This is a genomic window from Pseudoalteromonas sp. APC 3355 (assembly GCF_030407615.1).
In the GTDB taxonomy this organism is placed as follows: domain Bacteria; phylum Pseudomonadota; class Gammaproteobacteria; order Enterobacterales; family Alteromonadaceae; genus Pseudoalteromonas; species Pseudoalteromonas distincta.
Genome location: NZ_JASDDB010000004.1, coordinates 57,672 through 173,014, shown reverse-complemented (window position 1 = coordinate 173,014; position 115,343 = coordinate 57,672). Strand labels below are relative to the sequence as shown.

Below are 115,343 nucleotides of genomic sequence, written 5' to 3'. Positions count from 1 at the left end.
GGCAGCGAGCCAAACGATAATTTTAGAAAGCAGTTAGTATCAAGTGCGCAAGCAGCTGTTGATGTATTAGTTAAAAAAGGCGTTGCCGATAAAAACAAGATAGCCATAGCAGGGCACTCATACGGTGCATTTATGGTTGCTAACTTATTGGCTCATAGCGATTTATTTAAAACAGGTATTGCCCGTAGCGGCGCGTATAACCGCACATTAACGCCGTTTGGTTTTCAAGGAGAAGAGCGTGATTTTTGGCAAGCACAAAGTGTGTACGCTAATATGTCGCCGTTTTTCCATGCTGAAAAAATTAACGAGCCAATGTTAATGATCCACGGCCAAGAAGATCCTAATTCTGGCACTTTCCCAATGCAAAGTGAGCGCATGTACGCAGCCCTAAAAGGTTTAGGTAAAGATGCTCGCTTAGTAATGCTCCCTTATGAAGCACATGGTTACCGTGCGCGTAAAAGCTTATTACATGTGTTGTGGGAACAAGAACAGTGGTTAGATAAGTATTTGTTAAATGATACAGCAGAGCCGGTAGAGGTTATTACTGAACCCGTGGTAAGTGCTGGGCAATAGTAATAAAAATGAGTAAGTAACAGCGCGGCTACTTATAGCCGCGTTTTTGCTTTTAATATGAGAGTAAATTAATGATTGATGTAGCAGCACTTGCGGTTTTTATTCCTACGTTCTTTTTTGTGTCGATAACGCCTGGTATGTGTATGACCCTTGCCATGACACTCGGTATGAGCATTGGCGTGCGCCGCACATTATGGATGATGATAGGCGAGCTGTTAGGTGTTGCAAGTGTTGCCATAGCTGCGGTATTAGGTGTTGCAAGCGTAATGCTAAATTACCCTGAAGCGTTCGCTATTTTAAAGTGGGTAGGCGGTGCGTACTTAATTTATATTGGCGTTAACATGTGGCGAGCCAAAGGAAAAATGTCGGTCGATACCTCAAAACCAAGTGACGTAAGTAGGAAATCGTTATTTACGCAAGGTTTTGTAACCGCAATTGCTAACCCTAAAGGGTGGGCGTTTATGATTTCACTACTGCCACCCTTTATAAGTGTTGAGCATGCTGTAGCCCCTCAGCTTTTAGTATTGCTTGGCGTTATAATGACCACCGAGTTTTTAAGTATGTTAGCTTACGCAACAGGCGGTAAAAGCTTACGTTTATTTTTAAGCCGTGGTGATAATATTAAATGGATGAACCGTATTGCTGGTAGTTTAATGGGGTTAGTTGGAATTTGGCTTATTTTTGGTTAGCTCAAAGAGTAGTTGATATTATCAATTAATTTGCTATAGTTGATTTTGTCATCTATTTAACGCTTAAGGCATGCCCAAAAATGAGTACACCCGTATCAGCAAATCCAGTAATGGTTGAGCCTAAAAAAACACCTGTAATTTATAAAATACTGGTTATGGTAAGTATTATTACCTTAATTGGCGGTACTCTAACTGGCATTATGACTTATGTGAATGTGGGTGTTACAGAGTATTTTTATGTAGATTGGTTTACCTCATTTATAAGTGCAGTACTTGTAATGGCGCCTGTTGGTTTTGTAATGATGACCTTAATGCACAAGCTAGTTGCCCAGTTATTACCTAATAGCAGTGAGCTAAAACGTAATTTAGTTATTAGTGTTTTTATGGCGCTGATCATGGAGTCGGTGATGGCGTTTGTTACCGCTACTAATAATATTGGCTATGCAGATATGCGTGTATTTGTAACTGGATGGGCTGAAGGGTTATTAGCCGCGTTACCAATAGGTTTAACTATAATGCTGATAATGTCGGTTACGGTAAAACCTAAAATAGAACGCTTTTTAAAGAGCTAACACTTTGAGCGCTAACGTATTAAAGCAAATAATTTAATACGTTTATAGTGGGCAGATGCATGAAGTAATTAGTTACTTAATTGAGTTTTCTACCGGGCAGCCTTGTTTACGGCATACACCTTCGTTACATAATTTGCATATTTTACGTGCTTCTACCTGCTCGCTTGTTAGGCTGCCAAGTGCTACTTCTATCAAACTTAAAAAACTTTGTTTTTGTTCATCATTAAAGTTGTTTAGTATTTTAGAGGTGGCTGTTTCTCTGCTGGCTAGTACCAGTTCAACTCTTTGGCTTCCTTTATCCGTTACGCATAAAACAACAGAGCGGGCATCTTTTACTGACTTTCGCCTTTCTACAAGTTCTTCTTTTTCAAGTGTATTTATTAATCTAACTGCACCAGAATGCGTTAAGCCTAAAACCTTGCTTAGTACATCAATGGTTTCATTCGGATGATTGTAAATAGTTACCAGTGCCGCTTCGTGGCTTAGGCTTCGCCCGCCTAATTCGGCAATCTGTTTTTCAATGTCATTAGAAACAGAAGTAGCAAACGTGCCGATTAAATTTGATATATATTTTTCATTTTTCATAAATTTAATTATATGTGATTCGATCATATAAATATAGTGACAAATTAAGCGCGCTCATTTATTGTGTGACTCAGTCATGTATATTAACTCGAAATTAGTTAATCTACTTCGAATATTACACAAATTAGATGAGCGAGGATTTACCGCCAGCTCATCAGTTAAATAAAGCGATATAATTAAATGAAAAATGATTCAGAAACATTACGTTATACAAAAAAGTTTAAAACTGTATTAGATAAAAAAATGGCCTACATAGATGAAGGCGAAGGTGATCCTATTGTGTTTTTACATGGTAACCCTACATCTAGCTTTCTCTGGCGAAACGTTATGCCCTATTTGCAAGGAAAAGGGCGTTTAATTGCTATTGATATGATTGGATTAGGAGATTCGCAAAAGTTAGATAACACCCATGAGGGCAGCTACTCGCTTGCTGAAAACAGCAAATACACATTTGCACTTTTAGAAGCGTTGGGTGTAAATAATAACGTTACCTTGGTACTGCACGATTGGGGCTCTGGTGTTGGCTTTAACTGGGCTAATACACATCGTGATGCAGTAAAAGCAATTGCGTTTATGGAAGCAATTGTTACTGACTTTCCAACATGGGATGATTTTCCTAAAGATTTACACGGCCCAATTGGCACTTTGCGCTCAGCTGAGGGTGAAAAAATGGTGCTTAATGACAACTTTTTTATTGAAACAATATTACCAGCGACCATTGCACGTAAATTAACGCAAGCAGAGCATGATGAGTATCGTAGACCCTTTATAAATTCAGGAGAAGAACGCCGTGCAATTTTAGCAGGGCCTCGTCAACTTCCCATTGCTGGAGAGCCTGCCGATACCGTGGCTTTAGTTAAAAGCTATGCGAGTTTTTTAGCTAACTCTCACGATATTCCAAAGCTATTTATTAATGCTGAACCGGGTGCTTTTTTAGTTGGTTACGCAAGAGACTTTGTACGCACATGGCCAAATTTAACTGAGGTAACCGTGAGCGGTACTCATTACATCCAAGAGGATTCGCCGCACGAAATAGGTAACGCTATTTCAGATTGGTTATAAAATCATACAATTATAAGGGTTGGGTTTTTTGGTCTAAATAACTTTAAACTTTTTATAATAACGCCAGTTTAGAATGTGGTTTATAGTGGTTGTTTTTATTGCGAGATTAATTAACAATCACTATTAATCATGGTTATTTACTGTATATAAGAATTTAAAATGGAATTAGCTGATATAACCAATAAAAATTTAAAAGCGGCGTTAAAAGCGAGTGCAATATTAGATATTGAATTTTGTGATGATGAGCATCTTCGTTGTTTTTCTTATAAAGCAGAGTACGCGCGTGGTGTTGACATTGCTACATACGATAATGGCGGTGGGGACCAAATAGTTATTGTTTTAACAAGTAATACTATTTTAATAAAAGGTTTCGATCATGAATCGCAGGTAAGCCCACACTCTCAAGATGAATATGCTATTTGGCCCGGAATGTACCAAGGTGCACCTAAAGAGTTACTTAAAACTTTAGAAGCCGATGACTTTGAAATTGATCAGGTAACATTTTGCTTTTGGCGCTCTGAAAAGGATGCGACATGGCAACAAGGTCCGGTTAATTTTAAAAATAATGAAGACGATGGAGCGAGTTGGTTACTCTGTGTAATTCCAAAAACACCCAGTGATTTTATTGAATATGCAAATGAATATTATAACGATGATTTCAATAAAGTATCTCCAGAAAGAGTCTATCAAGTATTTAACGAGAATACGTAAAATAGTATAAATACATATAGTTAAGCGGAGTTAAAGTAATGGTGTTACATATTGTTTTTGCGGGGGGGCATGTTGTACTCTCTAAAAAAATTATACACAGTGGAGACAAATACAAGGTGATTTTAGTGATTATAAAGCATCATTAGGACCTTGGGGCGTAGATGAAATAATTGATTATCTTAATATCGAGTATGGCAACCTGTTACCAAGTGCTTACTTGCAAGTGCATGAGTTTATAAATAGTAATGAAATCATAAAGGTTGTGTTGAGAGCTTAAATTTTGGTTATTAATATGCAAATTCAAGTTACCAAATTTCAGCTTTTTTGAACGGGATAATACATGGAAAGATTAACAAAAGAGCAGATTCAATTTTTACCGATGTACGACGGTTTGAGCCTCGATAATATAATTGTAGTAACGCAAGCGTCAGAAGCGATAAGTGCAATAGTTGAGCTAAAAAAACATGTAATTTTAGGGTTTGATACAGAAAGTAAGCCTTGCTTTAAAAAAGGCGAAATAAGCGATGGCCCTCACTTAATTCAATTATCTACAAAAACAAAAGCGTTTTTATTTCCGACTAAATTTTTTGAAAACTTTACTGAAATTGAAGATATATTATCCGATCCAACTATAAAAAAAGTAGGCTTTGGACTAAAAGAAGACAAAAAACTTATTTTTAGAAAATTTGGAATTAAATTAGAAAATACAGTCGAATTATCCTCTAAAGTTATGCACTTTGCACAAGTAACACAGCGCGTTGGTGCTAGAGCTGCTGTGGCAATGTTTTTTAATCAGCGTTTATCTAAAGGCGCGCAACGTTCAAACTGGTCAGTTTTTCCTTTAAAAGATCACCAAAAAGTATACGCCGCAAATGACGCCCACTCAGCATTACTAATTGAGCTTGAAATAGAAAAACACAATAGCAGTTTATAAGTTGGTAATATTAATAAGGTTGGGTTTAAGCCATTTTGTGCCAGTTGTTACATCAATAACTAAATTTATTTAATATAACCCATAGTTTTTACGGGTTATATTAAGGTGATTTAAGTTTATATAAAAATATTACGTTGCTTTAGCGTGGTTTTATAGCGCAGCGTTGTATTTATTTTTAATTTCATCAGCAGTCATTCTTTTAGCTACATCTTCAAATTTAAGCACTAAATTATTGCAATTAAATTCTAATATAAAATCAGCTTCTATTTCATAAAAGCTATCCAATGCAATTAATGGCTCACTAATAAACCATTTTTGTGGTTCTATAGTTACTACGTCAGAAAATTGTTTTTGAAATTTACGAACTCCAAGCTTTTTAGGTTCGAGAGTAATCGGTTCGTTAGACGCATTAATAAAATAAACCTCTGATACCCAGTCAACAATACCTTCATTATAGAGCGTTGTTAAATCATCAGAAAATGGCACGTCATGTTTAAATCCTTCAGGAACTCGTTCAGGACCTAACGTTATAACTAGCCTTGTAATTAAGCCTAGTTCAGGGTTGAAATCTTCAAATTCATAATACAGGCTATATTCTAAATCTTGAGGTTCATTAGGCTTAGAGTCGAGATTTTCATTCATTATGTTACCCATTTTTTAAGTGATATATTTTTAGGTTTATAACTAACATTTACAACTAGCTTTAAATTAATTTCGATTAAAACCGTATCTGAGTTTATGACCTTGTTCAATGTTTTCATTCGATTTTTATGGCCGCTATTGTTAATTATTAAATATATGCAAAATTAAATTACTTAGGTGTGGCGCTTAATCCTTAGTAATTTACGAGAGTGTTTGTAATGTTGCGCTTAGCTTAAGTTAACCTTAGCTTTGGCTAGTATTTAACAAAAAGGGAGCCGTTCTACTTGTTTGAGATTTAGCTACGTCTTTTGGTTTCCCTTGTGCCACAATTATTCCTCCTTCATCGCCAGCACCGGGGCCTACATCAATTACCCAGTCACTATTGCGGGCTACTTGCATATCGTGTTCAACCATAATAACGGTATTGCCAGCATCAACTAACTTATTTAGCTGCGACATTAACATTGATACATCAGATGGATGCAGACCCGTAGTTGGTTCATCGAGAATATAAAGCGTGTTGCCGCGCTGGGCACGTTGCAGCTCGGTGGCTAATTTAATACGCTGCGCCTCACCGCCAGAAAGCTCGGTTGCAGGTTGCCCTAAACGCAAATACCCAAGACCAACTTGCATAAGTGCATCGAGTGCTCGCAGTATTGCAGGTTCATTTTCAAAAAAGGTATGCGCCGATTCAACCGTTAAATTGAGGATATCGCTTATGTTTTTATCACGATATGTAACCTCAAGTGTTTGCTCGTTATAACGTTTGCCATTACATACTTGGCAAGGTGAATAAACGCTAGGTAAAAACAGTAGCTCTATACTCACAAAGCCAACGCCTTCACAGTTTTTACAGCGACCTTTTGCAACATTAAACGAAAAGCGACCGGCATCATAACGGCGCTCTTTTGCTTTTTGGGTTGAAGCAAATAGTTTACGCACGTGATCAAACAAACCCGTGTAGGTAGCTAAGTTTGATCGAGGGGTACGGCCAATCGCTTTTTGATTTACGGTAATTAGGCGGCTTATATTATTTATACCTTCAATGATTTTTCCGCTGGTGTGTGTTTGCAGCTCTTGTTCTAGTAAGTCGGCTTCGTCGGTTGGCGCTTCCGGTATTATTTTTTGCCCAAGTGCTTCGTAAACAAGTTCTACTAACGCTTGGCTTACTAGGCTTGATTTACCAGAGCCCGAAACCCCAGTAACTGTTGTCATAACACCCAATGGAAATTCTGCATTGAGTTTTTTAAGATTGTTACGCTCAATATCAGCTAATTTTAACCACGCTTTTGGCTGCCTTTGCTCCTTTTTTTGCGCGCTGTTTTGAGTAGACTCTTGACTGGCGTTTTTAGCAAAAAGGTGGCGGGCAGTGTGCGAATTTTTTACTTTACTTAAACCTTCAACAGGGCCGCTGTAAATAATGTCGCCACCATGCACACCGGCATCAGGGCCTACATCAACAATCCAATCGGCATGTTTAACAACGCTAACATCGTGTTCAACAACAAATACAGAATTGCCAGCCGCTATTAACTCGTCGAGCGCTTTTAAAAGTGCTTGTGTGTCTGCAGGGTGTAAACCCGCTGAAGGTTCATCTAGCACGTAAACCACCCCAAATAATTTAGAGCGAATTTGTGTGGCAAGTCGCAATCGTTGTAGTTCTCCGGGTGAGAGCGTTGGCGTTGTACGCTCAAGCGACAAGTACCCTAAACCAAGCATGGTTAGTGCTTCAATACGAGTGAGAATGTCACTGGCAATGCGCTGCGTAACAATGGCTTGCTCTGGATTTTTTGTATTCTTATTTACTTTGGTGCTGGCGGCATTACTTAATTTTTTAGCAAGCTCGTTTAATGTAAGTTGAGATAGCTCGCCAATATCGAGCCCTGCAAATTTAACACTTAACGATGCTTGTTTTAATTTTTTACCTTGGCAAGTAGGGCACTGCGATATTTGCATAAACTGCGATACGCGCTTTTTTGTACGCGGGCTTTGGGTAGTAGCAAAAGACTGTAAAACAAAGCGTTTAGCGCTTGAAAAAGTTCCCATGTAGCTTGGATCTTCGTTATTTTTTATCGCATTTTGTGTTTGCTCATAGGTGTAATCTGGGTATACCGGCACAGTAGGAGTTTCGTCGGTAAATAAAATCCAATCGCGTGCTTTTTTAGAAAGTTTGTTCCAAGGCGTATCTATGTCATAACCAAGCGAGGTAAGTATACGGCTTAGGTTTTTACCTTGCCATGCTGGTGGCCACGCTTCAATGGCGCGCTGGCGAATAGTTTTTGTTTCATCTGGCACAAGTAGCTTTTCGGTTACTTCAAACACTCGGCCTATTCCTGAGCATTCTGGGCACGCACCTTGTGGCGTATTCGGCGAAAACGCATCGGCGTAAAGTATGCTTTGCCCTTTGGGATAATCGCCAGCACGAGAGTAAAGCATGCGTAGCGCGTTAGAAATAGTTGTTATGCTGCCAACGGATGAGCGAACCGAGGGCGCGCCGCGTTGCTGCTGCAAAGCAACAGCAGGCGGTAGTCCTTCAATAGAATCAACATCGGGTTCATCAACTTGATCTATTAACCTACGGGCGTAAGGCGAAACTGAATCAAGATAACGGTGCTGCGACTCAGCAAACAGCGTTCCAAACGCAAGCGACGATTTTCCAGAGCCCGATATTCCTGTAAAAACAACCAATGCGTTACGAGGTAAATCAACGTCTACATTTTTTAAGTTGTGAACGCGTGCCCCTCTTACTTGAATGCTATTACTGGGATCAGATAAATCCATTGTTGAATTTTTATGTGTGCTTGCCATACGTTTATACTCCTGTTTAATCGCGCTTTTTACTTTAAGTTAGCTTTAATTATTTACTCTTATCACTCGTTATTACCCTAAAGTAACGCAAGCACACTGAATGAGCGCTTAGTCTGTAGTGGCGCAGCCAAAGCGCTGGATAAAATTGCGATGATTGTTTGTTTACATAATAGGTATGGAATGCGAATATAATTTAAACAGTTATTGTTATGTAATTTACTAGATATTTTACTAGGTAATAAAAAGGAACTAACAGTGAATAAAGCCTTAGTGATCATTTTATTAGTGCTTTCGTGGGCAACCCAAGCCGACTCTATTAAAGCGCTAAATGTTGACCGTGCAGTACCAAATAGCATGCACTTATCGTTTGCAAACGATAGCAACATAACCCCTAAAAAAGGGGATTTTAAAATCGTTAATTATGTATTAATGAGCAATGAAGAGGGCGAACGCTGGGCTGTTATAACGCTAACTAACTTATCGTCGGGTAATCGCGAATTAGGCCAGGAACATTTACTTGCACTTTTTGCTGACGGCAGCCGATTCATGCCAATGGAATTTAAACTCGGTTTCAAAGGCAACGAAACACAATCGGTAACTGTATCGTTTGCCGATTATAAATTCCCTATTTTAAGTGTGTATTCGAGTAACGATTTGTAACTAATAACGATGCGATAATATTAAATTAGGGATATTTCTAAAATTAAGGGTTTTTATGAAGTTTGAAGATGCGCAACAAAATATGAACCTCGCATACTTCGGTGGTGGAACCGGTGTATTAGTGTCTGGCTTGGTTTGGTGTATAGCTGGCTTTGTCGCATTACTGCATTCAAATCAATCGAGTATGCTTACTTTGTTTTTTGGTGGTATGTTTATACATCCTTTAGCCATGCTACTTTCAAAAGCTCTTAAACGCTCTGGCAATCATGACCCTAAAAACCCATTAGGTAAATTGGCCTTAGAAAGCACTATTATTTTATTTGTTGGTTTGTTTTTAGCGTTTTATGTAGCAAAACTTCAAGCTGAATGGTTTTATTCAATAATGCTGATGATAATTGGTGTTCGCTATTTAGTTTTCAACACTTTATATGGCATGAAAGTGTACTGGATTTTAGGTGCTTCGCTTATGTTTTTTGGCATGCTGTGTATTGTATTAAATGCCAATTTTGTAATCGGCGCCTTTATTGGCGGGATAACCGAAATAGTATTTGCGCTAGTGATATTTGCCCAATCGAAAGGTATGGTTTTAAAAACAGAATAACAAGCTCTTATAATCGCAAAAATAGCATGCTGTTGGAGTTACCCTTCAGCTTGGTATATAGCAAAGGCTTTTAAAGTATTGAGTATTTGCAAATTGCATGTATTCATTAGTCGGCTTAGAGCGATAACCGGACATTGAGATTTGCTTAATATCGTCGTTAATTGATTGGTTAAACTGCTCTTTGCGCATATATTCATTAAAATGAGCGCTGAGCGCATATTGTTCTATTAAACTTTACTTTAAAGCTTTAAAAAACTTTTGGTAGTAATGCTTTAGGTTATTTGTTAAAAGTAGATGAATAAGCGTCTAGTCGGCAGAAATATGCGCGATGAGCGCACTATTAAATTGTTATACAAGTAGCTGATGATTAGAGATAAAGTGGTAGAAATAATTTCACAAGAAATGAATTTGCCTATTGAATCGATTTCAATGGACAGTACTTTTTTAGTCGATTTGAATATCGACGGCGATGACGCTTGGGAAGTTTTTGAGCGTTGTTATGAACAATTTAACTTAGATCTATGCAACTTGAAATTCACAGATTATTTCAGCTCAGAGCCTTGCTACAAGGGAGCTTTCTATATGTTTCGTAAGCTAAAGTTAAAAGACGAGCATTTAGCAAGGAAAAAGGAAAGATTTACTGTAGCTGATTTAGTCAATGCTTGTGAACAAGGTGATTTTGAAAAACTTGTATAACAACTCAATAAACTCACTCACTTCGTTCGCTGGGACGCATACACGCGGGGCGGCTGCGCCATTATGCCCCACATGTCTGCGCCCGTTATTGAAAAGTTACATATACAAAGTAATCCACATCATATGAATAAATTGCAGAAATGGATCTTAAAGGGCTTACTAACAAAGCCATGCCCAACTCGCATTCCAAGAACAGGTGATAGCGGTAAGCAAGTCAATTGCTATTCGATCAGTTTATATGAAGGCAATATCCCAATTATGCTGGTTAACTCTATTGATGATAACTGTCTAAGTGGCAGCCATTTTGAGGGAGGTGGTTTTCGCACCGATGCATCTATTCCTTTCAATCTAACGAAAGGATTAAATATCAGGATTGAACATTATCACGGCCTCATTACACATACATACACAGGGTTAATCGACTTCGCAATTCATGAGTGGACAAAATTTTATAGGCTCCAATCTATTTTTGCTCTAGCAAAGCATTCTGTTCCGCAGTTCTTCTTTAATAAAAAGAAACTTCAGCTTCCCAAACGAATGTCAATTCTAGAAGCAATAATTGCAAAACAATCCGAGGAGCCCGAAAAGGCATTTAGTTCTTTAGATCTTATGAGCTATATGTATTCTCTCAGGTGGTATCTTCACCCTCAGAGATCAGAGTTGCGGAAAAAGATGGATTTATATTTATCGTCATTTGAGGCTTCTGGCGAGCTTAGACGTAACGGTGGCAAACTTGAATATTTTATAACCGGGAAAGCCGTATCAACTCTTGAACAGTATCAAATAGAAACTGCCAGAGCTAAAGATGCTGAATCTTCTAATACTTGGATGCTTAGGCTTACTGCTATTTTGGCATTTTTCGCTGCATTTCAATCAGGTTTAATTACTTCACCCGCATTGATTGATTTAGGGGAGGTATGGCAATGGCTAATATCATACATGTAACAAGTCAAGGCAGCATCGCCACTACGTGGCTGGACGCGCTAACGTGCGCCGCTGCTTGAGTCGTTACGAACGTCCGCTATTGGCACTTTTGTGAAGTTCAACTGTGAGCGAAAAACTGACTGTCAGCCCCAATTATTCCAAATATTGATTACCTTATAAAAGAAACAACAACCAGATTAATAAACCCCGCAATCACAGCCTAATCAATAAGCATAAATTGATGAGATATTGTTACTTTTAGTGCCTTATTGTTATTTATTGATCGTAATCAATAGATAACCCTTTAATACTCACTACACTTAACTTGCTGAGATGGGGCCGAGTCTATTCTTATGGAGTTGGTAATATCATTGAAAAATATGATTTTAGATTGTGAAGGAGAATAATATGCGAACAGGTAATATTTTATGGCCTACGGATTTTTCTGATACTGCATCACATGCTTTGCAATATGCCATTGAAATGGCGAATTTATATCAAGTAGGCATTCGTATTTTACACATTGTTGATCAGCCTTCAGATAATGAGAATTATATGATCCTTGCGATAACTCCCCAAGAGTTAGCTAAAAATATGGAAGACGCTGCGGCGAGTAAAATGCACGAGTTATTAGGTCAGTTGAATACTGATTTAAAGATTGAAACGGTTATTCGACATGGTGATGCCATTAATGAGATTTTAGATGAGACTAATAGCGGTGATATAGGCATGGTGGTAATTGCCAGTCATGGAAGAACCGGACTTTCTCATTTTTTGAATGTTAACGTTGCGGAAACGATCGCCAATAAAGCTGATTGCCCAGTGTTAATAGTCAAATAAAATTGGCGCGTATCTCTTGTCCCGCTGCGGTTTTAGACGGGACAAAGTGGCCAGCAGGTTGGGTAAAAATGTGAGTTGTGTAAACGTCAATACACGGTTTAATTGCCCGAAAGTGAACGTTTCATACTGGGGCAGTACCTGTATGTATAACCTGGTCTTTTCCTAATGAATTGACTGAATAATGAAGGTCCGCTTATGGCCACTCTCCAACCACTCGACAACATAAAATGTTGAAAATAATTGGCAAGGTATTTTACTGTGTCGGATGACGCTTCGCTTATCCGACCTACACTTACACAAAACCGCTTATTTGGATTTTCCCACCGGTAAAATAAAACGTTTATTCAATACTAATACCTTGTTTTAAAAGGTACTCAACTGCTTTATCAGTATGGGGCTTAAATGCCTTCCAACGGCCTATTGCTTTATTATTAAGTGGTTGGCGTACTTGCACTTTGCTAGCCGTAGAGACCGGTGCGGTGTTTAAGTGAAAATCTATACACTGGGGTTGCCAATCTAAGTTACAAAAGCTGACTAACTCTTTAATTTGTTGCTCGGGCTGTGCGACTAATTCTTCGTATTTTACTAATTTTATATTGCTGTGCAGGGCGCTGAAGTGCTGCATTAGTTTGTAAAAACGGCTGTAAAATTTTGCAGTGTCGAGTAAATCGAGCGAGTAAGCATAGTAGGGGTTATTAATGGTAAATAATTGGCGATAGTTGCCAATACAGGTATCCATTGGATCGCGCAGCATACAAATAATTTTAGCGTTTGGCAGTGCTTTGGTTATTAAATCGATATAAAAAAAGTTAAACGGGAGCTTATCAATAAAGTGTTTATGGCTGCCTGTTATTACGCGTGTTGCGTTTAAATAGGTTGACCCAAGCTGATTAAAATCAAGCTCGTAGGCTTTACTGAGCGTTTGAGTGTCGAGCACGTGAGGTGTTTGTGTTTGGCTTAGCTTTTTAACACTTAGGCCAAAGTCTTGTAATTCACCGGCTGATTGCACGTCGCTGTGGCTCGATAAAATACGCTCAACTAATGTGGTGCCAGAGCGGGGCATACCTAATACAAAAATAGGTTCGGCCGTTGGGTTACCTTGTGTTAGCGCTTGTTTGTGCTGTTCACTTAAGCGTTTAATATGTTCAAATAACTCAGTTGAGCTTTTATGATCAAACGGCTGCACAGCACGTTTTGCTACTTTACCTTGCTCTAACGCGTTAAAAGCGTCTGAAAATTCACCAATATCTTGATACTCTTTTGCTAAAGCATGGCCAATATGCAGTTTTGCATCGGGGTGTGTTACTTGCTCAAATACGTTTTTTAAGCGCTCAATATGGTTGTTTTGCTTACTTACTTTAGTTAAATCACTTAATGCAAAATGACTTTGATGATGCAGCGGGTTAAGCGCTATGGCATTTTCAAAAGCGTGTTGGGCTTTATCAAATAGCCCTAAAAACTTAGCGCTTACGCCGTAGTTATAATAAAACGGTGGTTGAGCTTTGTTAGTCGCTGTAGCCAGTGTAATAGCGCGCTCAAAGTAGTTAAGTGCTTGCTCGTGAATGCCTGCTTGAGTAAGTGCAACGCCGAGTGTGTCGGCATCAAGGGCTTTAGTTATTTGTTTTAATGGCACCGATAGTGCGGTGTTTTTTGCTTTTTGTAATTCGCCAGTTAGTGCGTAACATTTAGCAAGTTGCGCGGTGTATTCAATACTTTGGCCAAGGGTAAGAGCTTTTTCGATGAGCTTTATTGCTTTGTGTATTTGCCCAACAGTTAAATTAACCATTGCCAGCAAAAAATACCCATCAGCAAAGTCTGGTTTGAGTGTCACTAACTCCACTAGGGCTTTGTGTGCTTGCTCTATTTTACCTTGGTTTAGGGAGTGTATTGCGCTTTGATGAAGTTGCTTTAAATTTGGCTGCATGGTTTTGGTAATTATTATTTTGTAAAAGAAAATAAAAAGGCTCAAATAAATTTGAGCCTTACAACATTGTTTAAAAATTACTATAAATTATATTTCAAATTTGTAGTTAAATTTAACACCTACCGTAAGCGGGCGATTAATGTAATGGCCGTAGTTACGTTGTATGTCGGCGCCATTAGCTGATGTTATATCGGCATCTGAGCGACGAACGGATGTAACCGCGTATTTGTTGAATAGGTTATCAACATATAGCGTAGTTGACCATGCATCAGCCGTTAATTTAGCTGATATATTACTTAAGCTGTAACCTGGTAGTGTTTCACCGTTATCACGAAGGCCAACTCTAGAAAGTACATCGCTTTGCGCGGTTAAACCGTAGTTAATATCAAGCGTTTTATCGTTAAACACGTCTGTTTGATAGTTTACACCCATCGAAAATTGGTTTTCAGGTGAACCAGGTAAACGGTCGCCGTCTTCTGCGCCACCGGTACCATCGGCATTAAACAAAAATGGTGCGTCTGATGTTAGTTCTGCTTTTGTGTAAGCGTACGTAGCGTAAACTGAAAACGAGTCAGATAAAATTGCACGAGTCGAAATTTCTACCCCTTTTGCATTAGCGCTGCCTGCGTTTGAAAGGTACGTTAACTGACCTATATCTGTAGCGCCAGTGATTTGCGCATCATCCCAATCTACGTTAAATAACGCGGCGTTAAAGTGTAGTTGGCTTCTAAACCATGTACTTTTAAAGCCTAGCTCGTAGTTTGTTGTGGTGTCGGCTTCATATAATAATTCGTCAGGTTTACCACAACCTGTTTGTTGATCCTCAACAATTGGATCAGGACAAGACACTAAACCGTTTGAGCCGCCAATTCTAAAGCCTTCACTTACTGTTACGTAACCCATTACTGAGTCAGTGAACTGGTATTTAGCATTAAATTTAAATAAGTTACCGTTATCGCCTGCTTCGTCTTTTTCGTATGCAACGGTGGTTACATCAGGATCTACTCCACCATACAATGTATTTGCTAGCGGGAAGTCAAAAGCCGCTTGCGACTCTATATCGTATTTGTAAAAACGGGCACCAATGGTCACATCTAATTTGTCGGTAACTTGGTAGCCAACTTCACCAAATAGTGCAGATTCAGTGACGGTACTTTTTGTAAGCTCTAAGTACTCTAATGAGTCAGGTCTTAGCTGCTCGCCACCAAAGTTATCGATAGCGAATTGGTCAAACCCAGGCGTAAACTCTCGGCTTGACGCTTCGGTTTCTGTTTTGTTGTAAAAGCCACCCACAATCCAGTTAAAGTCGCTGTCGCCTTGCGACACTAAGCGAATTTCTTGAGTGAAGGTATCTTCTTCGTCTATTTCACGGGTAAACGTTGAAAACGAAGGAAATTCTTCATAGCCGTAATCAAGACGAATAAGTAAGTCTGTTTGGTCGCGTTGGCCGTCGGCATCAAAGCTCGAAATACCGGTTGCCGATACGAGCTCTGCAAAACCTAGGTCGGCTTTTAGTTCAAGGCTTAGTAATTGATCTTTTTTCTCGCGAGGCTCTTCAAAGCGATAAGCCGATTCGTATTTACCTATTACATCGCTTAAGCCGTTGTTTGCATTAAGGCTGTTGTAATGAACAATCGAGCGGCCTTCGCTGTCTTGGTTTTGGTAAAAGTAGTTAAGCGTACCTTCAAACGATTCATTTGGTTTAAAGCGTACAGAAATACGACCAGTAGTGGTGGTTTCGCCGTTGGCGTCTTTCACATTTTTAAGGTTGTTATTAACTGCTGAGCTGTCGCTCCAATCTGGATCTGGCAACGATACGCCAGGCTCGCGTACTACGTAACCGTAATCGATAAAACCAGGGTCTTCATATACGTTTAAGCTGGCGCGTACTGCAAGCTTGTCTTCAATTAGTGGCAGGTTAAATATAAAGCCGCCTTCGCCACCTAAAGAGTCACTTTCTTTTGTTTGAAATAGGTCGCCGTATACTTCAAGCGATGTAAAATCAAGCTCAGGCTGTTTAAGCATGTAACGAATTGCACCGCCCAATGTGCCTGCTCCATAAAGCGTGCCTTGTGGCCCAATTAATACTTCAACACGCTCAATATCTACTAGGCGCATATCTACCGAAACTGGAATTTCGTTAATGTAAGTAGATACCGTGCCACCATCTGACGATGGACCAGAAGAGTTTGTATTTAAACCACGAACAATAATAGGCGAGCCTGAGCGGCCACCTTGATCGGTAATTGTTAAACCAGGTACCCAGCGTGCTACATCCGCAAGCTCATTGATATTTTGATCTTTCATAATATCTGCATCAAGGGCTGTAATATTTAGCGGTGCATTTTGCACAGAGCCGCTGCGCCTTGTTGCTGTAACTTCGATTACTTCGAGTGATTTGTTTTTAGCTGCAACTTCTTCTTGAGCAAGTGCGGCATTAGGCAATAAAAATACGCTAGAAACAGCGCTCGAAATAGCCAAGGTTAACAAGCTTGGTTTAAACATAAAAAGTGATCCCCAGTTCAAATGTTTTACATTAGTAAATTAAGTTAAGCAGTTTATCAGGGAGTGAAGTAGCTTGGAATATTTAAATTGAATTTTAATTCACTTTTATAGAATAAATATGGTTGGTGTGTAGGGTTTTTATTTGGTTAATAGGCAATTTAAGCAATAACTTAGCGTAATTAGGTACATTTAGATTAAAAACTAAACCCTTCAACAATGGTAAATAGTCATTCATATTTTTAAGATGGTGTTATGACGTGCTCGTTAAACAAATTATTACATTAAAATTAATATTTCATAATGTCATTACTTATACTTTTATTAGCACTATTAAAGTGTATTTTGATCCCCATTAAGAATGTTAAGTCGCCATTATTAGTGACAGTTTAAGTTATTGAGTGAGCGTGTTTGATTGCCGCTTCGTATTCTCTTTTTTATTTTGTCCGCACTTTTTTGTGCGTGTTTTTAAGGATTAACAATGAGCCAACTATTTTCGCCTTTATCACTTGGGCAAGTAACGTTAGATAACCGTATTATTATTGCACCCATGTGCCAGTATTCAGCCAATAATGGCGCTGCTAGCGATTGGCATACTATTCATTTAGGCCAATTGAGTTTAAGTGGTGCAGGGTTACTTATTTTAGAAGCAACAGCAGTAAACCCAGAAGGGCGTATTAGTTACGGCGATTTAGGGCTTTGGAATAACGAAACCCAACAAGCACTAGGCAAAAGCCTAAAAGCAGTAAGGCAATACAGCCCTATGCCTATTGGTATTCAGTTAGCGCATGCTGGGCGCAAAGCATCAACTGAAAAACCATGGGACGGTGGTGATGCCATTGCACCTGATGATGTAAATGGCTGGCAAACGCTCGCACCTTCGGCAATTGCGTACGACGCTAACAGCCCGGTGCCAAAAGCAATGAGCCAATCTGACATAGATTCACTAATTAAAGATTTTGTAAGTGCAGCTAAACGCGCTGATGAACTCGGCCTTGATTTAATCGAGCTACATGGTGCGCACGGTTACCTGTTACATCAATTTTTGTCGCCACTTTCAAACAAGCGCGATGACAACTACGGTGGCAGCCTAGAAAACAGAATGCGCTTATTACTTGATGTGTTTAAAGCGGTAAGAGCGGTATTCCCCAGTAATAAAGCAGTGGGTGTGCGTATTTCGGCAACCGATTGGGTTGAAGGTGGCTGGGATTTAGAGCAATCGATAGTGCTTAGTAAAGCGCTTGATGAACTAGGTTGTGATTTTATTCATGTAAGTACGGCGGGCCTAAGCCCAGAGCAACAAATACCAGTTAAACCTAATTTCCAGGTACCGTTTGCAACAGCCATAAAAGAAGCGGTTAAAATGCCTGTTATAGCGGTGGGTTTAATTACACAGGCGCAACAAGCCGAAGATATTATTAGTGAGCAGCAAGCCGATGGCGTAGCACTAGCGCGTGGCATTTTATATAACCCGCACTGGCCGTGGCATGCAGCTGCAGAGCTTGGCGCTACAGTAACTGCACCTAAACAGTATTTACGCTCAAGCCCACATGGGCAGCCATCACCAATAAAATAAAGTTTAGTTTTTTTGTAGAAACCCAACCCGCGTTTGCGGGTTGGGTTTTATTATTTTTATAAAGTAGAGACACACATGACCCAAACAGGCGTTTCAGCGCAACCTCTTAGCAATACACTCGTTACTATTATTGCTTTGTGTTGCGGTCTTATTGTTGCCAATATTTATTACGCTCAACCTATTATTGAGTTACTTGCCCCAGAAGTTGGATTAAGTTCACGCAGTGCTAGCCTTATCGTATCGCTTACACAAATAGGCTACGCTTTGGGGTTGTTTTTTTTAGTACCACTAGCTGATTTAGTTGAAAATAAAAAGCTTATGTTGGTCACTCTTGGTGTGTCGTTTTTGAGTTTAGTGGGTACGGCACTTGCTGATTCACCTAATGTAATGCTTATTTTGTGTTTGATGATAGGTATAAGTTCGGTTTCTGTTCAGGTGCTTATTCCACTTGCTGCGCATTTATCGTCTGACGAAAAACGCGGACAAGTTCTTGGTAATATTATGGCGGGTTTGTTGTTAGGTATTTTGCTAGCAAGACCTATATCGAGCTTAATAGCCGATCACTTTGGTTGGCGTGCTGTATTTTACTTTGCAGCAGGGTGTATGGTGTTTATTGCAGGCGTAATTTATTTTGCTATTCCAAGCAGGCAACCGACCCATAAAACAACGTATTTTAAGTTATTAAAATCGCTTAAACAGTTAATGATTAGCCAACCAGTGCTGCGCCAACGTTCACTTTTTCAAGCGTTAATGTTTGCATCGTTCAGTTTATTTTGGACGAGCGTACCGGTTGTGCTTGCCCGTGAGTATGGTTTATCCCAATCAGAAATAGCATTATTTGCACTAGTGGGCGCAGCAGGTGCTGTAGCAGCCCCCATTGTTGGGCGTTTGGCTGATAAAGGTTATACGCATCAGTTATCGTTACTGGCCAAACTTATTGCAGCATTGTGCTTTTTACCTAGCTTATTTGAGTTACCTTACGGCATTATAGTATTGGCATTAACCGGTGTGTTTATTGATTTTTCTGTGCAGGCCAATATGGTATTGGGTCAACGTGCAGTGTATGCACTAGAGCCACAAAGCCGTGCGCGTTTAAACGCTATTTACATGACGAGTATATTTGTAGGTGGCGCAGTAGGCTCGCTTATTGCCAGCCCACTATATGAAGCGGGCGGATGGACAGGTATTGCACTGGTGGCTACCGGCATGCCGCTTATTTCGTTGATTGGTTATTTGGTTACAACTAAAAAGCAAAGTAAGGCTGTGAGTTAAAAAATTACCAGATACAACACAATAAAGTCACCATGTTGCGTGGTGACTTTATTTAACTTGTTTAGGTTAGTTTGGTAGTTAATTAAGTAGCCTGTTTTTTTGCGTTTGAAAACGAGCTACCAACAGATGCAATAATTACAAGCAAAATAGCGAGCCACTGCCATAAAGTAAGCAATTCACCCAGTATAATAAACCCTGCGAGCGAGGCAATTGCAGGCTCTAAGCTCATCATTACGCTAAACCCTTGTGAAGGCATGTTACGCAGTGCAACCATTTCAAGTGTATAAGGCAGTGCACTTGATAAAATAGCAATACCAATCCCTAATGGGATAATTTCCCATGTAAACGCGGCGCTTTGCATAATGCCGCCGTAAGGCACTAGCACTATAGCGGCAACAGTCATGCCCAATGCGACAGTGGCTCCACCAGAGCTTTGTGTGCCCGTTTTTTTACCAAATAATATATAACCTGCCCAACATGCACCGGCACCAAGCGCAAGCGATACACCCAATGGATCAAGGCTGTCTTGGCCGCTCATATCTGGAAGCAAAAGCAAAATACCAGCAATAGCACAGGCAACCCAAAACAAGTCACGTTTGCGGCGTGATGAAAATAAGGCAACAGCAAGCGGGCCTGTAAATTCAAGCGCTACACCTATGCCTAGTGGAATGCGTTCAATGGCGTAATAAAACAAAATATTCATGCCGCCTAAACTTAAACCATACACAATTATAGGAATACGATTACCAGAAGTGGGTAAGTGTTTCCAAGGTTTAAACACTAAGCAAAGTATAAATGCAGAAAAACCAAGCCTAAGGGCAGTTGTACCTTCAGGGCCAACAATAGGAAAAAGCTGTTTTGCAAACGACGCGCCCGTTTGAATGGTCATCATGGCAAGCAATACACACACGATAGCCAGTAAATAACTTTTTGAAGATGCTTGCATTTTAATCCTTGAGTTGAGTAACTCTATCAATTAGTTATGTAATGCAGGGAGTATAAAAGCTAAACCCGCCCGATATTAATGGCGGCATAGTATCTTTTTTTAAATTTATAGGTAAGTGTTTGCGACCAAAAATAACGCAATTAAAAGTATATTAAATAGGGCAGATAAATAAAGTAAGAGGTAAAGTTAGCAAACAGGTGTTTGCTAACTTTAATAAGTTGGTTAAAAGACCTTAGTGGGCACTTTTATTAACTAAGCCATCAAGCGAGTAGAGGCCTCGTTTTTCATCATTTTTGCGTTTAATTTCTTCAAGTGCGCGCGATTCTACGGCATCAAATAAAGCATTAATTAAGCGGTTAAAATGTTTGTGCATTGCACTGCGCGCTGCATTTGCATCATGCGACTTTAGGGCTGTATAAATAGCGGTGTGTTCATCCATAACGCACTCGTTATTGTTTTTACACACACTGCCATAGTCAGCAACAATTTGTGGATTTGTTAAACGTAAATCCCACAAGTTAGACACTGCAAATTCAAGTGCTTTATTACGCGTTGCTCTAGCTATAATTTCGTGGAACTCACGATCGGCTTGCTCAACATACAGGCCTTTTTCCATAGCAATTAATGTTTTATTTAGTTGCTCTAGTTCTTCTTCTGTAATGCTTTGAGCAGCTAAAGCGGCAATTTCGCCTTCAATTAATGCGCGAGCTTGAGTGAGTTCAAATGCACTGATTTCTTTTGATTTTATAGATGCATTTTTTTGTTCTACTACGTAAACACCAGAGCCGGTTTTAACTTCAACTCGGCCACGTACTTCTAATGCGATAATAGCTTCTCTAATGGTAGGGCGACTTACATCAAACATTTCTGCAAGTTCACGTTCAGGTGGTAAACGACTCCCAGCAGAAAATTCGCCTTGATTTATTAAAGACTCAATTTTATCAACTATGCGCCAAAATAAGCGACGATTACCCATACTTTACCTTCATTACCTTAAGGAATAATGGCCTCTGGGGCCTATAAGTCAAAACCAACTGTTAATATCAGAGGTTACCTTAAAATTCACTATTATGTCAAAATTCTAACGCGATGTTAGGGTTAAAAACCACTATACACCAATGGTTGCATTCTTGTATTACCAATTTAGTTTAAAATAATGCAATTGGCCAGCTTGATTGGTAATGTTTTTATGTGTTAGGTTAGATTTAAGGTTATTGAGTAACAAATATTGGTAATAAACCGAGTTGGGTTGTCAGTGTTAAGTTTGTTGTAGAAGTATTTGATTGCCCATGGATGGGGATCGCTATTTTAAAGTGTTTTGTAAGATGTGTCGTTGTACGAGAGCTATTTAAGCTTTCTTCTGGGCGTTAACTGTCGTTGGTTAACGCCCATATTTTATTTAATTAGTCGTTAGGGCGTGTTGACCTTTGTGGATTGAAATTTGTTCAATCTAGGGACGATTTAATCGCGGCGCGAGGTTTGTAACCTAGTGGGCTAAGTAAAAACCGAGCAACAAAGAGTTAATCGTCCCTAGAAAGAACCCAAGGGCAGCGCATGTTTGGCATTTATGCTGCGTTATCGCCTATTTATGGGGAATAACCACACTACATAGGCTCTGCCTTGCCTAAAAACCAAACATACAGCTGCAAAATCAATCACGAAAGGTCAACACGCCCTAGGGTACACAACCCCAAGCTGTTTGCGCGCTTCATCAAGAACGCTCATTACGTTACTGGCTAAAATGTGCGTATTAATTGGTGACTCAAGGATATTTTGCTTTACTAATGACATAAAATGCTCAACTTCGTATTTCATAAAGTGCCCATCAAACGGCTGGGATATAACCTCTACATCACCATTATTAGCAATAAACTCCACCTTTTTAAGTTGCGATACCGCTTCTATACGTATGCGCCCAAGCTCGCCTTGTATTTCGGTTATGTTGTCGCCTTGCGATATTTTGGAGTAACTAATAACGGCTTGTTTATCAGCGTAGTTTAGTAATACATCGCCCGCACCATCTACACCAGTATCAAGCAATACGCCACTGGCACTCACGCTTTTTGGTGCCCCCCAAAGTGCAATTAATAAATACAGTGGGTAAATCCCTAAATCAACTAAAGCGCCGTTAGCAAACTCGGGTAAAAATGTGTTTGGGCGTTCGCCATTTTTATACTTATCGTAACGCGATGAGTATTGACTGTACTGGCCAATATATTTACGTGGTGTGCCAATTTTTACCATTGCTTGTTGCAGCTGTTCATAGTTAGGCAAGTGAGTGGTCATCATGGCTTCCATGTAAAGGCGCTGATGCTTTTTTGCTGCAGCTATAATGCTTGCAAGCTCTTTAGAGTTGGCTGCTGATGGTTTTTCGCCAAGGACATGTTTACCCGCTTCTAGACACATAATGGCATATTGTTTGTGTAAGCTGTTAGGGGCGGCTATGTAGACAGCATCGACATGTTTATCTTGGCAAACTTGCTCGATTGAGGTGAAAATTTTTGCTTGTGCATTTTGTGGGTGTTTGGCTAAAAACGCTTCGCCGCTAGATACTGCGCGCGAGCACACCCCATATAAATTAAAATCGTTTAACGTATTTGCAGCGGCTAACAATGTGTCGCTAATAAAATTGGTGCCAACAATAACAAAGTTCATGCTCACTCCTTAGCTTAAATAAAAATAATAATAAGAGTGTTTAGTTTAACATTTTTTTAGTTCTATATGCTCGAGGGGAGCACCCAAACCAGCGTTTAACATTAACACTTAGTGTTGCTTGTTCCTGATACCCTAAAAGCTCAGATATGGTTGATATTGTAAATTGGTTTTGCGCTAAATAGTGTGCAGCTAAAGCGCGGCGAGTGGCATCTTTAAGTTTTACAAAACTCGTATTATGTTTGATAAGTTCTCGATGCAGAGTACGCGGGTGCATACCCAGCGCAGCTGACATAGTTTGGTTACTACATTGATAAATAGGAAGCATAGGCCTAATTAGCGCACTAACTTGGTTGGGCAACGGTTGTGTGTGTTCTTTGTTTTTTGCCAAGAAGTTTAGCGCTGCTTGTACTTTATTTAGTTTAGGGTGATCAAGCTCAAGGGTTAAATCACTTTTTGAGATTACAATGCCAGCGCTGTTGCGATGCTCTATAACGTTACAACCAAAGTAAGTGTTATAGGCACGAGTATTAGTACTTAATTTTTTTGGCAAAAATATATTAATTGGTTTGCAGCGGTTATTACTCAGCTTTTTAATAACAGCCAATGCTAAACCAATGGTTAGCTCAATGACTTGGTTTATGTGCGGTAATGGTTTTAAATTAATTTCGAATGATAAAAACAAGCTTTTATCATTCTCTAAAGGATGCGAGTTTAAGCTAAGTGCAGGGCTGTGTAAGTAAAGGTATTTAATAACCCAATTAAGTGCATCACCTAAATTAGTACTACTTTTGGCAGCTATTGCAATATGTCCTAAAATATCAAAATTTTGTCTACTTGCGAGCTTAAGGCCAAAACTAGAGCAATTGAACTTACAAGCACAGTATTCTAAAAGCTCAGCGTAATCTCGATAAGGTAAATATTGGTTGTCGAGATTTTTAAAGTCAACGTTACTAATATTACAGCTTTGCATTATTTCATGCGGATCGCCGCCAAATTCGCTAATTAGCGTGTCTATACCTTGTAATGACGTGGCTCTGATTAGGCTGCTCATGGTTAACCCCAAATAAGTGATGTCTAAAAATATCAAGTTTTATTGGGTTTTTCTATGCACTATTACTGTTAAGGCCGTTTAAAACTTTTATTAAGGTACACCATGAACAATACAACATTTGATTACATTGTGATTGGCGCAGGCAGTGGCGGCTGCGTTATGGCATCGCGCTTGTCTGAGGATAAAAATGTCAGTGTGTGTTTAATTGAAGCTGGCGGCAGCGATAAAAATGCATTTGTGCAAATGCCAGCTGGCATAGCAGCGAGTGTGCCTTATGGCATAAATAGCTGGCATTACAATACGGTGCCACAAAAAGCGCTTAATAACCGCTGTGGTTTTGTGCCGCGTGGCAAAGTATTGGGTGGGTCAAGCTCTACCAATGCAATGGTTTACATAAGAGGTAATAAGTACGATTACGACCAATGGGCAGCTAATGGCAATACGGGATGGGATTTTGATAGCTTACTCCCGTACTTTATTAAAGCTGAGAACAATAAAGCGTTTATAAATAATGAGCTGCACGGTACAAAAGGCCCGCTACATGTACAAGAGCTAAGTAACCCAAGCAATGTAAACCAATACTTTTTAAATGCCTGTGCTGAGCAGGGCGTTAATTTAAGCGGTGATATAAATGGTAAAGAGCAAAGCGGTGCGCGTTTATCGCAGGTAACTCAGCACAATGGCGAGCGTTGTAGTGCAGCAAAAGCATATTTAACACCGTATTTAAACCGCCCGAATTTAACGGTATTAACTCATAGCCACGTTAATAAAATAAATATAACCAATAAGATAGCGCAAGGCGTGCAAATAGAGCGTAATAAAGAGGTTATTAATTTACGTGCTAAAAAAGAGGTAATACTTAGTGCTGGCGCTATTAATTCGCCGCAGGTATTAATGCTTTCGGGTATTGGCCCAAAAGAGCAGTTAAGTGCACATAACATTAAGGTTCAGCACGTACTTGAAGGTGTTGGCGCTAATTTACAGGATCACTTAACGGTAGTGCCACTTTATAAATCAAAAACAAATAAAGGCACATTTGGTATAAGCCCGCTTGGCATTGCCAGTATTTTTAAAGGGTGCGTTAATTGGTTTAGTAAACGAGAAGGGCGATTAACCAGTAACTTTGCAGAGTCGCATGCGTTTATTAAATTATTTGAAGACTCGCCAGCGCCCGATGTGCAACTAGAATTTGTTATTGGGCTGGTGGACGATCATAGTCGTAAATTACACACTGGGCATGGTTACAGTATACACAGCAGTATTATGCGCCCCAAAAGCCGAGGTACTATTACATTAGCCGATAATAACCCGCGTAGTGCTCCACTTATTGACCCTAATTACTTAAGCCACCCAGATGATTTAACTGTAATGCTTGCAGGCCTTAAAAAAACACTCGCTATTATGCAAAGCAACGCTTTTGATAACATACGCGGTAAAATGCTCCACCCGCTTGATATAAATAATGATGAGCAGCTAATTGAGTTTATACGCCAAACTGCAGATACCGAATATCACCCAGTAGGGACATGTAAAATGGGGCAAGACTCAATGGCAGTGGTAGATACTAATTTGCGAGTACACGGGGTGAGTAACTTACGCGTAGTTGATGCGTCGATTATGCCTACTATTATTACCGGCAACACAAATGCGCCGGTAATTGCTATTGCTGAAAAAGCGGCTGATTTAATTAAACACGCAAAGGAATAATTAAATAAACTGTAGTAGGGCTATTAATTAGCGATAAAACTCATTTAGCCATTGTTGCCAATCGCTTTCAAGATGTAGCATTTGCTGATGCTTTTTAGCGTTTAGATGCTTGGCTTCGTCCTCGCTTGCCACATAAGGCCCAACGCGGCATAGGGGGCAATGGTTAGATGTTAAGTATGCAGGTTTGGTAAGACGTGAGCTTAATTCGCTAGTATGTTTATCGAGACTTTTTGGGCTGAAAACATAAGTTATACCGCTTGTGTCTTTAACGTGTTTATCGCGGTCAACATTACGAATTTTATAACCTTCAAAATGGCTAATATCAAATGGGATTTGGCCTAAATAATCTGCGGTCAAACCGTTATTTAAACTCCCTTCTATATTCCATTCTCGATAAGGTTTTACATCCTTTGAGGTGATGTAACAAAGCATTGGCCCATTTTTATCAAGCGCGTATTCGTTAGCGTATTTAATAAATTGGTGCAGTAAAGCGCGGTTTAATACGTTCATGCTGGTTTGGCGCGTGTTGTTTTCAAACGCTTCACGGCCAACAAATGCAGGTATAAGCGGAAACTGAAAAATAACCACATCAAAGCTTTTCTGGTTTTCACTTAGAGCTTGCCAACATGCAGGGTTTGTTACATCAAAACTATTAAGTACCTCAACGTTATGCGCTTTTAAGTTGCTAAGTGCATTGTGCTGGTATTTTTGCTCAATAGTAGTTTGGTCATCGTAAGTGGATGCAACCAATGCTTTTGGCGATAGATGGGTGTAAATAGCGTTCGAAAACGATAAATCGCCATCGCCTACAGTGAGTATTCGCCATTGAGGATTTAAATACATATTTTATTTAGCGTTTATGTTTGTAGCAGTATTATTTATATCGCTATTTGTTTGTGAGTCTTTTGCTAGTAAACGATGAAACGCAAGTCTGGTTTTTAATCCTTCGATTGCGATTTGTTTAATAATAAGATTAAAGGTAATTAAAATAGCAAAGGCAATATGAATAGGGCCGTGAGTAAATCCTGCATCTGTATCGTACAGTGTTAAACCGAATAGCAAAAATAAGACGACTAAAAATATTTCGAGTAATTGACTTGAATAAAAGCTTAAACGACCTTCGCTTTTATGATCTTTTTTAATGCGAATAGCACAAAAAAATGGGATCACTTTGATTTTAAATGCAGCGTTTTTTTCTACGTAGTTTTCGCCAAGTTCGTCGAGTTGTTGGCGTAGTTGGTCAATCATGGTGTGTCCTCAAATAGCAGTGCGCGGATATTACCTTATTACCACGTAATATTTAAGTTTACAGCTGCTATTTAGGGTAAATACCCATACCAATAGTCAAAATGTGACAAACAAATACAACAGAGGTAAGTACAAAGCGCATTTTTTGATAATCTTTATGATAGGTTTGCCATTGCGGCGTGGCTTTTTCAAATAAAAGTACTAGCCAAAAACTAGCACCTAACCAAGCGAGTGCCCACTCAACAGGTAAAAATGATAAAAATGGTATAGGTATTACAGGCGCAACAGCTTTTATAGCATTGCTATAAGTTTGCTCTCCGGCGCGCCATAAGTTACCCGCCATAAATGCTAAAATGGCGATACTGTAAAAAGTAAAAAACTCCAAGTTAAGGCTATTACTGCCAAACATGAGTGGCCAACCTACACACCCTAAAAACGGGATTAAGCCTAGGTAACCTAGCTGTATATGGTTAACAAATTTTTCCATTACGGTGTGCCTTATATTTAATGACTTATTTGAAGCGAGGCTATTGTAGCAGTATTGCGATTAGCGGTCTTAATAATTCGCCAGCGTTTACAATTCAACTAATGCTTACGATGACAATGATTATATAGTTCAATCCAAAAAATCGATTGTTTTAATCTAAATAATCAATTTTATTTAATTTTCCATTGGCCTTATTGTATTAATCAAGCCAACGCAGAAGGTCGTTTAAAACGAAAGCGTTGATTACTTTTAAAATACATAAACACAGATGAGGAAATACCATGAGCACTTCATTAATCAATACAAAATTACAACCATTCAATGCAACCGCTTACCACAACGGTGACTTTGTAGAATTGTCTGAAAAAGATGTTCTAGGTAAATGGTCTATCTTCTTCTTTTACCCAGCAGACTTTACATTTGTATGTCCTACCGAATTAGGTGACCTTGCAGATTACTATGCACAACTTAAAGAAATGGGCGTAGAAGTTTACTCAGTATCTACTGACACTCATTTTACTCATAAAGCATGGCACGACACGTCAGACACTATCGGTAAAATTACTTACCCAATGATTGGCGACCCAACAGGGCGTATTACACGTAGCTTTGGTGTAATGATTGAAGAAGAAGGTTTAGCACTTCGCGGTACATTTGTAATGAACCCAGAAGGCGAAATTAAAGTAATCGAAACTCACGATTTAGGAATTGGCCGAAGCGCTAAAGAACTAGTTCGTAAAGTACAAGCTGCACAATACATTGCAACTCACGATGGTGAAGTTTGCCCTGCATCTTGGCAGCCAGGTGAAGACACACTTGCACCTTCACTAGATTTAGTTGGTAAAATCTAAATATAGGTTTATTCCTACTATAAGGGCAGGTAACTGCCCTTAAATCAACGAACATTCGTTTGTTGGTGCCTCCTATATCAATATACTTGTTTAAGCACATGCATTATTTGGCATGGGAGGCTTGCTGTTTAAATTTTCCTAAAAGGGTTAAGCCATGTTAGATAACAACATAAAAAATCAATTAAAAAGCCATTTCGAATCGCTTACTCAACCTGTTGAGCTGCTTATTGCCTTGGATGACAGCAAAAAATCAGCAGAAGTAGAAAGCTTAGCAAACGATTTAGCCTCACTAAGCGATAAATTTACTGTAATAAGCAATCCTGATACAAGCGCACGTCGCCCGTCAATGGTTGTACATTCGCCTATTAAAAACACTCATGTTACGTTTGCAGGCGTACCTATGGGTCATGAATTCACAAGTTTAGTGTTAGCACTTTTGCATACTGGCGGACACGCAAGTAAAGCTAAAAGCGAAGACATTGAGCAAATACAATCGCTTACTCAAGAGCTGAACTTTGAAGTATACATAAGTTTAAGTTGCCAAACGTGCCCGCAAGTAGTGCAAGCACTTAACACTATGGCAGCGACAAACAGTAATATTAAAGCCACCATGATTGACGGTGCATTATTTCAAGATGAAGTAGAAGAGCGAAATATCTTAGCTGTACCGGCTGTATATTTAAATGGCGAACCATTTAGCCAAGGTGCACTAAGCCTTACTGACATACTCAATAAAGTAGATAGCAAAGGGGCTGCTAAACAAGCAGCAGCACTAAGCGAAAAAGACGAGTTTGATGTACTTGTAGTTGGTGGCGGCCCAGCGGGTGCGTCAGCTGCGATTTACTCAGCACGAAAAGGGTTAAATACAGGTATTGTTGCCGACAGATTTGGTGGACAAGTTGCCGATACACTAGCAATAGAGAACTTTATTTCGATTAAAGCGACTGAAGGGCCTAAATTGGTTGCCCAGCTTGAAGAGCACGTTAAAGAATACGATGTTGATGTAATGCATAATCAGCGTGCAGCGGCACTTGGTTATAACAATGGTTACGAAATTACACTAGAAAATGGCGCAGTACTTAAAGCCAAGTCGCTCGTACTTGCAACTGGTGCACGCTGGCGCGAAATGAACGTACCAGGCGAGCAAGAATATCGTGGCCACGGTGTGGCATATTGCCCACATTGCGACGGCCCTTTATTTAAAGGCAAACCTGTTGCTGTAATTGGTGGTGGTAATTCAGGTATAGAAGCGGCAATCGATTTAGCCAATATTGTGCAAAGCGTTACGGTACTTGAATTTGCAGACACACTACGAGCCGATGAAGTGCTTATTCGTAAAGCTAAAAGTATGGCAAATATTACTATTATCAAAAGTGCACAAACAACCGAAGTACTTGGTGATGGTAAAAAAGTAACAGGCTTAATGTACACAGATAGAGTGTCGGGAGAGAGTAAAGAGCTTGAACTTGCCGGTATATTTGTACAAATAGGCTTAATACCAAATACCGAGTGGTTAAAAGACAGCGACCTTGAATTAAGCAAATTTGGTGAAATACTAATTGATGCTAAAGGCGCAACTTCATTACCAGGAATTTACGGCGCGGGGGATGCAACCAATACTCCGTTTAAACAAATTATTATTGCAATGGGCAGTGGTGCAACAGCAAGCTTAGGCGCATTTGATTATTTAATTCGTCACTCTGAAGAAGCTGATCAAAGCGCTGCTTAATGTAATTAGTAAAAACTCTCTTGATATAACAGCAAGGCTACACCCATAGCTGTTTGTTAACCCAAGCCGCCCTTCTCCAAAGGCGGCTTTTTTAATGCTTAAGAATTAGCTCACGATTTAATCGCACCCACCGCCAGAATCACCGCCGCTACAATTTGTATGAGAATGCGATGAGCTACTGCTAGAGGAAACTGCTGAGTCACTGCCAGTATAAGCAGATGATCCACGTGATGACTTAGCACTGATAAATGTAACTAACAGCAATACGCCTGATACGATAACTATTGTTATTGATGAGCTCCATTGCCCAGTGGAAACGCCTTTAAATACTGCAACAATAAGGACAGTTAGTAATATAGTTCTAATTATGTTTTTCATTGTTAATGCCTTATCTAACTATATTTAGCACGCAGTTAAGTGTGCAAAGCTAATATTTTTAAAGCTTTAGTAATTGTGCCGCTGACGCAATAGCGACTTCTAAAGAATGCATTTTAAACGGTTTTGAAATAAACATATCCATACCAGCTTGTTTGCATGCTAATTTATCTTGCGATGAAGTATTGGCTGTAAGGGCAACAATATAGGTTGAATCGTGCGGACAGATACTTTTTGAACGCAGTTGTTTTGTAGCCTCAAAACCATCGAGTATAGGCATAATACAATCCATAAAAATAAGGTCGTAATGCTTTTGCTCGCATTTAAATATGGCATCTTGCCCATCTACTGCAAAGTCTGGCTTTATATTGAGTTTATTAAGCGACGCATCAAGAACGAGTCTGTTTATGTCGTTGTCATCCACCACTAAAACAGAAAGCTTAGAAGCGTTAATGTTTATTTTTGATAGTGGATTTAGCTCTACTTTTTGCTCTTTACCTAGCTCTATAGGGATACTTAGCGAAAAAGTAGTTCCTTGATTTACTTTACTACTTACCTTGATTGTTCCGCCCATGTACTCAACAAGTTCTTTAACTATTGCGAGGCCAAGTCCTGTGCCTCCTTTACTGTTTTTAGCATCTACTTCTTGAGTAAAAGGGGAGAATAAAGATTCAAGAAATTGGCTAGTCATGCCTCTTCCCGTATCGGCGACTTTAATGTTTAGCGTTAATTTATTATTGTTATTAATCACAGACGTGTGCAGTTTTACATAACCACGCTCAGTAAATTTTAACGCATTACTTAATAAGTTGGAGGTAATTTGACTTAGGCGTGTGTTATCGCAATATGCCCAGCAGCTATCAGAAATTTCATTTTTTACTTCTAGTTCTACATTGCTGTTTTTAAATAACGGGGTGTACAAAGAAATGAGATCTGTAAATGTTGTATTTAATAAAACATCCGTGGGTTCTAGTTTTAACTCACCGTGGTTAATTTTAGAAAAATCGAGTACTTCGTTTATTATGCTCAAGAGTATATCTGCGCTACGCAGCGCGACTTTTATTTTTTCGGTTCTCTTTTGTTCGTTATGTTCATCTATTAACGTAGTAAGCATGCCCGTAATGCCATTTAGCGGTGTTCTAAGTTCGTGGCTTATTTTTGCAAAAAGCATGCTTCTATCTTCGAGTAATCGCTCGGCTTGTGCTTGTTTATTTTTAAGCTCTTCTCTTAGAGTCACTGCTTCGGTAATATTTTGAAAGGTACCAAACAAACGTACACAGGTATCACCGTCAAATTCGGCTTCGCCAAATGTAGATACCCAAATGGTTTGATTTTTGGCTGTAATAATTTCAAGTTCTAGATGCCACTTTTCGCCGTGTTGTATAGCAAGCTCAACTGCTTTATTTATTTTATCTCTGCTTGTACCTTCTTTATAAAAGTTAACTGCAGATTCAATTTCAGGCTGATAGTTTTCATCAACTTGATGGATTTGTTTAGTTTGCTGACTCCAATAAATTTTATTATTAGTAAGGTCAACTTCCCACGTGCCTATATTTGCTATGCTTTCTAGTTTTAATAAGCTATTGCTGTTTTTTATTAATTTTTCTTTAGTGATACTGCGGGCTAGTTCTGCCCCTAACCACTGCGCAAATAACTCAATATAGTCGTAGGCGGCATCTGTAAATACTGGAGATTGATTGGCAGAAGAAAAATTTACAGTTCCAAATATATCGGTACCTATTTTAATAGGTGCCCCAATATATGACTCAAGTTTAAAGTTTGCATAGCAAGGATGGTCAGCAATTGCGCTTTGCGAGACGTTATGAAATGCAAGTGCAGAACCCGCACTAAGAGTGTGTACACAATAGGTGCCATCTAAATCAAATTGAGTACCTATTTCTAATGCATTATCTGGCGTAATGGCATATAACACGGTATAGCAGTTTTTCTCGACCTTACTAATAATAGCTAAATCAAGGTTAAACACTTCAAGTCCAAATGCTAATAGTTGATGGGTTTTTCCATCAAAGTCTAAGCTTTGGTTAGATACTATGTCGTGAAATTGCCTAAGAAAATTCAATAGTAAACATCCTGTTGGTTTTAGAACTAAGTCTATAGCTTGATAAAGCACTAGTTTAACAAAAAAGTGAAATATATTTAGTTAATTATTACTTTATATAAACTTTCTCTAATTAAGCACAACTGATTTAAACACAAACTGCGAGTAAGTTGCTCGCAGCTTATTGTGTATATTAGTACGTTGAGTTTGGTGTGTACTCAGGGTTGATATCGCCGTCTACTTCCTCTGGGTCAACATCGTTAATAAGCAGTGTTTCACGTACCGCTTCAATGTGATCAAGTACGCTTTGGTAGCGCTCGCCATATTCATACTTTGTCACTTCAATCGCTTTAGGCATGTAAGTAAAAGCTATTTTTAGGGCGTGGAGTGCTTCTTCGTTTATTTTTTCGCTCATAATGTTCTCTTATGTGTAGGCTATAGCTAACCTGAGTTCTGAATAATAAATCTATCTCAAGCAGCTATTTTTAGCGCTAACTGCGTTGAATTTCCTTGCAATAGACCAGCTATTGACGCGTAAATTCGCCTTGTTTTCACCAAAAATTTCTAGCTAGAGAGAGACAGACTTAAATATCGTTATTATTTACAGTGTTTTTAAATCTCTTAACCAGAATTTAGGTTAGTTAGTAAAATAACACCAAATACGATTCGGTAAAGACCAAAACTAACAAAAGTGAAATTTTCTAGAAAGCGTATGAATAGTTTAATAGTAAAATAAGCAACTATAAAAGACGTTAAAAAACCTACAGCAAGGGCAGTTAGGTCATCTAAGCTAAACAGTTGGTAATGTTTAAGTAAGTCGTACCCTGAGGCTGCTGCAAGTACAGGTAAACCAAGTAAAAATGAAAATTCAGCGCTGGCTTTTCGGTTTAAACCACACAACATGGCACCAACAATAGAACTTCCAGCACGACTAGTCCCTGGAATTAACGCAAATACTTGTGCTACGCCAATCCAAAGAGCTTGTTTATAAGTAACTTGGGTTACATCGGTAGTTGTGCAGTGAGCCTCTTTATAACTGCGCTCTAATAGTAAAAAAATCACACCGCCTACAATAAACATAACACCCACTACAGGTACGCTAAACAGTGTTTTTATTACATCACTAAATATAAAACCAATAATACCCAAAGGAATAAATGCAATGGCAACTTTCACCCATAAATTGAAATATTTAGGGCTAAACTTGTCTTTATAGTTGGCTAGTACCGCCAAAATGGCGGCAAGTTGGATAATGACTTCGAAGGCGAGGTTAGTGTCTGTTGATTCAATGCCTAACCACTTTGACGCTACAATTAAGTGCCCAGTTGATGATATGGGTAAAAATTCTGTTATACCTTCAATAATACCTAAAATAATCGCGTTAATTATATCCACGGTTTACTGCTTCCTGAAAAATTAAAAAGCCCGAACTCGGCTTAACTGAAATGACGCATTACTGCGTACCTAAATTGCGAGGCGTAGCATAAAAGCTCTTAAAGCAAACCAACAGTATTTTTAGACTTAATGTGTTTAATAAATTGCATTAAGTGTTAAATGCACAATATAATAACAATTGTTATCATTTGCATATACTGTTTTGTATATGTTTGGGCAAATTTAATGAGCGAATAATGAATAATAAAAAAACGTTTACAGCTACACGGCGAAGGCACCTAATTGCATGTGTGTTAGCGCTAATTACTGCGGTAATAATGATTCCGGGTATGACAACTTATTTACCGTTTCAAATGAATGAACAAATATTACTGCCTATTTTACTCTTTCCTGTTATTTGGACTGCGTTGTTTATTTATTCGTATTTGGCGCAAAAGGTATGGCAACCGTTTGTTGTAATGATTGCACTGTGTGTACTACATGGTTTATTGAGTTTTTGGGCGTTAACGCAGGGGCAGGGATGAAGTCGATTACTTTAAAAAAGCTATTTTTATTACATAGCTGGGTAGGAATTATTACTGCGGTACTGCTATTTGTTGTTGCATTTAGTGGGGCATTAGCAGTGCTGTCGCGACCTGAGTTAAAAATATGGGCAAATCCAGAGCTACAATCTAGCCAACACGTTGCCAGCGCACAAATTAATCGACTAGTAAACGAATACCATAAACAAGTACCTAGTGAATTTGGCGAAAACATTCATGTGTTTTTACCAAGTGGGCATAACTTTCATTTATTAACGTTGGTATTTGAATCCCACCATGGCGATGAAAACTATGACCAAGAGGTGGCCAGAGTATTCCAGTTTCATCCGGATACTTTGGCGCTGGAAAATACTTACTATGGGCCTAGTAAAGAGTTTTACGCTAATAAAAAAACAGATGCGCCAACCTACATAGGTGAGTTTCATGCAGATTTGCATTTAGGGCGACCAATTGGGTTAATACTCACTGGTTTTTTAGGTTTAACACTTTTAGTAAGTGCAGTTACAGGCTTGTTTATTCATCGTAAATTGATAAAAGAGCTCTTTACGTTTAGGCGAGATAAAGGATTAGATATTGCAGTAAGCGATGCTCATAAGGTCATAGGTATTTGGGGCAGCGTATTTAATATTGTAATTGGTTTTACAGGATCATTTTTAGGGCTTGCGACCGTTATTTTATTACCAGCAGCTGCGTTTGTGAGCTTTGGTGGCGATCAAGATAAGTTAATAGAAACGTTTACCGCAATTCCTGAGCCGGTAGTTAGCCACATTAAGCAACCTACAAAAATAGACACTATTTTAGAGCATGTGCATAGTCGTTACCCTGAAGCAATAATTAGGGATGTCACAATAATGGCGCATAACGATGCGAATGCGCAGGTGTATTTGCGTTTGTTAGGTGGCGAGGCAGTTGCTTCTCAATTACTGCATTATAAAGGCAATGGTGAGTTTGTGCAGTCGATGAGTAGTTTTGGTGATATTTCAGGTGTTTCGATAAAAGTAATTGAGTTGATGTTTCCGCTGCACTTTGGGAACTTTGCAGGGGTGTTTGTAAAATTACTTTGGGTATTGCTTGGCTTAAGTACTGCGCTTTTACCTATTTCGGGCATGATGATGTGGCTAGCAAAGCGTACACGTGGCAGTAGCCCGTCGCTGAGTGTGCAGGCATATGCACGCTGGAATCGTTTTATTATTGGTAGTTGTGGAGGCTTGGTATTAGCAAGCTTTGTGTTATTTCCTTTGCAAGTTGTACTTAATTATACCGTTATTGGTGTGGCGCAAAATAGCTTTTTTGGACCCGTGTTTTTTTATACGTGGTTGGCATGGTTACTCTCAAGTGTATTGCCTGTAGGTTATAAAAACTATTTTAAGCTGACTCTTTTACTATGCGGCGCTTCGCTTGCTTTGGTGCTGCCGCTCAATATTATATTTGGCGTGAGCAATGTTATTTACCTTAATAGCTCGCTTGTCGCGATAGTAGATATAAGCTTTATGGTGGTGGGTATCGCGTGTATTTTTGGTGCCTTAAAAATAAAAAACACACAAAAATTACAAGCAGAGGTACAACCCGCATGAACGAACTACTAATTATAATTGCCATGGTAAGTCTATTATTAATGATGCTCAATATACGCAAAAACACACTCACAATACCCACTAAAGCTTTTTTAAGTACACTGCTATTTAGTTTAGCGCTGATATGCTTTATGAGTGTTTATGGTATTTTAGGCGGTGCAATATGCACCGTTGTAGGAGCTATGTTAGCTGGTTTACTAACTGCAGTTATTGCGGGTAAAGCGCCGCAATTATTAGGGTAAATAATGCATTTATTTAGCTAAAAAGGCTTTAGCAGTATCAACTCCCATATTGTAACCACTATTAAGTATTTCAAACTTTTTAGTGGTTCGGCCAACTTTAAAATTAGCTGGTGGAGCAATAATATTGATTTTGCAGTCACTAGGTGGATTCATAATAAAATCGATAGACTTATTATAAAAATCAGCCCTGTTTAAGGTCGTTTGAATTAATGCAGGATAGTTTTTATACATTTTTTTAGTAAGCCAAGGTGCCTTACTTGGCTTTTTACGATAGCCTAAACATTGAGACAAAATAACGGTGATTTCGCGTGCACCCATTTCGTACGCTTTTATTACCGGAATTGAATCCGCAACACCGCCATCGGTCATCGCTATGTCATTAATAATAGGGTAGTCACGATATGCAATGGGTATAGCGCATGATGCTTTTAATTGATGCACCATATCGGCGCTGGTGGCTTTTAAATAGTGTGCTTTGCCTGATTCGATTGCCGTAGATACAATATAAAACTCTTGTGGAGTTTGTTCGAATACCTCTGTATGAAGGCGTATTTCGCGAATTGTTTCTTGCCATAACCAATCTAAATCAAATAAATGACCACCTTTAATAAAGCGCGCTAAATTAATAAATTCAGGACGGCATGAGTAGTCGGTAATCACTTTATAATTTCGCATTGGTTGTTTGCATAAAAATGCGGCTATATTAGTTGCTCCGGCTGAAACACCAAAATAGCGTTCAAACGGCTGGTATTGCTGTTTTAAAAACTCATCAAGCACACCTGCGGCAAATATACCGCGCATTGCACCGCCTTCAACGACGAGTGTGTTTTTATTATTGTTGTTCATGGTCAATCCTTTTTATTAAATTTGATGTTATCAACTCAGTCTAAAAAATGCGATAGAGATTACTAAATGTGTTGATAAATTAAAGCCAGGTACACATCGCGAAATTCACTGTTTTCTGGTAAGGTTTAGTATTACAAGGCTTTGTTAATAATAAAGAATAATTACTTATGTTTGATCCTAGCGTAACCATTTTTGAAAGCACACAGAGTCAGCTTGCAGAAAGTCCTCTTTGGCATCCTATGCTGAACACTTTTTTTTGGGTCGATATAAATAAAAAATTACTTTTAAGCAAAAATATACACAGCGAAAGCCAACTAAAAACCGTGAATATGCCCGATACGCTCAGTGCAATAGCGTGGATTGATGAGCAGCACTTATTGCTAGGGACAAGTACTGGTATATACAAATACCATATTAATTCAAGCACTCGCCATCTTATCCTTAGTATTGAAAATACACAGCTAGATCGACGTTCAAACGACGGCCGTGCTGATCCATGGGGTGGCTTTTGGTTAAGTACAATGGATGTAAATGCTAAAAAAGGGGATGGTAAAATATACCGTTATTATAAAAACCAGCTTAAAGCCGTTGTAAGTGGTTTGAGTATCCCAAATGGATTGTGTTTTGATAAGCCCCGTTTACGCGGTTATTACTGCGACTCTTTAACGAGTTGTATTTATGTATTAGATTTGGATGAGAAAACTGGTGAGCCTTGCGCTGAGCCACGTGTTTTTTATCAATTTAATAATACTGATGTTGACCCCGATGGCTGCGTAACCGATAAATTAGGTAATTTGTGGCTAGCTGTTTGGGCAATGGGGTGTGTTATGTGTTTATCCCCAAGCGGTGAGTTAATTAAAACAATAAAGCTTTGTGCATTAAAACCGACATGCACCGCCTTCGGTGGTGAAAATGCTGAGTTGCTAATTGTGACATCGGCATTTGATGAAGCGATTAATAATACAGTTGGTGAACAAGGCGCTGTTTTTCAGATCTCCGGTATAAAAAACGGGCAGTTTGAGCCGTCCGTTTTACTGTGACTTGTAATTTACAGTGATGATTAGCTTTTAGGCGTAACCCACATAACACCCACTTCTTTTTTGGTTACTAAAACCTCAGTACCGGCGATAATTGGTTGCTCACTTTTGAGCCTTACTTAGCTTACTACGCGTAAATCACTGAGTAGTTGGATTGTTTATAATTTCAGGTGTATGGATTATCACTACAGCAAACTTTAAACCACTAAAACTCACTGCAGTGCGCCACCTTGGTCGGTTTTTAAAAACTAGCTATTTTATTTCTACCTGTTTCTTTTGCGTTATAAAGGGCTATGTCGGCGTTAGTTATAACCTCTTTGGGTTTTGTTTTGTGATTGGGTATGAAACTATAAAACCCAATGCTTAAAGTGAGGTATTTACTGACAGTTGAAAAGTTATGTTCAATTGCGAGTTCTGCGATTTTTTCCTGAATAAGAACAGCAAACCTTTGACAGTGATCTGTGTCGACTGCAGGTAAAACTATCGCAAATTCTTCACCCCCGAAACGAGCTGCTAGATCACCTTCCCGTTTACAAATATTGTGTAGCGCTTTGGCCACTCGTTTTAGCACTTCATCGCCAAGCTGATGCCCATAGTTATCGTTATAACGCTTAAAAAAATCAATATCACACATAATTAAACTAATAGGTTCTTTATTACGTGCACAACGCTTAATTTCGCATTTTAAAGTCTGATCAAAACAACGTCTATTAGCAATGTTTGTAAGGCCATCAGTATTAACTTGTTTATTGAGTTTTTGGTTGGCGTTAATGAGTTGCTGCTGAGTTTGTTGAAGCTCTTGCTTATAATTTAAATTTTTGAAAGCATTAGCAAGCATTTCACCTACTAACCTTAGGCGAATAAGGTCTAAATCTGTCCAGTCTCGCTTTTGAATAACACAATCACAGCCAATAAAGCCAACCAGTTCTTTGTCATAGCGTAAACCAATGCAAAGTACCGATTTTATTTCTTGTCGCTGGAAAATCGTTTTTTCGCTCATTGCTTGAATGGGGAGCAACGTTACATCATTCACTCTGAATAAGTGGGTACGGGCCATCGAACTAAAAAAATAAGGGAGGTCGCTTTTTAAAAGGTTTTGTAAGTCGTCTTTAAAAGCTTTGATACCATCATTGACCCATTCGTGAGTGTTATTAATAGTTTTACCATCTTCGGCAAACTTAAAAAGATAGCTTCTATCGGCATTGCAAACCGTACCGACTGCTTTTAATGCATAGTTGATATGCTTATCAACATCGTCATTTTGAATATCAATTAAGTCAGTTGAGATGTTCGATATAATATTATCAAAATCATATTGTTCATCCACGTTGTTATTTAATATATCGATAATAATAATGGAGTTTGAATTAGGTAAATTTGCAAATTTTACGTTGAGTAGCAATTTGGATGATTGTTTCGATAAAATAAACTGGCATTGGTTATTTGCCGTAAAATAATCAAAGAATAGTTCCTCGAACAACAGATCTTTTTTATTGTGATGATTGGTTAAAGTGATGTGTGAAAAATCAGTTTTATAAAAATGTGATTGGTCTTTTAAGTCAAACAAGTCCTGTGCCTGGCTGTTAACTTTAAATATATCTTCATTGGCATTATAAAGTAATACACAAAACGGCAATAACTCCAAGTTTTGCCATGCTTCTTCTGATAGGTTATTACTCACTCAACTCTCCATGTGTCCAAGCCATAATTAAATTCTTTTTCTTTACTAACTATTAGCACATTTTTTTTGATTTACTAAGTTTTTAGTGCGTTTGCGGGCAGTACGTATTATAATTGATACTGTATATCATTACCCATTTCTACTCTAAGCCATCTTTGGCTTATTTGCATTTTAAGTATAGGTTATTCAAGCATTTCATGACAGAAATCACTACACACCAAGCTTCTCGTCGTCGGTTACTCATTGCGCTAGCAATTACGTGTTCGTTTATGGTAATTCAGGTTATAGGTGCTTATTATTCTAATTCGCTTGCGGTTCTTGCTGATGCGGGGCATTTGTTTGTCCACAATAGCTCGTTATTCATCGCACTGATAGCATCAAGTCTCGCTATTCATTTTGCCAAAACCTATAACGATGGTCATCAAAGAGCCGAGCTTTTGGGCGGTCTGGTGAACGGGTTGTTATACCTAGCAATCAGTTTAATTATTTTGTATGAAGGTGGTGAGCGCTATATACACCAACATGAAGGAAATGAGCTGGCTATCAATAGTTATTTAATGTCGGTTATTGCTGCTATTGGTTTTTTATTTCATGGAGCTGCAGCATGGGTTTTATATAAAGGCCGCAAAGCGAGTATTAATGTGTACGCGGTATTTTTACATTCATTCTTTGATCTGATTTCTACCGTATCGACATTTGTTGCCGGTATTCTTATATATTTCACAGGCTGGGTTGTAATCGATATTTTATCGAGTATGTTAATTGCTTCTTTCGTATTATTCACCGGTATTAAGGTCATAATTAGTTGTATAAAAGGTTTACGCCTAAATAAAGCGAAACTTCCTAAAGTTACTGATATTGAAAGTAAAATTACAGATATGGAACATGTTCATAATGTCCATAACGTCACTGTAACGCGCAAATATAATGGTATTGTAGTAGGCGCACACGTTGTCCTTAAACAACATTGTACGATTGAAAAACATGATGAAGCGTGTCGTATGAAGGTAGAGCAATTATTAGCCGAAAAATTTAATGTACGTAATAGTGTATTACAAATTGAAAGCCATGAATGCCATCATATCCATTAATAGCATCTGATTAATATAAAAGCGTGTAATAATGATTAGCACGCTTTTAATGTTTCAAATCAAATCAAATCAAATCAAATCAAATCAATGATATTGCTAAAACAATCGCTTTTACGTAAGTCTTTAGCATTCATTGGTTTTGCAAAGTAATAACCCTGTAATACATGGCAGCCAACCTCGGCTAAAAAGAGCATCTGTTCGCGCGTTTCTACTCCTTCTGCAATGCAGTATAGATCTAAGTTTTCTGCCAATGAAAAAATAGTTTTAATAATTGATTCATCTCCCTTATCTATACCAATACTATTTACAAAGCTTTGATCTATCTTAATAACATTAATAGGGAATTGGCTTAAGTAGGTGAGTGATGAGTATCCTGTACCAAAATCGTCAAGCAGTAATTTAAACCCAGCAGCTTTTAGTTTTTGCAGCTGTTTGGCTGCTTTAAGCTTATCTTCTAATAAAATACTCTCTGTTATTTCGAGCCTTAATTGTCTTGGATGAACTTGAGAGTCCGCTAATATAGCCATTAACCGCTGTGTTATGTTTGTTTTTAAAATGTGTTTAGGCGATAAGTTTAAAGATATATAAAACAACGGGTTTTCGCTGAGTATAGGCGCAAGTTCAATTAGTGAACGGTGCAAGGCTTGCTCAGTAAGAAGTTCTATTAAACCGGTTTCCTCAGCTACAGGAATAAAAAGAGCTGGAGATATTAACTGGCCTTCATTTTTCCAGCGCATGAGTAACTCCACGCCATTTATTGTTTTCTCTTCTATGTCGATAATAGGCTGGTAGTGATTAAAAAATCGGTTGTCTTTTACTGCATCTTTTAAATCATTTTCAAGCAGTAACTTTTGTTTTATTAGCTCATTCATTTCATCGCTAAAAAACTTAAAGTCGTTTCTCCCGCCTTGCTTAGCGTGCATCATTGCAACATCGGCATTACGAATGAGTATATCTGTGGTTACAGCATCGAATGGGTATAGAGCTACGCCAATACTTGCTGAAATATTAATAGAGAAGTCTTCAATAATTACTTTATTAGCTAATTCATTACTAATTTTTCTTACGGTATCGCGAAGAGATTGGAGTGATTTTATATTTTGAATCAGCACTAAAAATTCATCACCACTTTGGCGGCCAAGTATAGCGTTTTCGCTAAGCATACCGCTTACTCTTTGGGTAATATTACATAACAACTTGTCACCCACTGCATGACCAAAAGAGTCATTAACAGGTTTGAACTTATCTAAATCAATAAATAATAATGCGCATTGGGTATTGTTTTTATCGGCATATTTAATCGCCTTTTCAATGTTTTGATACATTAAACTACGATTAGGTAGGTGCGTTAGAGGGTCAAAATTAGCCAAATAGCGCAGTTCGTTTTCAGCACGTTTTTGTTCAGTTAAATCTGTAATAACAATCACATAGTAACTTGCAGTGTCTTTTGTTACAGCTGTGGCACTTATATGTATTGGGTGTTCGTTATTTCTTGCTGTTCTTATATAAACATCACTTTGCCAGTTTTCAGTTGGTTTTAATTTTTTTAAAATACTAGCAAACTCTCTGCACTTATCTTTACCAATTGCTTTAATAAACAATTTAGGGCTAATTTTGGTTGCCGTTTGCTCGTTTGAAAATGTTTCAATAAAACTATTGTTCGCAGAAAATGGCATTAAACGCTTATCGAGTATAAGTAACCAATCGTTTATTTGGCTAAACGCTTCACCTAAAATTTTTGCTTGTTGCTCATTAGCTCGTTGCTCGGTGATATTGGTATATATGCCAGAAACATATAGAGGCTCATTTGTTTGAGGATCGTATATAACTTGCCCTGTATCTTGATACCAAAGCCAATGGCCATTTTTATGCTGTAAACGGTAAGTTGCTTGCCAGTTTTGTTGTTTTTTGTATTTGAAGTAGTTTTCCCATTGGTTTTCAAAACGACGTCGATCGTCTGGGTGTATAAGCGCTAAAAATTGATCTATATGCACGCGTTCAGGTAAGTCTGTATAGCCTAATTCACTTCCTCTGAGCGTATTTACGGAAGCGTCTTTAAAATTATAATCCCATACGCCGCTTTTATTATTTTTAAGCGCGAGTTCTGTTTGCTTTTGCGAATGAATAGTCGCTCTATGGGCTTGTTCAATTGCTACTCGGCGGCTGCGATACTGCCAAAAAATAAAAAATAACACCCCAAGTATTAAAATAATGTAGGTGGCTATAGCAATGGGCGATTTCCAAGGAGCATACGCCACGTTGATATTAAGTGTTGTAGGCTCGCTTGTAATAATACCATCACGATTATGTGCTGATATTTTTAGTGAGTAATTACCAGGTTGAAGCTTTGTGAAAAACACTTGATTAGATTGTAAATCTTCATATGTTAGAGACGTAGGCCCTGAAAGGATTACTTTATAATATGCTTTATCAATATTAGGGTAAGAGAAGTTAGAAAAGCTAACCGTCAATCCCATGTCTTCATAATTTAATTCAAGTGGTTTGCTAAGGTATTTATGAGGATTGTAATTGAGTTCCCTAGTAAGGAGGCTAATATCAGTAATGGCTAGATTACTTTTTTGTAGTTGTTCTTTTTCATTAAAGTCTATCGGGTCAAGAAGTAAGGCTCCAGCATTGCTGCCGAACATAAGCCTGCCATCGCTTAGTGTTGCTGCCGCTATTGGTGTAAATTGATTTATATTCAACCCGTCTTTTACTGAAAAACTCACTACATTGAGAGTATCTAGGTCTATTTGATACAGACCATTGTCGGTACTTGCCCATAAAAAGCCGTTTTCATCAGGAAGTAGTGAATAGATAGAATCAGTATTAAACGAATTTTTTAATCCTATATAGTGCTTTCTTTCATAAGTAACGGGGTCAACGCCGAGCAAACCTTCGTGAGTGGTTGCTAACCATAAAATGTTTCGTTTTGAGTCTAAGTAAAAGTTTTCTACAGTGTAAAAAATATCTTCTTTAGGATTAAAAGACTGAAATATAGTCGTTAAAGTTTTCGTTTTTTCGTTGTACCTAAGGAAGCTTTTTGATGTGCCAAGTACAAACTCTTCAGGATGTGTGTCGAGGTGTTTATAAAAAGCGTAAGAAAATAAAGGATCGACTTGCTCTTTGAGCCCCTTAATAATTCTTGTTTTTCCTGTTGTTTCATTAAAAACATAAAAATTATCATCCGACATAAATGCATATGTGTCTGCAGATAACTGGGCAAAGCCAAATAAGTTGGATTGGTTAATTACATCTTTTTCTGTGTCTTTATTTTCAATAATTTTACCCGTTTTTTTATCAAACAGTTTAAAACCATCGAAAGTAACAAGCCAAAGGAACTGATTATCACCAATTGAAGACGCAAAAATATCATAAACGGCAGATGCCCCGTATATTGCTTTTGAGTCGGTTGAGCTCAGATATACATCACTTTTATTTGTTGCTTTGTCGTACCGTGCAATTCCATCTTCTGTTCCTAACCAAATAATATTATTTTTGTCTTGGTAGGTGGCATGAATAGTATTGTTACCGGGTAAAGTAATGTGTTTAAACCGTCGGGTTTTAATTGGCCATGTAAACACGCCCTGGGTTCTAGATGCGAGCCAAAGTACGCCGGACTTATCAACCATTAGATCGTTTATTGAGTTTTCATTAATATTAAACTTACTTTTTTCATAATTTAATACGAATTCTAGTTCTTTGGTTTCGCGGTGATAACTGAACAATCCACTTTCGGTTGCTACAAACTCCCCGTAAACAGTATTGGCATAATCCCATATATTATAATCAGGAATTAAAGTTGTAATATTTGCTGCAGATATATTTTTGGTATTATCAAATGCTAATTGATACATGCCTTCAACAGTACCAACAAGTAGTCCTAATTCATTATCAACACTTAAGAATTTGACGTTTACATTATCTATCGTATTTTTTTCAGGGGGATGAAGAGGTATTTTTACAAGTTCTGAATTATCTATATTTGCAGTGTATAAACCATCATTTGTACCAATATATAAAGTGTTTTTATATATTGTTAATGACCGAATGTAGTCACCTTTATTTGGCAGGGTTAGCTTAAATGTAAAGTGTTTACTCGTCTCATCAAATGTATATATTTGAGCATCTATGGCGAAATAAAAAGTGTTTTGTTGCTGAGTCATTGCAGAGATTGGAGAGAACATTTTTTGTTCTTTATCTATTTGACCAGAATAGATTTTTTCGGTTTTTAAAGTGAGGGGATCTATTATATAGGCACCAGAAAGGTCTGTTGAGACAATGATTTTTCCGTCTTCGGCTTTAAATAATGCGTAAATATAGTGTTTATCTAGACCAAAGCCGCCACTAAAAGTTTTTACATTATATCCATCAAAACGATTTAAACCCTGTTGGGTTGCTATCCAAATATAACCAATATCATCCTCTTGAGTCTGCAAAACGTAACTTTGCGATAGGCCTTCGTCAGTAGAAATACGTTGTAATTGCTGAGCATAGTTTTGTGATGCAAAAGTGCTTTGGCTGCATAGTAAAAAAGTAATGATGATATGAAAAAAAAATTTGCTCAAACGCACTTATAAACACTCTCAGTGGAAGATAGGATGATGATTAGCTAGATAGTAAATATAGCATAAGTTTTTATTTTTTAATTACAAATAATATACATAGCGCTAAAAGTTCTATTTTCAAATAGTGAGCTAATCTATATAGATAACAGTTAATGTTCATAAGGAGAGTATAGTGGTTTTATCTCATATTGATGCAAAAAATAGCGTGTTATTAATAATAGACCTACAAGAGTTGCTTGCTCCTGCAATTAAAGATTTTCCGAATATTTTAAAAAGTACATTGCAGTTAGCGCAGGCGGGTATTATTCACGGCGTCCCAGTCTTAATAACCGAGCAATATGTCAGAGGTTTGGGCGAGACTAATCAGCAAATTAAAAATACGTTACCTAATGCTACGTATTTTCATAAAACGTACTTTAGTGCGTGTGCAGAGCCTGGCTTTGTTGATAAGTTAAAAAGCCATGGTAAAAAGCAAGTTGTTATTGTTGGCACTGAAGCACATGTGTGTGTTTTACAAACATGCTTAGATTTAATAGAAAATGGCTTTGAAGTTATTATTGTTTACGACGGAGTTGGTTCGAGAAATCCGCAACATAAAAATTTGGCGATTGACCAGCTACGCCAAGCTGGTGCTGTAATTTCATGCGCTGAAATAGTTATTTTTCAATGGACAAAAAAAGCTGCAACGCCTACGTTTAAAAAAATACTGCCTATAATTAAGTAGACCGCATGTATGTAATGTAAATTAAATGTATTATTTTTGATGTGTCGGTAGTTAATTATTGTGTTAAGTAAACTGAAACTCGTTTATATACGTATATTGCAGACTGCTTTATAAAACAACAATGCAAACAACAATTTTAAGGTTCTTATGTCTAGTATTGGCCGGTTATTTACAATTATTTTCAGTCTTTTGTTTGTCGAGTCTATTGCTATAGGCTTGTATTTCGACACATTAGCGCAGGCTTTTATGATAGGTTTGCCATTGTGTTTGTTACCTATATGGCTTTTAAACACACAAGGTGATAACCCTATTATCCCCCATGTGGTAGCTGCCGCCATAATGATGTTTTCTTTTTTGCACATACAACAAACTTTTGGGTTGATTGAAGTCCATTTTGAAATATTTATTTTAATGCCCATGTTAATTGTTTTTGTACAGTGGCGAGTGTTTATTACCGCTATTATTTTTGTAGCGGTTCATCATTTATCTTTTTATTATTTACAAACTCAAAATACGGGCTTTTACGTATTTGACCCTGATAGGCTCGCTTTTACTACGGTGCTTATTCATGCTGGATACGCAATAGTTGAAGTATTAGTTGCAGGCTATATTGCAAAAACGCTGCAACGGGAACGTTGTGCGGGCTTATCTTTAAGTTATGCGACAGAACAAATAATGAAGGATCCTGAAAACATTAAACTCTCTCTTCGCGCGGATGACACTAAAAGCGAAGCTGTAGCAGGATTTAACACATTACTAGATTACTTATCTGATGTTATTAAACAGGTACAAACTCAATCAGAATCATTGCAAAAAAACTCACAAGAGCTTATTGATGTTCACGATCAGTTAGCGAGTGGAGCGGTTCAACGTACGCAACAAACCGATGATATTGCTAATTCTGGCGCTCAAGTTGCCAATGGCTTTAAACTTGTAGAAGAAGAAAGTGAGGTGCTTAAGCGCCAAGTTGACCATATTACACAATCTGCAGGTGATGCATTAAAAGAAGTGCTTCAAACAGACGCTAAAAGTAGAGAGTTGTTAACACTGCTTAACCATACTGAAGAAAAAATAAATCACTTAGTGGCAGCGGGCGATGTTATTTCAGGGCTTCTTAATGAAATATCAGGTATTGCTGAGCAAACAAACCTACTTGCTTTAAATGCCGCTATTGAAGCTGCCCGCGCAGGCGAACACGGTCGAGGTTTTGCTGTTGTTGCTGATGAGGTAAGATCTTTGGCCAACCACAGTAAAGCAACAACAGATAAAATTAGTCTTACATTAAAAGATCTTGTTAATAATAGTAAAACGTCAACGCAATCAATGAGTCAGTGTGTGAGTTTTGTAGTTGATTTAACAAGTATTAGTGCTGCAATGAAAGAGAATATTTCAGCAATGAGCGAGCAAATAGCCGCAGTATCTTCAAGCTCTGACTCAGTTGCACAAGTGGTAGCGGAGCAGGCAGGTAATACCGAGTTAATAGCAAGCAGTACTGATACTATGCGCCAAAATCAGTACCAAGATACGCAAATAGTGCAGCAGTTAACCGCTAAGGTGCAGTTAATCGATGTAAGTATTGATGTATTAGAGCAAAGCATTGCCAAGTTTAAATAAATCTAACTCTTTTGTATTTTCGCTTATAGCTATATGGCTTGTTTGTGTTGTTGCAGGGTTAGTGTATTTTCAGTTAGAGCAACTTAAACCGTTTGATAGCTCAAAAGTTTTATTGCAAAAGCACTGGTTTAATAACTTTAAAAAGCAATTGGACTGGGTTGACACTAATAAAGCGTCGTTAGTGCTTATAACTGAAAAAAATTGCGGGTGCACCATACAGGCTAAGCCGCATATTTCATCGTTAAGCTCCTTTGCTGCCAATAAAGCTATGAAGGTTGTACAAGTTGAATTAACACCAAAGCTTAAACACGTTATTCCGGCAACGCCTGCCGCCGTTATTATTAATAAAAACGGTGAGTTTGTTTATGCCGGTCCGCTCTCTGAAGGATTAGCGTGTGCCCAAGGAAGTGGCTTTGTTGAAACTGCGGTCACTAATTTAGCTGCAGGTTTTAATTCCAACCTTTTAATTACGCAAACCAAGGGGTGTTATTGTGTAAATAATGCATAAATAACGTGCAGAAAAAACTAAAGCTCGCACTTGAATTAACAGTTGCGAGCTTTAACATTGATTAAATTGTAACTAAGCCATAAATACCTAATGACACAAACACACAAGCAGCAATAGCACGTACGGTGTTTAGAGATATTCTTTTTAGTAATGCATTACCAGCATATATAACAGGCACGTTAGCAATTAGCATACCTAACGTGGTTCCTACCGTTACCCAAAACACAGACTGATATTGTGCGCCTAGCAACACTGTCGCTATTTGTGTTTTATCACCAATTTCTGCAATAAAAAATAATACAAAAGCAACTAAAAAAGCCCCGTAGCTATCATATTTACTACTTACATCTTCGTCTTTATCTGGAACTAATAGCCAAAGGCCAACAACAATAAAGCTGATGTTTACAAGCCAAGGTAAATATTCAGAAGAAAAACTATTACTTAACCACTGCCCAAACCACGCTGATAGGCCATGATTGAGTAAAGTTGCGGCTAAAATACCAAGAATAAGTGCGCCTTTATTACGAAAACGGGCGGCTAACAGGAGTGATAAAAGCTGGGTTTTATCGCCTATTTCGGCAAGTGTAACAGTGACGGTTGAGGTTAAAAAAATTTCCATTATTGATTCTTATAGGCGGGAATACTAAACCAAGGCAAACAACTATCTCCCGCCATGAGGATAGTGTCTACCTAGGTCTCGCCGATAACGCTTGCTACAACATTACAAACTTACCATGCACATGAGGTGCAATTATGTTGATAAGTTTACTCATTACTGAGCGGGCTACTCCCCTAAGAGGCGGCCATTATTCCATAACTTTATTTTTAGGTAAATATAGTTAAGAGAACAAATACCATATTCTCATAAATAATTTATATTTATTAGTGAGGAAGCTATTGATAACAATTGTCGTTTAGATTAGTATGCATCTATTGATTGTAATTAACACGGTTTGTATTGATGTATATTTGTCTTTGTCACGGTGTGACTGATAAAAAAATTGAGCAAACAATTGACGATGGTGCAACGACCATGCGTGAATTAACCAAAGAGCTTAAAGTAGGCAGCCAATGCGGTAAGTGTTGTGGTTGTACTAAAAAGATCCTTAATCGCAGACTTATTCAAATTGCGGATGTAACGGATCAAGTTGCTTAATTACATATAAAATTTAGATATAAAAAAAGCAGCTTTTTAGCTGCTTTTTTTATGCTTGTTACTATTTACAGTTGAGACTGTAAGTAGTTTTTAATACCCGTATTTTTAATAAGTAATTGTTGGGTTTCTAACCAATCAATTTGCTCTTCTTGTTCATTTAAAATGTGATCAAGGGCTTCACGGGTAATGTAATCTTTTTTACTTTCAGCCAGCTTAACTGCGCTACGTAACTCATCAATAGTATCGAGTTCAAAACTCATGTTAGCAGCAATCATTTCTTCGCTGTTTTCACCAATACGTAATCGGCCTAAGTCTTGAAGATTTGGTAAGCCTTCTAAAAACAAAATACGTTCAATTAAACGATCAGCGTTTTTCATTTTTTGAATGGATACTTTGTAGTCTGCTTTATCAAGCTGTGTAAAGCCAAAATCTTTAAACATACGTGCATGTAAAAAGTATTGGTTAATACCAACAAGCTCATTAGCGAGTACTTTATTAAGCGCTGCAATAACGTCTTTATCGCCTTTCATAATATGCTCCTACTAAGCCATTTGTGCTTGATGATAATTTTCAGAACCAATTTTATCAATTAGACCAAGTTGTTGCTCTAACCAGTAAACATGATCTTCTTCGGTATCAAATAACAGCTTTTCTAAAATGCTTCGAGATTGATAATCTTGTTGTTCTTCACATATTGCGATTACGTCTTTAACACACGCAACTACTTCAAGCTCTAGTGTTAAATCGTTTTGCATCATGCTTTTTACATCGTTACCGATAAGTAAATCACGGCGCTTAGTCATATTTGGTACACCTTCTAAAAACAAGATGCGCTTAATAAGCCAGTCTGCGTGATCTTTTTCTTCTTCCATTTCGTGGTTAAGGCGCTCGTATAGTTTGTTTAAACCCCAGTCGTCATACATGCGCGAGTGTATAAAATACTGATCGATTGCTGCTAATTCGTTAGCTAACAATGTATTAAACGCATCGATTACTTTTTGATTACCTTTCATGATAAATCGCCTTAACTATTTCAATTGTATGCAGTGTAGTACAAATAGCCTATATTGCAAGTTTTCTCTATAAAAATCATTGCGTTACTATTGGTTTTGATTCTTATTTAAGTTTGCGTTACTGCTTGGTTTGTGGACAGTTTTTTATTTGTATTAGTATCTGAGAAAGATTACTAGAGGTATTTATAAACAATAAGTAGAGATACTGCTTTTCATATTATCTTTTTAAATAAATAGGCATGCTGATGCCTATTTATTGAGTCTATCACTAATTAAAACTGGTATTTAGCACCCAGCGTTGCGGTTGTGCCTAATCCTTTGATGTTATAGCCGCCGTAAGTGTAAGATTGTGCGCGGGCAGGGTAGTAATCGCTATTGAACAGGTTTTCGATACCAAAATAGCCACTCCACCTGGCGTTAACGTTGTACTGACCACTTAAATTAAATGTGTTGTAACTACTCACAGGGCCCTGATCGCCAGAGTATTGGCCCTGTGCATTTTTATCAAAGCGCTTTCTGTCACCTACATATAAAAAACTCATTGCAAGTGATAACTTTTCGTTAGTTTGCCATGTTAAATTAGCAGTGGCTTTCGGTGGGCTGATTTGTTTTGCCCCTAAATATTCATCCGCTTCGGTGTTTTTACCTTCTACGTAGCTGTATGTAGCGCTTAATTTAAGATCTTGATTAATAGTATAATTAACTAAACTTTCGTAACCCCATATTTCTTGCGGTGCGCGTACGGGTTCGTAAACACCCGTTACTTCGTTAAATTCATTACTGGTGCCAAGCTCTGAAGTACTTCTGTACAGTGCAAATTCAAAACGAACGTTTTCAAACTGTGAAGTAAAACCAACTTCGTAGTTGTCAATTATAGATGCTTGTGTCTGAATAAGTGCAATATCGTCAACGGTTGCAGCGCGAAGCAAGCGCCCAATATCAGAAATATCAGAGCCCTGTGAGTAACTAAAAAATGGGCTGAATGCATCTGTTAAATTGTATTTTATGCCTGCGTTATACGTTGTAGCGTCATAGTTTATGGTATCACCACGCACATTTAATGGGACTGAGCATTGCGAAGGGGTTCTACACAGTTTTAATGTTTGGTAGTCACTTACGCTCAAATCAATACTTTCGTTTCTTACACCTGCTTTTACAATAATATCGTCGTTTATTACCCATTTGGTTTGTAAAAAGCCAGCCACACTTTCCATGTCCATTTCTGGCACCCACACACGGCCATCCACTAAAGGTTGTGATGTTTTATCGTTTAAGGCATCAATACCGTAGATTAAGGTGGCTGTTACGTTTTCAAAATCAAACTGACTATTAAATGTAGCCCTTGCACCTTGCTTGTCTGATTTTATAACCGATTGACCACCGCTATAGCCTTCATCGAGGTTAGCTAGGTTAGTGGAGAAAAAGAATACGTTTTCTATATCTTGTTTATAAAGATCGAGGGTCATTTGTGTGTTTTCAAACAACGAGTAATCAACATATTTTAGGGTTATATTTTTGTTGCCTTCTGGGCCTTGCGGCTTACCTTGTTTTTGAAGCTCTAAGGGGACGTGTATAGCGTAAGTTTTTTCTCCTATATTGCCATCACCAGTAACATCGCCTAAATCAGTTTTTTGCTGTGAGCTGAAATAGTTATAGCTAAACTGCAGTTGCTTTTCGTCGTCAAAATCATAAGTTAGTTTGGTAAAATAGTTTTGAGTTTCAGAGTCTGATAAACCATATTGCAAGCCTAAAATATCGCCCTGCGCATCGCGTTGTACGCCGTTTTCTTCATAGCTTGCCGTTAACAGGTAGCTTAATTGGTCGAGCTTACCGTTTACTGCGGCTGATACTCTACCGCCACCACTTTCTGCTAATTTAACAGCGCTAAAGCGGTTTGAAATACTTATTTCGCCTTCCGGTTTACCATCACTACGCGCTTGTTTTGTTATGTAGTTAATAATGCCACCTGAGGCACCATTACCATAAATAGACGTTGCGCCTTTTATTACTTCAATGCGCGCTATGGCACTTGCATCAAGTGTTTTTACGCCTAAAGAACCATTACGAAGAGGGGTTGATTGCGGTACGCCATCAATCATTATTAGAGGCGCACGGCCGCGTAGTGTTTGTCCTGAATTACTTGAACTGCCTGTATCTGGGGCAAGCCCTGGAACCATTTGCGCGAGTAAGCTCCCCAATTCTGAGCTTACTTTTAAATGCTGTTGTATTTGTTGCTGATTAATAACGGTGATCGAGGCTGGTACTTCGTCAATGCTTTCTGATATACGGCTGCCTGAAACAATAACATGCTCAAATTGATCAGAATTGTATTCATTTTTATTATTTTCATTTGCTAACGTGTTAGTACTTATTGCAACAGCAATAAGGCAAAGCGAAGTTTTTAACATGGGGTGTCTTAGTTGATAATAATTTACGTAATGGTAATTATTATCAACTAATGATACAAGTGTTAATGAGATTTATTTCCATTTATGGCGTTTTAACCAAAAATATACACCGCTTACAATAAAAAATGCGAGTGAAAGGGCTATTAATAACCATAAAAACTGCACGATAGGACCTGCAAAATCACCAATGTGAAACTTATATTTGAAGTTCCATGCTTGTGTTGTGAAGTTTGTTTTACTGGCGTCAAATGAGTTTAATACTTTACCCGTAAATGGGTTAGTCCAAACCCAGCTGTAAGCGTGGCTTTCACCAGGGTTTTGCATTCTCAGTGCAATTGCTTCGTCATCCTTTTTAGGTAAGTAAATTCTATATAATTTACCGTCTGGAAATACGTTCTCTGCATTTTTAATTGCTTCATTGTAGTTTAAAGAAGCTTGAGAAGGGGTTATTACTTTTGGTGCTTTAGGTCTTTGTTCTACCTTGTTTAAGGTCACAAATTCTAATACCGATTGAGTTTGTGTTTTCCAGTTAAATGCCATACCAGTAAAGGCAATCAGCATAAGCGGTATAAAAAAGTAAACACCAAGCACTGTATGTAATTGATACATGAGCACTCTAAATTTGGCTTTTGGTTTTATAGCTAAACGTTTAACTCTGTTTTTGGGCTTTACCCATAAATAAAAGCCCAGTAATACATTTATTAAAAGTAGCAATGCACACACCGACATCCAATTTCGAAAGGTTTTTTCACCTTTACTGTTTTCAAACAACAGCCAACGATGTAATCCCATAGCAAACCCATAAATCGTATCGGTTGATTCATAGACGTTTAGTACACTCCCAGAGTAGGGGTTAACACTGGCGTAATGTTTATTGGCTAACCGAAATTGCCATGCTGCGTTTGGCGCTTGTTCGGGCATAAAAAAGGTGATTTTTTGCTTAGTTTGAGCTTGTACATTTTGTATAAGTTCATCATAAGGCATTAAGTTTTTTTTGGGTGTTACTTGCCATTTTGCAGGCTCTATTAGGTGCTGTATATCTTTTGCATAAATCATAACAGCACCGGTTAAGCTCACTATTAATAAAAATAGTCCGCTAATAAGGGCAAGGCCTAAATGAATTCTACGTAACCAAAGTTTCAAAAACGGTATCTCATTATGAGTTAATGACAATATTGTAAATGATAATACGAGCTGTTTTCAATTAAATAAGTTGTGTATTTGGTTTAGCTTGTTATTAAGAACATTAAATTAGGCTTTTATTTGTAATAGATTGGATTTCTATTATGCAATTTTCTATTTTAAAATTGTCGTGCAAAAAACCTTTAACTGCGGCTAAATCAATTACGTGCTGGGTGCTAATAATAAGCTCGCAATAATTTTCTTTATCATCTAGTTGCCAAAGCTTAATGCTCATTACCGATTCGATATTAAATTCATTACTAATAGCATGTGATATTGCATCTGTATCAACGTTGCTAGGCGCTGCTTGCATTAAAATTTTGCAGCTTTGCTTTAATAGTAAAATGCCATGATAAATTACATAAAGAGAAATAAGCACAGTGGCAATTAAATCAACGATATACCACTGGTATAAAATAATTAAGGTGCCTGCAATAATAACAACAATAGATGCCATTGCATCTGATACGTTATGAATAAAGGCCGCTTTTATATTTATACTGTGATTTGCGCCAGCTCGGTAGGTTAAAAATGCGGTTGCTAAATCAATTACCAACGCTATTGCTGCCACCCACACAACTATCCAACCATTAATTGGTTGAGGGTTTAAATAGCTCGAAATGGCTTCAAAAATTAAATACACACCAATTAATATTAATGTACTGCTATTAAAAAGTGTGGCAAGTATTTCAGCGCGTTTATAGCCAAAATGATGAGTGGTGTCAGCAGGTTTATTACCAATTTTACGTGCAACGAGCGCGATAAATATAGCGGCAGCATCACTTAAATTATGAAGTGCATCGGCTATAAGTGACAAACTGCCCGAAAATACCCCGCCAATAACTTGGGCTACGGTTAGCAATACATTAATAACCACAGCGACTGTTAGCTGTTTATCGCTCTGGTTTTCGTCTACATGACTATGTGAGTGATCGTGCGCCATAATGACCTCAAATGTATTAATTGAATATTGCTTATATCATGGCTGGTTTAAAACCGCTACAGATGTGGTAGCGTCAATAAATCTAATTATAAGTTAGTAATAAAGGCGTATATTTTAAAAAGTGTGAATTTAATATTGTAACGCTAAACACCCATTTTTTAAGGAGTTTACCGCTCAAAACTTGCGTCTTTATATATTTAGTGCATTAATGTAAGTAATATTAAATGATTATAAGTTGCTGGATATTAAGCATGCACAAAGGTTTAAACTTTGGTGAATTAACAGGTAAAGGACAGTCTGTTCGAAGTAAGTTAATTATAACCTTTATAATTATAGCCTTAGGGCCACTTTGTATACTTACTTGGTTTAGCCTTGGACATGTAAATAGCACGCTTAAGCAAAATGCAGACGCTGAACTTTACGAGCTTAATAATATAGGTAAGCAATTTGCTGATATTTGGTTTGCAGAGCATGTTAAGGATCTCTATTTGCTTAGGGCACAATTTGATATCAGTCCCAATAAAAAACAAAAATTAATTAATCAGTTTATTGAGCAGTACGACTTTGTTAATAATGTAGAACTTATTGATGTAAACCTCGTTAAATCACTACCTTCATCACCCTTTTTTAATATTATTGAAGATCAACGCTTTAATAACATACGTTCTGGTATTAAAAATACAGGTAAAATTCAATTTCAGTCAATGACAGTCTCAGGGCGTGAGTATCATATTATTGGCTTACCGTTAGTAAATACCGAAAATAAGTTACAAGCAATATTGCTTGCAGATATAAATTTAAATGGCTTATTAAATAATCTAAGTAAAATACACGCTGCAAATAAAGACATAACATTTTATGTTATGCATAATAATAAAATTCAAAAAAATAATAATTCAGAAGATTCTCAACCATTATTTTTCTCTCAAAACGGCTCCCCAACGCAACGTGTTTTTTCTTACAGTAATAAAAATGAAGAGACTTTATACGGGTATATTGATTCTCTAGAGTTTTTAAATGAATCTGGATGGCAGTTACTTGTAACAAAACCAAAAGAAGTTGCACTACAAGGTGCTAATTTTTATAAACAGCTTGCTTTATTAACAAATGCGGGGGCATTGCTACTTATATTAACGTCATCGTGGTGGTTTGGGCGTCGACTTTCTAGACCTTTGATTAACTTAGCTAAAATTGTTGAAAGTATTACAAAAGGAGACAAGGTAAAAGTCCCTGTAATAAACGACAGTATTGAGTTTAACCAGCTTTCATTGGATTTACGTAATTTAGTAGCCGTAAAAGAAGAGCAACAAAGTATATTACAAAAACAACGCTCTGCACTTCAAATTGCATTAAAACAATTAGCTGAGCAAAAAAGTGCATTAGATGAACACGCTATTGTTGCTGTCACTGATTTGCATGGCACCATCACTTTTGTAAATAAGAAATTTTGTGAGATTAGTGGCTACGATGAACACGAATTAATAGGTCAAAACCATCGCCTTTTAAATTCAGGAAAACACGAAAAAGCATTTTTTAAAGATATGTATAAAACGCTTAAACGTGGTGATATATGGAACGGGCAAATATGCAATAAAGCTAAGCATGGTGGCATATATTGGGTAGATACCACCATTGCACCATTTTTAGATGAAAATGGAAAACCGCAAAACTATATTGCTATTCGTACCGACATTACAGCGCTTAAGTTACAAGAGCTAGAGCTTGAACAGCACAAAACACAGTTACAGCTAGTGATAGACTCAACAGCCGTGGGTATTTGGGATTGGTATATTGATACTAATAAAGTGACGTTTAATAACCGCTGGGCCGAGATAATAGGTTACAAACTCAGTGAGATTGAACCATGTACTATAAATACTTGGTATACCTATGCTCACCCAGACGACTTAGTGATATCAAATAAAAAACTTCAAGAGCACTTTGCCGGTGAGACTGACTATTTTGTTAGTGAAGCCCGCATGAAGCATAAAAATGGACATTGGATTTGGGTACTCGATACTGCAAAAGTAGTTGAGTGGAATACCGATGGCTCTCCAAAACGTATGATAGGTACGCATTTAGATATATCAGAACGAAAATCTACAGAGCTTGAGCTACAAGGAAGCCGCGATAGGTTTGCATCTTTGGTATCAAATATCCCTGGCATTATTTATCGATGTAGGTTTGATGAAAAATTAAGCATGCTTTATATGAGCGAGCAAGCGAGTGAAATAACAGGTTATTCACCTGATGAGTTGATACATGATGAACCCCCCAGCTTTTTTGATTTGATATGCGAAGACGATTCTAAAAAAATAAAAGATGAAATTCTACGTTGTGTTAGTGCAAAACAGTCATGGTCTGTTGAGTATAGGATTACAGCCCGCGATGGCACCTTACATTGGGTAAATGAAAAAGGCCAAGCCATTTACGCAGATGATGGCAGCATATTGTATTTAGATGGATTTATTTTAGATATTACAGAGCGTTACAATACACAATTAAAAATAAATCGTCAGCAAAGCCTACTTGAATCAATGAGTAAGCAAGGACAGATTGGCGCATGGGAGATGGACTTAGATGCGCATACACTTTATTGGTCTGATGAAGTTAAAGTTATTCACGAAGCACCAGAGGGCTTTGAACCGAGCATAGATACCGCAATTAACTTTTATAAACCAGGCATACACCGAGATACTATAAGTACCTTATTTGAGTGCGCAGTGACTTTAGGTGAAAGCTGGAGTGTAGAACTTATTATTTTGACCTATTCGGGGCAAGAGCGTTGGGTTAAATCGATGGGCCAAGCTGAGCTTAAAGACGGTAAATGTGTACGTGTGTTTGGTTCATTTCAAAGTATTGATGCGCATAAACGTCTTGAACTTGAGAGCGAAAAAGCAAATCGTTATAACAAAAATTTAGCCGCGCTTACAGTCGCACCTGAAGTGCAAAATAGTGATGTAGAACAGGTTAAAAAGTTAGCCGTTAAATCTATGTGTGAAGTGCTAAATGTTGCACGAGCTTCGGTATGGATCTTTAACGAAAAACGAGATGTGATGACATGTCATAGTTTATATATAAATGGTCAAGGGTTTGTAGATACCGACGCTATTTTAACTGCTAAAGACTACCCAGCTTATTTTAATGCTATTTATAAACATAATTTAGTGGCTATTGATGATGTTTATACTCACTCAGCAACTGTTGATTTTATTGAAGCATATGTAACACCACTAAATATTAAATCGATGCTTGATGCTGTAATTGCAACAGGCGATGGTAATTTAGGTATTTTGTGCGCTGAAACAGTAGGCGAGCATCATAACTGGACGCAAAGTGAAGAAACGTATCTTCGCTCATTAGCTACTTTAGTGGGAAGCACTTTAGTTTCTCAAAAACGAAAAGTAATTAGTGAGGAGCTAAAAGTAGCACTTGTAAAAGCTGAAGATGCAGCCATTGCTAAGAGCCAATTCTTAGCAACCATGAGCCATGAAATTAGAACGCCAATGAATGGCGTACTCGGCATGCTAGAGCTTGTTCAATTAGAGTCGTTATCTAAACCAATAGAAACAAAAGTAGATATAGCCAAAAAAAGTGCACATTCTTTATTGGGTGTAATTAATGATATTTTAGATTTCTCTAAAGCTGAAGCAGGTAAAATCGAGCTTGAAGAGATTAACTTTAATGGACGTGATTTAATTGGTGAAGTTGCTGCCGCACAAGCATTTACAGCTCAAGATAAGGGTATTGAAATTATTTTGGATCTGGTAGCGCTAGAGCCTTCGCAGTTATGCGGCGATCCTGGGCGCATTCGCCAAGTTATTACTAATTTATTGAGCAACGCCGTTAAGTTTACGAGTCAAGGCGAGGTTGTTGTAAGCGCGAAAATTAATAAAGTAGCTCAAGGTTTAGAGTTTGTTGTAAGTATAAAGGACTCAGGCATAGGAATAAGTTTAGAAAAACAAGAGCAATTATTTACTCCGTTTTCTCAAGTCGATGCATCAACAACGCGTGAATATGGAGGCAGTGGCTTAGGGCTGGCTATTTGTAAGCAGCTTTGTGAGCTAATGGGGGGAGCAATCTCTCTCACTAGCGAAGCCGGTAAAGGGAGTACTTTTACTGCCACTATTATGCTGACTCCGGGAGATCAAAAAGAACGTTATATTCCTAATATTAATATGGAAGAGCTAACCGTTTTGGTTGTTGATGATAACGAGACAAATCGAATTGTAATTTCACAGCAGCTTGAGCACTGGGGCGCTAAAGTTGCGCTTGCATGTGACGCAAGCGAAGCTCTTGATATGTGCGCGCAGCAGTATAAAAGTAACAATTGCATGTATGATATTGCAGTGCTTGATATGCAAATGCCAGGAATGGATGGCATAGAGCTGTGTAAAGCACTAAAAGCACATGAACATTATAAATCAATGCCACTTGTAATGATGACCAGTATTGCTGGTATGGAAGGTGCGCAGCGCTATTCTAATGCAGGCTTTCAGGCATATTTCCCCAAACCTGTAACCACTGCCGATTTAATTTCTGCACTGTCAGTCATAACAAGTAATGATGCAGATGAGACACTCCCACTTGTTACTTCAGGCTATATTTCCTCTCTTAAAAAAGAAAAGGTGCAGGAACCTACCCAAATATTACTTGTAGAAGATAATCCAATTAATCGGCAAGTGGCTACATTAATGCTTAAAAAGCTTAATTGTGACGTTACAATTGCCGAAAATGGTCAATTAGCGATAGATATATTAGAGTCTCACGATTCTGGTTTCTTTAAGCTCGTTCTTATGGATTGCCAGATGCCTGTTATGGATGGCTTTGCTACAACTGCAGCTATACGTAAAGGTATGGCGGGTATACAACACAAAAACATTAGGATCATTGCTATTACGGCTAACGCAATGGACTCTGATAAAGAGCGTTGTATAACCGCTGGAATGGATGACTACTTGAGCAAACCGATTCAATTAGATATTTTAAAAGATAAATTAGAGCAGTATATTTAAGGTAAAAATACAATGAGCCAACCCGTTATAATACGTGATGCAAAGCCAAGTGATGCGAAAACAATTTTGCACTTTATTACCGAACTTGCCATATATGAAAAAGAACCGGATGCAGTAAAAACAGACGAGCAGGCTATTTTAGATACGCTGTTTAGCGATGGTGCTACTGCGCACAGCATAATTTGTTTAGAAGGTGATGAGCCAATTGGTTTTGCGGTCTATTTTTATAATTACTCTACATGGTTAGGTAAAAATGGCCTATACCTTGAAGATTTATACGTAAGCCCAGATAGCCGTGGCAATGGTGCAGGTAAAGCCATTATGAAGCACTTAGCTAATAAGGCGATTAGTAATGACTGTGGTCGTTTTGAATGGGTAGTGCTTGATTGGAATAAACCCGCTATCGATTTTTACAATAGCATTGGTGCAAAGCCTCAAAACGAATGGATAATATATCGCTTAACGGGGCAGGAATTACTAGACTTTGCTAAATAGTTAATGAAAATCATTTGCATTTAGGTTTGTGGGTGTGTAAGTTAACTACACGCCCATAAATAAACGTGCAGATGATTATATGATCTCAAATCAAAAACAATCCCACTCAGATTTACTTTGTCTTGATCAAGCATTAAGCCCTTGGCAGTCGAATATAATGCAAGGTAATTATGCATTTGAACAAGGTGCACTTCTCGAAGCCCGCGATAAATACTTATTAGCTAAAACACTTGCAGATCATCTTCTTCAGCAGTTTTTATATGCTCAGATTAATAACAATGTCATCCATGCTATTGAGCATTGCATACCTGCACTTGTTGTTGCGTCGCATAATTTAGCTGATACCTATATAGCTATGCAACAGCCTGAAAATGCATGCAAATGGCTATGCGAAGTACACTTAACACTCTGTTCGCTAATTAAGCATACTCATTACGATATACAAATAGTGAGTAAGCATCATTACACTAAAACCTCCTCTGAACTTGTATCATTTGCAAGACGCTATCATTTTTTACCTGAGCTAATAGAGCAAGTGAATTTTTGCTTATGCTCAAAAAACTCAACAAACAGCCTGCTACATTAAAATAAGGAGTAATTTATGGCGTTTACATTGCCAGCACTTAACTATGAGTACGATGCGCTTGAGCCTCATTTAGACAGTAAAACGATGCATATTCACCACACATTGCATCATCAAACGTATATCAATAAAGCCAATGCTGCTTTAGCAGATACTGTTTATGCAACCGCAAATGCTGAAAAATTACTTAAGGTAATAAACAGCCTGCCTAGTGATTTACAAAAAGCAGTACAAGAGCATGTAGGAGGGCATTTTAATCACAGCTTATTTTGGCAAGTAATGAGCCCGCAAGGAGGAGGTGAACCTGAAGGTAGTGTAGCTCAGGCAATAAATGAACAGTTTGGCAGTTTTGATAAGTTTAAAGACCAATTTACTGCTGCTGCAATTAGTCAATTTGGCAGTGGTTGGGCGTGGCTATGTGTGACCCCAGATAAAAAGTTGATTGTAGAAAATAGTGCTAATCAAGATTGCCCTTTAATGCAGGGAAATACCCCTATTTTGGGACTTGATGTATGGGAGCATGCCTATTATTTGAAGTATCAAAATAAGCGTCCTGACTATATTGCTGCTTTTTATAATGTAATTAATTGGACTGAAGTTGAAAAACGCTACCTAGCCGCAGTAAGTTGAGTGCCGAATATGGCTAGTAATACAGTTTATTTTCTATAAGCTAGGCTCTATTAGATTAATTTATAGAGCCGTTTATGGACACTTCACATTGGCAAAAAGCACGTCAGAGTCGCGATCCTCGTTTTGACGGGCTTTTTTACGTAGCGGTAAAAAGTACCGGTATTTATTGCAGACCAATTTGCCCTGCACCAACGGCTCACGAAAAAAACGTTGCTTATTATCAGTTTGCCCATAACGCGGCGCAAGATGGTTTTAGGCCGTGTATCAGATGCAGGCCCGATAGTGCCCCTGGCAGCGCAGCATGGCAGGGTACAAAAACGACTGCACTTAGAGCAAAACAGTTAATAGATCAAAATGATGAACACGACTGCGAAAAATTAGCAGCTCGTTTAGGTATAAGTAGTCGTTATTTAAGGCAGTTGTTTAAGCAGTATTTTGGCGTGTCGATTACGCAATATCGATTATTTAACCAATGTCACTTTGCTAAAAAGCTGATTCAAGAAACACATTTACCCCTTACCGAAATAGCGTTTGCCGCAGGCTTTAAAAGCATTAGGCGCTTTAATGATGCATTTTTACAGCAGTTAAATATAGCTCCCTCGAAGCTGCGCAGTGGCGATAAAAAACCAACGTCAACACTCACTTTAACTCTGCCATTTAGGCCGCCTTATAATTGGCCTGCTTTGCAGGGCTTTTTACAAAGGCGCTTGATAAAACCAATGGAGTGGATAACACAAACGAGCTACGGGCGTACTTTTGCAAGTGATAAATATAAAGGAAGCTTTACCGCTGAATTTATAGCTAATAAAAACCACTTTAGTGTATCTATCAATATAGACAATACGGCGTACTTACAACCTGTTATAAATAATATACGGCGAGTGCTTGATTTAGATGCCGATATTAATTTAATTGAAACGCATTTAAGCGCCAATATAAACAATGCGTTTACAGTGTGTGAAGGGCTCAGACTTCCAGGGATTTGGTCAAGTTTTGAAGCCGGTATAAGAGCGGTACTCGGACAACAAGTGAGTGTTACTGCGGCGCATAATTTAGTAACAAAGTTAGCTGATGAATTAGGCGAAAAAGAGGGCGATGCCGTTTATTTTCCTACGGCTAAAATTGTTACTAATAGTGATTTTGCATTTTTTAAAATGCCACAAGCACGCAAAAATGCACTGCATAATTTAGCCCATTTTTGTGCACTAAATCCTGAAAATGACGATTTAGACGAATGGCTTAGCTTAAAAGGAATTGGCCCTTGGACAGTAAATTATGCAAAGCTGCGAGGACAAAGCCAACCCGATATATTACTTGACGGTGATTTAGGTGTTAAAAAAGCACAAGCAGCGGCAAACCCGTTTGAGTCTGCTAATTGCGCTCCTTTTCGCTCTTACTTAACGTTTCAACTTTGGCAGCAATTATAATGATTATTCAAACATCAATTTCGAGCCCTATAGACGACATAATTATTCAAGCGACCGAGAAAGGCGTGAGTTACGTTGGTTTTTATCCACCAGTTGAATACTCTTATACGCCATTTGAGCAAGTTACTAACAAGGCGGTGCTTATTTGCGCTGCGCAGTTAAATGAGTACTTTGCAAAAAAACGCACTACGTTTGATGTACCACTTGATACAACCGGTACGGTATTTCAGCAAAGTGTATGGCAAGCACTATCAACGGTGCCTTTTGGACAATCGCAAACATACGGCTATATTGCTAACCAACTCAATAACCCAAAAGCAGTGAGGGCAGTAGGTGCTGCTAATGGTAAAAATCCGATTAGTATTATTGTACCGTGCCACCGCATTATTGGCGCAAATGCAAAGTTAACGGGCTATGCTGGTGGGCTTGAAAGGAAACTGTGGTTGCTGAAACACGAAGGATTAATGTAAATTAATTGATAAAATATAGTCAGTCTGCTTAACTCAACCTATAATTTAAATAATCAACTAATAAAAATTATTATGCGTATTAATAGCTTAGTTTACTTTTTTATTGCCAGTTTAATGTTTACCGCTACTGCGTTTAGCAAACCGCAGAGTCTCGTGTTTTGTTACGAAGACAAAAACATAGCACCCATGTTTTTAGGTGATGGCCAAAATATACCAACAGATAAACCTGGTGCATCAATCGAAATACTTCAACAACTTGATTTAGCATTGCCCAATGTAGCAATATCATTTGTTAGAAAGCCATGGCGTAGATGCTTAAACGATTTAGAATTTAATCGAGTTAATGCTGTTATTGCAAGCTACCGCAAAGGGCGAGAAAACGTTGCTGTTTACCCTGTTGATGAGCAAGGTAAGTTACAAGATAACTACGCAGTAAGTGAATTTGGCAGCTGCCTTATAGGGCGTTATAAATTTCATAAGGAATGGGAGACTCGTGAAGTATTTCAAAATAAAGCATTTACGATAGCTATTCCTAATGGTTATGGGCTAAATAGCGCGTTAAAAGAAGAACCATTTTTTATTCATAATACGTTTTCTAAAAGCAAAGCTTTTGAGTTGCTAGATAAGGGAGTAGTGCAGGCGAGCGTTGATCTATGCCAAGTAGATGGCTTAAAAGTGTCGAGTTATCCGTATGAGGGTAATAATGTTAAACCTATTTATCCCCCTTACGAAACCAGCCATGGTTATCTTGTTTTTTCAAAAAAATTCTATGAAGAAAATAATGCTCTAAGCTTGCAAATGTGGCAGTGGTTATCAAAATTTGAAAGTGCACCTGTGTATATTAAATACTTACAAACACTTAAATAAACAGGCCCTGACAAAATAAAATTCGCGTTTGTAAATTGGTATTAATTTAATATTAAGGTAGCATAAGCGCACTTTTTATAAAATGGCACCGCAATGGCTCAATTATACTTTTACTACTCTGCAATGAATGCAGGTAAATCAACCACGTTATTACAATCTGCATTTAATTATAAAGAACGTGGCATGGAACCTGTGATCCTGACTGCTGCCATAGATGATAGACAAGGCGTGGGTAAAGTATCATCTCGTATTGGTTTGCAAGCTGATGCGCATGTTTTTGATGCTAGTAAAGATGTTTTTGATCTTATTCAATCACTCAATAATGATAAAAAGCGCCATTGTGTGTTAGTTGACGAGTGCCAATTTTTATCAAAAGAACAAGTAATGCAATTAACCGATGTGGTTGATGAACTCGGTATACCGGTATTGTGTTATGGGTTGCGTAACGACTTTAGAGGTGAGTTATTTATAGGATCGCAATACTTACTTGCATGGGCTGATAAGTTAGTTGAGCTTAAAACTGTATGCCACTGCGGGCGTAAAGCTAACCATGTACTGCGTACCGATGAAAATGGTGAAGCAATAGCCGATGGTAACCAAGTAGAAATTGGCGGCAATGACCGATATGTTTCGGTATGCCGCAAACATTATAAAGCCGCGTTAAATATGGGCCGACAAAGCATTTAAAAATGTATCAATATCTTCGCGGGTTATATCTAAATGCGTAACTAGCCTAAGCTGCTTGCTTGGGCTAAATAGTATACCTTGTTGCTTAAGCGCTTCAGCAATGTCTTCAATGTTTATACTGCTAGTGTATGTTGCGTAAACCATATTAGTGGTGTTAGTCATATCGACAGTAAAGCCACTGATTTCACTTAATTGTTGAGCCAAATAGCGTGCATTTTCATGATCGTCTTTTAAGCGCTCTACATTGTGCTCAAGTGCAAATTGTCCAGCGGCTGCAAGCATTCCGGCTTGGCGCATACCGCCACCAAGTACTTTTCTCCATCGTCTTGCTTTATTAATAAGTGCTGGTGAGCCTAATAATAAAGAGCCTACGGGCGCACCTAAACCTTTAGATAAACATATAGAAACTGAGTCAAAGTGTTTTGTAATTTCAGTGATATCAACTTTTAGCTCAACAGCGGCATTAAAAGCACGTGCGCCGTCTAAGTGCAGCGCTAAACTATGCGTATTAACAAAGTCACGTGCTTGGGCTAAGTACTCAAGCGGGAGTACTTTTCCGCCAATGGTATTTTCTAAGCTAAGCACTCGCGTTTTTGCAAAATGGCAATCGTCTGGTTTTATAGCCGCCGCTATTTTACTAAAAGGGATGCTGCCATCAGCTTCGTTTTCAATAGGCTGTGGCTGAACAGATCCTAATACAGCTGCGCCGCCACCCTCAAACTTATAATTGTGAGCATTTTGGCCACAAATGTATTCGTCACCTCGCTCACAGTGCGCCATTAACGCTAGTAAGTTGGCTTGTGTGCCTGAGCTACAATACAGTGCGGCTTCAAAATTAAAACGCTTACACGCATAGGCTTCTAGTTGGTTAACGCTTTCATCATCACCATATACATCGTCACCAACCGGTGCGTTGTACATAATATCGCGCATTTCTTTTGTTGGTTTTGTAACTGTATCAGAGCGAAAATCTATCATGATTGCCTTATCCTTTTTATTATTTTTAATAAAATTGGTATTAATCAAGCTCGCTACAAATTTGCTCACGAGTGTCTTTATCAAAGTAGGTCCATGCAATAAAGCGGCTAATTTTTTGACCTTGTGCCATATCAACAATTTTATACTGTGCTATTGGGTGAGCTTTTAATACTTCTTCAAGGGCTGCAATATTATCTTTTTTAGAGACTAACGATGTAAACCACAGTACTTGCTCTGCAAAGTCTTCACTTTCTTTAATCATATTAGAGATAAACTGTACTTCACCGCCTTGACACCACAATTCATTATTATGACCACCAAAATTAAGCGTGCTACTGGGTGTTTTTCCTAGGTTTTTCCACTTGCGTTCACTGCCTTTATTTGCCTCTTCTTCACTTGCATGAAACGGAGGGTTACAGAGCGTTAAATGGTATAGATCTTTTTGATTTATAACGCCTTTAAAAATATGTGATGCGTTTTGTTGATGTTTTAGACTGATTTTTAAACCATTAAACTGAGCAATTTGCTTTGCTATTTTTACTGAGGCTGTATCAATATCAGTCCCGGTAAAATGCCACTTATATTCACTTGTACCAGTAAGCGGATAAACTAAATTAGCACCAGTACCAATATCAAGTACTTTAATTTGCTTGCCTAAAGGTATTTGTTGTTGGTTATCATCACTTAATAGGTCGGCCAAGTAGTGAATGTAGTCAACACGCCCAGGTATAGGCGGGCATAAGTTGTGCTCGGGAATATCCCAAAAATCAATATTATAATGTGCTTTTAAAAGAGCTTGATTAAGTGTTTTAACAGCCTTGTTATCACTAAAATCAATACTTTTAGTCCCTGCAGGTGTGGTTATAACAAAGGGCAGTAGAGCAGGGTGCTCTGTTGTTAATAAATCGAAGTCGTACCCATTTTTATGTAGGTTACGAGGGTGTAATTTTGAACGTGCTTTATTTTCTTTCATGGCTTCATTTTAACAACAGATATGATGTGGTGATTGTAACAAATGCTGATGAGTAAAGTGCAGACATTTCCTTTGGTATATTTAATATTACTGGTAGGATGAGTTGCAAATAATAAAAAGGAATAACTGTGGCAATTTCTCAGCAATCAATAATTATTAATTTAGCTGACCAACAAACTCTTCATTTACGCCGTATTAGCGATGAAGATCAGCAAGGGCCCATCGTATTTTTTATGCATGGAGCAATAGAAAACGGTAAGATTTTTTACACGCACTCCAATAAAGGACTTGCCCCTTTTTTAGCTGAGCATGGGTATAGATGTTATGTGGCTGATTTACGTGGCCGAGGTGATAGCAAGCCAATCATTTCGAGCGAGTCCGAATATGGACAAACTGAGTCTATCCTAGAAGACATCCCTGCCTTTATTAAGCAAATAGAGTTGATTGAAGGCAAAAAGCCAGACTACTGGGTTGCTCACTCTTGGGGCGGGGTATTGATGAACAGCGCGTTTGCACGTTTTCCAGAATATATTAACGATGTTAAAGCATGTGTGTATTTTGGCTCTAAGCGTTCTTTATTTAATAGTCACCCTCAAAAATTATTACAAGCCAATTTAATTTGGTATTTTATGGCGCCTTTACTTGCTAAAAAACATGGCTATTTAAATGCTAAAGGTTATAAGTGGGGTAGCGATAACGAAACTCAAAAGTCGCATTATCAAAGTATGCAATGGGCTAAAAAGAAGCCATGGATAGATTCTGATGATAATTTTGATTATGCAAAAACGCTAAACAACCTGCATTTACCGCCAACGCTTCATATTGCTGCGGTAAAAGATAAAGCATTAGCGCAACCAATCGATATTCAAAAATTTATGGACGAATCGGGGCAAGGCATTCAGCAAATGCGAATTTACGGTCGTAAACACGGGCATAATTTTGATTACGATCATATTAATATGCTTACCCACCCAAGTGCGCGTGATGATCAATTTAAAGATTTACTTAATTGGTTTAAAGCACATCCGATTAATTAATTCTCATCAAGTAACTTTAGAAGAGGTGTTTTGTAACGCTCCCACTTAGCGATTGCGGCATTATTAATAGGTTGGCGAATAGCATGTTTACTCAAGGTCGTTACCGGTGTTTTTTGTTTATAAAACGCTAAGCAGCGCTCTTCAAAACTACAGTTTAAAAAGCCAAGTAACTGCGTTAGCTGCTCTTTTGGGTTACTCACTAAATCTTCGTAACTGACATCATAAATTGGCATCTCATTAAAAGAGTGCCAATGGCTCATCAGTTTTTCATACAACTTATGATAAAGCTTAAACTCAGGTAGTGAGCAAAAGTAAGGCTCGTTTTCAGCAAAGTAATTAGTGAAGATAGAAAATGCGGTGGCATTAAAATCACGACTTAAATTTATAAATTTAGCATTTGGAAATAGAATATATATAAGTCCGAGCGACTGATAATTACTCGGCAGTTTATTTATTATAAAAGGTCTGATGGGCGATGCTGTTTTTAATGTTGTGATATACAGCTCGCGGGCTTTTTTGATTAAATCCGGCGTTAAATGTGCTAAACATTGCGGGTAAGTCACTCCCGTTTTTTGTTCGATAAAAGCAACTGCGTTATTACTAATACTCGTACTTTCTCCTAGGCTTGAAAACTGACTATGGCTTGCCAACATTTGCTCCACAAGGGTAGAACCACTACGAGGCATGCCAATAATAAATACAGGCGTAATATTACCTGTAAACGTTTTATCGGCAGAGGTAATAAACTCCTCGGTGTTGTATTTTATTATTTCATCGTAAAAAGGGGTTAAATCTTTAGTGTTAAATTCACTTAATTTTTTTTGTAATTTATTCGCCAATATAAAATAATTAAATGCTTGCTCGGTATCCTCAAGTGCATCGTAACTATTTGCTAATGCGTAGTAACACACCATTTTTAAACGTAAATTACTCGTTTGAGTTAATAAGTGGTGCAAATTACTTACATAATTATGCTCTTTATCAAAGCGACCTAATTGTACAAGTTCAAATAAAATATAGGCTGTTACAGGATATACACCAATGCTGAGTGCATGAGCAAAAGTTGTATGAGCTTTATCTAACTCGCCATGTGTTAAATAGTGCTGTGCTAAGTAATAATGAGGTTCTGGATTATGACTTGCTAATTTTTTTGCGTATTCCAGCACCGTTAGTGCATCGTTTGGTGAATGAACACCGTTAAATGCATCAGCAAGGGCATGTAATGGTTCAAGCATATGAGGCAAGCGCTCACAGGCTTTTTGGAGTAGGTATACAGCAGCGTCGTAACGTTCTAGTCGTAAGGCAATTCTGCCTAAGCCAAATAAAGCCTCACCATTTTCAGGGTTACTATTTAATAGCGTTTTAAAATGAAACTCAGCTTCTTTGAGTTTATTTTGCTGCAGTAGTTGGTTGGCTTTTTCAAGTAGCATAGTTATACCAATTTTATTAAAAAAATAATCATTCTATCGCATTAAATAGCGTACTCACTGCGTTAAAAATTATTCATATAGAGCAACTATATATCATAGTTTTCGCCTTGTTATTACGCTATTTTCTGAGCGCTATAATAGAACACTTATTCAATGCAATTGGTATTGTTCATTATTATTTTTATTAACTATAAAATTAAAAAGGCGAAATGTCTTTAACATTTCGCCTTTGGTTCTTCATGAAAATAGTTTAAAAAGTATATGTTGCTTTAGCGTAGTAAAAGCCACCGTTAATACCAAACGGAGATGTTTCGTAGAACTGACCACCCCAGTTGTTATTAGGGATGCCCGTTGCATCTGCAAAATCAAGTTTTTCAGCATCTTGGTCGAATAAGTTTTGAGCACCTACAGAGAAGCTAACTGATTCATTTAAGAAGTAAGTTACTTCAGCATCAATAGTGACTGCAGCATCCGCTGTTTTAGCTGTTGCATCATAATCAACGTGAACACCTTGGTATTCGCCGTAGTAGTTTGCACGAGCAAATGCTGAAACTGATTCCCATTGTTGAGACAATGTGAACGTTGCACGATGATTAGGTAAATCCTCTTCTAAGCGTTTAACTTTAAACGCACCTGTAATCTCACTAAATTTAGTTACTTCAGTATCATTCCAGTTATATGCAAGGCTAAAGGTAGAGCTACCGCCCATTAGTTCAGCAGTGTAGTTTGCAACTAAATCGATACCTTGTGTTGTTGTGTCAAAGTCGTTTGTGAAAAAGCTTACTTGAGCAAGGCCTTGTACATTAGGTACTCCAGCTGCTGCAAGGGTATCTTTGTCTGCTTGGCTTAAGTTGATTTTATCTGATTGACTAATACGGTCATCAACTTGAATGTTGTAGTAATCAAGCGTTAAAAATAATTCGCCGATAGTGTATACAGCACCAAGCGTATAACTTTGCGATTCTTCCGGCTCAAGCTCTGTACCACCTAATTGCACTGCAATTGGGTTTGTTGGTGGAAGAAGCGCTGAATCTTGTAATACACCGCCATCTAAACTTGTTTGTACATTACTTACGTTAGCTTGACCAACCGTTGGTGCACGGAAACCACTGCTTACAGAACCACGAATATTTAAATCTTCAGTTAAATGGTATTGAGCCATTACTTTGTAGTTAGTGGTAGTGCCAAAGCTGTCGTAGTCTTCAAATCGAAGTGCTACGCCCATTAAGAAGTCTTCAGTAAACGGTGCTTCAACATCAACATATGCTGCATAGTTACGGCGAGAAAATTCACCTGCTTGTGATGGTTTAAAACCAGGAAAGCCGTTAGAGCCAATACCAAAGCCTTGTTCTGTTAAAGGACCTGCTGTGTAAGATTCTTCATCACCAGAGACGATAGTAAATGTTTCTTCATGCCACTCAAAACCACCGGCAATGTTTACATCATAAGCTAAACCAAAGTCGATACCTTTTGATAAATCAAAGTTAAAGTTCTTCTCTAGCTGTTCATATTTACCTGGGCTAAAGTCACGTGGCGTATCTGCACCCAAAGAGGCATTAACCGTGTCGTAAATAAAGTAACGTGATTCATTTAAGCCAACAGTACCGCTTAAGTCATAGTAAGTATCTTTTAAGAAGCCACCAGTGAATCGACCTTTAGTACCAATAGTTAAAGAAGTATCAGTAATATTGCCGCCAAAGTTAGGTGTAAAGCCACCTGGAAGCATCTCATTAAAGGCAAAACAATCTGGGTTGTTTGCTACACCATTTATGTAAGCAGGATCATCTAGTACATTGCCGTCTGTTATTGTGATAGTTGGACAGTTAGCGCTCATATCAGGTGTTGTGTCGGCAACAAGTAGTGTTTCGCCACCATCATTTGAGTAAACACCAGAACGTGTTTGCGGGTTACGGTAATAAAAACCGCCACGTACATCACGTTCAGAGTAGTTACCAAACATGTAAAATTCAGAGTCGTTTGTTAGCTCTAAACCCACATTACCAAAAATAGTAATATCGTCATCTACTTCTGGAGCACCCCATACTTGTGCAAGAGAAGATACATCAGGCACACCTGCAGCTGAAAGTGCTGCGGCATCGGCACGTTGAACTGAACGGCTTGTTGCATCAGCTGTTTTATATTGAAAACTTAAATTAGCAAAACCATTGTCGGTAAACGGTAAACCTACGTTACCCGACACTTGTGTTGTATCGCCATCACCTTCATAAAATTGACCATGGCGGATTTCTAATTTACCACCTTCTGAAGCGTCTTTTAGTTGGAAATTCATTACACCGGCGATTGCATCAGAACCATACTGCGCAGCCGCGCCATCGCGAAGTACTTCTACTTGTTTAATCGCAATGCTTGGAATAACTGAAATATCTGCGCCTTGCGCGCCATCGTTGATACCACCGCCTAAAAATGCGATTACAGAAGCACGGTGACGACGTTTGCCGTTTAAAAGAACCAATGTGCTGTCTGACGGTAAACCACGTAAGTTAGCTGGGCGAACAAGAGAAGCCGCATCACTGATAGGGTTTTGGTGTACGTTAAACGATGGTACTGCACCTTTTAAAAGCTCAAGCATGTCAGTGTTACCTGACTTTTCAAGCTCTTCGCCGCCAATAATGTCGATTGGAACCGGTGAGTCACCTATTGAACGAGGAGCTGAACGCGTACCTACTACGGCAATTTTCTCAACGTTTTTATTTACTTTAGTTTGTTCCTGCTCGTCTGCCGCAATAGCAGATCCAGAAATAAATAACCCTGCAGTGGTTGTAGCTAAAGCAAATTTGATTGCTTGGTTTAGCGCATTACTTTTTAATTTCATTCTAATTTTCCCCAGTTAGAATAATTCTTATTTTTGATGTAAATTTCACATCATTTGTTTTTAACTTAATTTTTTGTTTCACATAAGTTTGAGGTTTTAGCTCAAAAGCCTAATCAATTAAGCTTACTTTTTGTGAAGTCCTATCTACAGACTATAGATAAAAAACAGGAAGGGCAATTACTAATTAACCGTTTGATAACAAAAAGATTCAATTTAAGAAAAAATGCAACAGTGGTGCAAAGTAAAACTAAAATTAACTAAATAAGTGCAAATAAGGCTATTGAGGGGAATATTAATGCACTAACTTCATTTAAATGTTATTTATTTGTTTCTTTTTTTGTGGGGTTTTCAATGTTTTGTGCGTACCGCCAAGCTTCTAATTTTTCTTTGTATTCATCCCATACGCAGGGACAGCAACTGCCACCACCGCAACATTCATCCGATTTTGGTTTTTCAGGTTTTTGCGGTAATTGATTTGTTATATTCTGCATTGTTGTATGTATTTAATACTAATTTGGTGCAAAGGGTAAGTTAAAGGGTGTTGTAAGTAAATTATTCTTTGTGAACCTGTGCTGCTGTGTGAAAATAAAAGTTATGCGATTATATAAAGTTATTCACCGTGCACCTTGGCGGGTAGTTAAAATTAGTAAAAAACGCCAACAGCTGCGTTTTCGCCGTGCTATGGTGGCGCTTAAAATCGCACTCGCCCAAGAAAAACAAGAAACTAAAGAAATGCTCTCTATTTATAGGCGTTACACTCAAGGCCACACAAGTAAAGAAGAGTTAAAACGCGCAAATGAGCAATTTGTTGATATTTTAAAAGGGTTAGGGCTCGGTGTATTTGCTGTATTACCTTTTGCTCCGCTTACAATTCCTTTAGTTGTTAAATTAGGGAGTTTGGTGGGAGTTGATGTACTGCCAAGTTCGTTTAATATGAACAAATCTATTAAGGAACTAGATGCTAAAATAGATCAAGAAAATCAAAAGCAAGAATCTAAAAATAGCTTAAAAAAGTAGCTAAAATCCCTTCAAATTAGCGATACCTTTTAGGTGCGCTTATTGATATGCTCTTAAGTACCATTTTTATATTATATGAGCTTTTTAATGAGTGCATTACTACGTCATACATCTTCTGGTATTCCTTTATCTTTTATTCTTAAAAACGAATTATCTGACTGGCAAGCACAGCAGCCTGCATTTATACAAAATTGGTTAACTAATACAGGTTTTGAAAAGCAAGGTGTTGCTTTAATTCCTGATGCTAAAACGGGCGAGTTAAGCCAGGTATTTTGTCTAATGCAAAGCAGCGATGATTTTTGGGCTGCGGGTAATTTAGCAAATACACTTCCTACAGGTACTTATCAAATTCAAGGCGATAGCGCTTTTGTAGAGCAGGTTGCTTTAGGGTTTGTACTTGGTGGTTACGAATTTAGTGAATATAAAGAAAAGCCAACGGCAAAGGCGCAATTAGCCATTAGCGATAAAGCGTTATATGAATGCATTAGCCAACAAGCTGATGCCATTACACTTGCACGTGATTTAGTTAATACTCCAGCGGTAGATATGATGCCGCAACATTTATCGCAAGTTATGGAAGATTTAGCTGCAACTTACAATGGCGAATTTTCACAGTGGGTTGGCGATGAGTTACTAGAGCAAAACTACCCGACTATTCACATGGTGGGTCGTGCAAGCGAAAATAAACCGCGTTTACTTGATTTAAAATGGGGCGCGACAGATGCTCCATTAATTACACTAGTCGGTAAGGGCGTATGTTTTGACTCAGGCGGACTTGATTTAAAACCGAGCTCTGGCATGCGTAACATGAAAAAAGACATGGGCGGCGCGGCGCACGTAATTGCACTAGCGCAGCTTATTATGGCAGCTAACTTACCAATTAGATTACGAGTGCTTGTACCAGCGGTTGAAAATGCGGTATCGCGAAATGCATTTCGCCCGGGCGATGTTGTTAAAACACGCAAAGGCATTATGGTCGAAATTGATAATACCGACGCTGAAGGTCGCTTAGTATTATGTGATGCATTAAGCGAAGCACAAAACGATAATCCTGAGCTAATTATTGATTTTGCTACTCTCACGGGTGCATGTCGTGTTGCACTGGGCACTGAGCTTCCGGGCTTTTTCTCAACAGAGCGCGACGTAGCAAATGGCATTATTGATGCCGGTTTAAGCGTGCATGATCCTGTTTGGCAACTTCCGTTGTTTGAACAATACAAAAGCTTACTAAAAAGTGATGTAGCTGATATGGCAAATTGCGCAAGCACACCGTTTGGTGGTGCTATTACCGCAGCGCTTTACTTAAAAGAATTTGTTGAACCAACAACACCGTGGGTACACTTTGATGTAATGGCATGGAACTTACGTGCATTACCAGGTCGTCCAACGGGTGGTGAAGCGTTAGGTATTCGTGCGGTGTTTAATTACCTACAAAATCGTTTTAATAAGTAAGTTTTTGATTCATTAGTAAGAAATAACTTGAGCTTTAAACCTCATAAAGCTCAAGTGGCAAGTTATCTGGATCGGCAAAAAAGGTAAACTTTTTGCCGGTTAATTCATCCACTCTAATATCCTCAACTTTTACGTCGCACGACTCTAAATACGTTTTTGCAATCTGTACATCCGCTACCTTAAAAGCTAAATGTCTTAAGCCTTGTGCTTCGGGATAGCTGGGTCTTTCGGGCGAACCATCAAACGAAAATAGCTCTATTTGGCTACCATCGGGCATGGCTAAATCTAATTTATATGAATTACGATCAGCTCTAAAGTGCTCATTAATAACGTTAAGTTTAAGTACATTGCTATAAAAGTGTTTAGAACGTGCATAGTCACTACAAATTATAGCAGCGTGATGAATACCTAAAAGTTTCAAATTTAATTCCTTAAAAAGCAAAAACGCACTTAAATAAGTGCGTTTTAAATGTGGCTTATTACATGTTGTGTTAGCTTTGCTCGGCTTCTTTACATGCTTTAACAGCTGGTGCTACAAGCTCTAAACCAGTTTTATCACAAGGTGGTAAAGCAGCATCGCTTACACTAATAGGCGTTACACGTTCGCCCCATTTTATGTAACTTGCAGCCCACGTAAGGCCTGCACCAAATGCTGCAGACATAATGTTTGAATGCGGTTTAATTAACCCTTGCTCAACCGCTTCACATAACGCTATAGCAATAGTCGCAGCAGAGGTATTACCATAGTCACCAATGTTAACCATTACTTTTTCGTCAGGTACTTTTAAGCGATGCTGAATAGCCTGAATAATACGTAAGTTAGCTTGGTGTGGAACGAGTACATTAATGTCGTCAAGGCTTAAGTTGGCCTGTTGTAGTACGTCGTCGCAGGCTTCACTCATACCTTTTACAGCACGTTTAAAAATTTCACGGCCTTCAAATAATAAATCAGAAGGACCAATTGGCTCATACTTATTTAAATCGCTACCAAAGTTGGTGATGTGTAAAATATCGCGGTCTTCGCTGTCACAACCGGTTTTGGTACCAAGTAAACCCGCTGGCGTATCGGCAGCTTCAAGTATTACTGCACCTGCGCCATCGCCAAATAAAACAGCGCTGTCGCGACGTGCCCAGTTTACATACCAGGTCATACGTTCAGCGGCAATGACGACTGCTTTTTTGATCATACCCGCTTGAATTTGTGCTGTAGCAGCTTGCAAAGCATATAAAAAGCCCGAACATGCCGCGTTTGTATCCATTGCGGCAGCGCCTTTTGCACCAATGTTTTTTTGCACTTGTGAGGCGGTATTTGCCACAACAGTTGAGGGTGTACAGGTTGCTAATATCACTAAATCAATATCTTTAGGATCAACGCCTGCGCATGCAATAGCATGCTTAGCAGCAACGGTTGCCAGCTCAGCGGTACTTACATGGCTCACTCGGCGAGATTTAATGCCAGTACGCGTGGTTATCCACTCGTCGGTGGTATCAACTATTTCACTAATTTCATCGTTGCTAATGCTTGCTGGTGGAATGCATTTACCCCAACCAGTGATATGTGCGTAAGGCATAGTATGTTCTCTTAAGGTGGTCTGACATGTGTTACTAATGGGGGAGTTATACCAAAAAACGGCTCTCAAGACTAGTTTATAGCATGCTTTGCATCGTAAATATTCGCAATTACAGGTTATTTAAGGTAATGCTAGTATAAAAAAGGAGCAAGTATGAAAACAACACTAATAACAACATTCACTGCAATAACGCTGGCATTAATAGCAAATGGGGCTTTTGCTCAACAGCATAAAATTATTTATGCGGGCAGTTTACTTGCATCCGAGGATCAAAAAGTAAAAACAGAGCAAACGTTAGTTATAACAGATAATACAATAACAGCCATTAAAAACGGCTACCTCACAAAAGCAGAACTTAAACTACCTGATGCCGATATTATCAATCTTAAAAATCAATTTGTAATGCCTGGTCTTATTGATATGCATGTTCACGTTACGTTTGAGCGAGATGCTAAAGCAAACCCTCACCGCTGGGCAACAGAATATGACGCCGATTATGCTTTGCGCTCAATTAAATATTTACAACGTACGCTCGATGCGGGTTTTACATCAGTGCGAGATTTAGGTAGCGATCACAAAGTTATATTTCCGCTAAAACGTGCTATTGAGCGAAATGATATTAACGGCCCTCGCATTTTTGCAGCGGGTAATACAATATCGCCTACCGGTGGACACTCAGATATGCACGGTTATCGAAAAGATATTACAGATGCGGTTACAGGCGGGATTGGTATTTGTAATGGCGCGGATGATTGTAGCCGTGCGGTACGCGAGGTAATTAAAAGTGGTGCTGATGTAATTAAAATTACTGCCACGGGTGGAGTACTAAGTAATACCGCTGCTGGGGTTAACCAACAACTTACAGATGCAGAGCTGATTGCAATTGTTGATACGGCTCACCACTTAGGACGTAAAGTTACAGCCCATGCACACGGTACACAAGGTATAAAAGCGGCCTTAAAAGCCGGTGTAGATTCTATTGAGCATGGCTCTTATTTAGATAAAGAGGCAATAAAGTTATTTAAAAAAACGGGGGCTTATTTAGTACCGACGCTTTTAGCGGGTGCAACGGTAAGTGAAGAGGTGCTTACAAATCCAAATATGCCACCGGCAATAGCCGACAAAGTGCGTGAAGTAACTCCAAAAATGCAGGCTTCGTTTAAACTTGCACTGAAAAACAAGGTCAATATAGCTTTTGGAACAGACTCTGGGGTGTCGCGTCATGGGCTCAATGCTAACGAATTTAGTCTAATGGTAAACAATGGTATGAGCGAAGCCCAAGCTATTAAATCAGCAACTATACAAGCAGCTAAACTGCTGGGGCAAAGCGCACTCATTGGCGACTTGAGTGTTGGTAAACAAGCAGATATTATCAGTGTGAATGGCTCACCGCTTAAAAATATCGACGTACTTAAAAACGTGCAATTTGTTATGAAAGCCGGGCAAGTTTATAAACAATAGGGAAGGTTATGAGCAGCAAAATAAAAGTGTCGTTGTTTAATCATTTGATTGACGCTGAGCGCCAGTTACTAGACCCAGAAGTTCGCCAATCTGAGCGCGCATTAGATGCTTTACTCGATGATGAATTTATCGAAATTGCTGCTAATGGCACTACATTTAATAAATACCAAGTACTTACCCGCTTACCTACCGAGGTTGTGCCACAGTTTTATAATCAGCATTTTAAGGGCCGAATGCTAAGCGATGATGTAGTGCAACTTAGTTACCAAGCTGCTTTTAGGCGCTCTGCTCGCGCTGAGTTTAATTATTCATTGCGTATGTCGCTTTGGCGTAAAAGTAATGAACAATGGAAAATGGTGTTTCACCAAGGAACGCCTTGTGCGCCGTTTTCAATTTCGATGGATGATGATTAAAAATCATATAACCGTTAAAATAACCTTATTAAACATTTGATTGGGCAATAACCTGTTGTTAATGCGTACCGACCCCACCATTAGTCGATTATTAATGCTGCGAAGCGGCGCTATTGCCGTGCAATTAATTGCGGTACTTAGTGTTTATTTTTTACTAGAACATCAAATTGCATTACTGCCTTTACTTATAGTTATTGCCGTTGAGGCTGTGTTTCAGCTTATTAGCCTATTTGCTTATCGAAATGTAAGCCGTGCTAAAACTTTGGGTATGTTGCTGCAGTTAACCGCTGATGTATTATTTTTAACGGTTTTACTCTCACTAAGTGGCGGTGCAACTAATGCATTTGTATCACTGTTATTGCTCCCGATAATGATAGCAGCTGTTACGTTGCGAGAAAAAGGATTAGCTTATATTGCGGTATTAGCCATTGCCGCATACAGTTTGCTACTTATAAAGATGCCCGATCACAGTATGCATCAAATGAATATGAGTGGTCATTTTATTGGCATGTGGGTTAATTTTGTTTTAAGTGCTAGCGTAATTGCATTAGTGATTGGCGCAATGAGCAGGGCACTTAAAGAGCGAGAGCGAATTATTGCAAACGTGCGTGAAAAACAATTACGTAACGAACAGCTTGTTACCCTTGATGGGGCTGCTGCACAAATCACTCATCAACTAGCGACCCCTATAGCAAACTTACAGTTACTGTTTGAAGAGTTATTAGAAGATCAACCAAACAACCCTATTGTTAAGCACATGCAAGCGCCGCTTACTCAGTGCAGTACACAACTTAACGACTTTAGAAAACTCTCAAGGCAATTACGCCTTAAAAATTCGCAAGAGCATACCACTGTAAAGCAACTGCAAACGCAAATTACAGATACGCTTTTACTGCAATACCCTGATCAGCACATTAAATGGATAACGCCACCTATTGCGGCAACGCTATTGAGTGATGCGATGTTATTGCCTGCTATTTTAAATTTATTGCAAAATGCTGCGCTCGCTAATCAAAAACAAGGCCAAACTCAATTAGAGCTGAGTTGGCAGCAAGATAACTTACATAGTGAATGCGTTTACTTGTTAATTCGCGATTTTGGCCCCGGCTTTTCGTCATCGCAATTAGCAGAGCTGGGTGGTCAACTTATGCCAAGCGATCAAGGAATGGGGCTTGCTGTGCTTTTATCAAACGTTACTTTTGAGCGTTTAAATGGCTCACTTACCCTGTTTAACCATGCAGATGGCGGCGCTGTCGCCAAAGTTAAACTCGCTATTGTAAACACTGAGAATAACGCCTTATGAAGTTACTTATAATTGAAGACGACATTAATTTAGCCAGCACACTGGTAAGGCGCTTAACTAAACAAAGCTTTACCTGTGAGGTGGCGCATAACCAAAGTGATGCGTTACTTACCGCGCGTAAATTATTGCCCGACTTTGTTTTATTAGACATGAAACTGGGCGACGATAACGGACTTGCACTCATAAAACCGCTGCGTAGTTTGCTCCCCCAAACTCATATTGTTTTACTAACTGGGTTTGCAAGTATTGCAACCGCAGTAGAGGCAATGCGGTTAGGTGCAAACGATTACCTTACTAAGCCGGTTGATATGGCAACATTATTAAAAGCGCTTAACACCGAGCCTGTGGCATTGGCATCGAATGTTATTGATGATGCGGTTATGTCGCCGGAGCGCTTAGAGTGGGAGCATATTCAACAAGTATTACACAGTAATAATGGCAATGTGTCGGTTACCGCAAGGCAACTTAATATGCATAGACGTACTTTGCAGCGCAAGTTACAAAAAAAGCCAGTGCAACAGTAAAGTACTTAATTTAAGGAAAGCGTTATGAGCGATGATGCAGCTATATTAATGCAAAACCAAAAAATTATATTATTTGATTCGCAATGTAAGCTGTGCAGCGCGTGGTGTAACTTTATTATTAACAACGACGCTAATACCATTTTTAAATTATGCAGCGTGCAATCTCCAAAAGGAGGACTGTTGTTAACACACTTTGGTTTTTCAACAATTGAATATGCCTCAATGGTTTACCTAGAAAACGGTAAAGCGTATACACAAAGTCATGCTTTTTTTAACGTTGTTAAGCAGCTAGGTTACCCATACAAGCTAGCAACTGTATTTAGTATTTTGCCAAATAGGTTTAGTAATTGGCTATACGATAGGGTTGCCTTAAACCGCTATACCTTATTTGGAAAATATCAGTATTGCAGAATTCCCAACCCAGAGGATGCCAAACATTATTTATAAATTAGGCGTTAATACACTGCAGTATAAGTAGATGCTAGGTTTATGAGGTTGTGTTAAAATCGCCGCGTTTAATTTTAGCTAACGGTATAAAAGGCTTTTTTCATGGCAAACACAGCACATGCACTTCACATTTTGGTAAAGCACAAAGAGATTGCAGAAGATATTATTAAGCAATTAGGTAAAGGTGCAAAGTTTCAGACCTTAGCTAAAAAGTATTCGTCATGCCCATCGGGTAAAAAAGGCGGTGACTTAGGTGAATTTAGACGCGGACAAATGGTTCCACAGTTTGACAAAATTGCATTTAAAGGCGCAATTTTAGAACCCCACCTAGTTAAAACTAAATTTGGCTGGCATGTAATTAAAGTACTTTATCGTACTTAAGTTTATTTAAACTGTTTAATCATTGACGCGTCTTAGCAAGCGTCTATTTCATCACCTACCCTAAATTTACACTTTGACGAACTAAGAATTAGGATGGGTGTCATCTTAGTTTATTCCAATATGGGCAGAATATGAAAAAATGGGAGGGGTAAGTCATGTTGATTTTTAGACTTTACATATTATTCAGTTTTTTTCTATTAGTGTCGTGTGGAGCGGATGAAAATTACGAACCTATAAGAGAGAGTTTAATTTTAGAAAGTGAAAATATAGCTTCTAAAATAGTTTCTAATAATCATAAAGAATTAATTGCAATATTGAAATATTTAAAAGAAAACCCAAATGAATATATAGCAGGAAGCATCTTTCCTTTAGTCAGTAGTGATTTAAAAAAAATCGATGTGGAGCTATATGAGATCACTAAGATAGCAAGCGAAATTGGGGTTTTATCTGGAAAAAGAAACTCATATGGGATTTATGGTTTAGAGGTTATTAGAAAAGATACTAAAGACTTTAAGTTTACCTATGCTATAGCAAGCAAGAGTAAGGATAATATAGATAAAAATACCTTCACAAACACTTGTAACCCTATTTCTAAAGAGGGCCTATGCTTACATAAGAAAAGTGATAACTTTTATTTTATTTACAGCTTCAAGAAAAAGTAAATAAATAGAGTCAGGTCTTTTTGTTTTTAGGTGATGAGGTTTATTTTTAATAAGGATATTAAATAAAATGTTATTTAGAGTATTTATTAGTTTTTTATTTTCTGCCAATGCAATTGCTGCTATTTGCAAATGCTAAATAACACTAACACCCCCCCTTATTTCTTAGGGAAAAATGGAAAGGAAAAAGATGAACTCTAAGTTTAAAAAGTAAATTTAGTAGCACAGTTTTGTTAGTCCAAATAACGTGACAGTCTATTTTAATTATTGAAGCAGCTATTAAACAACCAAGGATCTATACATGGTAATTAAATGATTGAAAAAATTATTGGTTTTGTCCTTTTATTTTTATTCTTAGTATCATTTTTAAGTGTGCTCGGCAATTTATTAGCTGCTTTAATGAATCCTCTTGAAATGAAATTAATTGCATTCAAAAGGTTGAGTATATCCTTGGCTATACTGATAGTTGCATTTTTAGTCTCATATAAATTAGGTTATTTTATTGATAAGTATTAATAAATAAAGGAAATTATGAAGACACAAATGAATGTTCCTTTTTAGTCAAAATGAGTTAGTTATTATTTTGCTAAATTAAAATCTATAGTCATTTCTAAGTCTTCATCAACTACCGCAATACCATTAACTACTTTAGGTGCATAACGCCATTTAGAAAGAGAGCGAATCGCTGCTTTATCAAAAATTTTCACAGGCTCAGCTTTAATCACTTTAATATTAACTGGCTTACCAGATGTATCTACATCAAAAGACATTGTCACACTACCTTCAATTTTTTCACGGACACTTTTAATTGGATACTCCGCAGGACTGGGCATTATCAGTGTAGAGTTAGGGCTATCAGGTAGATGTGTTGTCGAACATGCGGTTAAAAGAAACAGTGACGTCAATGTTGTAATTATATATTTCATTATAAATCCCTTTATAGGTATTATTATCGATTTGTTAAATGTCGTTTCTATAATGACATCAAAAGAGATTCAAGGTAAATAATAAATTTGTCTTTTTTGAACTGATGAATATACAAGAAAGGCTGCAATGTGCAGCCTTTCTTAATTTTAAACTTTATTTGTGTATTAAGCGTCTTGCTTAGCTTCTTCTTCACTAATTTGTTTTAGTGCTTGAATGAATGAGTCGCTTGGTTGTCCGCCAGTAAGTGCATACTTATCGTTTATGATAAACGTAGGTACTGACGTAATACCCATCTGTTTAAAGTTGTCTTGCTCTTGGCGTACGTCTTGTACGTATTTGTCTGAATGTAGGATACCGCGCGCAGTTTCTTTATCAAGACCTACTTTTTCAACAACGTCGAGCAGTGCTTCTTCTTGATTTAAGTATTTTAAATCTGTGAAGTGTGCTTCAAAAAAGGCGAGTTTAAGCTTGGTTTGCTTACCTTCTTCACGTGCCCACATTAATAAACGATGCAAATCAAAGCTGTTGATCATGATGCGTTTGCCATCAAAATTAAAGGTAAACCCAGCACGCTGACCGGCTTCGAACATGTTTTTACGATTTTCGTCGCCTTGCTCTTCACTTAGGTTGTACTTTTGCATTAAGTGTTCGTTTAAGTCTTGACCTTCAATTGGCATATCTGGGTTTAGTTCAAAAGGATGCCACATAATATCTGCGCTCATTTCGTCTTTAAGTTGCTCTAATGCAGTTTCTAGATTTTTATAACCCACTACACACCAAGGGCACATTACGTCTGAAACGATATCAATTTTAAAGTTTTTCATATTTATCCTTTTGAGGATTACTTTGGTATAACAGGGGATATTGGGATGAACTGCACTTTATCAATACCAAACTAAAAAGAGCAGCTAAACAGCTGCTCTTGAAGGTATTCAGTTTTAAGCGTTAAGCCCAAATGGGTCGTCAATACTATAACTTGGTTGTGTAAACCAATGAGGGCCGTTGTCGGTCATGTAAAAATGATCTTCTAAACGTACGCCAAATTCATCGGGTATAACTAACATTGGTTCGTTACTAAAGCACATGCCTGGGGCAAGTGGGGTTTTATCACCGCCAACTAAGTATGGCCATTCGTGAATATCTAGCCCAATGCCGTGCCCCGTTCGATGCGGGCAACCCGGTGTTTGGTACTGCGGGCCTAGCCCTTGCGCTGCTAAATAGTTACGTGCGCCCGCGTCAACGTCTTCGCACGTAGCACCAATTTTAGCTGCATTAAACGCGGCCATTTGCGCTGCTTTTTCATGATCCCAAAACATCCGTTGGCGCATTGTTGGTTCGCCAAATACATAGGTACGGGTTATATCTGATAGGTAATCGTGTACTTTACAGCCAGTATCAATTAGTACCATATCGCCTTTTTTAAGTATTTGGGCATCTTTAACACCGTGCGGGAAAGACGTTGCAACACCAAATAAAACAATACAAAAATAGTTACCTGGTGCACCTACTTTTTGGTGTGCTTGCTTAATAAAAGCTTCTACTTCGGTGGTGGTTATTCCCTCATAAAGCATGCTTGCTGTGGCTTGATGTACGGCTAAGGTCATGTCCATCGCGCGTTGCATTAAGCTAAGTTCATGAACTGATTTATGCATACGGCAATGCGCCGTTACAGGTTGTGCATTTATGAGGGTTAAACCCGTTTGTGCTTTATTAATGCCGTCGAATATAAAAAATTGTGCGCTTTCATCAATGCCAATAGTTGCGTTTTCATTAATGTTTAACTTTTTTAATACTTCGACAAAAAGTGCATAAGGATTTTCGTGCTCTTGCCACCCATGAATAGGCCCATCTATTACTTTAAACCCGTTTAGTGAACCAATTTCGAAATAAGGCGCAATGTATTGTACTTCACCAAGGGCGGGTAATATCGCGCCAACCATGCGCTCGCTCGCGTACCATTTCATGCCTGTAAAGTAGGTAAGGTTGGTGCCAGCGTTTAAATAAATTGCATCTATGTTGTTTGCTATCATATACGCTTGCGCCTTGGCTATGCGCTCTAAATGTTCGTCAGCTGCGATAGGGGTCAGCGTTTGCGTCATGTTACTTAGGCTTGCCAGCGCTTGCTCGCTTGATTGTGTACCTATACCTATGGTGGTCATGTTTTTCTCCTTGGATTTTTAGCTAGTGTGATTAATACCAAGGTAAAATTCAATGTTATGCGATAAGAGGCTATTAGTTTATAGCCTCTTAAGATGGCATATTATTTTTTAGCGTAAGGTAAACGCGTGAGTTTATTACTTGTGTGGTAGCTATCAAGCCCGGTTACTGCCACGGTTTCAATAGCTTGTAAATCTAAAAAGCCATCACTTTGAAGTGCTACTTCATCTAAATACACATCAGTGATTTCACCTATTACAAGCTCTGTACCATTAATGGCTAAATGTTGGTTTTCTACAAATTTAACTGAGTACTTTAAGCGGCTTTCTTTTACAAAAGGCGCTGCAAAGTCGTTTAAGTATTCGGGCGTTAAACCTGTCGCCGCAAATTCCGACTCGCCTTTGTCGTAGCGGGCTGATGTTTGATGAGCTTGCTTATAAATAGCTTTATTAACCTGGTTAATGGTGTAACTACCGGTTTCGATTATGTTTTCGAACGTATGGCGAGGCACGCTATTTGGGCGCATTATCATGCCAACTAGTGGCGGGTGAGCGCCTAAATGAATAACTGAGCTAACAATGGCGAGATTAGTATTGCCTTGTTTGTCTTGCGTGCCAATTAAGTTGGCGCTTTTAAAACCCGAAAGCGAATTAATTAAATGAGTACGAGTGTGTTTTTCAAGTGCGTTTATGCGTTCTTTAGTAAAATGCATTAAATGTCCTTACCACGGTATGGTTTCGCCTTGCCAATCTAAGTAGGCAGGCTCACCATTGAGTTCTAAATGAAGGTTATTAAAAGTAAGTGTAAAAAGCTGCTTAGCTACAAATTCAGCTGTAAAGAGTTTTCCAGCGGGTACGTTTTTTTGAAATGGCTTTGAAAGCGCAGTATCAGTAGTCCCTGGGTGAAATAAAACGAGCTTGGTATTTTTAGCTCGGCGTGAAAGCTCAATCGCTGCGGTTTTAAATAGCATGTTAAGAGCAGCCTTAGAGGCGCGATACGTATACCAACCGCCTAATTTATTATCGTTAATGCTGCCCACACGCGCACTGAGTGCTGTAATAGTACAGTGCGTTTTATGTGTTAAGAGCGGCAAAATACTCTGCAAGCAAAGTAGGGGAGTTAGGGTGTTTGAATTGAGAAGTTGGCTAAAATACTCAGCGTCTAAATCCTCCAGCTTTTTTTCGGGCATATGGGTTTCGTTGTGCAGTGTACCATTGAATATAATAACTTGTTGTATATCGGCATTTTGCTCTTTTAGGTAATTAGTAACGCGCGCTAAACTTTGTTTTGTGTAGTCAGTATGCAGGTGGACAACACTTGAGTCAGATTCAATACTTTTTGAACTAATACAAACTATCTGATGAGTAGGCGTGTTTATTTGTAGATGTTCTATATATGCATTTGCTATGGCACTGCTTGCGCCGAATAAAACAATGGTTTTCATTTATCACCTTTTGCTTTTAGTCCACATTCGCCGTTACTGCACTGAGTATTTGGCATTAAAAAGCGACTGATGGGGTGCCTATACTTAGCAAATAACAGGTATCCGCAGTCAGCGAAAAAGCGAATTATTGGCAAGCGAAAAATTTTCAACCAGCTGTGTTTACCCACTATTTTCCATGCTTCGTACGTTACATCAAGCCCGTAAATCATTTCACCTGATTGCTTTTGGGCTTGCAGGTAGTTCATTGCTTTGTCTTTATCAATATACGGGTAGCGTTCACTAAAGTCGCTCGCGTTAAGATCTTCAAGCGTAATTAGATTTTTAGAGTCTGCGTGTTTTAGTTGCTGCATTTCGGTGCTGCAAAGAGGGCAGTTTCCATCGTAAAAAATGATCATGTAATTGCTTTGTGATTATTTTATATATACTTTTTTACGACAAGACATTGCAAATGGATCTATTAAATATCTCTTCATGATGATATTAATAGTGTCCTACGAAACAAAGGAGAATGAGAAATGAGTGAACAATATGCCGCCTTGCGAGGTAATGTAAATTTACTTGGGCAATTACTAGGACAAACTATTAAGGATGCTCAAGGCCAAGCTATTTTAGATAAAGTAGAAGAAATTCGGGCTTTATCTAAATCATCTCGCAGTGGTAATGAAGACGACAGACAAGCGCTAATAGACGTTTTACATGCGCTTAGTGATGAAGAGCTTTTGCCGGTTGCCCGTTCATTTAATCATTTTTTAAACCTTGCTAATGTAGCAGAACAATTTCATACCGTTTCGCGTTTTAATGACGTTGGCCTTGGTCAACAAAACCCTCTCACTCAAACATTAAAAACGTTAGTTACAAAAGCAGAACAAGGCCAGCTAGATAGTAATCATTTGGCCGAAACACTCTCAAAACTCCACATAAACTTAGTATTAACCGCCCACCCAACCGAGGTGACGCGCCGTACTATTATTAACAAACATGTTGAACTAAGTGATTGCTTAGCGTCATTAGAGCGAAAAGATAACTTACCGCTAGAGCGAGACGCTATTTTAAATCGTATTGAACAGCTTATTAGCCAGGCTTGGCATACCGACGACATTCGTCGCTCTCGCCCAACGCCAGTTGATGAAGCTAAATGGGGTTATGCGGTAATCGAAAACAGTCTTTGGCACGCTGTTCCGCGCTTTTTACGTGAATTTTCAGCCAATGTTAAAGAGCAATTAAGTTTAGAGCTACCAAAAGATTACAGCCCGATTGAGTTCACATCTTGGATGGGTGGAGACCGTGATGGAAATCCATTTGTAACATCGCAGGTTACAGCAGAGGTGCTTGACCACGGTCGTTGGATGGCGCTTAACTTATATATTCAAGATTTAAAAACGTTATGCGCTGAATTATCTATGTCAGATGCCAGTGATGAGCTTATTGAGTTGGCAGGTCAAGACTTTGAACCATACAGAGCGGTGATCAAAAAGCTTAAAAGCCAAGTTGCAGAGACCGTGGCTCACCTGGGCGCTAAAATTAAAAATAAGCGTAGCGATTCACAAGATTTAATTACCGATATTAATCAGCTTAAGCACCCTGTAGAGGTCTGCTACCGCTCGTTATTAAAGTGTAATATGAAAGTAGTTGCTGATGGCTTATTGCTTGATTTACTCTACCGTATTAATAGCTTTGGCTTGCGTTTAGCTAAACTCGATGTGCGCCAAGACTCGTCTCGTCACAGCGATGTTTTTTCTGAGCTGACTCGTTATTTAGGTTTAGGCGACTACAACCAATGGCAAGAGCAAGATAAACAAGCTTTTTTACTTACTGAGCTTAACTCTCGCAGACCGCTTATTCCAAAACATTGGCAACCAAGCCCTGATGTTCAAGAAGTGCTAGACACCTTTGACGTTATTGCTAAGCAAGACGAACAAACATTTGGCTTGTATATTATTTCGATGGCGCGAACAGCATCAGACATTTTAGCAGTACAATTATTGCTAAAAGAAAGCGGCTGTAGCTTTGATTTACCAGTAGCACCCTTGTTTGAAACACTTGACGATTTAAACGCAGGCAGTGATGTAATTACTACATTACTTGATAATGTTTGGTATCGCGGGCACATTAAAAACACCCAAAATGTAATGATTGGTTACTCTGATTCTGCTAAAGATGCCGGCATGATGGCAGCAGGTTGGGCGCAGTACGAAGCAATGGATAAACTAGTGCAGCTTGCTGATGAGCGTGGTATTGAACTTATTTTATTCCACGGACGTGGTGGCACAGTAGGGCGTGGTGGCGCACCTGCTGCACAAGCGCTGCATTCACAACCGCCAGGTTCGTTAAAAGGTGGTTTACGTGTAACCGAGCAAGGCGAGATGATCCGCTTTAAATTTGGTTTACCCGATGTAGCACTGCAAAGCTTAAATATTTACGCAGGTGCAGTACTACAAAGTAACTTATTACCGCCGCCGGAACCAAAACCGCAGTGGCGCGAAGTAATGAAGCTAATAAGTGAGGAGTCGTGTGAACACTACCGTAATGTAGTTCGCCACGATGAAAACTTTGTACCTTACTTCAGAATGGCAACGCCTGAGCTTGAGCTGTCTAAGTTGCCGCTTGGCTCGCGTCCTGCAAAACGTAATCCTAATGGTGGCGTTGAAAGCCTGCGTGCTATCCCATGGATTTTTGCGTGGAGCCAAAACCGTTTAATGCTTCCTGCATGGTTAGGTGCGTTAACTGGCTTAAAAGCTGCGCTTAATAAGTACGGCGCAGAAACACTCAACGAAATGAGCCTACAGTGGCCGTTCTTTAGATCGCGCCTAGAAATGCTAGAAATGGTATTTAGTAAAGCCGATTGCTGGTTGAGTGAGCATTACGATAATGCGCTGGTGGAAGATATGTACAAACCATTGGGTGTAACACTTCGTAAAGAGCTTCAAGAAGCCATTAGCTTGGTGCAATCACTTAGCCCACAAAAAAGCCTACTCGCCGAACAACCTTGGATTAAGGAGTCGATTAGTTTACGTAATCCGTACACCGATCCACTTAACCTATTACAAGTTGAGCTTTTACGCCGTGCTCGCTCAGAGGAAAAACGAAACGAAGGTGACATTGATAATGCGTTAATGATCACGATGACAGGTATAGCTGCAGGTATGCGTAATACCGGCTAACACTTTATTTTGTTAGGTATACCTATTGGTATTAAAAGGGAGCACGCGATGTGCTCCCTTTTTTTGCGTTAAATAGGCTGGTATTTAACATCCTAACCTTTTAAACTACTTAGCCATTGAATAATTAAAAAATATTATGGCTTCAGCAACTTTTACTGTACAGCAAGATACAGCACTTACAAATTCGCACTTCACATTAAGCGTAGCGCAAACAGCGTCATTACGTAGTCAATTAAAATCACAACGTGGCATATTAAATTCTAATAATATTAAAGCGTTATGCACGCAACTCAATGTGTCTGATGATGTATTACTACAAGGTTTAGTACCTTTAGCTTCTGAGTATGCCGTTGCGCCAGTGTCAGATTTTCATGTAGGCGCAATTGTTAAAGCGCTTGATAAAAAGGGTGAGGTAAACTTTTACTTTGGTGCAAATGTAGAGTTTGATCATCAAGCATTGAGTTTAGTGGTTCATGCAGAGCAATCGGCTATAAATAACGCATGGTTAAACGGCGCAAAAAAAATAGTTAAAATTGCGATTAGCGATGCGCCTTGTGGGTATTGTCGCCAGTTTATGAACGAACTCGCTGATGCGAAAGAGTTTGATATTTTACTTCCTGATCAGCAATTTAAACTTGCTGAATTACTGCCGCATTCATTTGGACCTACCGATTTAGGTAACGAATTTAGCTTATTTAACCCAAAACCACAGCAAGGTAATTTTAGCGCTGAAGACCTTGATGAAACCCTTGCGCGTTTTGCACTTAATGCGTACGTGCCTTACAGCCAAAACTTTAGCGCCGTAAAAATAAGTACATTTAGTGATGGTGACTTTTACGGAAGTTACGCCGAAAATGCAGCTTACAGTCCAAGTTTATCGCCACTACAAAGTGCACTAAGTCAGTTCTTTTTAGCTGGGCTTAGCTTTAACGAAAGTACGGTGAAGGGAATAACATTGCTCGAAACAGCAGGTCGTGAAAACCAGTCGCAAGTGGCAAAAGCTGTACTTGCCAGTTTTACGCATTTACCAGCACTTAAAGTAATTAGCGCACCACTTAAATAGTGGCTTGCATACAATAAAGCACAGCCGGCGCTGTGCTTTATTAAAGCGAGTCATTCTATCGAATTAAATAACTCACTAACTGCTATAACCTGTATTAATCAAGTAATACTTTAGCTGCTTCTAATACGACTGCTACAGATTTACGCTCAATTTCACCGTGGTCTACATTTGGTATTTCTTGGCGAGTACGGTTAACAAGTACGCCTGCTACACATGCTGCTTGTAATCCAAGGGCTGCACACATAGTAAATAATGTTGCCGATTCCATTTCGTAGTTCATCACGCCCAATTTTTGCCACTCTTCGCAGCTACCTTGTAGTGATTTAGGAACGTAACCAGAGTGCGTATCGTAACGCTCTTGTCCTGGGTAGAATGTATCGCTTGATGCAGTAATACCAATATGAAAATCGATATTTAGGTTTTTACATGCTTGTACCATAGCTTGTGTTGCATAAAAGTCAGATACAGCAGGGTAGCTAAGTGGTGCAAAATGTTGGCTTGCACCGTCTAAACGTACAGACGCTTGGCTAATTAAAATTTCGCCTTCGTTAATGTGTGGCTGAATTGCACCGGTTGTACCAATACGTAAAAATTTACGCACGCCAAGTTGTGCTAATTCTTCTACTGCAATCGACGTAGATGGACCACCAATACCTGTAGAACATATAACCACAGAGTGGCCGTTTAATTGACCTAAATAAACATGAAACTCGCGAGTTTGAGCAAGGCAGGTTGGGTTGTCTAGGAATTGTGAAATACGTGCTGCACGATCTGGATCGCCCGGTACAATCGCAAGTTTTGCACCTTTAAGATCGTCAATACATAGTCCTAAGTGAAATACCTTTTCCATAGCTAAGCCTTTTATAATAATTTGTTGTCAATCTAGCATCATTGCTAGAAACGTTTATCAAGTACAGGACGATTGTCCGTTTTATCTTAACTCTTCCAATAAAGCCTTAATAATTTTAAGGGCTAATTTGATTTATTCACCAACTATGAATATTCACTCAAGTACTTATATACGTAGCCTTGTTGCGCTGTTGACATGTTCAAGCAGACATAATAAGTATCACTCAAGCGCGTAACTACGATTAAATGAATGATTACAAATTTTCATTAATATCAAATAAATTCAATGATTTAAATTTGTAGTGAACACGTAAAAACTAACGTGTTTACTTATATTAAGCACTGACTTATTTAGCAAAGTGGCATTTATTTGAAGTTTAGGCATTTTTAGTGATTTTGCATAACTAATCAAAAGTAATCAAAACTAATTAGCTACGTACAGAATAAAAACCGAAGGAGTTTATTATGAGCACACAATTTGAAGCATTTAAAAACAAAGTTGAGCACTGTTTGTGCGCACCGGGTGATGGCGTATATACAGTAAATACTGCAAAAGAGCGCAAAGCCGCACTGCGTAATAAACTTTATGGACAAACTGAAAACGTTGATAATTTGTGGCGCGAGTCTTTAAACGAATTACCAAACTCACCACATAAAGCCGTTATGTTAGGTATTAGCTCCGACTGTGGCGGTGGGATATTACGCGGCGCAAACTGGGGGCCGTTGTTTGTGCGCTCAGCATTAATTGATCAGCAACCGCAGTGTCATTCGTTTGATTTGGGTGATGTACGTGTGATCCCACATTTACTTCATGACAAATACCTAAATGATGCAACCATTTCTAATTGCCAAAAAGCCTTATATGGTGATGAAGATAACGACTATTACGTAAGCCCATTATCAATCACTGAGGATGTATGCGACAGTTTTTACGCAACGTTTAAAGATAAAGGATTATTTGGTATTGGTGGCGATCACTCAATTAGTTACCCACTTACTAAAGCGTACTTAAAAGCAAAACGTGAGCAAGGTAAGCGCACGGCTATTATTCACTTTGACGCGCATACCGATTTACTTGTGGAGCGCTTAGGTATTGATTTATGTTTTGGCTCGTGGTGTACACATATTTTAGAATTTTTACCAGCACCACATCATTTAATACAATTTGGTATACGCTCAAGTGGCAAGCCTAAAGCGCATTGGGAAAATACTTTTGGTGTTAAACAGCACTGGGCACATGAAATCATTGAACGCGGCGCAGCAGCGGTTGCTGCCGACGCTATTGCACAGTTAAAAGCCGATAACGTTGATGAAATATACGTAAGCTTTGATATTGATGCACTCGATGCTGAATTTGCATCCGCCACAGGTACGCCAGAGCATCACGGTTTAACGCCTCAGCATGCGCTTGATATTTTATCAGCCATTGCGGATGAGTTTCCTATTACGGGTGCAGATATGATGGAGATAGCGCCATTTACCGACAGCTCTTTAGTTGGTCAATCAAGCTCAGAAACGACACTTAGAGAAGGCGCTAAAATTTCAGCCTTTTTAATTAGTGCGATGAACAAGTAAGCTGCAGAAGCTATAAAGGCTAGCACTATCAGCGTATAAGTGTGCATTACATAACTAAAAACTAGCAGTTCACAAAGCCTCAGCTATATTTATTAAATACATATAATGAGTTGGTTGAGGCCTCGCTAGATGAAATTGTTGATCTTTTTATTGTTCATTAGCTGTATTAAAGTTGATGCAGCTGAAATTACAATAGTAACGGAAGTATTTCCGGACTTTCAGTATATTAATGAAGATAACAAACTCGTTGGCCGCTCTGTCGATAAAGTTCATAAAGCGCTAGAAGGTACAGGTATAAATTACACTATGTTGGCGCATAGTTGGGCCATATCCTACAATGCAGCGCTACGCGATAAAAACACCTGTATATTTTCGATTGTTCGATTACCTAATAGAGAAAGTAAGTTTAACTGGGTAGGCGAACTGGAAAGCTTTGACTCTGCCATTTATGGTCTAAAATCCAGAGGTATAAAGTTAAACACTCTCAATGATGCTAAAAAATACAAAATAGCAGTACTGCGTGATAACTTTAGTCATCATTATTTGCTTGAAAGGGGCTTTAGTGAAAGCAAGCATTTATTACTCATCGATAGCCTAGATAAAATAGATAAACTCATAAGCACTCGTCACCATATACTTGATTTTGTTATCCTCAACAAAAAGCAATTTAACTATCGAGTTAAAACAGAGCCTAAGCTTGAGTTACTAGAACCATTACTTGATTTAAATACAACTCAGTCTCCGTTATTTTTTGCCTGTAATATAAATATGGATCCGGCTTTAGTTTCTCAATTAAAAGTTGCCTTTAATAAAATTTAAGCACTTTAAACTCACTGTTTTACCCCTTAAATAATTGAAAATTAATAGCTTAAATATATTTCGTAAATATAAATTGCTGCGTTTAAAAAACCGATTATAATCCAGCTGCTTTTTGTTTAAAAAAGCGCTAACTTATTGGAGCGTTAAATGGGTGATTTAATCGGGATTAGCTTATTGATCTTGATCAGTGCGTTGTTTGCTATGTCAGAAATAGCAATTGCAGCGTCGCGTAAAATAAAACTGCGAGTAATGGCAGATGAAGGAAATATAAAAGCAGCAGCGGTATTAAAGCTACAAGAAAATCCAGGGGCTTTTTTTGCCATGATCCAAATAGCACTCAACGCGATTGCGATATTGGGTGGTATTGTGGGCGAGCAGGCTTTATCGCCTTATGTTGAAAGTGTTTTAGTGCTTTTTTATCAAGGTGCACACTTAGAAAAAATTAGCTTTTTATTCTCATTTTTTACTATTACATCTCTGTTTATCTTGTTCGCCGATTTAATGCCAAAGCGTTTAGCGATGATCATGCCAGAAGCTGTCGCTGTTAGAGTCGTTACAATAATGCGCTGGGTAACCTTTGCCTTAACTCCGCTAGTGATGTTTTTTAATGGGGTAACGAACTTTGTGCTGCGCTTATTTAAAGTGCCTGCTGAGCGAGAAGACAACGTTACAACTGAGGACATTGTTGCCATGATGGAAGCGGGTGCTGCATATGGTAGTTTGCAAAAGCAAGAGTATGAACTCATTGGTAATGTGTTTGACCTAGAAGCGCGGTTTTTATCAAGCGTAATGACGCCACGCGACCAAATTGTCTATTTTGATTTAAACGAATCTAGCCATGATATTGCGACCAAAATTATTGACCACCCTCATAATCACTTTTTAGTGGTGTCAGGAAATTTAGATAAATTGCATGGCTCTGTTGAATCTAAAGATATTTTACGACAAGTACTAAAAGGCGAAGCCGCCAATATAAACGATGAGCTGATTGATAAAGATGTTTTTTACTTACCGGAAACATTAAGCCTATCAGAAGCCTTAAATGCGTTTAAAAGCGCAGCAAAGCCATTTGCTGTTGTCGTAAACGAATACGCGCTTTCGGTAGGTATTGTAACGGTAAAAGACTTAATGAAAGGGTTTATGGGTGATTTAATTACTCATCAAGGTGATGAATTAATTATAGAGCGCGATAAAAATTCATGGCTTGTAGATGGGTTAACTCCAATTACCGATTTAGCAAAGGTACTTGATATAGAAGAATTTCCAGATCAGATGCACTATGAAACTGTCGCTGGATTTTTAATTTACAGTATGAAGCGAATCCCTAAACGTGCAGAGCATTTAACTTTTTCAGGCTTTAAGTTTGAAGTTGTTGATGTAGAGGGCATTAGGGTAGAGCAGTTGTTAGTTTCAAGAGTTATTAATCCACAGAACGACAACCCCCTTTAAAAAAGTAAGATAGTCGTTTATATAAATAGCCAAGCTGTTTTTGCTTGGCTTTTTTGTGCCTATTTAAAAGTTCTGTGCTTAAAATGAGTGGTTATTTCAATCTGTTTAATTGCTTTATTTTCAAACAGCTTTGATTCTATTTTCATCAAATTAACATTAAATGCTACCTAAGGCGTATATTGTATTCAATAGTGTAAGTTTGTGTAAATTTCTCCTTATTAAGATTCATTATCAGCGCATTTTAATTTAGAATGATCGTTCACTCTAAACTAAAAGGTATTTAACATGCAGCGTTCCCGCATCGCTTTATTTGTATTATCAGCCCTCGTCGGTTCTGTTGCTTTAACTGGTTGTGATCAGGCTGCTGAGCAGTCACAAGCTTCAGCTCCTAAAGCTGTCCCAGTGGGTGTAATTACAGTAAAAAGCCAAGCGCTTACTCTCAAAAAAGAACTTCCTGGTCGCATTAGTGCATTTCAAATTGCTGAAATTCGTCCACAAGTAAGTGGTATTGTGCAATCTCGTTTATTTGTTGAAGGTAATGAGGTTAAACAAGGCCAAGCACTGTATCAAATAGACCCTGCTACATTTGAAGCAGACTTAGCAGCAAGTGAAGCAAGCGTAGCGCGCGCAGAGGCAAGCATTGCCAGCTCTAAATCAAAAGCATCGCGTTATAAAGAACTTTTAAAAATTAAAGCGGTGAGCCAACAAGATTTTGATGAAGCAGATGCCGCATACAAGCAAGCTAATGCTGAATTATTAACAGCTAAAGCGCAGTTAAAATCAGCGCAAATTAATCTCGATTACAGCCACGTCTCTTCTCCTATTAGTGGTCAAATTAGTAAATCAAGCGTAACAGTGGGTGCACTTGTAAGTGCCAATCAAAGTACAGCACTTGCTACAGTAACTCAGCTTGATCCAATTTATATCGATTTAACACAATCAAGTAATGAGCTTACTCAACTTAAAAAAGCAATATCATCAGGTGCTCTAACTGTCGATTCGGCTAGTCAAACTGACGTTGAACTTATTATGGAAGATGGCTCTATTTATCCTCATAAAGGCACATTGCAGTTTTCTGAAGTGACAGTTGATCCAAGTACTGGCTCAGTAACACTGCGTGCTAAATTTTCAAACCCAGAAAAATTATTACTGCCTGGCATGTATGCCCGAGCTTCTATTGTGGAAGGTGTTAAGGCGGGTGCTATTTTAGCTCCGCAACGTGGCGTTAGCCGTAATTCAAAAGGCGAACCAACAGCAATGGTTGTCAGTAAAGACAACACAGTAGAAAGCCGCGTATTGAAAGTAGATAGAACTATTGGTTCTGATTGGCTTGTTACTGATGGCCTAAGTGATGGCGATAAGTTAATAGTTGAAGGTTTACAAAAAATCCGCCCTGGTGCACCTGTGAACCCATCTGAAATTCAATCGTCTGCTAAAGCCGATCAAGCGCAATAACGGAGAGTTTTAATGTCACGATTTTTTATCGATAGACCGATATTTGCTTGGGTACTCGCTATTGTAGTGATGCTTGCAGGTATTTTGGCGATTAGGAGTTTACCTATTTCGCAGTATCCTTCAATTGCACCACCTGCAGTGAGTATTACTGCAACGTACCCTGGTGCATCTGCACGAACACTTGAAGATACGGTAACGCAAGTTATTGAGCAAAAAATGAAAGGGCTTGATGGCTTGCTTTATATGTCATCTACGTCTGAGTCGAGTGGTTCAGCAACGCTTACTCTTTCATTTAGTGCCGAGACTGATCCAGATATTGCACAAGTTCAAGTGCAAAATAAACTAGCGACAGCAACTCCACTATTACCAGAAGCCGTACAAAGGCAAGGTGTGGTAGTTGCAAAATCAGCGCGTAACTTTTTAATGGTTTATGCTTTTGTGTCTAAAGATGGCAGCATGACTAATATTGATATTGGCGATTATGTTTCATCGAACGTGCAAGACATTGTCTCGCGTGTTGAAGGCGTAGGTGAAGTACAGCTGTTTGGTTCTCAGTACGCGATGCGTATTTGGTTAGACCCTGCAAAGTTACAAAATTATAAGCTTACACCTGCTGATATTAGTGCATCAATTAGTGCGCAAAATGCACAAGTATCTGCCGGTCAACTTGGCGGTATGCCTGCCGTTGATGGTCAGCAACTTAATGCAACAGTAACGGCGCAAAGCCGATTACAAACGCCAGAGCAATTTAAACAAATATTAGTTAAAACCAATCCAGATGGCTCTTTTGTACGTCTAGAGGACGTTGCTAAAGTAGAGCTTGGCGGTGAAAGCTACCGCGTTGTTGCTCGTTACGATGGGCAACCTGCATCAGGTTTAGGTATTAAATTAGCCAGTGGCGCTAACGCACTTGATACCGCAGAGGGCGTTAAAAAAGCAATTGAAGAGCTAAAACCGTTTTTCCCTGAAGGGTTAGATGCTGTTATACCTTACGATACAACGCCGTTTGTATCGTTATCTATCGAAAAAGTTATTCATACATTAATTGAAGCTGTTGTACTTGTTTTTGTAGTTATGTATTTGTTCCTACAAAACTTTAGGGCAACACTTATTCCAACTATTGCCGTACCTGTGGTTTTACTAGGTACATTTGGTATTTTATACACCTTTGGTTATTCAATAAATACGCTGACAATGTTTGCGATGGTACTTGCCATAGGCTTATTGGTAGATGATGCAATTGTTGTTGTAGAAAATGTTGAGCGTTTAATGACCGAGGAAAAACTCTCGGCACTTGAAGCTACACGTAAATCTATGGATGAAATTAAAGGCGCGCTGGTAGGTATTGCTATGGTGCTTTCTGCGGTATTTATTCCAATGGCATTCTTTAGTGGCTCTACCGGTATAATTTATCGTCAGTTTTCTATAACACTCGTATCGGCGATGGGGTTATCTGTTTTGGTGGCTCTTATTTTAACGCCAGCATTGTGTGCAACGCTTTTAAAACCAAGCCATGTACATACCAATGACACGTTGTTTGGCCGATTTTTTACAGGCTTTAACCGTGGTTTTGATAAAACAAATTCAGGTGCACAAAGCTTTGTAGGTCGCATGCTTACTCACTCTAAACGTTACTTACTTATTTATGGCGTGATTGTGGGCGGTATGGTTTATGTATTTTCAAGCTTGCCAACGGCATTTTTGCCTGACGAAGACCAAGGTATTTTGTTTAACCAAGTGTCATTACCAGCGGGTTCTACAACACAACAAACACTTGAGGTTGTTAAAAAGGTAGAAAACCACTTTTTAAACGATCAATCTGAAGCAGTAAACGGTATTTTTACCGTGACTGGTTTTAGTTTTGCAGGTTCTGGCCAAAACTCAGCAATTGCCTTTGTAAATCTTAAACATTGGGATGAGCGTCAGCGTGACGAGTTATCTGTTCAAGGTGTTGCAGGTAAAGCGATGGGCTACTTTTCAACGATAAAAGAAGCATTTGTTTTTGCCTTTCCGCCACCTGCAATTGTTGAACTGGGGACTGCTAATGGCTTCAATATTTTCTTACAAGACCGTGTAGGCCTTGGCCATGACGCACTTTTAGCTGCACGAAATCAGTTATTAGGTTTAGCAAGCCAAAGTCCAATTTTAGCGGGCGTGCGTCCAAATGGACAAGAAGATATGCCAGAGCTACAACTTGATACAGACCTTGCAAAAGCCGAAGCGCTTGGCGTGTCGCAAAACGATATTAACAGTACACTTTCAACAGCATGGGGTAGTAGTTATGTAAATGACTTTATTGACCGTGGTCGAGTGAAAAAAGTGTATATGCAAGGTGATGCACAATCTCGCATGGTGCCTGAGGATCTAAATAAGTGGTATGTGCGCAATGATAATGGCGATATGGTGCCGTTTTCAGCGTTTGCTAGTGCCTACTGGACGTATGGTTCGCCGCGTTTAGAGCGTTACAATGGTTTTTCAGCAATGGAAATTCAAGGTAGTGCAGCGCCGGGTTACAGTACAGGCCAAGCAATGGATGAAATGGAGCGTTTAGTTAAACAATTACCAAATGGTATTTCGTCTGAGTGGACCGGTATTTCATTCCAAGAGCGCTCTAGTAGCGGTCAAGCACCTCTACTATATGGCCTATCGCTGCTGTTTGTATTTTTATGTTTAGCCGCGCTTTATGAAAGTTGGTCGGTACCGTTTGCGGTAATGATGATTGTGCCACTGGGTATATTTGGTGCAATTATGGCAGCGCTTGGCGGTGGCTTATCTAACGATATTTACTTGCAGGTAGGCTTGTTAACCACCATTGGTTTGGCATCTAAAAATGCGATACTAATTGTAGAGTTTGCGATTCATAAAATGGAAGAAGGGCTTGGCTTAGTTGATGCGGCTATTGCTGCTGTTCGCCTTCGTTTGCGTCCAATACTTATGACTTCGATGGCCTTTATTTGTGGTGTTTTACCGCTTGCTATTGCCTCAAGCGCGGGTTCTGGTGCGCAAAATGCGTTAGGTATTTCGATTATTGGCGGCACACTTGCATCATCAATATTAGTTGTTGTTTTTGTACCGTTATTCTTTGTGTTAGTGCGCCGTGTATTTCCTGGCAAAGCTAAAGAGACAACGAAGGAGAGCGCAGAATGAGCATTAAAACATTCAGCCTAAGTGCAATTGCTTTATTGGTGCTAAGTGGTTGCCAATTAGCGCCAGAGCAAAAAGACCTTGCCCTACCAGTATCTGATGCTTATGCATCAGGTACTGGGCAAAGCGCTGCGCAGCAATTAAATTGGCAGCAGTTTTTTAATGACGAAAAACTACAAACGTTAATTAGTCAAAGCCTTGAGCATAACAAAGACATGCAAATTGCAGTGCTTAATGTGCAGCGTGTGCGTGGTTTATATCAAATTGAAGACTCTGCTTTGTATCCATCACTTGATTTAAATGCCTCAGGTACGCGCCAACGTTTACCGGCTGACTTATCAGGTACTGGCGATGCAGCTATTAGCTCGCAATACAGTGCAACAGTGGGTATTACCTCTTACGAGTTAGATATTTGGGGCAAAGTACGCAATCAATCAGCGCAAGCACTGCAAAACTTATACTCTACAGAGCTTAGCCAATACAGCACGCAGGTGTCTTTAATTTCAGAGTTGGCAAATGCGTGGCTAAATTATGCAACTGATTTGCAACTGCTAGAGCTTGCAAAAGAAACGCTTACCTCTCAGCAAGAGTCATTATCGCTTACGCAAAAAAGCTTTGATTTAGGTGCGACGTCTTCAATTACCCTTGAGCAGCTTAAAAGCACAGTTGCTACGGCAAAAGTAGACATAGCAACGTACAAACGTTTGTTAAAGCGTGATAAAAGTGCCTTAGATTTATTAGTAGGTAAATCTGTTTCAGCTGATTTACTGCCTAATAAAGACCTGACTAACTTGATCAGTATGCCAGAAGTACCCGTTGGTTTACCGTCTGACTTGTTATCGCAGCGCCCTGATATTAAAGCCGCTGAGCATTTAATGCTTGCTGCAAATGCCAATATTGGTATTGCACGTGCGGCGTTTTATCCAAGCATTAGCTTAACAGCCAATGCCGGCTCTGCTTCAAGTGATTTAAGTGGCTTGTTTGATTCAGGCTCGGGTACATGGAGTTTTGTGCCGTCAATTAGCTTACCTATTTTTAATATGGGACGTAACCAAGCAAATCTTGATGTAGCAAAAGCAGATCAAGAAATTGCGGTAGCAACGTATCAGCAAAAAATTCAAAATGCATTTCGCGAAGTTGCTGATGCACTTGCCGATAGAGAGGGCTACCAAGAGCAATTAAGTGCCCTTGATATGCTTATAAGTAGTCGACAAATCACGTTTGATTTATCAAAAATGCGTTACGAAAAAGGTGCAGATAGCTACTTGCAAGTACTTGATGCTCAGCGTACATGGTACGGCGCACAACAGCAGTTAATTGCGGGTCAGCAAGCGTATCTTGCGAGTCAAATTAACTTGTACAAAGCGCTTGGTGGCGGATGGAATGTAGCCAGTGAAACAACTCAGGAAGAGAAATAATATTTGCGGCTTTTAAAGCCGCATTACATATTTATATGGCGAGACTATTTATAGCTCTTGCTTTACTGAGTTTATGACTTGGTAGTGGAGTTGAACATGAAGCCTAAAGCAAAAAGGCAAACAGATCCCGCGATAGCACTTGCTAGGCGTGAGCAAATTTTAACAGCTGCTGCAGAGTGTTTTCGCCGTAAAGGTTACCACGGTGCAGGTATGGCAGAAATATCTAAAACGGCAGGGATGAGTGCAGGCCATATTTATAATTACTTTGAAAGCAAAGAAGCGATTATAGAAAGCATTATTGAAAAAGACATGGAAGAAATGTTCTCTATCTTTCAAAAGTTTGAAGATCACCCTGGTGATGTTTTGGCGGCTCTTTTAGATGGTTTAAATATTGGCGTGCAAAGACATATGGATACAGGCTCGTGTGTTATCGATTTAGATATGATGGCAGAAGCGGGTCGTAATATTAAAGTCGCTACTCTTTTGCGTGAAACCGATATTCAAGCAAGAGGGCGCATGAGGCAGCTTTTAACAAGCGAGCGAAGTGCGCTCAAAGACATTGATGAGCGTGAACTTGAAAGCCGAATTAATGTTATTTTTTCGATGATGGCAGGGTTATTACTTAGAAAGTTACTCTACCCTGAGCTAACCGAAGAAACGGTACTCATAGCGCTTCGCCCTGCGATGAAAACATTACTGATGCCATTTGATAAAGCGCAGTAACGCTCAAAATAGATAACTAAAAAGTAAGCTAGCCAATATTTTGGCTAGCTTTTTTATTTATACTATTTAAAAACGCTCGATTGACCACTGAAGTGCAACAATTGCGATAGCAACGGAGCCCATTGGCATTACCCACTTTTTATACCAAGTGTAGTGTCGTACATAAATGAGTATTGGTAAGGCTATCAGTAATATACTAAGTTGACCGATTTCGACGCCTAAATTAAACGCCAATATACTGAGCAGTTGATAGTCGCTCGACAGGCCAAGCTCGCCAAGTACGCTCGCAAATCCCATCCCATGTAGTAAACCAAAAGCAAAAGTAAGCCAACCTAAACGAAGTATCAGCGGCCACACATTATTTAATGCTGCAAATAAAACCGATATAGCAATTCCAAGCTCTACCCAGCGACTATTTGGTGAGACTAAGTTCATAGCGGTGGCGGTAAGCGTAATAGAGTGCGCAAGCGTAAACGCGGTTACTATCCATGCTGTGTGTTTAATAATGTGTTTTTTAGAGCTAATACCTTGCCATGCTTTATCACTGCGTTTTAAAACACAGGTAAGTAACAAAGCGATTAAAAATAAAATATGATCAACACCAATCCAAATATGTAAAACACCCTGGTACACGTATTGATTAAAGGTACTTAAATAACTTGTTTGCTCAAAGCTGAACGTCTGTTGTGCCTCAATGATATTAAATACACGAGATACACCGTTAATATTTACGATGGATTTATGGTTAGCATCAGTTTTAAAAAAAGCGGAATAGGAAAGGGTGATTGCTTCATTATCATCACAGCTAAACTGCAGCGGAATCACTAAATATGGTTGGTTAAAATGGTTATCTAGCTGATAGATACCTTCACTTTTTAAAGGGCATATTTGCGCGCTTTGCGTGATATTTAAATTTTCTTTAATGAAGTTATTTATTGAGCTGCGTTTTGCTTTTATTTCTGTCCACGAAATTTGGCCGTTTTTATCTAAATCCAGAGGCACTGCGTGCTCTAAGTCGGCAATATTTATTTGCCAGGTACCCGTGTATAGATTTTTGTTGGTGTCGTTATTGTGCTCGCTATTTAAGGTTATATAACTTGTACTTAGTTGATGGGCAAAGCTGTAAGTTGAAAAAATGCACAGCATTAAAGTGAGTATAAATAGATAAGGCGTTTTCATAGTGTATCTCGTTGCATCGCTTTTGCTTGAATAAGTAATTGCTCATCGGTGCTCATTTTAGCCTGCTGGCAATTAATATGAGCCCAGTAAAGTGCTTTTTCGCGATTTGGTTGTACATCAAGGTAATATTTAGCTAAGTCACTTGCATGAAAAGAATCTTTACGAAGCTCTCGTAGCGTAACTCTTTGCGCCATTGTATTTTGCCATTTTTTATCGCGTTTATTCAGTTTTTTTTCTGCGATTGAAAGTCTTAGCAAAATAGCATCTTCTAAATTGCCTTTATCAGGAAGCAGTACGCTTAATGTATTTAATACTTGTTGTGGTTGGTTTAGAGCAATTTGAATATCGGCCCATAAAACAATTAGGCTCACAGGGGCTTGAACTAAATCTACACTTTGTAAGTGAGACAATGCTTGTTTGTAGTTATTTAAACGATAGCTCATTTCACTTAAAACATGGTTTGTAGCTAGGCTAGTTTGATTATTATTTATAATTTTTACTAATGCTTGGTAGCTGTCTAAAACGCTTTCATGTTGGCTTTGTACATCAAGTACACAGGTGCTAGCAGTAATAGTGCTTACGTGCCCAATTAAAGCGACGCAGTGCTTTTTTGCTTGTGCAAACTTACCTTGAGTCATAAATATATTGGCTAGCAATAAATGGCTATTACTATGCTGTGGCTCTTTAATTAAAACGTTGTTAGCAATATCAATAGCTTCGTTGAAAAGGTGCTCTTTTTGTAAAACGCGAGCATATAAGTAACCAATTTGAGATGAGGGTGTGTGTTTATATAGCTGGGCTAAACGGGTTTTAAGTAGCCCCTGTAAACGCTCTGTTTGGCCTACATATTGGCTGTTAGTGACTAATGTATTTATTTCCTCAACAGACAGAGAAGCACTAAGCGTTGAATTACTGTTAGCAATAACTGCATCATCTTTTGGAGTAAAAGGCGCAGCGCTTAATGCAAAGGTCGTTAGGCATAAAGTAATAAATGCGACGGACTTAAAAATTGATAAATGCATTATAAATATCCTTTGAAAAAAGCCATCCATGGCCTGTCAGCTTAATTACTTGGTTAGTTACCGTTTGTTGAAATTAATCCATCAACATCGGTATCAATGTTTGTAAACACCCGACCGTTAACAGTTAACGGCTCTGCATTTGGCGCTTGATTAAATGCATCGGTTGCAAATTGAGCAAAGTCGACTTGTAGTGCGTCAATTGTAATGTTTACTATTGCAGTTACTTGCGAATTAACGCCATCACTTACACCAAACATAAAACTATCTGAACCTGTCACTTCTTTATTTGGTGTATAGGTAAAGTTACCGTCGCTATTAACGGTAACAGTTCCAAGAGTTGGCTCACTTGTTAACGAATAAGTAAGCGAATCGCCATCATTGTCGGTTGCGCTAAGCATATCGGTAATGCTTACCTCAGTTTGTGTAGTTAGCATTGCATCACTTGCGGTAGGCGCTGTGTTTACAACCGGTGTAGGTTGTTTTTTATCGTCATCGCTACTACATGCTCCCAATGTTAATGCACTGAGGAGAACACAAATATGGGTAGTTTTTAAATTACGCATTATTTTACTCCTTATTTAGAGCCAGCAAGCGGTGTTGCAAGGTATGGGAATGATGAGTCCATCATTGTTGCATCAATAGGTGCGCCGTCTGTAAATGGCACTGTGCCTGTATTAGCATCCTCTGGTGAACAAAGCCCTAAATCAGTGTCTTCACCATTTACAGGAATCGGATGACATAAACGACCCATCACAACACGAAGTGCAATATCAACCACATCATCACCCGGGCGACGACCATTTGGGAAGCCGGCTAAATCATTACCCGCTACACCAAATGCAGATTGATCAGCTTGCGCTGTTGCTGCAATGCCTGTATTCAAACGCAGCATTTCTGAAGGTGTTACAGTTGCTTGCTGATTAACTCCTGCAAAACCCGTTAAAAATGCAGTGATTAAATCAGTACGCGGGAAGTTTGTGGGTGCCAGTGTTTCTAAGTTTGCGCCAAGGGTCGTATTAACAGCATCTTTAAACAAAATGTTTAATAACTCTGGTAGTGCTGGGTGAGATACATAATCTAAAAATTGTGCATCATCTTTAGGGTGAGCAGTGGAGAATGTGTCTTTGTCTTTAATGCCAATTACAAGCTCGTTTACAAGCGGGCTACCCAAACGTGAAACTTGTGTTAAAGCACCACCATTAACGCCATTATTAGCAAATTTAGCATTAGGATTTAATACGCGAGCTTGAGGTAGGCTTGCTGTTGTCCATGAACCTATTACGCCGTTACCTTCACCAACAATACAGCTTTTAGGTATTTCGATAGCAATTGATGTTACGTTTTTATCTGCAAGGTCGTCGTTATCAGCTGATTGTGTTATGCCACCAGGAAAACCACCGCCGTCACCAGCACCTGGGGCGCTATCACCCTCTACAGGTACATAGTTTACTAAATCAAATGTTTTACCTAGGTTAACTACAAATGGGTCTTTACGTTGCCCTACAAAAACTTGTGCCATGCTTTCACATTTAGGAATTGAAACCTGATACACAAATTGGTCAGCATAAGTTTGATAATCGCTCATTGAACCAAATGTTTTATTGCCCACATAATCAAGTGGTTTAGAAAATGTGCTGGAGTTTGATGCAGTGTTATTTAATAGCGTTGTTTCGCCAGTACGCTGCGCGCCGCTTATCATGCTTACTGTGTATGATTCGCTAAAATTTACAGCGCTGTTATCACCTGCAGATACACCGCCTACATTTTTAAGCGGTACAGACACGGTGCGTTGATTACCTTCAGGTCCAACAGTTAATTGCACACCTTGGTTATCATTAGGGAGCATGCTTTTAAAGTTAAACGCAAATGTAATATCTTCAACAGCATCGCCGTCGTTATCTATATGAATGCTGTAGGTAGCATCTGGGTCCATGGCAAAGTAATTAGGACCGCCGTAGGCATCTTGCAGCGGGATGTAATTAGCAATTAATGTGACGTAATCATCACGACCTAGCTCGTAACTATTAAATACATAAAAATCGGTTGAATCTAAAGTCGGGAAACGGCTTATATTTGGCGCTTCTCTGTGGCTAGATGCTTCACTTGGTGCACTTACAAACGTACTACATATTACTACTGCGAGTATTGATGGAGTTAAAGCTTTCATGACTTTGTCCTTTAGTTTTGATTGAAGTCATAGCTAATAACGGGGCTGGATTTAAATTGGATGCAAAAAAGTTAAATTATTTTTATTTTTTGTTAAAAAGTTTAAAAGTAGGTTGGCTGCTTTAAGTAAACAGCCAACTTTGGTCATAATAGTCGGGTTATAAAAGTACTAGCTCTGTGGTGTAAAGTACTTCAGTAGGAGAGCCATTTGGTGAGCCTCCAATAGGCTCTAAGCTTACTGCTAACAATGCGATATCACTTGCGTTAAAGCGGTTATCTTTAAATAATATTTTACTGCCTTGCTTGGGCAGTAAACCCAATGAAATAGGTGCATCTTGACCTTTTAAAATCATCCACAGCTCATAATCTTTATTAGTTTGAGCAACCAATTGGCTACTAGCTTTAATTGAGAGCCCTTGCTCGCTTACATCAATAAACCACAATGATTGTTTATCTTGATTTTGAACCAAAGCAATTTGCTGAGTTTGCATAACATTGGTACTAGGCTGAATAAACAAAAAGGCTAAAACAATGCATGCGGCAGTCGCCACAAAAGACCATGTACGCCAAATTGAAGGCTTGGTATGTATGACTGTTTTACTTGTTTGTGGTCTGTTTTCAATACGCTGTAGTATATTTACCCATACATCGTCACGTGGCATCTGCGGTGTAATAGCACTCGCTAAGTTGTTTAGGTTTTGCTCCCACATATTTGTTGCTTCACGTGCTTGATTTGAGTTAAGTAACAGACGCTGAAAACGCTTACGGGCAAGCCCTCTAAGTGTGCCAAGCACGTACTGCCCAGCAAGCGCGTCTAATAGTTCGGGTTTATTATAATTCATAATGTTAAACACCTTTGTAGCTGCATAAGCCCACGCCTGATCCAGCTTTTAACTGTACCTAATGGCGTTTCTATATGATCCACTAACTCGCTATGACTCAGCCCCTTATAATAAGCCAAGTGAATAGCTTGTTTTTGTTGCGGCTCAAGCTGTTCGATACAATTGACCAGTTTCGTTTCTTCATCGTAATTAACGTCGATACTTTCATTTTCATTTTCATATTCGTCATCGCCTAACGACTGCTCTTTTCGTACTTTGTGATAGCGCAATGAGTCAAGACTTCTGTATCTGACTATACTTATCATCCAACTAATAACGGTGCCTTTAGAAGCGTTATATTCAGATGCGTTATGCCAAATTTTTATAAAAGCGTCTTGTAGTGCCTCTTCCGCATAAGCTCTGTTAGTGAGCATATTTAAGCTAATAGCAAAAAGTTTGCCGCTAGTTTGTTGATATAAACTTGAGAAAGCATTTTTGTCTCCTTGTGCTGTTGCGCACAAAAGAGGGAGTAAATCATCGTTATCCATAGGGGTCCTGTTTTTCTTATTATCATTGAGTAAACGGTTGAGGGTGTGATTTGGATGCAAAAAATTTAATTGCCTTTTAGATTAGCTGCTTTATACGTTAGTACAAGTAATAACCGATCAGTGTTTGAAATTTAGACGTGTAAGTATAATTTATTCACATGTTTGTAAAAAATGCACAAAGAGCGGTCTGTAGTAGATTTTAGTTTATTAATTACTATATATATCAATGGCCTATTGTTCGCGTTTGAATTTTAAATGGCATTTATATGGCGTGATATTTGCAAAAGACTACTTAAAGCCGTTTAAATTAAGATTATAAATCGGCATTATTTTCACAAAGGAGAGACTATGTGGGCTGCAATTAGTTATTTACTATTGGCACTACTGCTTATTTTTATTGGTTGGGAAGTGAACTCTGTCTATTTTGCTATTGTTTTTTATTGGACTGCGCTGTCACTTTTATTAGTGAGTACCGCGTATATTTTTAATACAGCAAAAATATTTAGAAAGCGTGAAAATGGGGTGATCCCATTTTATATACGGTGGGCGTTTGTGCCATTTTTATTCGGTGTGCAAATTTATAATGCCTGGTCACGTAAGCGCGATAAAGTGCCGCCCATTCAACAAATAAACGAAAACCTATTTTTAGCTTGCCGATTATTTCCCTCAGATATAGACACATTAAAAGATAACGGGATTACGGCGATTTTAGATGTTACGTGTGAATTTGACGGACTCGAGTGGAGTTCAACACAAGAGAATATTAATTATTTAAACATTCCGGTGCTCGATCATAGTATTCCTACCCATTCTCAGTTAAATCAGGCTATTAATTGGATTCATCACCATATTAAAGAAAACCATCGCGTAGTCGTTCATTGTGCTTTAGGGCGTGGGCGCTCTGTTTTTGTCATGGCGGCTTATTTACTGAGCCAAAACAAAAATGCAGATGTGCATGAAGTACTTGCACAAATAAAAGAAACCCGCGAAACCGCAAATTTAAATAAGCATCAACTTCGCCATTTAGCTAAGCGACATAAAAAAGGCGAATTACTGATTAAAAACAAAGCCGTTTTAATTGCAAACCCTGTATCTGGTACACGATTATGGGAAGAAAAAGAGCACTTAATTGTTGCGCGGCTATCGGACTATTACGATCTGAAAGTACTCACTACTACAAAAGAGGTTAACGGTATTGAGCTGGCTAAACAGGAAATTGCGCAAAAGCCGGATATTATTATCGCATGCGGGGGAGATGGTACGGTGGCCGAAGTTGCAAGCGTACTTGTAAATACACAATGTAAACTAGGCATCATCCCTATGGGGACTGCAAACGCCCTTGCGCATGTATTGATGGGTATTACCTCTAAATTTATTCCTGTTGAACAGGCTTGTGACTTAATTATAGATGGTCAAACAAGCATAATAGATACTGCTTATTGTAATAATGAATTAGTACTACTGCTCGCGGGTATTGGTTTTGAGCAATCAATGATAGAAAAAGCAGATAGAGAGTCGAAAAATAAGTCGGGGCAACTTGCCTATTTAAATGGTTTTTTTGAAGCGTTTGGCGAGCAAAAATCGCAGTTACTTAAAGTAAAACTCGATGATAATGAGCCTAAAGAAATATGTACTAATAGTTTTATTGTGGCCAATGCTGCGCCTTTTACAACATTATTGGCTCAAGGTGGAGGGCAACCTGATCATAGTGACGGGCTACTCGATATAAATTGGTTAACACCAAATAATGAAGATTCAACCACAGTACTAAGTATTGCAGAGCTGATGTTTAGTAGCTTAACGCAAACACATTTAGCTATAAACTCTCATCATACAAATGCCAAAAGAGTAGAGATTACAGGCGAAGGGGAGCTTAAGTACGTGTTAGATGGTGAAGTTAAAACCGCTCAAAAACTGGTTATTACTATTGAGCCGGCTTCATTAAATGTAATTTGCAAAGAGCAATAAATCGCGTTAGTTATAATCAAAAAAGGAGCTAAATTAGCTCCTTTTTTACATCACTTTTTAATTGATGGCCAAACAAACCCTGTTGTATCCGGCGCTTGAGAAGATGTTTCTCTTGGTGCACTTTTTGGTCTACGAATAGGCTTATTATTTATAGTGTGAATATAAAGTGCTTCCACTTTATCGCGAGCCCAAGGCGTTTTACGCAAAAACTTTAAACTCGATTTAATGCTGGGTTGATCAGTAAAACATTTAATTTTTACTTGCTCGCCAAGTGTTCTCCAGCCAAGTCGTTGCTCTAACTCAACAAGTATTTGTTCTAATGTTACCCCATGTAAAGGGTTTTTAGGTTGATTATTCATAGCCATACTACTTATTTAAACTGCATGCATTGTAGCTTAAATCAGCTTTTAGTGCTAATTCACAGTGATTGTTTTAGGAGCTGTTGGGTAAATAGCATTACCTTGCTTATCTATTTTAAGCCAAATGAGTTGGCTGTTACTGTGTTGGGGTGTTTTAGCACCACACAAAAGTGTAAAAGAATGAACTTGTATTAATGCCCCTTCGCTATAGCGTTTGTTGTCGTACCAACAGTTAACTTCTTCATTTACAAACTGGTTTGCATCAATAATTGAATGGGTTTTTAGCGTTGTTGCTTCACTAAGTATTGAATACGATAAGCTGCTAAAACAAAAACATAGAATTAAAAAGTTACGCATTAGAGGCCTTTAAATAGGGAGGGTTAAAAATAATACATTAAGCTAAAAAACGTGCTAGTGTAAAGTACACAAAGTGATTTTAAGTATAAACTTAGTTATTCACAGAACAATAAAAAGGTGCACACAATGCAATTTAATCAAACAATGATCGAAGAATTCACACTATTAGCAAAGTTTCCTCGCGACAGTAAAATGCAGGGTATTAAATTACATTCAGACGCAGAGCCAAGCTTACTTAGCGCAGCGCAACGTTTATTTGAAAAAGGGATTATAGATAGCCCAGATGGCGGATATTTAACTGATCTGGGCTTAGATTTAATTGAGCACGTTACGGTTATTCATAGCGCGCTACAAAGTTAATCTAAATTAGCTTAATTTGCATCGGGTTGATTTTGCGGTGCAGCGTCATTAAATGCAGCTAATTTATTACAATGTTCGTAAATGGCTGCAATTTTTGGATAAGCGCTCATACCTACGTTAAAACGAATTGCATTAAATACTTGCGGCACTAAACAAATGTCAGCAAGTGTTGGTTGGTTACCAAAGCAGTAGTCATTATTTTCGTTTAGCATCAGTTCTATTTTTTCAAAACCAACTTCTATCCAATGTCGATACCATTTATTTTTAGCCTCGTCATCAACACCTAATTCGTTTGATAAATACTTCAGCACGCGTAAATTATTAACAGGATGAATATCGCAAGCAATGGCAAAGCTTAAGTTTCTTATTTGCGACTTTTGCCACGCAGTCCCTGTAATTAATGGCGATTGCGGATAAGTTTCATCAAGCCACTCAAGTATTGCAAGTGATTGTGCTAAAACACCATCATCGGTTTCAAGTGCCGGTAGTAAGCCTTGCGGATTAGTCGCTAAGTATTCTTTCCCAAGCTGCTCCGATTTTAAAAGGTTAACAATAGCAAGTTCATGATCGATTGCTTTTAAGTTAAGCGCTATACGCACTCTATAAGCCGCTGATGAGCGAAAGTAGCTGTATAATTTCATAATTAATCCTGTGAACCTGTAAATTGTTTTTTAATTGTGCGCCAGCAATCGGTGTAATTTGGTTGGCGCTCTTTACCTTCTAATGCATATTTTGTCGGTGAAATTATATAGCGCGACTCAAACATAAAGGCCAATGTGTTTTCATATTTTTGTGGTGTAAGCTCAGCGTTTGAGGCTTTTTCAAATACGTCGGCTTCAGGTCCATGTGGCGACATACAATTGTGTAAACTTGCGCCACCAGGTACAAAACCATGCTCTTTTGCATCATACACACCTTCAATTAAGCCCATAAATTCACTCATAATATTGCGGTGATAATACGGCGGGCGAAATGTATTTTCGGCTACCATCCAACGCGGTGGAAATATCACAAAATCGACATTTGCCATACCCTCAGTAGCAGAAGGAGAGGTTAGTACAGTGAATATAGAAGGATCGGGGTGATCAAAGCTCACTGTATTCATTACATTGAAACGCGATAAGTCGTATTTATAGGGCGCACTATTACCCGTCCATGCAACCACATCAAAAGGAGAGTGCTTTATTTCACAGCTAAATAAATTACCGTTAAATTTAGAAACAAGCTCAAAGTCACCCTCTTTATCTTCAAAGGCCGCTACAGGGTATTGAAAGTCTCTGTCGTTGGCATAACCGTTTGCACCAACAGGTCCTCGCTCTGCAAGCTCTAACGCATGGCCATAATTTTCACAAATATAACCACGGGCTGTATTATTAATTAAGTCAACTGAGAACTTAATTCCTCTGGGAATTACAGCAATTTCACCTGGTTTAATGCTTAACTTACCGCACTCGGTGTGAATTAATAACTCACCATGCTGAGGGACAAACAACATTTCGCCATCGGCATTACAAAAGTAACGCCCTTGCATTGACTGATTAGCGACATATACATGAATGCCAATACCAGATTGCCGATTAGCACTGCCGTTAGCTGCCATCGTTACCAAGCCATCAATAAAATCAGTAGGCTGTGAAGGCATATCAATAGGATTCCAACGTAGCATTGTTGGTGGTGTTACGGCTTCAGTGATTGGGGCTGTTCTTATTAGGCCGTTATCAATTGCTTGGTAATCACCTTGCACTACAGACGGACGAAGGCGGTAAAACCAAGTGCGACGATTTGAAGCGCGAGGAGCCGTAAATGCAGTCGAACTAAATTGCTCTGTGTATAAATCGTATTTAACTTTTTGTGGGCTAAATTGTCCTATTGGCAATGCACCGGGTAGCGCTTGTGTTTCAAATTCATTACCAAAACCGGTCATATAACTTAATTGTGTCGCCATTACTGACTCCTGTGAGAGGGGTTGGTTTAATATTATTTTTATTTCAGTTAAGATACTCTCAAGTGAGACTAATATCAAATGTGCAACTACGCATCCGTGTAAATATTAATGAACACCAAAGTAAGCCTTATAAAGCTGGGATAACTAAAAATGAAAATTGATTTAGCAACGTTTTTACCTTATCAATTAACGAATGTAGCAACACGTGTAAGTAACGACTTTGCCGAGGTTTATCAAACTAAGTACGGTTTAAATATTCCCCAGTGGCGAATACTTGCTAACTTAGCGCAGTATGGTCAGAGCAACGCAAAGGATTTATGCGCGCAAGCAAACATGGACAAGTCGACAGTGTCGCGTGCGGTAAAAGTTTTAATAGATAAAGGTTTAGTGAAAAGTGAGTTAAATGCACAAGACAAACGCGCGGCCTTACTTGTACTGAGCAAAGTAGGTCAAAGCTTATATGAGCAAATAGCACCTGATGCACTGAATTGGGAAAAACAATTATTGAGCACTTTGACTAATGAAGAATACGAAGTGTTAGTGAGTATTTTTGAAAAGTTAAATAACAAATTAAAGGCATAAAAAAGCCCACCAAAGTGGGCTTTTAAAAGATGTTTTAGGCTACAGTTCTAAATTAGAAGGTGTAACGAACACCTACACGCATTTGCCAGACAGATGCATCTGATTGCACTGATGTATTTGCATTATTCGCATTAAAGTCAGAGTAAACGTAACGACCCTGATCATCAAGTGATGTTGAAATCATGCTAGCGCCTACGAAAGGACCTTTCTTAAGTACGCCCCAATCGTCGTTTAACAGGTTAGTAAGGTTATCAATTACGAAGAATGCTTCACCTTTGTGACCTTCCATAAAGCCTGGAAGCTCTTGAGTTAACTTAAAGTTAAACTTAACAAACCAATCAGAGTTTTCTGCGTTACGGCTAGTAATTTGACCACGCTCTAAACCATTTGATGCAATAAATTCATTGAATTCATTGATATCAGCAGCACTCATGTTGTAAACAACGTTAGGATCGTTTTCAAGTGGAACATACAATAGCTGGCGGTTACCATTCCAGTTTGCATCGCCCCATACATTTTCGTCACTGCCATCAAATGTGTAGCTGTATGGTAAGCCTTTATATGCTTCACCAAATAGGTTAAAGCGAGTAGCAAACCCATCAACAAACTCATGAGTATAACCAAGAGTCATAGTAAAACGATGTGGAATTTCGTAATCAGATGAAGCAACACCTGGGTTACCTGGATCAGTTAGTGCAATGTTACCGTAGTTTGAACCAGCAACAGAGCTTGTCATTGGGTTAACATCATCAGAATCTGTGTATGCATAACCAAAGTTAACGCTCACACCATTATCAAACATCTTGCTAACAGCTAATGAGATAACAGATGAATCACCGCTATCACCGCTCACATTTGTTAGTAAGTATTCGTTTTTACGACCTTCGATTGATTCGTATATAGGACGACCATCAAATGTAGTTTCGCCAGAATCTTGAAGTGCGATGTCACGCATTAATGCAGCATCTTTTTTCTTTGAATATAAGTAATCAAGTGAAATTACATATTCATTTTCTGTTGTATATGTCGCACCAAGTGAGTATTTCCACTCTGATGGGATTTCAAAGTCTGGGTCAACAGCGTTTGCAACTGAATCGCCTGAGCCGATTACAGTGTCAGCTACTGCATCAAATTGAGACTGAGGTACTTCAAATCCTGGAGTACCATTATTTACATTAGGTGTTGCGAACAAGTCGATAGCACCAAACTGGTTTGCACTAATATTAGTAATGCCGTCGTTTGAGTAAGAGTTAGATAACCAAACATTAGGGTTACCGCCTGAGAACAAGCCAACGCCTGCACGTACTTCAAGTGCATCTGTAGCGTACCATTGGAAGCCTACACGTGGTTGAATTAAATCAATACCATCAAATGTACTTTGATTACTGTAGCCATAGCGGTCAGTAAAGTTTTGATTTAAGTTAGGTACATCATCACTTGTATATTTGTCGTAACGTAGACCAAAGGTGATGTTTGCATCTAAATCAGTGAATGAATACTCGTCTTGCACGTAAAATGTATGCTGAGCGTACGAAAAGCTTGCTGCTGCATCGTTTGGATCATTTGTAGCAGCTGCATTATTGTAGAAAATTGCACTTGCAATACCGTTTTCAAAATCATCAATATTGTTGAAACGGTATTCACCTTCAGTATGTTGAACGAATAAGTTAAATACATCTAACTCTTCAAACTCGTAACCAGCAGTAATTGTATGTTGATCTAGGTAGTAAGTACCTGCAACTTTAAATGTAGTTGTATCGTAATCTAAGTCATTTGATTGACGTGAGTCATCTGGACCAATATAAACTGTACCACCATCTTCGGTACGAATTTGCATTTCACCAAAGCTGCTTGCTGCATCTAATGATTGTACTGTTGCATCTAGCTCAGACTTACCAATACGAACTTCAGTTGAGAAGTCATCTGACCAATCAGAGTAAACAGATGCAATGATTGAAGTGAATTCTGCACTTTGGTCATAAAAGTGGTTAGATAG

At 38.6% G+C, this 115,343-nt stretch carries 106 protein-coding genes and 1 pseudogene (2 of these 107 cut by a window edge); 56 read left to right on the top strand and 51 right to left on the bottom strand.

Annotation, left to right across the window (positions count from 1 at the left end; genetic code table 11):
- The 3 genes from QMA08_RS08925 to QMA08_RS08915 all read left to right on the top strand — a co-directional run.
- On the top strand, positions 1-573 hold the end of the coding sequence (locus tag QMA08_RS08925) for a prolyl oligopeptidase family serine peptidase (protein WP_290174234.1). 1,890 nt of this gene lie to the left of the window's left edge; the window shows 573 of its 2,463 coding nt (coding positions 1,891-2,463); the start codon falls outside the window, past its left edge; its stop codon occupies positions 571-573.
- A gap of 71 nt (positions 574-644) precedes the next feature.
- Positions 645-1,262, top strand: a complete 618-nt coding sequence (locus tag QMA08_RS08920) for a LysE family translocator (RefSeq protein ID WP_182673667.1) — start codon at positions 645-647, stop codon at positions 1,260-1,262.
- Positions 1,263-1,342: 80 nt separating this feature from the next.
- Positions 1,343-1,834 (top strand): DUF2798 domain-containing protein, encoded by a 492-nt coding sequence (locus QMA08_RS08915; RefSeq protein WP_290174233.1) that lies wholly within the window; start codon positions 1,343-1,345, stop codon positions 1,832-1,834.
- A 72-nt stretch (positions 1,835-1,906) separates the two neighbouring features.
- Here the strand turns inward: QMA08_RS08915 and QMA08_RS08910 are convergent, their stop codons facing one another.
- Entirely contained in the window at positions 1,907-2,419 is a 513-nt protein-coding gene (locus tag QMA08_RS08910; protein WP_222713320.1) for a MarR family transcriptional regulator, read from the bottom strand.
- A gap of 180 nt (positions 2,420-2,599) precedes the next feature.
- On the opposite strand from QMA08_RS08910, the gene QMA08_RS08905 reads away from it, so the two are divergent.
- From QMA08_RS08905 to QMA08_RS08895, 3 genes are all read left to right on the top strand, one after another.
- Positions 2,600-3,481 carry a haloalkane dehalogenase gene (locus tag QMA08_RS08905; protein ID WP_290174232.1) on the top strand — a complete coding sequence of 294 codons (882 nt, stop codon included), beginning with the start codon at positions 2,600-2,602 and terminating at the stop codon, positions 3,479-3,481.
- 159 nt (positions 3,482-3,640) lie between these two features.
- Positions 3,641-4,192, top strand: a complete 552-nt coding sequence (locus QMA08_RS08900; RefSeq protein ID WP_290174231.1) for a hypothetical protein — start codon at positions 3,641-3,643, stop codon at positions 4,190-4,192.
- Positions 4,193-4,532: 340 nt separating this feature from the next.
- The gene (locus QMA08_RS08895; protein WP_290174230.1) at positions 4,533-5,126 is read left to right on the top strand and encodes a 3'-5' exonuclease; all 594 of its coding nucleotides are present in this window, start codon (positions 4,533-4,535) and stop codon (positions 5,124-5,126) included.
- Positions 5,127-5,276: 150 nt separating this feature from the next.
- Here the strand turns inward: QMA08_RS08895 and QMA08_RS08890 are convergent, their stop codons facing one another.
- Both QMA08_RS08890 and uvrA read right to left on the bottom strand, forming a co-directional pair.
- Positions 5,277-5,768: a hypothetical protein gene (locus QMA08_RS08890; RefSeq protein WP_290174229.1), complete on the bottom strand. Its 492-nt coding sequence runs from the start codon at positions 5,766-5,768 to the stop codon at positions 5,277-5,279.
- A 243-nt stretch (positions 5,769-6,011) separates the two neighbouring features.
- Positions 6,012-8,576, bottom strand: a complete 2,565-nt coding sequence (gene uvrA, locus QMA08_RS08885) for an excinuclease ABC subunit UvrA (protein WP_290174228.1) — start codon at positions 8,574-8,576, stop codon at positions 6,012-6,014.
- A gap of 255 nt (positions 8,577-8,831) precedes the next feature.
- On the opposite strand from uvrA, the gene QMA08_RS08880 reads away from it, so the two are divergent.
- The 5 genes from QMA08_RS08880 to QMA08_RS08860 all read left to right on the top strand — a co-directional run bounded on the left by QMA08_RS08880 (position 8,832) and on the right by QMA08_RS08860 (position 12,297).
- On the top strand, positions 8,832-9,236 hold the full coding sequence (locus tag QMA08_RS08880; protein WP_007581806.1) for a hypothetical protein: 405 nt from the start codon (positions 8,832-8,834) through the stop codon (positions 9,234-9,236).
- 55 nt (positions 9,237-9,291) lie between these two features.
- Positions 9,292-9,837, top strand: coding sequence for a hypothetical protein (locus QMA08_RS08875; protein ID WP_165742590.1), 546 nt, complete (start codon positions 9,292-9,294; stop codon positions 9,835-9,837).
- Between the two features lie 363 nt (positions 9,838-10,200).
- Positions 10,201-10,533: a DUF1493 family protein gene (locus tag QMA08_RS08870; protein WP_290174227.1), complete on the top strand. Its 333-nt coding sequence runs from the start codon at positions 10,201-10,203 to the stop codon at positions 10,531-10,533.
- 72 nt (positions 10,534-10,605) lie between these two features.
- Positions 10,606-11,478, top strand: coding sequence for a hypothetical protein (locus QMA08_RS08865; protein ID WP_182672795.1), 873 nt, complete (start codon positions 10,606-10,608; stop codon positions 11,476-11,478).
- Between the two features lie 387 nt (positions 11,479-11,865).
- Positions 11,866-12,297 (top strand): universal stress protein, encoded by a 432-nt coding sequence (locus tag QMA08_RS08860; protein ID WP_008165663.1) that lies wholly within the window; start codon positions 11,866-11,868, stop codon positions 12,295-12,297.
- A gap of 340 nt (positions 12,298-12,637) precedes the next feature.
- On the opposite strand, the gene QMA08_RS08855 is transcribed toward QMA08_RS08860, so the two are convergent.
- Together QMA08_RS08855 and QMA08_RS08850 are read right to left on the bottom strand one after the other, a co-directional pair.
- Positions 12,638-14,221, bottom strand: a complete 1,584-nt coding sequence (locus QMA08_RS08855; RefSeq protein WP_290174226.1) for a sulfotransferase — start codon at positions 14,219-14,221, stop codon at positions 12,638-12,640.
- 87 nt (positions 14,222-14,308) lie between these two features.
- A complete protein-coding gene (locus QMA08_RS08850; protein ID WP_282114360.1) occupies positions 14,309-16,726 on the bottom strand; it encodes a TonB-dependent receptor in 2,418 nt (805 codons plus the stop codon).
- Positions 16,727-17,204: 478 nt separating this feature from the next.
- Here QMA08_RS08850 and QMA08_RS08845 point away from each other — a divergent pair, with 478 nt between their 5' ends.
- Together QMA08_RS08845 and QMA08_RS08840 are read left to right on the top strand one after the other, a co-directional pair.
- The gene (locus QMA08_RS08845) at positions 17,205-18,299 is read left to right on the top strand and encodes an NADH:flavin oxidoreductase/NADH oxidase (protein WP_138490336.1); all 1,095 of its coding nucleotides are present in this window, start codon (positions 17,205-17,207) and stop codon (positions 18,297-18,299) included.
- Between the two features lie 75 nt (positions 18,300-18,374).
- A complete protein-coding gene (locus tag QMA08_RS08840) occupies positions 18,375-19,571 on the top strand; it encodes an MFS transporter (protein ID WP_290174225.1) in 1,197 nt (398 codons plus the stop codon).
- 82 nt (positions 19,572-19,653) lie between these two features.
- Here the strand turns inward: QMA08_RS08840 and QMA08_RS08835 are convergent, their stop codons facing one another.
- The 4 genes from QMA08_RS08835 to QMA08_RS08820 form a co-directional block, all read right to left on the bottom strand.
- The gene (locus QMA08_RS08835) at positions 19,654-20,517 is read right to left on the bottom strand and encodes a DMT family transporter (RefSeq protein WP_290174224.1); all 864 of its coding nucleotides are present in this window, start codon (positions 20,515-20,517) and stop codon (positions 19,654-19,656) included.
- A 232-nt stretch (positions 20,518-20,749) separates the two neighbouring features.
- Positions 20,750-21,493, bottom strand: a complete 744-nt coding sequence (locus tag QMA08_RS08830; RefSeq protein WP_002960591.1) for a FadR/GntR family transcriptional regulator — start codon at positions 21,491-21,493, stop codon at positions 20,750-20,752.
- A 689-nt stretch (positions 21,494-22,182) separates the two neighbouring features.
- Positions 22,183-23,172, bottom strand: coding sequence for a Gfo/Idh/MocA family oxidoreductase (locus tag QMA08_RS08825; protein ID WP_290174223.1), 990 nt, complete (start codon positions 23,170-23,172; stop codon positions 22,183-22,185).
- Positions 23,173-23,212: 40 nt separating this feature from the next.
- The gene (locus QMA08_RS08820; protein ID WP_290174222.1) at positions 23,213-24,223 is read right to left on the bottom strand and encodes an AraC family transcriptional regulator; all 1,011 of its coding nucleotides are present in this window, start codon (positions 24,221-24,223) and stop codon (positions 23,213-23,215) included.
- A gap of 102 nt (positions 24,224-24,325) precedes the next feature.
- Here QMA08_RS08820 and QMA08_RS08815 point away from each other — a divergent pair, with 102 nt between their 5' ends.
- Positions 24,326-25,930: a GMC family oxidoreductase N-terminal domain-containing protein gene (locus QMA08_RS08815; RefSeq protein ID WP_290174221.1), complete on the top strand. Its 1,605-nt coding sequence runs from the start codon at positions 24,326-24,328 to the stop codon at positions 25,928-25,930.
- Positions 25,931-25,957: 27 nt separating this feature from the next.
- Here QMA08_RS08815 and QMA08_RS08810 read toward each other — a convergent pair whose 3' ends face one another.
- From QMA08_RS08810 to QMA08_RS08800, 3 genes are all read right to left on the bottom strand, one after another.
- Positions 25,958-26,773 (bottom strand): class I SAM-dependent methyltransferase, encoded by an 816-nt coding sequence (locus tag QMA08_RS08810; RefSeq protein ID WP_290174220.1) that lies wholly within the window; start codon positions 26,771-26,773, stop codon positions 25,958-25,960.
- Positions 26,774-26,776: 3 nt separating this feature from the next.
- On the bottom strand, positions 26,777-27,178 hold the full coding sequence (locus tag QMA08_RS08805) for a hypothetical protein (protein WP_002960599.1): 402 nt from the start codon (positions 27,176-27,178) through the stop codon (positions 26,777-26,779).
- 67 nt (positions 27,179-27,245) lie between these two features.
- A complete protein-coding gene (locus QMA08_RS08800) occupies positions 27,246-27,665 on the bottom strand; it encodes a DUF3429 domain-containing protein (RefSeq protein ID WP_182671073.1) in 420 nt (139 codons plus the stop codon).
- A gap of 281 nt (positions 27,666-27,946) precedes the next feature.
- Here QMA08_RS08800 and ahpC point away from each other — a divergent pair, with 281 nt between their 5' ends.
- On the top strand, positions 27,947-28,516 hold the full coding sequence (gene ahpC / locus QMA08_RS08795; RefSeq protein ID WP_182753362.1) for an alkyl hydroperoxide reductase subunit C: 570 nt from the start codon (positions 27,947-27,949) through the stop codon (positions 28,514-28,516).
- Positions 28,517-28,670: 154 nt separating this feature from the next.
- Complete coding sequence (gene ahpF, locus QMA08_RS08790; RefSeq protein WP_200220366.1) at positions 28,671-30,245, top strand: alkyl hydroperoxide reductase subunit F; 1,575 nt, start codon at positions 28,671-28,673, stop codon at positions 30,243-30,245.
- Positions 30,246-30,362: 117 nt separating this feature from the next.
- On the opposite strand, the gene QMA08_RS08785 is transcribed toward ahpF, so the two are convergent.
- The 4 genes from QMA08_RS08785 to QMA08_RS08770 form a co-directional block, all read right to left on the bottom strand.
- The gene (locus QMA08_RS08785) at positions 30,363-30,623 is read right to left on the bottom strand and encodes a hypothetical protein (RefSeq protein WP_290174219.1); all 261 of its coding nucleotides are present in this window, start codon (positions 30,621-30,623) and stop codon (positions 30,363-30,365) included.
- 58 nt (positions 30,624-30,681) lie between these two features.
- Entirely contained in the window at positions 30,682-32,700 is a 2,019-nt protein-coding gene (locus QMA08_RS08780) for an ATP-binding protein (RefSeq protein WP_290174218.1), read from the bottom strand.
- A 172-nt stretch (positions 32,701-32,872) separates the two neighbouring features.
- Entirely contained in the window at positions 32,873-33,094 is a 222-nt protein-coding gene (locus tag QMA08_RS08775; RefSeq protein WP_002960604.1) for a hypothetical protein, read from the bottom strand.
- Positions 33,095-33,300: 206 nt separating this feature from the next.
- Entirely contained in the window at positions 33,301-34,074 is a 774-nt protein-coding gene (locus tag QMA08_RS08770) for an undecaprenyl-diphosphate phosphatase (protein WP_290174217.1), read from the bottom strand.
- A gap of 236 nt (positions 34,075-34,310) precedes the next feature.
- Between QMA08_RS08770 and QMA08_RS08765 the strand changes: the two genes are divergently transcribed.
- From QMA08_RS08765 to QMA08_RS08755, 3 genes are read left to right on the top strand one after another with little or no spacing between them, the layout of a single operon-like run.
- Positions 34,311-34,598 carry a hypothetical protein gene (locus tag QMA08_RS08765; protein ID WP_182711686.1) on the top strand — a complete coding sequence of 96 codons (288 nt, stop codon included), beginning with the start codon at positions 34,311-34,313 and terminating at the stop codon, positions 34,596-34,598.
- Positions 34,595-36,190, top strand: coding sequence for a PepSY-associated TM helix domain-containing protein (locus QMA08_RS08760; protein ID WP_290174216.1), 1,596 nt, complete (start codon positions 34,595-34,597; stop codon positions 36,188-36,190). The genes QMA08_RS08765 and QMA08_RS08760 overlap by 4 nt, the downstream gene beginning before the upstream one ends.
- Positions 36,187-36,432 (top strand): hypothetical protein, encoded by a 246-nt coding sequence (locus QMA08_RS08755; RefSeq protein WP_024597364.1) that lies wholly within the window; start codon positions 36,187-36,189, stop codon positions 36,430-36,432. Before QMA08_RS08760 ends, QMA08_RS08755 begins: the two co-directional genes overlap by 4 nt.
- Positions 36,433-36,441: 9 nt before the next feature.
- On the opposite strand, the gene QMA08_RS08750 is transcribed toward QMA08_RS08755, so the two are convergent.
- A complete protein-coding gene (locus QMA08_RS08750) occupies positions 36,442-37,278 on the bottom strand; it encodes a patatin family protein (RefSeq protein WP_290174215.1) in 837 nt (278 codons plus the stop codon).
- A 167-nt stretch (positions 37,279-37,445) separates the two neighbouring features.
- Here QMA08_RS08750 and QMA08_RS08745 point away from each other — a divergent pair, with 167 nt between their 5' ends.
- Positions 37,446-38,318, top strand: coding sequence for an SMP-30/gluconolactonase/LRE family protein (locus QMA08_RS08745; RefSeq protein WP_290174214.1), 873 nt, complete (start codon positions 37,446-37,448; stop codon positions 38,316-38,318).
- A 20-nt stretch (positions 38,319-38,338) separates the two neighbouring features.
- On the opposite strand, the pseudogene QMA08_RS08740 reads toward QMA08_RS08745, so the two are convergent.
- A pseudogene (locus QMA08_RS08740) lies at positions 38,339-38,431 on the bottom strand (NfeD family protein); the annotation flags it as partial.
- Between the two features lie 125 nt (positions 38,432-38,556).
- Complete coding sequence (locus QMA08_RS08735; protein ID WP_290174213.1) at positions 38,557-39,996, bottom strand: diguanylate cyclase; 1,440 nt, start codon at positions 39,994-39,996, stop codon at positions 38,557-38,559.
- Positions 39,997-40,193: 197 nt separating this feature from the next.
- Here QMA08_RS08735 and QMA08_RS08730 point away from each other — a divergent pair, with 197 nt between their 5' ends.
- Positions 40,194-41,087, top strand: coding sequence for a cation diffusion facilitator family transporter (locus tag QMA08_RS08730; protein ID WP_138490349.1), 894 nt, complete (start codon positions 40,194-40,196; stop codon positions 41,085-41,087).
- 74 nt (positions 41,088-41,161) lie between these two features.
- Here the strand turns inward: QMA08_RS08730 and QMA08_RS08725 are convergent, their stop codons facing one another.
- Positions 41,162-45,661: an EAL domain-containing protein gene (locus QMA08_RS08725; protein WP_290174212.1), complete on the bottom strand. Its 4,500-nt coding sequence runs from the start codon at positions 45,659-45,661 to the stop codon at positions 41,162-41,164.
- Between the two features lie 166 nt (positions 45,662-45,827).
- On the opposite strand from QMA08_RS08725, the gene QMA08_RS08720 reads away from it, so the two are divergent.
- From QMA08_RS08720 to QMA08_RS08710, 3 genes are all read left to right on the top strand, one after another.
- A complete protein-coding gene (locus QMA08_RS08720; protein WP_290174211.1) occupies positions 45,828-46,379 on the top strand; it encodes a hydrolase in 552 nt (183 codons plus the stop codon).
- Between the two features lie 147 nt (positions 46,380-46,526).
- Positions 46,527-47,993 carry a methyl-accepting chemotaxis protein gene (locus tag QMA08_RS08715; RefSeq protein WP_290174210.1) on the top strand — a complete coding sequence of 489 codons (1,467 nt, stop codon included), beginning with the start codon at positions 46,527-46,529 and terminating at the stop codon, positions 47,991-47,993.
- A complete protein-coding gene (locus QMA08_RS08710; RefSeq protein WP_290174209.1) occupies positions 47,977-48,501 on the top strand; it encodes a DUF6436 domain-containing protein in 525 nt (174 codons plus the stop codon). The genes QMA08_RS08715 and QMA08_RS08710 overlap by 17 nt, the downstream gene beginning before the upstream one ends.
- 61 nt (positions 48,502-48,562) lie before the next feature.
- On the opposite strand, the gene QMA08_RS08705 is transcribed toward QMA08_RS08710, so the two are convergent.
- Complete coding sequence (locus QMA08_RS08705; RefSeq protein WP_002960626.1) at positions 48,563-49,120, bottom strand: TMEM165/GDT1 family protein; 558 nt, start codon at positions 49,118-49,120, stop codon at positions 48,563-48,565.
- Positions 49,121-49,462: 342 nt separating this feature from the next.
- On the opposite strand from QMA08_RS08705, the gene QMA08_RS08700 reads away from it, so the two are divergent.
- A complete protein-coding gene (locus QMA08_RS08700; protein WP_002960627.1) occupies positions 49,463-49,657 on the top strand; it encodes a (2Fe-2S)-binding protein in 195 nt (64 codons plus the stop codon).
- A 65-nt stretch (positions 49,658-49,722) separates the two neighbouring features.
- Here the strand turns inward: QMA08_RS08700 and bfr (QMA08_RS08695) are convergent, their stop codons facing one another.
- From bfr (QMA08_RS08695) to QMA08_RS08675, 5 genes are all read right to left on the bottom strand, one after another.
- Entirely contained in the window at positions 49,723-50,187 is a 465-nt protein-coding gene (bfr, locus tag QMA08_RS08695) for a bacterioferritin (RefSeq protein WP_002958984.1), read from the bottom strand.
- 12 nt (positions 50,188-50,199) lie between these two features.
- Positions 50,200-50,670, bottom strand: a complete 471-nt coding sequence (gene bfr / locus QMA08_RS08690; protein WP_002958985.1) for a bacterioferritin — start codon at positions 50,668-50,670, stop codon at positions 50,200-50,202.
- 272 nt (positions 50,671-50,942) lie between these two features.
- Positions 50,943-53,078 carry a TonB-dependent receptor gene (locus tag QMA08_RS08685; RefSeq protein WP_290174208.1) on the bottom strand — a complete coding sequence of 712 codons (2,136 nt, stop codon included), beginning with the start codon at positions 53,076-53,078 and terminating at the stop codon, positions 50,943-50,945.
- 72 nt (positions 53,079-53,150) lie between these two features.
- The gene (locus tag QMA08_RS08680; protein WP_002958987.1) at positions 53,151-54,221 is read right to left on the bottom strand and encodes a PepSY-associated TM helix domain-containing protein; all 1,071 of its coding nucleotides are present in this window, start codon (positions 54,219-54,221) and stop codon (positions 53,151-53,153) included.
- A gap of 103 nt (positions 54,222-54,324) precedes the next feature.
- Positions 54,325-55,203, bottom strand: a complete 879-nt coding sequence (locus QMA08_RS08675; RefSeq protein WP_002958988.1) for a cation diffusion facilitator family transporter — start codon at positions 55,201-55,203, stop codon at positions 54,325-54,327.
- Between the two features lie 251 nt (positions 55,204-55,454).
- Between QMA08_RS08675 and QMA08_RS08670 the strand changes: the two genes are divergently transcribed.
- The 8 genes from QMA08_RS08670 to QMA08_RS08635 all read left to right on the top strand — a co-directional run bounded on the left by QMA08_RS08670 (position 55,455) and on the right by QMA08_RS08635 (position 65,377).
- Positions 55,455-60,218 (top strand): PAS domain-containing protein, encoded by a 4,764-nt coding sequence (locus QMA08_RS08670; RefSeq protein ID WP_290174207.1) that lies wholly within the window; start codon positions 55,455-55,457, stop codon positions 60,216-60,218.
- Positions 60,219-60,230: 12 nt separating this feature from the next.
- Positions 60,231-60,713, top strand: coding sequence for a GNAT family N-acetyltransferase (locus tag QMA08_RS08665; RefSeq protein ID WP_002958990.1), 483 nt, complete (start codon positions 60,231-60,233; stop codon positions 60,711-60,713).
- Between the two features lie 79 nt (positions 60,714-60,792).
- Positions 60,793-61,299, top strand: coding sequence for a hypothetical protein (locus QMA08_RS08660; protein WP_290174206.1), 507 nt, complete (start codon positions 60,793-60,795; stop codon positions 61,297-61,299).
- Between the two features lie 15 nt (positions 61,300-61,314).
- A complete protein-coding gene (locus QMA08_RS08655) occupies positions 61,315-61,926 on the top strand; it encodes a superoxide dismutase (protein ID WP_290174205.1) in 612 nt (203 codons plus the stop codon).
- Positions 61,927-62,000: 74 nt separating this feature from the next.
- The gene (locus QMA08_RS08650) at positions 62,001-63,353 is read left to right on the top strand and encodes an AlkA N-terminal domain-containing protein (protein WP_290174204.1); all 1,353 of its coding nucleotides are present in this window, start codon (positions 62,001-62,003) and stop codon (positions 63,351-63,353) included.
- A complete protein-coding gene (locus tag QMA08_RS08645; RefSeq protein WP_002958994.1) occupies positions 63,353-63,823 on the top strand; it encodes a methylated-DNA--[protein]-cysteine S-methyltransferase in 471 nt (156 codons plus the stop codon). Before QMA08_RS08650 ends, QMA08_RS08645 begins: the two co-directional genes overlap by 1 nt.
- A gap of 72 nt (positions 63,824-63,895) precedes the next feature.
- The gene (locus QMA08_RS08640) at positions 63,896-64,690 is read left to right on the top strand and encodes a hypothetical protein (RefSeq protein WP_002958995.1); all 795 of its coding nucleotides are present in this window, start codon (positions 63,896-63,898) and stop codon (positions 64,688-64,690) included.
- Between the two features lie 93 nt (positions 64,691-64,783).
- A complete protein-coding gene (locus QMA08_RS08635) occupies positions 64,784-65,377 on the top strand; it encodes a thymidine kinase (RefSeq protein WP_007582344.1) in 594 nt (197 codons plus the stop codon).
- Here the strand turns inward: QMA08_RS08635 and ltaE are convergent.
- Both ltaE and rlmF read right to left on the bottom strand, forming a co-directional pair.
- Positions 65,351-66,355: a low-specificity L-threonine aldolase gene (gene ltaE, locus QMA08_RS08630; protein WP_290174203.1), complete on the bottom strand. Its 1,005-nt coding sequence runs from the start codon at positions 66,353-66,355 to the stop codon at positions 65,351-65,353. The two genes, QMA08_RS08635 and ltaE, sit on opposite strands and share 27 nt — an antisense overlap.
- Before the next feature lie 40 nt (positions 66,356-66,395).
- Positions 66,396-67,328, bottom strand: a complete 933-nt coding sequence (rlmF, locus tag QMA08_RS08625; RefSeq protein ID WP_278382273.1) for a 23S rRNA (adenine(1618)-N(6))-methyltransferase RlmF — start codon at positions 67,326-67,328, stop codon at positions 66,396-66,398.
- A gap of 128 nt (positions 67,329-67,456) precedes the next feature.
- Between rlmF and QMA08_RS08620 the strand changes: the two genes are divergently transcribed.
- A complete protein-coding gene (locus tag QMA08_RS08620; RefSeq protein WP_002958999.1) occupies positions 67,457-68,365 on the top strand; it encodes an alpha/beta fold hydrolase in 909 nt (302 codons plus the stop codon).
- Here the strand turns inward: QMA08_RS08620 and QMA08_RS08615 are convergent.
- The 3 genes from QMA08_RS08615 to QMA08_RS08605 all read right to left on the bottom strand — a co-directional run bounded on the left by QMA08_RS08615 (position 68,362) and on the right by QMA08_RS08605 (position 73,119).
- A complete protein-coding gene (locus tag QMA08_RS08615; protein WP_290174202.1) occupies positions 68,362-69,795 on the bottom strand; it encodes a tetratricopeptide repeat-containing sulfotransferase family protein in 1,434 nt (477 codons plus the stop codon). The genes QMA08_RS08620 and QMA08_RS08615 overlap by 4 nt on opposite strands.
- 250 nt (positions 69,796-70,045) lie before the next feature.
- Positions 70,046-72,628 (bottom strand): TonB-dependent receptor, encoded by a 2,583-nt coding sequence (locus QMA08_RS08610; protein ID WP_002959002.1) that lies wholly within the window; start codon positions 72,626-72,628, stop codon positions 70,046-70,048.
- 317 nt (positions 72,629-72,945) lie between these two features.
- A complete protein-coding gene (locus QMA08_RS08605) occupies positions 72,946-73,119 on the bottom strand; it encodes an oxidoreductase-like domain-containing protein (protein WP_149603594.1) in 174 nt (57 codons plus the stop codon).
- Between the two features lie 103 nt (positions 73,120-73,222).
- On the opposite strand from QMA08_RS08605, the gene QMA08_RS08600 reads away from it, so the two are divergent.
- The gene (locus QMA08_RS08600; protein WP_002959004.1) at positions 73,223-73,645 is read left to right on the top strand and encodes a hypothetical protein; all 423 of its coding nucleotides are present in this window, start codon (positions 73,223-73,225) and stop codon (positions 73,643-73,645) included.
- Positions 73,646-73,732: 87 nt separating this feature from the next.
- Complete coding sequence (locus QMA08_RS08595; protein WP_290174201.1) at positions 73,733-75,097, top strand: leucyl aminopeptidase family protein; 1,365 nt, start codon at positions 73,733-73,735, stop codon at positions 75,095-75,097.
- Positions 75,098-75,131: 34 nt separating this feature from the next.
- Here the strand turns inward: QMA08_RS08595 and QMA08_RS08590 are convergent, their stop codons facing one another.
- Positions 75,132-75,518 (bottom strand): VOC family protein, encoded by a 387-nt coding sequence (locus tag QMA08_RS08590; protein ID WP_290174200.1) that lies wholly within the window; start codon positions 75,516-75,518, stop codon positions 75,132-75,134.
- Between the two features lie 70 nt (positions 75,519-75,588).
- On the bottom strand, positions 75,589-76,668 hold the full coding sequence (locus QMA08_RS08585; RefSeq protein WP_290174199.1) for a ketoacyl-ACP synthase III: 1,080 nt from the start codon (positions 76,666-76,668) through the stop codon (positions 75,589-75,591).
- A 153-nt stretch (positions 76,669-76,821) separates the two neighbouring features.
- Between QMA08_RS08585 and QMA08_RS08580 the strand changes: the two genes are divergently transcribed.
- The 8 genes from QMA08_RS08580 to QMA08_RS08545 all read left to right on the top strand — a co-directional run bounded on the left by QMA08_RS08580 (position 76,822) and on the right by QMA08_RS08545 (position 82,372).
- Positions 76,822-78,129: an amidohydrolase family protein gene (locus QMA08_RS08580; RefSeq protein ID WP_290174198.1), complete on the top strand. Its 1,308-nt coding sequence runs from the start codon at positions 76,822-76,824 to the stop codon at positions 78,127-78,129.
- Positions 78,130-78,137: 8 nt separating this feature from the next.
- Positions 78,138-78,542: a DUF4440 domain-containing protein gene (locus QMA08_RS08575; RefSeq protein WP_024595765.1), complete on the top strand. Its 405-nt coding sequence runs from the start codon at positions 78,138-78,140 to the stop codon at positions 78,540-78,542.
- A 61-nt stretch (positions 78,543-78,603) separates the two neighbouring features.
- The gene (locus QMA08_RS08570; protein ID WP_290174197.1) at positions 78,604-79,845 is read left to right on the top strand and encodes an ATP-binding protein; all 1,242 of its coding nucleotides are present in this window, start codon (positions 78,604-78,606) and stop codon (positions 79,843-79,845) included.
- Positions 79,842-80,369 carry a response regulator gene (locus QMA08_RS08565; protein WP_290174196.1) on the top strand — a complete coding sequence of 176 codons (528 nt, stop codon included), beginning with the start codon at positions 79,842-79,844 and terminating at the stop codon, positions 80,367-80,369. The genes QMA08_RS08570 and QMA08_RS08565 overlap by 4 nt, the downstream gene beginning before the upstream one ends.
- Positions 80,370-80,393: 24 nt before the next feature.
- Positions 80,394-80,816 (top strand): DCC1-like thiol-disulfide oxidoreductase family protein, encoded by a 423-nt coding sequence (locus QMA08_RS08560; protein WP_290174195.1) that lies wholly within the window; start codon positions 80,394-80,396, stop codon positions 80,814-80,816.
- A gap of 102 nt (positions 80,817-80,918) precedes the next feature.
- The gene (locus QMA08_RS08555) at positions 80,919-81,197 is read left to right on the top strand and encodes a peptidylprolyl isomerase (RefSeq protein WP_002959014.1); all 279 of its coding nucleotides are present in this window, start codon (positions 80,919-80,921) and stop codon (positions 81,195-81,197) included.
- A gap of 155 nt (positions 81,198-81,352) precedes the next feature.
- Positions 81,353-81,859, top strand: coding sequence for a hypothetical protein (locus QMA08_RS08550; protein WP_290174194.1), 507 nt, complete (start codon positions 81,353-81,355; stop codon positions 81,857-81,859).
- 309 nt (positions 81,860-82,168) lie between these two features.
- On the top strand, positions 82,169-82,372 hold the full coding sequence (locus tag QMA08_RS08545) for a hypothetical protein (protein WP_101226490.1): 204 nt from the start codon (positions 82,169-82,171) through the stop codon (positions 82,370-82,372).
- 62 nt (positions 82,373-82,434) lie between these two features.
- Here QMA08_RS08545 and QMA08_RS08540 read toward each other — a convergent pair whose 3' ends face one another.
- The 6 genes from QMA08_RS08540 to QMA08_RS08515 form a co-directional block, all read right to left on the bottom strand.
- Entirely contained in the window at positions 82,435-82,782 is a 348-nt protein-coding gene (locus QMA08_RS08540) for an energy transducer TonB (protein WP_039488466.1), read from the bottom strand.
- 165 nt (positions 82,783-82,947) lie between these two features.
- Positions 82,948-83,607 carry a DsbA family oxidoreductase gene (locus QMA08_RS08535; protein WP_290174193.1) on the bottom strand — a complete coding sequence of 220 codons (660 nt, stop codon included), beginning with the start codon at positions 83,605-83,607 and terminating at the stop codon, positions 82,948-82,950.
- 114 nt (positions 83,608-83,721) lie between these two features.
- Positions 83,722-84,942 carry a Xaa-Pro peptidase family protein gene (locus QMA08_RS08530; RefSeq protein WP_290174192.1) on the bottom strand — a complete coding sequence of 407 codons (1,221 nt, stop codon included), beginning with the start codon at positions 84,940-84,942 and terminating at the stop codon, positions 83,722-83,724.
- Between the two features lie 101 nt (positions 84,943-85,043).
- Positions 85,044-85,652: a flavin reductase gene (locus QMA08_RS08525; protein WP_007375568.1), complete on the bottom strand. Its 609-nt coding sequence runs from the start codon at positions 85,650-85,652 to the stop codon at positions 85,044-85,046.
- A gap of 9 nt (positions 85,653-85,661) precedes the next feature.
- Positions 85,662-86,384 (bottom strand): SDR family NAD(P)-dependent oxidoreductase, encoded by a 723-nt coding sequence (locus QMA08_RS08520; protein ID WP_290174191.1) that lies wholly within the window; start codon positions 86,382-86,384, stop codon positions 85,662-85,664.
- The gene (locus QMA08_RS08515) at positions 86,381-86,779 is read right to left on the bottom strand and encodes a DUF393 domain-containing protein (RefSeq protein ID WP_154902912.1); all 399 of its coding nucleotides are present in this window, start codon (positions 86,777-86,779) and stop codon (positions 86,381-86,383) included. The genes QMA08_RS08520 and QMA08_RS08515 overlap by 4 nt, the downstream gene beginning before the upstream one ends.
- Before the next feature lie 120 nt (positions 86,780-86,899).
- Between QMA08_RS08515 and ppc the strand changes: the two genes are divergently transcribed.
- Positions 86,900-89,545 (top strand): phosphoenolpyruvate carboxylase, encoded by a 2,646-nt coding sequence (ppc, locus tag QMA08_RS08510; RefSeq protein WP_290174190.1) that lies wholly within the window; start codon positions 86,900-86,902, stop codon positions 89,543-89,545.
- Positions 89,546-89,681: 136 nt separating this feature from the next.
- On the top strand, positions 89,682-90,608 hold the full coding sequence (gene cdd, locus QMA08_RS08505) for a cytidine deaminase (RefSeq protein ID WP_290174189.1): 927 nt from the start codon (positions 89,682-89,684) through the stop codon (positions 90,606-90,608).
- Between the two features lie 94 nt (positions 90,609-90,702).
- Here the strand turns inward: cdd and udp are convergent, their stop codons facing one another.
- Positions 90,703-91,458, bottom strand: coding sequence for a uridine phosphorylase (udp, locus tag QMA08_RS08500; protein WP_007375563.1), 756 nt, complete (start codon positions 91,456-91,458; stop codon positions 90,703-90,705).
- Positions 91,459-91,922: 464 nt separating this feature from the next.
- Here udp and QMA08_RS08495 point away from each other — a divergent pair, with 464 nt between their 5' ends.
- The 7 genes from QMA08_RS08495 (at position 91,923) to QMA08_RS08465 (ending at position 102,040) form a co-directional block, all read left to right on the top strand.
- Positions 91,923-93,032: an arginase family protein gene (locus QMA08_RS08495; RefSeq protein WP_024605708.1), complete on the top strand. Its 1,110-nt coding sequence runs from the start codon at positions 91,923-91,925 to the stop codon at positions 93,030-93,032.
- Positions 93,033-93,161: 129 nt separating this feature from the next.
- Positions 93,162-93,851, top strand: a complete 690-nt coding sequence (locus tag QMA08_RS08490; protein ID WP_039488472.1) for a transporter substrate-binding domain-containing protein — start codon at positions 93,162-93,164, stop codon at positions 93,849-93,851.
- A 147-nt stretch (positions 93,852-93,998) separates the two neighbouring features.
- Positions 93,999-95,300, top strand: a complete 1,302-nt coding sequence (locus QMA08_RS08485) for a hemolysin family protein (protein WP_002959027.1) — start codon at positions 93,999-94,001, stop codon at positions 95,298-95,300.
- A gap of 285 nt (positions 95,301-95,585) precedes the next feature.
- Positions 95,586-96,755, top strand: a complete 1,170-nt coding sequence (locus QMA08_RS08480; protein WP_024594995.1) for an efflux RND transporter periplasmic adaptor subunit — start codon at positions 95,586-95,588, stop codon at positions 96,753-96,755.
- Between the two features lie 12 nt (positions 96,756-96,767).
- Positions 96,768-99,902, top strand: a complete 3,135-nt coding sequence (locus tag QMA08_RS08475; protein WP_002959029.1) for an efflux RND transporter permease subunit — start codon at positions 96,768-96,770, stop codon at positions 99,900-99,902.
- Positions 99,899-101,317, top strand: coding sequence for an efflux transporter outer membrane subunit (locus tag QMA08_RS08470; protein ID WP_200220658.1), 1,419 nt, complete (start codon positions 99,899-99,901; stop codon positions 101,315-101,317). The genes QMA08_RS08475 and QMA08_RS08470 overlap by 4 nt, the downstream gene beginning before the upstream one ends.
- Positions 101,318-101,413: 96 nt before the next feature.
- Entirely contained in the window at positions 101,414-102,040 is a 627-nt protein-coding gene (locus QMA08_RS08465; protein WP_002959031.1) for a TetR/AcrR family transcriptional regulator, read from the top strand.
- Positions 102,041-102,106: 66 nt separating this feature from the next.
- On the opposite strand, the gene QMA08_RS08460 is transcribed toward QMA08_RS08465, so the two are convergent.
- From QMA08_RS08460 to QMA08_RS08435, 6 genes are all read right to left on the bottom strand, one after another.
- The gene (locus QMA08_RS08460) at positions 102,107-103,219 is read right to left on the bottom strand and encodes a HupE/UreJ family protein (protein ID WP_290174188.1); all 1,113 of its coding nucleotides are present in this window, start codon (positions 103,217-103,219) and stop codon (positions 102,107-102,109) included.
- Entirely contained in the window at positions 103,216-104,241 is a 1,026-nt protein-coding gene (locus tag QMA08_RS08455) for a hypothetical protein (RefSeq protein ID WP_024595872.1), read from the bottom strand. Before QMA08_RS08455 ends, QMA08_RS08460 begins: the two co-directional genes overlap by 4 nt.
- Before the next feature lie 53 nt (positions 104,242-104,294).
- The gene (locus QMA08_RS08450) at positions 104,295-104,804 is read right to left on the bottom strand and encodes an Ig-like domain-containing protein (protein ID WP_290174187.1); all 510 of its coding nucleotides are present in this window, start codon (positions 104,802-104,804) and stop codon (positions 104,295-104,297) included.
- 11 nt (positions 104,805-104,815) lie between these two features.
- Positions 104,816-106,408, bottom strand: coding sequence for a DUF4331 domain-containing protein (locus QMA08_RS08445; protein ID WP_290174186.1), 1,593 nt, complete (start codon positions 106,406-106,408; stop codon positions 104,816-104,818).
- Positions 106,409-106,565: 157 nt separating this feature from the next.
- On the bottom strand, positions 106,566-107,249 hold the full coding sequence (locus QMA08_RS08440; RefSeq protein WP_290174185.1) for an anti-sigma factor: 684 nt from the start codon (positions 107,247-107,249) through the stop codon (positions 106,566-106,568).
- A complete protein-coding gene (locus tag QMA08_RS08435; RefSeq protein WP_197173712.1) occupies positions 107,246-107,776 on the bottom strand; it encodes a sigma-70 family RNA polymerase sigma factor in 531 nt (176 codons plus the stop codon). Before QMA08_RS08435 ends, QMA08_RS08440 begins: the two co-directional genes overlap by 4 nt.
- Positions 107,777-108,124: 348 nt before the next feature.
- Between QMA08_RS08435 and QMA08_RS08430 the strand changes: the two genes are divergently transcribed.
- On the top strand, positions 108,125-109,744 hold the full coding sequence (locus tag QMA08_RS08430; protein WP_149603611.1) for a diacylglycerol kinase family protein: 1,620 nt from the start codon (positions 108,125-108,127) through the stop codon (positions 109,742-109,744).
- Positions 109,745-109,794: 50 nt separating this feature from the next.
- On the opposite strand, the gene QMA08_RS08425 is transcribed toward QMA08_RS08430, so the two are convergent.
- On the bottom strand, positions 109,795-110,103 hold the full coding sequence (locus QMA08_RS08425; RefSeq protein ID WP_024591820.1) for a VF530 family protein: 309 nt from the start codon (positions 110,101-110,103) through the stop codon (positions 109,795-109,797).
- A gap of 54 nt (positions 110,104-110,157) precedes the next feature.
- Positions 110,158-110,460, bottom strand: a complete 303-nt coding sequence (locus QMA08_RS08420) for a DUF1496 domain-containing protein (protein ID WP_149603613.1) — start codon at positions 110,458-110,460, stop codon at positions 110,158-110,160.
- Positions 110,461-110,586: 126 nt separating this feature from the next.
- Between QMA08_RS08420 and QMA08_RS08415 the strand changes: the two genes are divergently transcribed.
- On the top strand, positions 110,587-110,820 hold the full coding sequence (locus tag QMA08_RS08415; protein WP_007375551.1) for a TIGR02647 family protein: 234 nt from the start codon (positions 110,587-110,589) through the stop codon (positions 110,818-110,820).
- An 11-nt stretch (positions 110,821-110,831) separates the two neighbouring features.
- Here the strand turns inward: QMA08_RS08415 and maiA are convergent, their stop codons facing one another.
- Positions 110,832-111,461 (bottom strand): maleylacetoacetate isomerase, encoded by a 630-nt coding sequence (maiA, locus tag QMA08_RS08410; protein WP_290174184.1) that lies wholly within the window; start codon positions 111,459-111,461, stop codon positions 110,832-110,834.
- Positions 111,462-111,463: 2 nt separating this feature from the next.
- Entirely contained in the window at positions 111,464-112,765 is a 1,302-nt protein-coding gene (gene hmgA / locus QMA08_RS08405; RefSeq protein WP_290174183.1) for a homogentisate 1,2-dioxygenase, read from the bottom strand.
- 150 nt (positions 112,766-112,915) lie between these two features.
- On the opposite strand from hmgA, the gene QMA08_RS08400 reads away from it, so the two are divergent.
- Complete coding sequence (locus tag QMA08_RS08400; protein WP_290174182.1) at positions 112,916-113,347, top strand: MarR family winged helix-turn-helix transcriptional regulator; 432 nt, start codon at positions 112,916-112,918, stop codon at positions 113,345-113,347.
- A 52-nt stretch (positions 113,348-113,399) separates the two neighbouring features.
- On the opposite strand, the gene QMA08_RS08395 is transcribed toward QMA08_RS08400, so the two are convergent.
- Positions 113,400-115,343 carry the 3' portion of a TonB-dependent receptor gene (locus QMA08_RS08395; protein ID WP_200220650.1) on the bottom strand. 1,179 nt of this gene lie beyond the right edge of the window, so the window shows 1,944 of its 3,123 coding nt (coding positions 1,180-3,123); the start codon falls outside the window, past its right edge; it ends in the stop codon at positions 113,400-113,402.

Coding starts and splice junctions, on each gene's coding strand:
- QMA08_RS08920 (WP_182673667.1), top strand. CDS start 645: ATGATTGATGTAGCAGCACTTGCGGTTTTTATTCCTACGTTCTTTTTT.
- QMA08_RS08915 (WP_290174233.1), top strand. CDS start 1,343: ATGAGTACACCCGTATCAGCAAATCCAGTAATGGTTGAGCCTAAAAAA.
- QMA08_RS08910 (WP_222713320.1), bottom strand. CDS start 2,419: ATGAAAAATGAAAAATATATATCAAATTTAATCGGCACGTTTGCTACT.
- QMA08_RS08905 (WP_290174232.1), top strand. CDS start 2,600: ATGAAAAATGATTCAGAAACATTACGTTATACAAAAAAGTTTAAAACT.
- QMA08_RS08900 (WP_290174231.1), top strand. CDS start 3,641: ATGGAATTAGCTGATATAACCAATAAAAATTTAAAAGCGGCGTTAAAA.
- QMA08_RS08895 (WP_290174230.1), top strand. CDS start 4,533: ATGGAAAGATTAACAAAAGAGCAGATTCAATTTTTACCGATGTACGAC.
- QMA08_RS08890 (WP_290174229.1), bottom strand. CDS start 5,768: ATGAATGAAAATCTCGACTCTAAGCCTAATGAACCTCAAGATTTAGAA.
- uvrA (WP_290174228.1), bottom strand. CDS start 8,576: ATGGCAAGCACACATAAAAATTCAACAATGGATTTATCTGATCCCAGT.
- QMA08_RS08875 (WP_165742590.1), top strand. CDS start 9,292: ATGAAGTTTGAAGATGCGCAACAAAATATGAACCTCGCATACTTCGGT.
- QMA08_RS08870 (WP_290174227.1), top strand. CDS start 10,201: ATGATTAGAGATAAAGTGGTAGAAATAATTTCACAAGAAATGAATTTG.
- QMA08_RS08865 (WP_182672795.1), top strand. CDS start 10,606: ATGTCTGCGCCCGTTATTGAAAAGTTACATATACAAAGTAATCCACAT.
- QMA08_RS08860 (WP_008165663.1), top strand. CDS start 11,866: ATGCGAACAGGTAATATTTTATGGCCTACGGATTTTTCTGATACTGCA.
- QMA08_RS08855 (WP_290174226.1), bottom strand. CDS start 14,221: ATGCAGCCAAATTTAAAGCAACTTCATCAAAGCGCAATACACTCCCTA.
- QMA08_RS08850 (WP_282114360.1), bottom strand. CDS start 16,726: ATGTTTAAACCAAGCTTGTTAACCTTGGCTATTTCGAGCGCTGTTTCT.
- QMA08_RS08845 (WP_138490336.1), top strand. CDS start 17,205: ATGAGCCAACTATTTTCGCCTTTATCACTTGGGCAAGTAACGTTAGAT.
- QMA08_RS08840 (WP_290174225.1), top strand. CDS start 18,375: ATGACCCAAACAGGCGTTTCAGCGCAACCTCTTAGCAATACACTCGTT.
- QMA08_RS08835 (WP_290174224.1), bottom strand. CDS start 20,517: ATGCAAGCATCTTCAAAAAGTTATTTACTGGCTATCGTGTGTGTATTG.
- QMA08_RS08830 (WP_002960591.1), bottom strand. CDS start 21,493: ATGGGTAATCGTCGCTTATTTTGGCGCATAGTTGATAAAATTGAGTCT.
- QMA08_RS08825 (WP_290174223.1), bottom strand. CDS start 23,172: ATGAACTTTGTTATTGTTGGCACCAATTTTATTAGCGACACATTGTTA.
- QMA08_RS08820 (WP_290174222.1), bottom strand. CDS start 24,223: ATGAGCAGCCTAATCAGAGCCACGTCATTACAAGGTATAGACACGCTA.
- QMA08_RS08815 (WP_290174221.1), top strand. CDS start 24,326: ATGAACAATACAACATTTGATTACATTGTGATTGGCGCAGGCAGTGGC.
- QMA08_RS08810 (WP_290174220.1), bottom strand. CDS start 26,773: ATGTATTTAAATCCTCAATGGCGAATACTCACTGTAGGCGATGGCGAT.
- QMA08_RS08805 (WP_002960599.1), bottom strand. CDS start 27,178: ATGATTGACCAACTACGCCAACAACTCGACGAACTTGGCGAAAACTAC.
- QMA08_RS08800 (WP_182671073.1), bottom strand. CDS start 27,665: ATGGAAAAATTTGTTAACCATATACAGCTAGGTTACCTAGGCTTAATC.
- ahpC (WP_182753362.1), top strand. CDS start 27,947: ATGAGCACTTCATTAATCAATACAAAATTACAACCATTCAATGCAACC.
- ahpF (WP_200220366.1), top strand. CDS start 28,671: ATGTTAGATAACAACATAAAAAATCAATTAAAAAGCCATTTCGAATCG.
- QMA08_RS08785 (WP_290174219.1), bottom strand. CDS start 30,623: ATGAAAAACATAATTAGAACTATATTACTAACTGTCCTTATTGTTGCA.
- QMA08_RS08775 (WP_002960604.1), bottom strand. CDS start 33,094: ATGAGCGAAAAAATAAACGAAGAAGCACTCCACGCCCTAAAAATAGCT.
- QMA08_RS08765 (WP_182711686.1), top strand. CDS start 34,311: ATGAATAATAAAAAAACGTTTACAGCTACACGGCGAAGGCACCTAATT.
- QMA08_RS08760 (WP_290174216.1), top strand. CDS start 34,595: ATGAAGTCGATTACTTTAAAAAAGCTATTTTTATTACATAGCTGGGTA.
- QMA08_RS08755 (WP_024597364.1), top strand. CDS start 36,187: ATGAACGAACTACTAATTATAATTGCCATGGTAAGTCTATTATTAATG.
- QMA08_RS08750 (WP_290174215.1), bottom strand. CDS start 37,278: ATGAACAACAATAATAAAAACACACTCGTCGTTGAAGGCGGTGCAATG.
- QMA08_RS08745 (WP_290174214.1), top strand. CDS start 37,446: ATGTTTGATCCTAGCGTAACCATTTTTGAAAGCACACAGAGTCAGCTT.
- QMA08_RS08730 (WP_138490349.1), top strand. CDS start 40,194: ATGACAGAAATCACTACACACCAAGCTTCTCGTCGTCGGTTACTCATT.
- QMA08_RS08715 (WP_290174210.1), top strand. CDS start 46,527: ATGTCTAGTATTGGCCGGTTATTTACAATTATTTTCAGTCTTTTGTTT.
- QMA08_RS08705 (WP_002960626.1), bottom strand. CDS start 49,120: ATGGAAATTTTTTTAACCTCAACCGTCACTGTTACACTTGCCGAAATA.
- QMA08_RS08700 (WP_002960627.1), top strand. CDS start 49,463: ATGTATATTTGTCTTTGTCACGGTGTGACTGATAAAAAAATTGAGCAA.
- bfr (WP_002958984.1), bottom strand. CDS start 50,187: ATGAAAGGCGATAAAGACGTTATTGCAGCGCTTAATAAAGTACTCGCT.
- bfr (WP_002958985.1), bottom strand. CDS start 50,670: ATGAAAGGTAATCAAAAAGTAATCGATGCGTTTAATACATTGTTAGCT.
- QMA08_RS08685 (WP_290174208.1), bottom strand. CDS start 53,078: ATGTTAAAAACTTCGCTTTGCCTTATTGCTGTTGCAATAAGTACTAAC.
- QMA08_RS08675 (WP_002958988.1), bottom strand. CDS start 55,203: ATGGCGCACGATCACTCACATAGTCATGTAGACGAAAACCAGAGCGAT.
- QMA08_RS08670 (WP_290174207.1), top strand. CDS start 55,455: ATGCACAAAGGTTTAAACTTTGGTGAATTAACAGGTAAAGGACAGTCT.
- QMA08_RS08665 (WP_002958990.1), top strand. CDS start 60,231: ATGAGCCAACCCGTTATAATACGTGATGCAAAGCCAAGTGATGCGAAA.
- QMA08_RS08660 (WP_290174206.1), top strand. CDS start 60,793: ATGATCTCAAATCAAAAACAATCCCACTCAGATTTACTTTGTCTTGAT.
- QMA08_RS08655 (WP_290174205.1), top strand. CDS start 61,315: ATGGCGTTTACATTGCCAGCACTTAACTATGAGTACGATGCGCTTGAG.
- QMA08_RS08650 (WP_290174204.1), top strand. CDS start 62,001: ATGGACACTTCACATTGGCAAAAAGCACGTCAGAGTCGCGATCCTCGT.
- QMA08_RS08645 (WP_002958994.1), top strand. CDS start 63,353: ATGATTATTCAAACATCAATTTCGAGCCCTATAGACGACATAATTATT.
- QMA08_RS08640 (WP_002958995.1), top strand. CDS start 63,896: ATGCGTATTAATAGCTTAGTTTACTTTTTTATTGCCAGTTTAATGTTT.
- QMA08_RS08635 (WP_007582344.1), top strand. CDS start 64,784: ATGGCTCAATTATACTTTTACTACTCTGCAATGAATGCAGGTAAATCA.
- ltaE (WP_290174203.1), bottom strand. CDS start 66,355: ATGATAGATTTTCGCTCTGATACAGTTACAAAACCAACAAAAGAAATG.
- rlmF (WP_278382273.1), bottom strand. CDS start 67,328: ATGAAAGAAAATAAAGCACGTTCAAAATTACACCCTCGTAACCTACAT.
- QMA08_RS08615 (WP_290174202.1), bottom strand. CDS start 69,795: ATGCTACTTGAAAAAGCCAACCAACTACTGCAGCAAAATAAACTCAAA.
- QMA08_RS08610 (WP_002959002.1), bottom strand. CDS start 72,628: ATGAAATTAAAAAGTAATGCGCTAAACCAAGCAATCAAATTTGCTTTA.
- QMA08_RS08605 (WP_149603594.1), bottom strand. CDS start 73,119: ATGCAGAATATAACAAATCAATTACCGCAAAAACCTGAAAAACCAAAA.
- QMA08_RS08600 (WP_002959004.1), top strand. CDS start 73,223: ATGCGATTATATAAAGTTATTCACCGTGCACCTTGGCGGGTAGTTAAA.
- QMA08_RS08595 (WP_290174201.1), top strand. CDS start 73,733: ATGAGTGCATTACTACGTCATACATCTTCTGGTATTCCTTTATCTTTT.
- QMA08_RS08585 (WP_290174199.1), bottom strand. CDS start 76,668: ATGCCTTACGCACATATCACTGGTTGGGGTAAATGCATTCCACCAGCA.
- QMA08_RS08580 (WP_290174198.1), top strand. CDS start 76,822: ATGAAAACAACACTAATAACAACATTCACTGCAATAACGCTGGCATTA.
- QMA08_RS08575 (WP_024595765.1), top strand. CDS start 78,138: ATGAGCAGCAAAATAAAAGTGTCGTTGTTTAATCATTTGATTGACGCT.
- QMA08_RS08570 (WP_290174197.1), top strand. CDS start 78,604: ATGCGTACCGACCCCACCATTAGTCGATTATTAATGCTGCGAAGCGGC.
- QMA08_RS08565 (WP_290174196.1), top strand. CDS start 79,842: ATGAAGTTACTTATAATTGAAGACGACATTAATTTAGCCAGCACACTG.
- QMA08_RS08560 (WP_290174195.1), top strand. CDS start 80,394: ATGAGCGATGATGCAGCTATATTAATGCAAAACCAAAAAATTATATTA.
- QMA08_RS08555 (WP_002959014.1), top strand. CDS start 80,919: ATGGCAAACACAGCACATGCACTTCACATTTTGGTAAAGCACAAAGAG.
- QMA08_RS08550 (WP_290174194.1), top strand. CDS start 81,353: ATGTTGATTTTTAGACTTTACATATTATTCAGTTTTTTTCTATTAGTG.
- QMA08_RS08545 (WP_101226490.1), top strand. CDS start 82,169: ATGATTGAAAAAATTATTGGTTTTGTCCTTTTATTTTTATTCTTAGTA.
- QMA08_RS08540 (WP_039488466.1), bottom strand. CDS start 82,782: ATGAAATATATAATTACAACATTGACGTCACTGTTTCTTTTAACCGCA.
- QMA08_RS08535 (WP_290174193.1), bottom strand. CDS start 83,607: ATGAAAAACTTTAAAATTGATATCGTTTCAGACGTAATGTGCCCTTGG.
- QMA08_RS08530 (WP_290174192.1), bottom strand. CDS start 84,942: ATGACCACCATAGGTATAGGTACACAATCAAGCGAGCAAGCGCTGGCA.
- QMA08_RS08525 (WP_007375568.1), bottom strand. CDS start 85,652: ATGCATTTTACTAAAGAACGCATAAACGCACTTGAAAAACACACTCGT.
- QMA08_RS08520 (WP_290174191.1), bottom strand. CDS start 86,384: ATGAAAACCATTGTTTTATTCGGCGCAAGCAGTGCCATAGCAAATGCA.
- QMA08_RS08515 (WP_154902912.1), bottom strand. CDS start 86,779: ATGATCATTTTTTACGATGGAAACTGCCCTCTTTGCAGCACCGAAATG.
- ppc (WP_290174190.1), top strand. CDS start 86,900: ATGAGTGAACAATATGCCGCCTTGCGAGGTAATGTAAATTTACTTGGG.
- cdd (WP_290174189.1), top strand. CDS start 89,682: ATGGCTTCAGCAACTTTTACTGTACAGCAAGATACAGCACTTACAAAT.
- udp (WP_007375563.1), bottom strand. CDS start 91,458: ATGGAAAAGGTATTTCACTTAGGACTATGTATTGACGATCTTAAAGGT.
- QMA08_RS08495 (WP_024605708.1), top strand. CDS start 91,923: ATGAGCACACAATTTGAAGCATTTAAAAACAAAGTTGAGCACTGTTTG.
- QMA08_RS08490 (WP_039488472.1), top strand. CDS start 93,162: ATGAAATTGTTGATCTTTTTATTGTTCATTAGCTGTATTAAAGTTGAT.
- QMA08_RS08485 (WP_002959027.1), top strand. CDS start 93,999: ATGGGTGATTTAATCGGGATTAGCTTATTGATCTTGATCAGTGCGTTG.
- QMA08_RS08480 (WP_024594995.1), top strand. CDS start 95,586: ATGCAGCGTTCCCGCATCGCTTTATTTGTATTATCAGCCCTCGTCGGT.
- QMA08_RS08475 (WP_002959029.1), top strand. CDS start 96,768: ATGTCACGATTTTTTATCGATAGACCGATATTTGCTTGGGTACTCGCT.
- QMA08_RS08470 (WP_200220658.1), top strand. CDS start 99,899: ATGAGCATTAAAACATTCAGCCTAAGTGCAATTGCTTTATTGGTGCTA.
- QMA08_RS08465 (WP_002959031.1), top strand. CDS start 101,414: ATGAAGCCTAAAGCAAAAAGGCAAACAGATCCCGCGATAGCACTTGCT.
- QMA08_RS08460 (WP_290174188.1), bottom strand. CDS start 103,219: ATGAAAACGCCTTATCTATTTATACTCACTTTAATGCTGTGCATTTTT.
- QMA08_RS08455 (WP_024595872.1), bottom strand. CDS start 104,241: ATGCATTTATCAATTTTTAAGTCCGTCGCATTTATTACTTTATGCCTA.
- QMA08_RS08450 (WP_290174187.1), bottom strand. CDS start 104,804: ATGCGTAATTTAAAAACTACCCATATTTGTGTTCTCCTCAGTGCATTA.
- QMA08_RS08445 (WP_290174186.1), bottom strand. CDS start 106,408: ATGAAAGCTTTAACTCCATCAATACTCGCAGTAGTAATATGTAGTACG.
- QMA08_RS08440 (WP_290174185.1), bottom strand. CDS start 107,249: ATGAATTATAATAAACCCGAACTATTAGACGCGCTTGCTGGGCAGTAC.
- QMA08_RS08435 (WP_197173712.1), bottom strand. CDS start 107,776: ATGGATAACGATGATTTACTCCCTCTTTTGTGCGCAACAGCACAAGGA.
- QMA08_RS08430 (WP_149603611.1), top strand. CDS start 108,125: ATGTGGGCTGCAATTAGTTATTTACTATTGGCACTACTGCTTATTTTT.
- QMA08_RS08425 (WP_024591820.1), bottom strand. CDS start 110,103: ATGAATAATCAACCTAAAAACCCTTTACATGGGGTAACATTAGAACAA.
- QMA08_RS08420 (WP_149603613.1), bottom strand. CDS start 110,460: ATGCGTAACTTTTTAATTCTATGTTTTTGTTTTAGCAGCTTATCGTAT.
- QMA08_RS08415 (WP_007375551.1), top strand. CDS start 110,587: ATGCAATTTAATCAAACAATGATCGAAGAATTCACACTATTAGCAAAG.
- maiA (WP_290174184.1), bottom strand. CDS start 111,461: ATGAAATTATACAGCTACTTTCGCTCATCAGCGGCTTATAGAGTGCGT.
- hmgA (WP_290174183.1), bottom strand. CDS start 112,765: ATGGCGACACAATTAAGTTATATGACCGGTTTTGGTAATGAATTTGAA.
- QMA08_RS08400 (WP_290174182.1), top strand. CDS start 112,916: ATGAAAATTGATTTAGCAACGTTTTTACCTTATCAATTAACGAATGTA.